85 protein-coding genes, 2 tRNA genes and 3 pseudogenes are annotated in these 84,957 nt (G+C 71.9%); 50 read left to right on the top strand and 40 right to left on the bottom strand.

What is annotated here, in order from left to right; genetic code table 11:
• Nucleotides 1–197: 197 nt before the first annotated feature.
• Nucleotides 198–473: a hypothetical protein gene (locus tag IEZ12_RS28715; protein ID WP_189275953.1), complete on the top strand. Its 276-nt coding sequence runs from the start codon at nucleotides 198–200 to the stop codon at nucleotides 471–473.
• 116 nt (nucleotides 474–589) lie between these two features.
• Here IEZ12_RS28715 and IEZ12_RS28710 read toward each other — a convergent pair whose 3' ends face one another.
• The 15 genes from IEZ12_RS28710 to IEZ12_RS28640 all read right to left on the bottom strand — a co-directional run bounded on the left by IEZ12_RS28710 (nucleotide 590) and on the right by IEZ12_RS28640 (nucleotide 11,522).
• Nucleotides 590–1,381, bottom strand: a complete 792-nt coding sequence (locus IEZ12_RS28710; protein WP_189275951.1) for an NRDE family protein — start codon at nucleotides 1,379–1,381, stop codon at nucleotides 590–592.
• 12 nt (nucleotides 1,382–1,393) lie between these two features.
• A complete protein-coding gene (locus IEZ12_RS28705) occupies nucleotides 1,394–1,924 on the bottom strand; it encodes an NUDIX domain-containing protein (protein ID WP_189275949.1) in 531 nt (176 codons plus the stop codon).
• Nucleotides 1,921–2,436: an NUDIX domain-containing protein gene (locus IEZ12_RS28700; protein WP_189275947.1), complete on the bottom strand. Its 516-nt coding sequence runs from the start codon at nucleotides 2,434–2,436 to the stop codon at nucleotides 1,921–1,923. Before IEZ12_RS28700 ends, IEZ12_RS28705 begins: the two co-directional genes overlap by 4 nt.
• Before the next feature lie 14 nt (nucleotides 2,437–2,450).
• On the bottom strand, nucleotides 2,451–3,176 hold the full coding sequence (locus IEZ12_RS28695; protein WP_189275945.1) for an aldo/keto reductase: 726 nt from the start codon (nucleotides 3,174–3,176) through the stop codon (nucleotides 2,451–2,453).
• Nucleotides 3,173–3,772: an AAA family ATPase gene (locus IEZ12_RS28690; protein WP_189275943.1), complete on the bottom strand. Its 600-nt coding sequence runs from the start codon at nucleotides 3,770–3,772 to the stop codon at nucleotides 3,173–3,175. The genes IEZ12_RS28695 and IEZ12_RS28690 overlap by 4 nt, the downstream gene beginning before the upstream one ends.
• Nucleotides 3,769–4,383: a 3'-5' exonuclease gene (locus tag IEZ12_RS28685; protein ID WP_189275941.1), complete on the bottom strand. Its 615-nt coding sequence runs from the start codon at nucleotides 4,381–4,383 to the stop codon at nucleotides 3,769–3,771. Before IEZ12_RS28685 ends, IEZ12_RS28690 begins: the two co-directional genes overlap by 4 nt.
• 11 nt (nucleotides 4,384–4,394) lie before the next feature.
• A complete protein-coding gene (locus IEZ12_RS28680) occupies nucleotides 4,395–5,570 on the bottom strand; it encodes a radical SAM protein (protein ID WP_189275940.1) in 1,176 nt (391 codons plus the stop codon).
• Nucleotides 5,567–6,088: a nucleoside-diphosphate kinase gene (locus IEZ12_RS28675; protein ID WP_229848208.1), complete on the bottom strand. Its 522-nt coding sequence runs from the start codon at nucleotides 6,086–6,088 to the stop codon at nucleotides 5,567–5,569. The genes IEZ12_RS28680 and IEZ12_RS28675 overlap by 4 nt, the downstream gene beginning before the upstream one ends.
• Nucleotides 6,085–7,110, bottom strand: coding sequence for a thymidylate synthase (locus tag IEZ12_RS28670; RefSeq protein WP_229848206.1), 1,026 nt, complete (start codon nucleotides 7,108–7,110; stop codon nucleotides 6,085–6,087). The genes IEZ12_RS28675 and IEZ12_RS28670 overlap by 4 nt, the downstream gene beginning before the upstream one ends.
• Nucleotides 7,111–7,197: 87 nt before the next feature.
• The gene (locus IEZ12_RS28665) at nucleotides 7,198–7,758 is read right to left on the bottom strand and encodes a hypothetical protein (RefSeq protein WP_189275939.1); all 561 of its coding nucleotides are present in this window, start codon (nucleotides 7,756–7,758) and stop codon (nucleotides 7,198–7,200) included.
• A gap of 100 nt (nucleotides 7,759–7,858) precedes the next feature.
• Nucleotides 7,859–8,743 (bottom strand): protein-L-isoaspartate O-methyltransferase family protein, encoded by an 885-nt coding sequence (locus IEZ12_RS28660; RefSeq protein WP_189275938.1) that lies wholly within the window; start codon nucleotides 8,741–8,743, stop codon nucleotides 7,859–7,861.
• A gap of 253 nt (nucleotides 8,744–8,996) precedes the next feature.
• On the bottom strand, nucleotides 8,997–9,503 hold the full coding sequence (locus IEZ12_RS28655; RefSeq protein ID WP_268250276.1) for an NUDIX domain-containing protein: 507 nt from the start codon (nucleotides 9,501–9,503) through the stop codon (nucleotides 8,997–8,999).
• Nucleotides 9,504–9,525: 22 nt separating this feature from the next.
• Nucleotides 9,526–9,777, bottom strand: a complete 252-nt coding sequence (locus tag IEZ12_RS28650) for a hypothetical protein (protein WP_189275935.1) — start codon at nucleotides 9,775–9,777, stop codon at nucleotides 9,526–9,528.
• Nucleotides 9,778–10,623: 846 nt separating this feature from the next.
• A complete protein-coding gene (locus tag IEZ12_RS28645; protein WP_189275933.1) occupies nucleotides 10,624–11,133 on the bottom strand; it encodes an ATP-binding protein in 510 nt (169 codons plus the stop codon).
• 26 nt (nucleotides 11,134–11,159) lie between these two features.
• The gene (locus IEZ12_RS28640; RefSeq protein WP_189275931.1) at nucleotides 11,160–11,522 is read right to left on the bottom strand and encodes a hypothetical protein; all 363 of its coding nucleotides are present in this window, start codon (nucleotides 11,520–11,522) and stop codon (nucleotides 11,160–11,162) included.
• Between the two features lie 601 nt (nucleotides 11,523–12,123).
• Here IEZ12_RS28640 and IEZ12_RS28635 point away from each other — a divergent pair.
• Both IEZ12_RS28635 and IEZ12_RS28630 read left to right on the top strand, forming a co-directional pair.
• The gene (locus tag IEZ12_RS28635) at nucleotides 12,124–13,434 is read left to right on the top strand and encodes an NsdA family TPR-like regulatory protein (RefSeq protein ID WP_189275929.1); all 1,311 of its coding nucleotides are present in this window, start codon (nucleotides 12,124–12,126) and stop codon (nucleotides 13,432–13,434) included.
• A 17-nt stretch (nucleotides 13,435–13,451) separates the two neighbouring features.
• Nucleotides 13,452–14,024, top strand: coding sequence for a GNAT family N-acetyltransferase (locus IEZ12_RS28630; RefSeq protein ID WP_229848204.1), 573 nt, complete (start codon nucleotides 13,452–13,454; stop codon nucleotides 14,022–14,024).
• A gap of 127 nt (nucleotides 14,025–14,151) precedes the next feature.
• Here the strand turns inward: IEZ12_RS28630 and IEZ12_RS28625 are convergent, their stop codons facing one another.
• Both IEZ12_RS28625 and IEZ12_RS28620 read right to left on the bottom strand, forming a co-directional pair.
• A complete protein-coding gene (locus IEZ12_RS28625; protein ID WP_189275924.1) occupies nucleotides 14,152–15,117 on the bottom strand; it encodes a PIN domain-containing protein in 966 nt (321 codons plus the stop codon).
• A gap of 174 nt (nucleotides 15,118–15,291) precedes the next feature.
• A tRNA-Leu gene (locus IEZ12_RS28620) sits at nucleotides 15,292–15,376 on the bottom strand.
• Between the two features lie 339 nt (nucleotides 15,377–15,715).
• Here IEZ12_RS28620 and IEZ12_RS28615 point away from each other — a divergent pair.
• Complete coding sequence (locus IEZ12_RS28615; protein WP_043915787.1) at nucleotides 15,716–16,489, top strand: ABC transporter ATP-binding protein; 774 nt, start codon at nucleotides 15,716–15,718, stop codon at nucleotides 16,487–16,489.
• Nucleotides 16,490–16,535: 46 nt separating this feature from the next.
• On the top strand, nucleotides 16,536–19,094 hold the full coding sequence (locus tag IEZ12_RS28610; protein WP_189275923.1) for an ABC transporter permease: 2,559 nt from the start codon (nucleotides 16,536–16,538) through the stop codon (nucleotides 19,092–19,094).
• A gap of 72 nt (nucleotides 19,095–19,166) precedes the next feature.
• Here IEZ12_RS28610 and IEZ12_RS28605 read toward each other — a convergent pair whose 3' ends face one another.
• Nucleotides 19,167–19,694: a peptidylprolyl isomerase gene (locus IEZ12_RS28605; RefSeq protein WP_100588762.1), complete on the bottom strand. Its 528-nt coding sequence runs from the start codon at nucleotides 19,692–19,694 to the stop codon at nucleotides 19,167–19,169.
• 172 nt (nucleotides 19,695–19,866) lie between these two features.
• Between IEZ12_RS28605 and IEZ12_RS28600 the strand changes: the two genes are divergently transcribed.
• Nucleotides 19,867–20,754: a Bax inhibitor-1/YccA family protein gene (locus tag IEZ12_RS28600; protein WP_189275921.1), complete on the top strand. Its 888-nt coding sequence runs from the start codon at nucleotides 19,867–19,869 to the stop codon at nucleotides 20,752–20,754.
• A gap of 94 nt (nucleotides 20,755–20,848) precedes the next feature.
• Nucleotides 20,849–21,190 (top strand): hypothetical protein, encoded by a 342-nt coding sequence (locus IEZ12_RS28595; protein ID WP_229848202.1) that lies wholly within the window; start codon nucleotides 20,849–20,851, stop codon nucleotides 21,188–21,190.
• An 82-nt stretch (nucleotides 21,191–21,272) separates the two neighbouring features.
• Here IEZ12_RS28595 and IEZ12_RS28590 read toward each other — a convergent pair whose 3' ends face one another.
• From IEZ12_RS28590 to IEZ12_RS28580, 3 genes are all read right to left on the bottom strand, one after another.
• Nucleotides 21,273–22,184 carry a hypothetical protein gene (locus tag IEZ12_RS28590; RefSeq protein ID WP_189275973.1) on the bottom strand — a complete coding sequence of 304 codons (912 nt, stop codon included), beginning with the start codon at nucleotides 22,182–22,184 and terminating at the stop codon, nucleotides 21,273–21,275.
• Between the two features lie 289 nt (nucleotides 22,185–22,473).
• The gene (locus tag IEZ12_RS28585) at nucleotides 22,474–23,694 is read right to left on the bottom strand and encodes an acetyl-CoA C-acetyltransferase (protein ID WP_189275919.1); all 1,221 of its coding nucleotides are present in this window, start codon (nucleotides 23,692–23,694) and stop codon (nucleotides 22,474–22,476) included.
• A 56-nt stretch (nucleotides 23,695–23,750) separates the two neighbouring features.
• Entirely contained in the window at nucleotides 23,751–24,851 is a 1,101-nt protein-coding gene (locus IEZ12_RS28580; RefSeq protein WP_189275918.1) for an SGNH/GDSL hydrolase family protein, read from the bottom strand.
• A 328-nt stretch (nucleotides 24,852–25,179) separates the two neighbouring features.
• Between IEZ12_RS28580 and IEZ12_RS28575 the strand changes: the two genes are divergently transcribed.
• From IEZ12_RS28575 to IEZ12_RS28555, 5 genes are all read left to right on the top strand, one after another.
• Nucleotides 25,180–26,580 carry a cystathionine beta-synthase gene (locus IEZ12_RS28575; protein ID WP_100588768.1) on the top strand — a complete coding sequence of 467 codons (1,401 nt, stop codon included), beginning with the start codon at nucleotides 25,180–25,182 and terminating at the stop codon, nucleotides 26,578–26,580.
• A 415-nt stretch (nucleotides 26,581–26,995) separates the two neighbouring features.
• The gene (locus IEZ12_RS28570) at nucleotides 26,996–27,322 is read left to right on the top strand and encodes a hypothetical protein (protein WP_043915795.1); all 327 of its coding nucleotides are present in this window, start codon (nucleotides 26,996–26,998) and stop codon (nucleotides 27,320–27,322) included.
• 140 nt (nucleotides 27,323–27,462) lie between these two features.
• A complete protein-coding gene (locus IEZ12_RS28565) occupies nucleotides 27,463–28,737 on the top strand; it encodes a L,D-transpeptidase (protein ID WP_189275916.1) in 1,275 nt (424 codons plus the stop codon).
• 82 nt (nucleotides 28,738–28,819) lie between these two features.
• Nucleotides 28,820–30,190 (top strand): hypothetical protein, encoded by a 1,371-nt coding sequence (locus IEZ12_RS28560; RefSeq protein WP_189275914.1) that lies wholly within the window; start codon nucleotides 28,820–28,822, stop codon nucleotides 30,188–30,190.
• Nucleotides 30,191–30,315: 125 nt separating this feature from the next.
• A complete protein-coding gene (locus IEZ12_RS28555) occupies nucleotides 30,316–30,807 on the top strand; it encodes a DUF1203 domain-containing protein (protein ID WP_229848199.1) in 492 nt (163 codons plus the stop codon).
• An 86-nt stretch (nucleotides 30,808–30,893) separates the two neighbouring features.
• Here the strand turns inward: IEZ12_RS28555 and IEZ12_RS28550 are convergent, their stop codons facing one another.
• From IEZ12_RS28550 to IEZ12_RS28540, 3 genes are all read right to left on the bottom strand, one after another.
• Nucleotides 30,894–31,259, bottom strand: a complete 366-nt coding sequence (locus IEZ12_RS28550; RefSeq protein ID WP_189275911.1) for a cupin domain-containing protein — start codon at nucleotides 31,257–31,259, stop codon at nucleotides 30,894–30,896.
• Nucleotides 31,260–31,375: 116 nt separating this feature from the next.
• On the bottom strand, nucleotides 31,376–32,491 hold the full coding sequence (locus IEZ12_RS28545) for a hypothetical protein (protein WP_189275909.1): 1,116 nt from the start codon (nucleotides 32,489–32,491) through the stop codon (nucleotides 31,376–31,378).
• Between the two features lie 31 nt (nucleotides 32,492–32,522).
• Nucleotides 32,523–34,175, bottom strand: a complete 1,653-nt coding sequence (locus IEZ12_RS28540; RefSeq protein WP_229848198.1) for a M48 family metalloprotease — start codon at nucleotides 34,173–34,175, stop codon at nucleotides 32,523–32,525.
• Nucleotides 34,176–34,340: 165 nt separating this feature from the next.
• Here IEZ12_RS28540 and IEZ12_RS28535 point away from each other — a divergent pair, with 165 nt between their 5' ends.
• A complete protein-coding gene (locus IEZ12_RS28535; protein ID WP_043915800.1) occupies nucleotides 34,341–35,495 on the top strand; it encodes a cystathionine gamma-synthase in 1,155 nt (384 codons plus the stop codon).
• Nucleotides 35,496–35,576: 81 nt separating this feature from the next.
• Here the strand turns inward: IEZ12_RS28535 and IEZ12_RS28530 are convergent, their stop codons facing one another.
• On the bottom strand, nucleotides 35,577–36,023 hold the full coding sequence (locus IEZ12_RS28530) for a MarR family winged helix-turn-helix transcriptional regulator (RefSeq protein WP_189275907.1): 447 nt from the start codon (nucleotides 36,021–36,023) through the stop codon (nucleotides 35,577–35,579).
• A gap of 91 nt (nucleotides 36,024–36,114) precedes the next feature.
• On the opposite strand from IEZ12_RS28530, the gene ilvA reads away from it, so the two are divergent.
• The 3 genes from ilvA to IEZ12_RS28515 all read left to right on the top strand — a co-directional run bounded on the left by ilvA (nucleotide 36,115) and on the right by IEZ12_RS28515 (nucleotide 39,419).
• Nucleotides 36,115–37,326 (top strand): threonine ammonia-lyase, encoded by a 1,212-nt coding sequence (gene ilvA, locus IEZ12_RS28525; RefSeq protein WP_189275905.1) that lies wholly within the window; start codon nucleotides 36,115–36,117, stop codon nucleotides 37,324–37,326.
• Nucleotides 37,327–37,546: 220 nt separating this feature from the next.
• Nucleotides 37,547–38,557 (top strand): ATP-binding cassette domain-containing protein, encoded by a 1,011-nt coding sequence (locus tag IEZ12_RS28520; protein WP_189275904.1) that lies wholly within the window; start codon nucleotides 37,547–37,549, stop codon nucleotides 38,555–38,557.
• 70 nt (nucleotides 38,558–38,627) lie between these two features.
• Complete coding sequence (locus tag IEZ12_RS28515; protein ID WP_229848216.1) at nucleotides 38,628–39,419, top strand: ABC transporter permease; 792 nt, start codon at nucleotides 38,628–38,630, stop codon at nucleotides 39,417–39,419.
• A gap of 75 nt (nucleotides 39,420–39,494) precedes the next feature.
• Here the strand turns inward: IEZ12_RS28515 and greA are convergent, their stop codons facing one another.
• Both greA and IEZ12_RS28505 read right to left on the bottom strand, forming a co-directional pair.
• On the bottom strand, nucleotides 39,495–39,992 hold the full coding sequence (gene greA / locus IEZ12_RS28510) for a transcription elongation factor GreA (RefSeq protein WP_100588779.1): 498 nt from the start codon (nucleotides 39,990–39,992) through the stop codon (nucleotides 39,495–39,497).
• 237 nt (nucleotides 39,993–40,229) lie between these two features.
• Nucleotides 40,230–40,652 carry a DUF4307 domain-containing protein gene (locus IEZ12_RS28505; protein ID WP_100588780.1) on the bottom strand — a complete coding sequence of 141 codons (423 nt, stop codon included), beginning with the start codon at nucleotides 40,650–40,652 and terminating at the stop codon, nucleotides 40,230–40,232.
• Nucleotides 40,653–40,811: 159 nt separating this feature from the next.
• On the opposite strand from IEZ12_RS28505, the gene mca reads away from it, so the two are divergent.
• Nucleotides 40,812–41,681, top strand: a complete 870-nt coding sequence (gene mca, locus IEZ12_RS28500) for a mycothiol conjugate amidase Mca (RefSeq protein WP_043915806.1) — start codon at nucleotides 40,812–40,814, stop codon at nucleotides 41,679–41,681.
• Nucleotides 41,682–41,736: 55 nt separating this feature from the next.
• A complete protein-coding gene (locus tag IEZ12_RS28495) occupies nucleotides 41,737–41,928 on the top strand; it encodes a hypothetical protein (RefSeq protein WP_043915807.1) in 192 nt (63 codons plus the stop codon).
• A 145-nt stretch (nucleotides 41,929–42,073) separates the two neighbouring features.
• Here the strand turns inward: IEZ12_RS28495 and IEZ12_RS28490 are convergent, their stop codons facing one another.
• Entirely contained in the window at nucleotides 42,074–42,913 is an 840-nt protein-coding gene (locus IEZ12_RS28490; RefSeq protein WP_189275900.1) for an alpha/beta fold hydrolase, read from the bottom strand.
• A gap of 291 nt (nucleotides 42,914–43,204) precedes the next feature.
• On the opposite strand from IEZ12_RS28490, the gene IEZ12_RS28485 reads away from it, so the two are divergent.
• The 4 genes from IEZ12_RS28485 (at nucleotide 43,205) to IEZ12_RS28470 (ending at nucleotide 48,045) form a co-directional block, all read left to right on the top strand.
• Nucleotides 43,205–44,260 (top strand): hypothetical protein, encoded by a 1,056-nt coding sequence (locus tag IEZ12_RS28485; RefSeq protein ID WP_189275898.1) that lies wholly within the window; start codon nucleotides 43,205–43,207, stop codon nucleotides 44,258–44,260.
• Nucleotides 44,257–45,393 carry an alpha/beta fold hydrolase gene (locus IEZ12_RS28480; RefSeq protein WP_189275896.1) on the top strand — a complete coding sequence of 379 codons (1,137 nt, stop codon included), beginning with the start codon at nucleotides 44,257–44,259 and terminating at the stop codon, nucleotides 45,391–45,393. Before IEZ12_RS28485 ends, IEZ12_RS28480 begins: the two co-directional genes overlap by 4 nt.
• 81 nt (nucleotides 45,394–45,474) lie before the next feature.
• Complete coding sequence (locus IEZ12_RS28475) at nucleotides 45,475–46,896, top strand: aldehyde dehydrogenase family protein (RefSeq protein WP_189275894.1); 1,422 nt, start codon at nucleotides 45,475–45,477, stop codon at nucleotides 46,894–46,896.
• 69 nt (nucleotides 46,897–46,965) lie between these two features.
• Nucleotides 46,966–48,045, top strand: a complete 1,080-nt coding sequence (locus IEZ12_RS28470) for a zinc-binding dehydrogenase (protein ID WP_189275891.1) — start codon at nucleotides 46,966–46,968, stop codon at nucleotides 48,043–48,045.
• A gap of 126 nt (nucleotides 48,046–48,171) precedes the next feature.
• Here the strand turns inward: IEZ12_RS28470 and IEZ12_RS28465 are convergent, their stop codons facing one another.
• The 4 genes from IEZ12_RS28465 to IEZ12_RS28450 all read right to left on the bottom strand — a co-directional run bounded on the left by IEZ12_RS28465 (nucleotide 48,172) and on the right by IEZ12_RS28450 (nucleotide 51,324).
• Complete coding sequence (locus tag IEZ12_RS28465; RefSeq protein ID WP_189275890.1) at nucleotides 48,172–49,275, bottom strand: ferritin-like domain-containing protein; 1,104 nt, start codon at nucleotides 49,273–49,275, stop codon at nucleotides 48,172–48,174.
• Nucleotides 49,276–49,308: 33 nt separating this feature from the next.
• Nucleotides 49,309–50,256 (bottom strand): diacylglycerol/lipid kinase family protein, encoded by a 948-nt coding sequence (locus IEZ12_RS28460; RefSeq protein ID WP_229848196.1) that lies wholly within the window; start codon nucleotides 50,254–50,256, stop codon nucleotides 49,309–49,311.
• 49 nt (nucleotides 50,257–50,305) lie between these two features.
• A tRNA-Pro gene (locus IEZ12_RS28455) sits at nucleotides 50,306–50,393 on the bottom strand.
• A gap of 208 nt (nucleotides 50,394–50,601) precedes the next feature.
• Nucleotides 50,602–51,324, bottom strand: a complete 723-nt coding sequence (locus IEZ12_RS28450; protein WP_189275888.1) for an SGNH/GDSL hydrolase family protein — start codon at nucleotides 51,322–51,324, stop codon at nucleotides 50,602–50,604.
• Between the two features lie 333 nt (nucleotides 51,325–51,657).
• Between IEZ12_RS28450 and IEZ12_RS28445 the strand changes: the two genes are divergently transcribed.
• Nucleotides 51,658–52,419, top strand: coding sequence for an AfsR/SARP family transcriptional regulator (locus tag IEZ12_RS28445; RefSeq protein ID WP_189275886.1), 762 nt, complete (start codon nucleotides 51,658–51,660; stop codon nucleotides 52,417–52,419).
• Between the two features lie 49 nt (nucleotides 52,420–52,468).
• Here the strand turns inward: IEZ12_RS28445 and IEZ12_RS28440 are convergent, their stop codons facing one another.
• On the bottom strand, nucleotides 52,469–53,440 hold the full coding sequence (locus IEZ12_RS28440) for a bifunctional lysylphosphatidylglycerol flippase/synthetase MprF (RefSeq protein ID WP_373295539.1): 972 nt from the start codon (nucleotides 53,438–53,440) through the stop codon (nucleotides 52,469–52,471).
• A 232-nt stretch (nucleotides 53,441–53,672) separates the two neighbouring features.
• Between IEZ12_RS28440 and IEZ12_RS28435 the strand changes: the two genes are divergently transcribed.
• From IEZ12_RS28435 to IEZ12_RS28380, 12 genes are all read left to right on the top strand, one after another.
• Nucleotides 53,673–55,307, top strand: a complete 1,635-nt coding sequence (locus tag IEZ12_RS28435; RefSeq protein ID WP_189275882.1) for an aldehyde dehydrogenase family protein — start codon at nucleotides 53,673–53,675, stop codon at nucleotides 55,305–55,307.
• Between the two features lie 58 nt (nucleotides 55,308–55,365).
• A complete protein-coding gene (locus IEZ12_RS28430) occupies nucleotides 55,366–56,502 on the top strand; it encodes an acyl-CoA dehydrogenase family protein (RefSeq protein WP_043915816.1) in 1,137 nt (378 codons plus the stop codon).
• Nucleotides 56,503–56,510: 8 nt separating this feature from the next.
• Complete coding sequence (locus IEZ12_RS28425; RefSeq protein WP_189275880.1) at nucleotides 56,511–57,812, top strand: aspartate aminotransferase family protein; 1,302 nt, start codon at nucleotides 56,511–56,513, stop codon at nucleotides 57,810–57,812.
• Nucleotides 57,805–58,317 carry a type II toxin-antitoxin system RatA family toxin gene (locus tag IEZ12_RS28420; protein ID WP_100588792.1) on the top strand — a complete coding sequence of 171 codons (513 nt, stop codon included), beginning with the start codon at nucleotides 57,805–57,807 and terminating at the stop codon, nucleotides 58,315–58,317. Before IEZ12_RS28425 ends, IEZ12_RS28420 begins: the two co-directional genes overlap by 8 nt.
• 1 nt (nucleotide 58,318) lies before the next feature.
• The gene (locus IEZ12_RS28415; protein ID WP_189275878.1) at nucleotides 58,319–58,801 is read left to right on the top strand and encodes a hypothetical protein; all 483 of its coding nucleotides are present in this window, start codon (nucleotides 58,319–58,321) and stop codon (nucleotides 58,799–58,801) included.
• Nucleotides 58,798–59,352 carry a flavin reductase family protein gene (locus tag IEZ12_RS28410; RefSeq protein ID WP_189275876.1) on the top strand — a complete coding sequence of 185 codons (555 nt, stop codon included), beginning with the start codon at nucleotides 58,798–58,800 and terminating at the stop codon, nucleotides 59,350–59,352. Before IEZ12_RS28415 ends, IEZ12_RS28410 begins: the two co-directional genes overlap by 4 nt.
• Nucleotides 59,352–60,314, top strand: a complete 963-nt coding sequence (locus tag IEZ12_RS28405) for a VlmB-like protein (RefSeq protein ID WP_229848192.1) — start codon at nucleotides 59,352–59,354, stop codon at nucleotides 60,312–60,314. Before IEZ12_RS28410 ends, IEZ12_RS28405 begins: the two co-directional genes overlap by 1 nt.
• Nucleotides 60,311–61,384: a fatty acid desaturase family protein gene (locus tag IEZ12_RS28400; protein WP_189275873.1), complete on the top strand. Its 1,074-nt coding sequence runs from the start codon at nucleotides 60,311–60,313 to the stop codon at nucleotides 61,382–61,384. Before IEZ12_RS28405 ends, IEZ12_RS28400 begins: the two co-directional genes overlap by 4 nt.
• The gene (locus IEZ12_RS28395) at nucleotides 61,381–62,382 is read left to right on the top strand and encodes a beta-ketoacyl-ACP synthase III (RefSeq protein WP_043915821.1); all 1,002 of its coding nucleotides are present in this window, start codon (nucleotides 61,381–61,383) and stop codon (nucleotides 62,380–62,382) included. The genes IEZ12_RS28400 and IEZ12_RS28395 overlap by 4 nt, the downstream gene beginning before the upstream one ends.
• 82 nt (nucleotides 62,383–62,464) lie before the next feature.
• Nucleotides 62,465–62,707, top strand: a complete 243-nt coding sequence (locus IEZ12_RS28390) for an acyl carrier protein (protein WP_043915822.1) — start codon at nucleotides 62,465–62,467, stop codon at nucleotides 62,705–62,707.
• The gene (locus tag IEZ12_RS28385) at nucleotides 62,704–63,939 is read left to right on the top strand and encodes a beta-ketoacyl-[acyl-carrier-protein] synthase family protein (RefSeq protein ID WP_189275871.1); all 1,236 of its coding nucleotides are present in this window, start codon (nucleotides 62,704–62,706) and stop codon (nucleotides 63,937–63,939) included. The genes IEZ12_RS28390 and IEZ12_RS28385 overlap by 4 nt, the downstream gene beginning before the upstream one ends.
• Nucleotides 63,932–64,126: a hypothetical protein gene (locus tag IEZ12_RS28380; RefSeq protein WP_189275869.1), complete on the top strand. Its 195-nt coding sequence runs from the start codon at nucleotides 63,932–63,934 to the stop codon at nucleotides 64,124–64,126. Before IEZ12_RS28385 ends, IEZ12_RS28380 begins: the two co-directional genes overlap by 8 nt.
• Here IEZ12_RS28380 and IEZ12_RS28375 read toward each other — a convergent pair.
• Nucleotides 64,120–64,608, bottom strand: a complete 489-nt coding sequence (locus IEZ12_RS28375) for a methylated-DNA--[protein]-cysteine S-methyltransferase (RefSeq protein WP_373295540.1) — start codon at nucleotides 64,606–64,608, stop codon at nucleotides 64,120–64,122. The two genes, IEZ12_RS28380 and IEZ12_RS28375, sit on opposite strands and share 7 nt — an antisense overlap.
• A gap of 146 nt (nucleotides 64,609–64,754) precedes the next feature.
• The gene (locus IEZ12_RS28370; RefSeq protein WP_189275867.1) at nucleotides 64,755–66,194 is read right to left on the bottom strand and encodes a DNA-3-methyladenine glycosylase 2 family protein; all 1,440 of its coding nucleotides are present in this window, start codon (nucleotides 66,192–66,194) and stop codon (nucleotides 64,755–64,757) included.
• Nucleotides 66,195–66,376: 182 nt separating this feature from the next.
• Here IEZ12_RS28370 and IEZ12_RS28365 point away from each other — a divergent pair, with 182 nt between their 5' ends.
• The 8 genes and pseudogenes from IEZ12_RS28365 to IEZ12_RS40180 form a co-directional block, all read left to right on the top strand.
• Nucleotides 66,377–67,051 carry an SGNH/GDSL hydrolase family protein gene (locus IEZ12_RS28365; RefSeq protein WP_189275865.1) on the top strand — a complete coding sequence of 225 codons (675 nt, stop codon included), beginning with the start codon at nucleotides 66,377–66,379 and terminating at the stop codon, nucleotides 67,049–67,051.
• A 104-nt stretch (nucleotides 67,052–67,155) separates the two neighbouring features.
• The gene (locus IEZ12_RS28360; protein WP_043915827.1) at nucleotides 67,156–68,949 is read left to right on the top strand and encodes a carbamoyltransferase family protein; all 1,794 of its coding nucleotides are present in this window, start codon (nucleotides 67,156–67,158) and stop codon (nucleotides 68,947–68,949) included.
• A 25-nt stretch (nucleotides 68,950–68,974) separates the two neighbouring features.
• Entirely contained in the window at nucleotides 68,975–69,241 is a 267-nt protein-coding gene (locus IEZ12_RS28355; protein ID WP_043915828.1) for a hypothetical protein, read from the top strand.
• A gap of 16 nt (nucleotides 69,242–69,257) precedes the next feature.
• Nucleotides 69,258–70,742: an MmgE/PrpD family protein gene (locus IEZ12_RS28350; protein WP_189275863.1), complete on the top strand. Its 1,485-nt coding sequence runs from the start codon at nucleotides 69,258–69,260 to the stop codon at nucleotides 70,740–70,742.
• Between the two features lie 52 nt (nucleotides 70,743–70,794).
• Nucleotides 70,795–71,994, top strand: coding sequence for a cytochrome P450 (locus tag IEZ12_RS28345; protein ID WP_189275861.1), 1,200 nt, complete (start codon nucleotides 70,795–70,797; stop codon nucleotides 71,992–71,994).
• On the top strand, nucleotides 71,985–72,773 hold the full coding sequence (locus IEZ12_RS28340) for an HAD family hydrolase (RefSeq protein ID WP_189275859.1): 789 nt from the start codon (nucleotides 71,985–71,987) through the stop codon (nucleotides 72,771–72,773). The genes IEZ12_RS28345 and IEZ12_RS28340 overlap by 10 nt, the downstream gene beginning before the upstream one ends.
• 34 nt (nucleotides 72,774–72,807) lie before the next feature.
• Entirely contained in the window at nucleotides 72,808–74,241 is a 1,434-nt protein-coding gene (locus IEZ12_RS28335; protein ID WP_189275857.1) for a DHA2 family efflux MFS transporter permease subunit, read from the top strand.
• Between the two features lie 34 nt (nucleotides 74,242–74,275).
• A pseudogene (locus IEZ12_RS40180) lies at nucleotides 74,276–74,356 on the top strand (DUF255 domain-containing protein); the annotation flags it as partial.
• Nucleotides 74,357–74,511: 155 nt separating this feature from the next.
• Here the strand turns inward: IEZ12_RS40180 and IEZ12_RS28325 are convergent.
• Entirely contained in the window at nucleotides 74,512–75,078 is a 567-nt protein-coding gene (locus IEZ12_RS28325) for a Uma2 family endonuclease (RefSeq protein WP_189275855.1), read from the bottom strand.
• Nucleotides 75,079–75,256: 178 nt separating this feature from the next.
• A pseudogene (locus IEZ12_RS28320) lies at nucleotides 75,257–75,631 on the bottom strand (hypothetical protein); the annotation flags it as partial.
• An 87-nt stretch (nucleotides 75,632–75,718) separates the two neighbouring features.
• On the opposite strand from IEZ12_RS28320, the gene IEZ12_RS28315 reads away from it, so the two are divergent.
• Together IEZ12_RS28315 and IEZ12_RS28310 are read left to right on the top strand one after the other, a co-directional pair.
• Nucleotides 75,719–77,752: a thioredoxin domain-containing protein gene (locus tag IEZ12_RS28315; RefSeq protein WP_189275853.1), complete on the top strand. Its 2,034-nt coding sequence runs from the start codon at nucleotides 75,719–75,721 to the stop codon at nucleotides 77,750–77,752.
• 66 nt (nucleotides 77,753–77,818) lie between these two features.
• On the top strand, nucleotides 77,819–78,670 hold the full coding sequence (locus IEZ12_RS28310) for a GNAT family N-acetyltransferase (protein ID WP_189275851.1): 852 nt from the start codon (nucleotides 77,819–77,821) through the stop codon (nucleotides 78,668–78,670).
• A gap of 120 nt (nucleotides 78,671–78,790) precedes the next feature.
• On the opposite strand, the gene IEZ12_RS28305 is transcribed toward IEZ12_RS28310, so the two are convergent.
• Nucleotides 78,791–79,333: a MarR family winged helix-turn-helix transcriptional regulator gene (locus IEZ12_RS28305; protein WP_229848189.1), complete on the bottom strand. Its 543-nt coding sequence runs from the start codon at nucleotides 79,331–79,333 to the stop codon at nucleotides 78,791–78,793.
• Between the two features lie 95 nt (nucleotides 79,334–79,428).
• Between IEZ12_RS28305 and IEZ12_RS28300 the strand changes: the two genes are divergently transcribed.
• Nucleotides 79,429–80,130: a DUF4386 domain-containing protein gene (locus IEZ12_RS28300; RefSeq protein ID WP_189275849.1), complete on the top strand. Its 702-nt coding sequence runs from the start codon at nucleotides 79,429–79,431 to the stop codon at nucleotides 80,128–80,130.
• Between the two features lie 35 nt (nucleotides 80,131–80,165).
• Nucleotides 80,166–80,930 carry an SDR family NAD(P)-dependent oxidoreductase gene (locus IEZ12_RS28295; RefSeq protein ID WP_189275847.1) on the top strand — a complete coding sequence of 255 codons (765 nt, stop codon included), beginning with the start codon at nucleotides 80,166–80,168 and terminating at the stop codon, nucleotides 80,928–80,930.
• Nucleotides 80,931–80,939: 9 nt separating this feature from the next.
• Here IEZ12_RS28295 and IEZ12_RS28290 read toward each other — a convergent pair.
• A pseudogene (locus IEZ12_RS28290) lies at nucleotides 80,940–81,868 on the bottom strand (hypothetical protein).
• Nucleotides 81,869–82,105: 237 nt separating this feature from the next.
• Here IEZ12_RS28290 and IEZ12_RS28285 point away from each other — a divergent pair.
• Together IEZ12_RS28285 and IEZ12_RS28280 are read left to right on the top strand one after the other, a co-directional pair.
• Complete coding sequence (locus IEZ12_RS28285) at nucleotides 82,106–82,765, top strand: papain-like cysteine protease family protein (RefSeq protein WP_229848187.1); 660 nt, start codon at nucleotides 82,106–82,108, stop codon at nucleotides 82,763–82,765.
• Nucleotides 82,766–82,776: 11 nt separating this feature from the next.
• Nucleotides 82,777–83,589 carry a hypothetical protein gene (locus tag IEZ12_RS28280; protein WP_229848185.1) on the top strand — a complete coding sequence of 271 codons (813 nt, stop codon included), beginning with the start codon at nucleotides 82,777–82,779 and terminating at the stop codon, nucleotides 83,587–83,589.
• A 12-nt stretch (nucleotides 83,590–83,601) separates the two neighbouring features.
• Here IEZ12_RS28280 and IEZ12_RS28275 read toward each other — a convergent pair whose 3' ends face one another.
• Entirely contained in the window at nucleotides 83,602–84,528 is a 927-nt protein-coding gene (locus IEZ12_RS28275) for a GlxA family transcriptional regulator (RefSeq protein WP_229848210.1), read from the bottom strand.
• A 115-nt stretch (nucleotides 84,529–84,643) separates the two neighbouring features.
• Here IEZ12_RS28275 and IEZ12_RS39290 point away from each other — a divergent pair.
• Nucleotides 84,644–84,957, top strand: a 314-nt coding sequence (locus tag IEZ12_RS39290; RefSeq protein WP_229848183.1) for an alcohol dehydrogenase catalytic domain-containing protein, incomplete at its 3' end; no start/stop codon positions are given.

The raw sequence follows: 84,957 nt of genomic DNA, 5'->3' as shown, positions 1-84,957 counted from the left end.
CAACGACCACACCGGCCAACCCGTCAAGCGCTCGCTGACCGCCTACGACCACTAACCCTTGGCATCAATCATCTAGGGGTGTCCCGAATCGGCCAAGTCTCGCGCGGGTGCTTCGAACTGCCGCGGGGACGGGAAGGATCGCTCTTGGCATGGCGCGGCGCGCAGGCCGTGCACCGTTCCTTCTGAGGGGAGTTGGGATGCTCTACGCCATCAAGCGGCGTGCGGCGCTCACGGCCGGTGCCTTGGCGCTGGCCGCGACCGGCCTGGTCGCTGGTGCGGGGCCAGCCGCCGCCGAGTACGACAATCCACCGTCCGAGTACACCGGTTCGGCCATGTACGCAGAGAACATGAGCCTGGACAACTGCTACGCGATCGGCGAGCACCTGCTGGTGACCGGGCAGTACGCGGACTTCTACTGCGAGGGCTACCAGGTCTGGTGGTGGACCAGCTACCGCCTGTGGGTCTACTGGTAGACCGCCTCGTCGGCACTGCACTGTGCGGGCCGCTGTGCACACGGCGGCCCGCGCCATGCCGCGGAGACGGCACAACAGCATTGCGGCCCGGCGTGGAGCGCCGGGGCCAGGTCGGATCAGACGGCGACGAGAACGATCCGGGGCGAAGAATCGGAGTCGGGGACGGTGCCGAAGTCGTAGCGCACATGCTCGTGTGAGAGGGCGACCATGGAGAGCGACACGGAGCCCCAAACGCGTCCGCTCGGTGACTCCAGACGGCGTATCAGGGCCGCCGGGTTGTCCGGCGGGAGTCCGTCTCCGCGTGCGATCGGCAGCCACTCGCCCCACGCGTCTTCCGCCGGGCCGGCCGCCGGTTCTGGTCGTGCAACGGCTTGCAGCCGCGCCCGGAAGTAGGCCAGCCGGGCGTTCATCGTGGTGCGGATGTGCGGCGGGCAGGCGCCACTGCCCGCCTGGCCCTCCAGCCCGTCGTTGAGGATGACGGTCAGGCCGGCAGGCAGCTCGGTGTCCTCCACACTGCTGCCGTTCCAGCTGACCACGTGCACCCCGGATGGGCGGGCGATGAGCAGGTGGAACGGGTCGTAGCGCTCCAGCCTGTCGCTCGCGATCGGCTGGCCGCTGATCGCGATGAGCGGCAGCCCGCCCCGGGAGAACCGCTGATGCGGGTCCGCGGTGTGGCCGAAACCGTTGAGCAGGCAGGCCGCCACCGGCTCGACTCCAAGCCCGGAGCTGGGAGCGACGGCGAGCCAGGTCCCGCCCGCGTCCAGATCCAGGCCGCCGACGACGTCGGGCTGGTCCGGCCAGTAGCGGCCAGGGTGCAGCCACCTGCGGTCGGTGTACTCGTCCCGTACGGAGAGCAGGAGGACCGGCACCGCCGAGCCGGGGTCGATGCTGACGAACGCCGTGCACACGGGCGGTCCCTCCTACTCGGTCTCCAGGTGGCGGGCGGCCATGAGGATGCCGAGTGACGCGCCGGACAAGGTCAGCCGGCCGTCGTATGCCGCGTTCACCGCCTCGGTCATCTCCCACCACTCCAAGGTCATGCCGAATTCCGAGGCCGTCAGCCGCTGCTCGCCGAGGGTCAGGCCGCGTGCCACGAAGAAGTGCAGGCGCGCGGTGTTGCGGGTCATCAGGGCGACGCTGCCCAACGCCGTCCAGTCCCGGGCGGTGAGCCCGGCCTCCTCCAGGAGTTCGCGCCGGCCGGCGTCCTTGGGACTCTCCCCGGACTCGACATGGCCTCCCGGCGGGGTGACGATCTCGCCGTGGACGTACGTGACGGAGCGGACCATGCCGACCCGGCCGCGGTCGTCCACGGGGACGATCAGGGCGCCGTCCGGCTGCTCGGTCACCCACACCTCTCCCGGCTGCCCGTCCGGCCGGGTGACCTGGTCCAGGTGGACGACAAAGCGGGGCGCGATGAGCGCCGTCTCGCGGTCACGCTGCTTCCAGCTCACATCGGCCTGCCGCAGTGCAGGATGACCTGGCGGCCGGCGGCCCGGGCGGCGACCAGCGCGGTCAACCTGGTGTGCATCGTCGATGACAATGTGTCTTCCCAGTCGGAGAGTTGACGGAACTGGTGGTCGTCGTGTTCGTCGGACAGCGTGATCGACTCGACCTGCTGCCAGGTGAGGGCGCCGCCGCTGAAGAAGTAGGTGGTGACCGGCGGCCAGTCCTCGGCCGGCGGCAGGAAGTCCACGCCGATCGGCACCAGTCGGCTGGCCAGCCGGAGACCGGTCTCTTCGAGCAGTTCCCGCCTGGCCCCGTCCACCGGGGCTTCGCCGTCATCGAGTAGCCCGCCCGGTGCCCACCAGCGCTGCGGCCAGCCCTGGGCGGCCCGCCCTTCACTGTAGGAGTCGTGCACGAGCAGCGCCCGTCCTTCAGGGTCGAAGAGCAGCACACCACAGCCATGCAGGGCACGGGGCAGCGTCTCGACGAACTCCTTGCGAGGCATCCAGATCTGCACCATTGCGGGGCCCCTCGTCAGAGCGCGCGCAGGTGGGCGGGGTCGGCGGTGCCGGGGATCGGCGCCACCAGCGGGCCGAGCTCAAGCAGCCACCGCAGCGCGGCCGCCGGATCGGGCAGCAGGCCGGCGTTCAGCGGCCGGTACGGCACGTACGGGATGCCGCTGGCCAAGCAGTAGGCCAGCGCCGGATCGTCCGGCTCGGCGGCGTTGAGGCAGTTCTGTACGGCCGCGACCGTGACCAGCTCGCCGGCCTCGCGGATCTGCTCGGGCGTCACCTTGGACAGGCCGATCTCGCCGACCTTCCCCTCGTGCCGGAGCGCCGCCAGCTCGCCGACCTGATCGGCCAACGGCACTGCGGGGTCGACGCGGTGCAGGTAGCACAGGTCGATCCGCTCGGTCCCCAGGCGGCGCAGGGACGCCTCGACAGCGGCCCGCAGGTACTCGGGACGGCCCAGTGGCTTCCAGACGTTCGGTGCGGGCCGCACCATGCCGACCTTCGTGGCCAGCAGCAGCCGCTCGGAGTAGGGGTGCAGCGCGCGGCGGATCAGCTCCTCGACGGTGTGCGGCCCGTAGGCGTCGGCGGTGTCGATGTGGAGGACGCCGAGGTCGTCCACGGCGGTGCGCAGCAGCGCGACGGCGTCGGCCGGGTCGGCCGGCTCGCCCCAGGTGCCAGGGCCGGTCAGCCGCATGGTGCCCAGGCCCAGCCGGGGGACCTTCTTGCCCGCGATGGCGATTTCGTTCATGCGGCAGCCGCCCAGGAAGCGGTGATCGTCTCGACCGCCACCTCGACGGCGGCGGCGTGCCCGTCGCTGGGCACCGGAACGTGCGGGACGGCGTAGGCGCTGAGGGCCCGGTGCAGCTGCTCGTCCACGGCCTCGCGGAACTCGCTGTCCGCCCAGTCGGGATCCTTGCCCGGGTGCTCGGCCAGCGGCAGCGCCGGGTCGAGGAGGGTGGCGAGGAACACCTGCGGGCGGGGGCAGGCCAGCTGCGCCAGGGCGGTCAGATGGGACACCGCCTCGGGGTCGGGGTGCTCGCCGCGATGCCGGACCGCAGCCAGGTAGTACGCGAGCGCGTCGAAGGGGGTGCGGTCCACGATCACGACGTCCGCGGCGAGTTCGGCCTCCAAGGCGGCGTTGGCGGTGGCGTGGATGATCCAGGCGGTGGACCGGTCGGTGTGGCGCGTCATTTTCGGGAAGCCGAGTTCGGCGGCCCGCTTGGCGAAGCCGCCGGTGCGGGCGACGGTGATGCCGGTAGCGCGCAACTCCATCTCGATGCGCCTGGCGAGGGTGGTCTTGCCGGTCGAGTGCGTGCCGGCGATGCAGAGGCGAAGCGGTGTCACCACAGTTTCTGCTCCTCGGATTTGGGGGCGAGCGGGAGGGGAGCGCCGGGCATTCCGGGCGGGACGGCTGCGGCGAGCAGCGCGTCCCACGTGTCGTAGTGCCCGGCGAGGGCGATCAGCAGCAGCGCGGTGGCGTGAGCGTCGTAGGCCGCGCGGTGGCGCTGACCGGGGATGCCGGCCACGTCGATGCCGGTCATCTCGACCAGCGCGTCGAGGCTGTACCCGCCGGCCTTCGGGAAGGTCGCGCGGGCGAGCCGCAGGGTGTCCAGCACCCCGGCCGGCTTCCAGTCGGGCATGTGCCGCAGCAGGACGCCGTAGTCCACGTGCGCGTTGTGCGCGCAGATCCACACGCCCTCCAGAGAGGCGTGGATCTGGGGGCCGACCTGCTCCCAGGTCGGCGCCTGCTCGACGTCCTGGTTGCGGATGCCGTGCACCCGCCGAGCGAACGGCGTGATCGGGCTCGGCGGGCGCAGCAGGGTGGAGCGGACGGACGACGGCACCGGACTCCCGCCGACAACGGGGATCGCGGCGACCTCCACCAGCTCCGGGGGCTGTCCGCCGTTGCCTTCGACGTCCACGACGAAGACGGTGGGCCAGGTGTCGAAGTCCATCTCGGTCTCCTCTACTTCGGGTCGGTCCAGCCGATCTCGGCCCGGCCGTGCCGACGGGGGCGGTGCGGCTTGTCACGGTCGTGGACCTGGTAGCCGAAGCCGTGCTGCATGAAGTAGCGCGGCGGCTCGTTCAAGCCCTCGACGATGATGGCGCGTTCATCCACCTCAACGTCCCCGATCGCCCCGAGAGCACGGGCGGCCTCGGTGGCCTCCTCAATGCTGGGGGCCTTCCAGGAACCGCGGCAAAGGCCGAGCTGCGCCACCGGGCAGATGTCGCACAACTCCCGGATGCCGTAGTGGCCGTTGTAGTCGGCAACCTTGTGGGCGTAGGCGACGCCGCAGCTGGTCTTCCGGAACAGGGGCCCGTACGGCTCGCCCTGGTCGTCGGGCCGGCGGAAGGCGGCGAGGATCCGCCGCTCGGACTCCTCCGGCATGATCTTGCGGCGGGCGATGTCGTCGTACGGCATCGGCAGGCCGTGGTCGGCGTAGTACGTGGCGATCTCCTTGCGGAAGAACAGGCCGGTGAACACCGTTGCGTGGGCGTGCTTCGACAGCTCCAGGGCTCGCTGGATGTGCTCGTCGGAGTCGTTGAGGCCCGGCACGATCGGCCGCCAGTACAGCACCGTGCGGTAGCGCTCGGCGTGCCGGTGGAGCGTCTGCAGGCTGGCCGCGGCGATGGCCGAGTCCACCGGCTCGATCCCCGGGTGGTCGATACCGGAGTGCGTGACCAGCACCGTCAGCCGGATGCTACGGAAGGAGTTCAGGACCGCGCAGTCCTCGGGATCGACGCGCCACCTGGTGATGACCAGGACGTGGTTGGTCAGGCCCTGCTCGTCCAGCAGCCGCAGCGTCTCGAAGGTGTGCGGCTTGACGACGGGCAACATCGGGTCGGTCGCCCGGTTGAAGATCTGGATCGGCGTGCGGTGCGGCCGGAAGTACTCGTGTCCGGTCAGCAGCTCCACCGCGGCCTCGTCGCTCATCAGGGCGCGCGGCGTCTTGAGCTCGAAGTTGTCGAACAGGTGCCGCACGCAGTACCCGCAGTCCAGCGGGCAGCCCACGACGTGGTTCAGCGACAGCCCGGACTTGCGGTACTCGATGACCTCGGCGAGCTCCGGCTTGAGCCCCGCGATCTGCTCGGGGGTCAGGATCGGCAACGGACGTCGGGCCCGGGGGGCAGCGGTCGTCATCGGTGGTCCTCCTTGAGGTCGAGTAGCTGGTGCTGGCCGCCGCCGAACCACGTCCCGAAATCGCGGCGCGCGGCGCGGGGGTGGTCGGAGGTGTGGATCAGGTTCTCCACCAGGCGCTGCTGGGCGCGGGCGGCGGTGAGGCTGTCGGTGCCGAGGTCGGCGCGGATGGTGCCCGGCTCGGCCTGGGTCGGGTCGAAGTGCCCGAGGAGGCCGCGCAGCCGCTCGGGGGTGCCCGGGGCACCGTGGGCGAGCGCCACCTCCACCTCCTGGCCCACGTAGGTGGAGCGGAGGCAGCCGGGCACGTCCACTTCGAAGAGGTCCCGGTTGACCAGCAGGTCCCAGTAGTGGACGTGGATCTGCCAGTCGGCGACGACGACCCGGCGCCGGTGCACGATCCGCGCGGCCGGCTCCAGCCGGGCCAGCACCTCATCGGCCAGGCCCCGGCGCAGGCAGTCCGGCTTGAGGAGGACCACGCTCCAGCGCGACCAGTCCACCTCGCGCCGCGGGTCCCGGCTCACGCGACCGCCCCAACGGCGACCCGGGCGGGCCAGCGGCGCTCGAACTGCCAGCGGGCCCCCGGCTCCAGCGCGTCGAGGAGCTGCCGGTCGACCAGGTCCGCGGGGCAGTTGACGATCTGGCGGTGCGCCTCGAAGAGCAGCAGCACCCGCTGCCAGTACAGCGGCAGATCCAGGCCGGCGACATCGGCCGGGGAGTACTGGACCTGGTTGGTGCGCAGCAGCTCCTCGTGCTTCAGCACGGTCCGGATGTGCTTCCACGTGGTGCCGGTGGGCATCACCGGGGGCGGGAATAGCGGCGCGGCCGCAGGGCTGATGGCGGCCGTCTCCTCCAACACCCTGCCCGCGCGCTCCAAGTCCCGGACACCGACGTGCATGGACCCCACGTGGTGGGTGTAGGCACCCAGGCGCAGGCCGAGCAGGACGGCGGCGAACTCATGGATCAGGGTGAAGGAGTAGACGTCGCAGACCATGCCGCGGTTGGCGTCGTTGGCGCGCATGTAGGTGACCATGTGCAGGTAGCCGTCACGGGCCAGCAGTTGGAGCCCGACCAGGCACGGGAGGTCGGGGTGACCGATCTCGTCCAGGTCGCCGGACTCGAACACCGGCAGGTACGCGCGCTTGCTGTCCTTCTCGGCCCGCAGCAGCTCCAGCGCGCGGTCGAACGCGGAGGGGTCGCCGTTCCGCTGGGGAGCGAAGATCCGGGCTCCGTAGGACGAGCCCTCGATCGTTGTCCCGTCGCGTGAGTCCGCCCGGCGGCGGCTCGCGTAGTGGCCGATCAGGTCCAGGCTCCGCAGGCCGCCCAAGTACCAGAGCGCTTCCGCGTAGTGGTACACGGGGTTGACCGGCCTGCTCGTCAGGTACAGGGCGCGCTGGCGCGGGTCGGTGAGCCGGAAGGTGGCGCCGATGATCTCGTGGCTGTCGTTGCCCCGGGCGGTGTTGACGTGCTCGTGGTTCTCGGTGACGTGCCGCAGGACGGCGGCGTAGGCGCGCTGAAACGTGGGGAACACGGCGGGTGCGATCACGCTGAACTCCACTTCATGGGATAGAGCTCGGGAGGTGCGTCACGTCCACGGCGGGGAGCGCGGCGGCGCCGGCCGACGCGCCGGCGATCAGGTCTGCTTCATCAGGTAGTGGAGGCTCTGCCGGCCTTCACCCAGGTGCTTGAGGGCGGCCTTCGCCGCCTTGTTGACCTGCTCCCGCGTGGTGTGGCCGCCGGTGCGATTGAAGAGAGGCGCAACGGCGCAGAGGGCCCGGAGGAAAGGGAGGACGGCCCCGGCGATTCCCGTACGCCCGTTGGGGTTCGCCAGTTCTTCAATGTCGAGGCGCAGGGTGTTGAGGCGGTGCTCGATCAGGCGGCCCAACAGTTCGTTCGCTGTGGTGTTGACGTCCACCATGGTTGCGAGGAAGGGGCGACGGGCCAAGACGTCCAGCGCCCCGGTCCTCACGACATCGGTGAGGCCCTCGCGTGCCTGTTCCGCGTCGATGCGGTCGACGTCGAACATGACGATCAGATCAACCCAGGCGGTGAGCGCGCCGAGGAGCCGGGCCCGGCTGGCGGCACTCTCGTCCGGCACCGTGTAGCCGAGCACGAGGAGCACGGCGAGCAACTGGTCGACATCGGCGATCGGCGGCCTGTCCACCGGGCCGCGGCCTCGCGGGTCTTCGATCATCGGGGTGTTCCTCTTCTTGCCTTCGTCGGGCCGCCGTCGTGGCGGCCCGACCGAGGGCTCTTGTGGGTCGTCAGGTCTGGGCTGATCCCTGGACGGTCAGCTACCTGGTGCCGATGCTGTGCCAGGCGGGCGGGGTCCACAGCGGGTTGGCGGGGTCGCCGGTCGCGTGCAGGGCGGAGGACCAGGTCGTGAGGTCCGGGCGGCCGGCGGCGTCCCACGCCATGACGCGGTCGGCGGTGGCCTGCGCGAGTGCGGTGGTCTGCTCGCTGCTGTCGGTCGGGTAGAGGCCGTCCGGCATCACGAACACCCCCGCCCGCTCGTCCTCGGCGACGAGGGCACACCCGTTGTAGGCCGCGCCCTCGGAGACGGCGCAGGTGATGCAGGTGTCCTGCCCCGCCAGGAACATCCACAGGTCGCCGAACGCGGCGCGGTCGAGGCCGTCGGGGAACGGCCCGTCGAACCGGCCGACGGGCTTCGGGAGGTAGACACCGCGGGTCGCCGGCGGGGTCGGGCGGTCGCCGTGGGCCGACGGCGCCACGTGCGGGGCAGGGGCGGCGATGCGAGCCAGGGGGTGCATGCCGCCGTGAGCGAGCGGGGCGAGGATGAACCCGAGCGTGCCGCCGGTGATGCTGGAGATCAGCGCCGCGTTCCAGCCTGTGCCGGTGCCGATCTCCAGCACATGCATGCCCGGTCGCAGATCGGCGGCCTCCAGCGTCTCCGCCACGATCGACGGCTGCGAGGTGAAGGAGGTGGTGCCGGCCGCGTCGGGCAGGTGGTTCACGGTGCCGTGGTCGGAGTAGATGAGCTCCAACTCCTCGGCGGTGGGCTGCTCGGGGTCGGCGTAGTGGCCGGCGACGAACAGGTGCCGGGGGGCGCTGCGCAAGACGTGGGCGACGGCCTCGGTGCGGACGGTGCCCTTGTCGATCAGGTCCTGCACGAAGCGGTCGGCGGTCTGCCGCCAGGCGGGCGGGGCGGTGATGGTCACGGGAGACTCCTTGACGGTGGACGGCGAAGGCGCTGTCGACCCGGGCCGTCTGGCCCGGTGCCCGGGAGGCACCGGGCGGGGCATCAGGACCGCTCGTTCGGCGGCGAGTTGCACAACACCCGGCGATCGGCGGGAGCGTCGCTGCGCCGGTCTCGTGGGCTGGCCTCCCCGGCCTGGTGTCGTAGTGGGCCGGGGAAGGGTTTGGCCCGGGCCGGGCGGCAGCGGCAGCGGCACATCCGCCCGGCCCAGGGGCTCAGTGGGGGACGGGCACACCCTCCTGCAACAGCGGCAGCCACCGACCGTCAGCGCGGGCCTTGAGGGCCTCGCGGACGCGGCGGGCGGTGTACGGCGCGACGTCGGGGTGCGAGTCGAAATCGTCGGGGTGCACCCACTCGAAACCGCCGATCTCAGAGACGGCGCCCACCGGCACCCGCAGCGCCGCCACCTGGTCCGCGCCGAGGACACCCAGGTCGAACACGAAGTTCACGCCCTCGTTCGAGCCCGTGTCGGGATCGGCCTTTACCTGGTCGACAGCCACCAGCTTGCCGGGCTCGAGGTGCATGCCGGTCTCCTCGGCCAACTCCCGGCGGGCCGCCGTGTGGAACGGCTCACCCCCGAAGGCCGCGCCGCCCGGCAGGATCAGGCCCTTCCCGTACAACGTGCGCACGAACAGCGCGAGTCCGTCCTCGTCCGTCGCCACGCACACGCACCCGGCGCGCCGCCTCGGGTGGTTGTCACGCGGAATCTCGGTGTGTCCCATGCCAGTTACCCCCTGGTCGCTATCAGAACTGGATGATCTCGTCGTCGTGCGGCTCACCGCGCCCGCTGGTCTGCTCGCCGGTATGCGCGTTGGTGGCGTCGTGCGGCTGGTAGCGGTTGGCAACGTTCGTCAGCAGGCCCTTCGCCGCCCGTACGGCCTGGTGAATCTCGCTCTTCGAGCCGCTGTAGTCCCCCGAGTCGGCGGCGAGTTTGGCGTTGCCGACGTGGTAGTCGATGCGTTCGAGCCCCTGTTCCGGGGTGTCCCTGGCCGCCAACTTCCGCTCCGAGCTTGTGAGTTCGAATGGTGGACCCCGCCCGCCGTCTGGGGCGGGGGTTGTGCAGCCCGGCGGGGCGTACAGGCTCCGCCGGAAGTCGAGAGGTGGTCGCCCTGGCCCGGTGTCGGAGTTGGGCCAGGACGACTGGCGCGCCGCCCGCGCGCCCTTCCGCCGGGTGGAGCCGGCGAGAATCGGAAGGGTCACCGCTCCGGCGATGGAACGGCAACCATGTGCCCGGCAGGGGCTCAGACGGCCCCGTCCCGGCGGAGGGCCATGTACGTGCGGGTCGGTCCACTTGCCCAGGCTCGGGGCGATGCGCCACCGCACGGTGGCCGCCTCATCCACCGGAGAGGGCAGACCGATCACACCGCCGGTGCGCATCTGCACCAAGGGCAAGATCGGGACCGACCAGGGCGGTGCACCAGCGGGAGGAACTGACGTCAAAAATGCGGTAGTTGTTCCGATCTGAGATCCGTACAGGCTGTACTGGAGGACCGGCCCGAGCGGGCTCGCGAGCGCGCCCGTCCGGTCCAGCATTTCGAGTTGCCGCGCGGCGGCCGGGCCAAGCCGACCGGGCACCTCTACGGCCGCGAATCCGTGGCCGACCGGGACCGGCACCAGCTGGCGGTGTGCCCACGCACTGATGGCCTTCTTCGGGTCGGCCGTCAGGTCAGCGAACTGCTGGATCAGCCGGAGCGGGGTTCGCTGCCGGGCCGGCAGCCTCGCCGTCGTCGTTGCCACATCGACCTCTCTTCACACGGGTGTGCTGATCTCCACCGGATTTGTCAGGACGGTGTCGGCTCGGGAGCCGGCGGGTTTCCTACGCGACAGCCGCATGTCGTCGGGTCAGGCAGAGGCGGGTGACCTGGATCGCGGAGGTGAGGGCAGCGCGCGCCGGAGAACACGCGCGGAGACAGGCTGGTTCGTGCGGGACTGGCGGCGCGGCGGCGGCACGGGAACCTTGAGTCGCATCTCGGCCCAGACCTTCTTGCCGCCGGCCGTCGGTACCGCGCCCCAGTTCTCGGACAGCCCCGCGACCAGGAGCAGCCCACGGCCGGACAACGCCACGGGGTTGGCCTCGGCGCCAGTCGGGACGTACGGCATCGCCCGACTCAGGTCATGCACCGTCACCACCAGACTTCCCCCGTCCGGGGAGAGGTGCAGGGAGACGTGATGAACGCCCGGCGGGCTGTGTTGTGCAGCGTTCGCCACCAATTCGCCGACCACATAGAGCGTGTCGTCCATGTCACCGCCGTCCAGACCCCAGGAGGCCAACACGTCCCGGGCCCGATGCCGCACCAGGCGGACGCTGGCCAGCCGGCCTTCCATCTCGGGCGCGGTCGCCACGATCGTCATCCGCTCGATGAAACCCGGATCGGCCCTCACCGCTGCACCCCCGACCCAACGAACCCCGGCGTCGTGACCGGAGTCCGCACGGTGACCAGGGTGACCCCGTATTCACCGAGGCCAGCCGCGATCCGCCTCCACAGCCGCGGGTCAGCGGTGACCATCCCGCGGTGAACGGTGACGACCTCAGAGATCGAGCCAGCGGCGGCGAGGGCGACGACCTCCTGCCAACCGGTGCGGTCCTCGACGGGCAGCAGCTCATCGGTGTCGGTGACGACAGTGGAGATGGACAGCCCGTCAGCCGCAGCGCGCTGCGTGCACCACTCCGCCAGGAGCGGCTGGCCAGCCGGGTCCTCGGTGGCGCACAGGTAGATGACGGCGGTTCTGGTGGTGCGCATGGGGATGCTCCTGTGTGGACGACACAGTTGGTCGCCGTGCCCGGCTTCGTCGAGGCGCGGCCGGGCACGGCAGTTCTGAGGGGGCGCCGCTGGGAGCCGGCCGCGGTGTTGCTCGGGCTGGCACCAGGCAAGGTCTGAGGCTGATCACGCCGGAGGACGTGCGGCAGCAGGGCGCTGACTCTTCCGGGAGGGGCGGGGCCCCGGGCGCTGAGGGGGAGCGCACCCGGGGCCGCTGTGCGTGCGGCGTGACTACTCGTCGTCGCCGGTGTGCTCGTGTTGGTTGCCGCTGTTGTCGCCGTCGTTGTGGTGGACGTTGTTGCCGTCGCTCATGGGTCCGCCCTTCCGGGAGAGGCTGCCGGGACCGGCAGCGCTTACGTGGGGTCGTGCCGCATGCAGTTGCGCGGTACGAGACGGCCGGGCAGAACCAGACGGAGGATCAGACTCCGTACGGCGTCCGGCTGCTGACATTCAGTGAACCGTCCACGCCGCAAGTCGAGATAGGTCATTCTGAGGGCGCTGTCTTCACGTGCCTAGGACATTTCTGAGGCAAGCAGCGCGCGGAGGGCGAACGGGGTCGCACTCCCGGGACCGAGGAGCACCCATGGCAGAGGGCCGCCCGAACGCAGTGCTCAGAAGCCTCATGAAGCACGCTGGCCTGTCCGCCGAGGACCTGGCCGAGGCGATCAACGCGGCCGGCGAGCCGCGGTTCGGAGAACGGGGGAACACGACCGGGCGGCACGTTCGGCGGTGGTTGTCCGGTGTGACCGTCCAGCCCCAGTTGCCCCATCTCGTAGGGATGATGGATACGTTCGGGCTGGAAGGTGCCGACCTCGGGTTCACTCTTTCGGTTAAGAGATCACGTGAGGTTGCCCAGTATCACCCGGCCTCTACGCTGCTGGTGGAGACCACCGCAGCCGAGGAGGACCACGTGCTTCGCAGACACTTCATGCTCGCGGGCGCCGGCCAGCTGCTCAGCATCGCTTTTGCTCCGTTGCCGACGTCCGGACGGATGGGGGCGAGCGATGTCGAGCGCATCAGGCAGAGCGTAGGCCGCCTGCATACCGTGGACGACCTCTACGGCGGCGAGCAACTTGCCGATGTAGCTGAGCAGTTCGTAACCCAGATCGAGGGCGCGATGGGGCGCTGCCACTACGGGCCGCGGGTGGAGAAGGCGCTGTACCAGGTACTCGGGGAGCTTCATGCCAGCGCGGGCTGGTTCTCGTTCGACTCCGGTGACCAGGCCCGGGCCAGCAGGAACTTCGACAGCGCGCTCCGCGCTTCCCTCCTGGCAGGCGACCGGATGCTCCAGGCCCGCGTCTGGGCGTACATGTCCCGGCAGAGCTGGGAGCTGGGCCGGGCGACGGAGACCGTCACTACCGCACGCGCCGCCCTCGACATCACGCGCAACGCCCGCGACCACAGGCTGAGCGCCCTCCTGCACGGCCGCCTGGCGCTCGGCTACTCGGCCGCAGGGCAGGGCGCCCGGTGCGGGACAGCCCTCGCCCGGGCAGAGACTGCCCTTGATCGTATCGGTGATGACCCGGCCGCAGCCTGGCTCGCCTTCGTTGGTGCGGGGGAGGTGATGGGCGCTGCGGCGATGGCTCACATGAGCCTCGGCCAGCCCGACCGCGCCGCATACCAGGAGGAGCAGGGCATGCAGCTGCTCGACCCCCGTTTCCGCCGGAACCAGTTCGCCAAGGCGACCCACCTCGCCGAGTGCTACCTCGCCGCCAACCGACTGGAGGAAGCCGTCCAGATCGCCGGCACGGCGCTCAGCCTCTACCCGACGGTGAACTGCCCGCGTTGGGCGACGCACCTCGGGGCCTTCCGGAACAACTTGGCTGGGCGTGATCTTCCCGAGGCCGCAGACTTCGTGGAACGCTACGACCTCGTCGTCACCGCCGCCGCATGAGGACCAGGAGCAGCAACGTGGCCGCCACCCAGCCCCAGCATCAGCAGCCCCAGACCTTCACCGTCAGCTACTACACCGCCGCCGACCTGCCCGCGATCGAGGAGCAGCTGATCGAGGTGTACGCAGAGGTCTACGCGGCGGAGGCGGCGAAGGACTCATTCTTCTCCGTCGAGCGGTTCACCGACCGCCTCCACCGCCACGTCTCTGGTTCGCGCTGGGGCTGCGCGCTCGGCACAGCCGAGGGCGCTCCGATTGGCTATGCCTACGGCTTCGCGCGGAACAGCTCGTACCAGTGGGGCGGCCTCATCACCCCGGTGCCGGCCGATCTGATCGCGGAGAACGACACCCGCACGTTCGCACTGTGCGAGGTGATGGTCCGCCAGAACTGGCGCGGCACCGGCACCGCGCACACCCTGCACGAGGAACTGCTTTCCCACCGTCCCGAGGAGCGTTCACATCTCCTCGTCGAAGAGGAGCACCCTCGAGTGAGAGCCCTCTACGAGCGGTGGGGGTACAACGCGATGGGCGTCATGCAGCCGTACGACGACGGCCCCCGCTACACCTCCATGCTGCGCCCGATCGTTCTCTGACCTGGCATCACTACAGGCACCCGAGCGAGAGCGAGGCGCTGGATCCCGACGTCGGTCAGGTCGAGCCGTACACCGCCGTTGTGGGGGCGGACAGGATGGCACAAACCGCTCTGGACCGGATGGGCCGTCAGCTAGCCGTGGCGGGCTGCTCCTGCTGCTGAGGCTCCGCAGGGCGGTTCCGCCGCTGCGGAGCCCTCGCCGGTGCCGCCGGCGGTTCCGGCTCCGGCGGCGCGCTCAGCTTCTTGTACGGCAGTTTGGCGATCCGGGCCCTGCTCGCCAAGCCGGTGTCGTAGGTGACCAGCGTTACCCGCTCGCCTACCAGCGGCTGCACCGCCAGCGTCCGGTCCACGATCTCGTCATCTGCGTCCGGCAATCGGACGTGCTGCGGCGAATCTACGAGCAGCTCGACGGTCACCCGCTGCTCGGGGTTGCGGTTGGCCAAGCGTTCCTCATCCGACTGGCCGTGCAGAACGGCCGTCGTCGAGTGCGAGCCTTCGAAGATGCTGTCGATGACTTGGAGAGAATGACGCGCCCGCCAGCGGACGTGCTGCTTGCTGGCTTCCTTGAGCCTGTCGAGTTCATCGATGACGACCATCGGCATGATCAAGCAGTAGCTGCTGCAGGGCGCACCGAGCAGCGAGTGGAACTTGATCTCCTCCAGCTTGTCGGGGTGCTGGATGAACACCGAGGTGTCGAACACGAGGACGTAGTCGAAGCTCTCCCAGCGGTCCCACTTGCGGATGCTCGCCTGGAGGTCGTCCACAGCGGCCTTGAGTGCCCGGGAGCGCTGCGACAGTTCGAGCTGCACCAGCTGGTACGTCACCCTCATCATGTGGGCAGCGCCGAGATCTGCCGCACCAGCGAGCAACTGGTCGTGCCGGCGGGTGAGGATGAGCCTGTCGAGGTCTGCGGGGCTGACTACCCCCTCCAGGCTGTAGATCGAGTCGCTCACCCACTCCAGGTACTCCAGGAGCAACTGACCGGCACTGAACCTGCCGCTGCCGGTGTACAGGTTGGTGACCGCTATGGACACCGTCCGTAAGGTACTGAGGGCCTGGTCGCGGTTCGTGCCGGGGAGTAGCGAGAGCTGCATCCCTCGATGCTCCCAGTTCGATCACGCGTACGTCAGGTCCTTTGCGCTGAGCCGTAGCGCGGCCCGCTCCATGACCCCGGGGTGGGCCGGGACGCCGGGGCGCGATGTTCCCGCACTCGGATCGCGATCGGTCGTGACCGGCCAATCACCGCAGGTCACGGCATATATGCAGACTGGTGCCCAGAGCCGGACTCGAACCGGCACGGCCTTCCGGCCAAGCAGTTTTAAGCTGCCCGTGTCTGCGTTCCACCATCTGGGCCTGGGAGCGCATTGAGCTCGATTGCTGAGCCTAGTCGGCCGGGCGACGGTTTCGCATATTTCCAGGGACGGAAGTTGTCATGCTTCCATGCCATCTGACGAAGCGTCTGTCATTTCGGCCACCCTTCGGTGGTTCTCGGCCACCCGCCGCTCTCGGGGATTGAGTCATACCGGAGGAGGAGGGCCCGGCGGCGGTCGTACGCCTGCGGGCGGGGCGGCAACCGTTCGACGGAGCGACGAATTTCCATGATCACGAAGGAGAGGATGGGATAGCGGTCGCCGGCACGTGCGGGCCGCCCTCCAGTGACGAACCAGCATCTCCCGGACAGGAGTCCCCTTCGTGAGCACCTCGACCGCGTACGCAGCCCACACCGGTCTGGCGGCGGCCCGCGCCACCGGTCTCAACAAGGTCTACGGCGAAGGCGACACCCGCGTCGTCGCGCTCGACAACGTCTCGGTCTCCTTCGGCCAGGGCGAGTTCACCGCGATCATGGGCCCGTCCGGCTCCGGCAAGTCCACCCTGATGCACTGCATGGCGGGCCTGGACACGGTCAGCTCCGGCTCGGCGACCATCGGCGAGACCGAACTGGTCGGCCTGAAGGACAAGCAGCTGACCAAGCTGCGCCGCGACAAGATCGGCTTCGTCTTCCAGGCGTTCAACCTGCTGCCGACGCTGACCGCGCTGGAGAACATCACGCTGCCGATGGACATCGCCGGCCGCAAGGTCGACAAGGCCTGGCTGGACCGCGTGGTGGAGACCGTCGGCCTGTCCGGCCGGCTCTCGCACCGCCCGGCGCAGCTGTCCGGCGGCCAGCAGCAGCGCGTGGCCTGTGCCCGCGCGCTGGCCTCCAAGCCGGAGATCATCTTCGCCGACGAGCCCACCGGCAACCTGGACTCCCGCTCCGGCGCCGAGATCCTGTCCTTCCTGCGCAACTCGGTGCGCGAACTCGGCCAGACCGTGGTGATGGTCACCCACGACCCGGTGGCCGCCTCCTACGCGGACCGCGTGGTGTTCCTCGCCGACGGCCGGATCGTCGACGAGCTGACCAACCCCACCGCCGACTCCGTCCTCGACCGGATGCGTCGTTTCGACGCCAAGGGCCGCACCAGCTGACGGACCCTCAGCAGCCGACCGACCACACCACCCCAGGACTGACCCCATGTATCGCACCGCACTGCGCAATGTGCTGGCCCACAAGGGCCGACTGCTGATGACGGCACTCGCCGTCATGCTGGGCACCGCCTTCGTCGCCGGCACCCTGGTGTTCTCGGACACCATGGGCCAGGCCGTCCGCAACAGCTACTCCAAGAGCTACTCCGACGTCTCGGTGCTGGTCTCCGACAAGTGGTCCCGCAGCGCCGAGAACGGCCCGAAGGCGGCCGGCGAGAAGAAGCGCGAGGCGCTGACCGACGCCACCGTGAAGGACTTCGCCGCCCTGCCGGGCGTCGAGCGGGCCCGCGGCGTGGTCACCGGCTTCACCGCCGTCGCCGACAAGAAGGGCAACCTGATCGGCGAGGCGTGGAGCGCCCAGGGCTCCAACTTCGCCCCGGACGCCTCCGGCCAGGACTCCCGCTACCCGATGGTGCAGGGCCGCGGCCCGAAGGCGGCCGGCGAGATCGCGCTCAACAAGCAGGCCGCCGACAAGGCCGGCTACCAGGTCGGCGACAAGGTCCGGGTGGCCGGCAACGGCGCCGCCGAGGACACCACGCTCACCGGCGTGTTCACCTCCGACGACCCGCAGGTCACCTCCGGCGGCACCCTGGTGCTGATGGACACCGCCACCGCCCAGCAGCGCCTGCTGGAGGCCGGCCACTACAGCTCGATCGCGCTGACCGCCAAGTCCGGCGTCGCGGAGAGCGCGCTGCTGGACGCGGCCAAGGCCAAGCTGCCCGCCGACGTCTTCGACCTGGAGACCGGCCAGCAGCTCAAGGACGAGCAGTCCGAGATGGTGACCCGGTCGGTCACCGGCATGAAGAGCATGCTCCTGGTGTTCGCCGGCATCTCGCTGTTCGTCGGCATCTTCATCATCGTCAACACCTTCACCATGCTGATCGCGCAGCGCCTGAAGGAGTTGGCGCTGCTGCGCGCGGTCGGCGCCAGCCGTCGCCAGGTCACCAACTCGGTGCTGGTCGAGGCGCTGATGATCGGCGTGATCGCCTCCGTGTCCGGTCTGCTGCTCGGCATCGGCATCGGCGCCGGCATGCAGTCCCTGCTGGCCGGCGTGAACGAGGGCATGCCCACCGGTTCGCTGGTGATCGCCCCGGCCACCGTGATCGGCACCCTGGTGACCGGCATCGTGGTCACCGTGCTCTCCGCGCTGATCCCGGCGATCCGCGCCTCCCGGATCCCCCCGGTGGCGGCGATGAGCAGCGGCGACCTGCCCAGCACCCAGCGCGGCCTGGTGGTCCGCAACTCGATCGGCACGCTGCTGGCCGGCGGCGGCATCGCCCTGATCCTGCTCGGCGCGTTCAGCAAGGGCAGCGGCGGTCGGACCTACCTGGAGCTCGGCGCCCCGGTCACCCTGATCGGCGTGTTCGTCCTGCTGCCGCTGCTGTCCCGGCCGGTGGTCGCCCTGGTCGGCCCGCTGCTGGGCAAGGTGTTCGGCACCCCCGGCAAGCTGGCCCGCCGCAACGCGGTCCGCAACCCGCGCCGCACCGCCAGCACCGCGGCCGCGCTGACCATCGGCCTGACCCTGGTCACCGCCGTGACGGTGATCGGCAACTCGGTCACCAGCACCGTCACCCGGCTCGTCGCCGGCTCGATGAAGGCCGACTACACGGTCTCGATGGCCAACCACGACGAGGTGGCGCGCGAGCTCGCCCCGGTGATCGCCAAGGCGAACGGGGTGACCGCGGCCAGCCCGGTCGGCAACGTGATGTGGACGATGGCCGGGGACCGCAAGGCCGTCCAGGGCTTCGACGCCGCCGCCTTCGACCAGCTGGTGAAGGTCGACATGACGTCCGGCTCGACCGGTGCGCTGAAGCAGGGCCAGATTCTGGTCAACGACGAGTTCGCCGGGAAGCACCAGCTCCACCAGGGCTCCACCCTCAAGCTTGAGGTGGACGGCGGCAAGACGGTCGACCTCACCGTCGGCGGCGTGTTCGAACGCAATGACGCCCTGTCGCCGGTCATCGCGTCCAACACGCTGATCGACCAGTACGACTCCGACTCCTTCGTCACCGAGATCCTGGTCAAGGGCAAGGACGGCGCGACCCCCGCGCTCAAGCAGGCCGTCAAGGAGGCCACCGGCAGCAACCCGGTGATCCAGGTGCTCACCGAGAAGGACAAGGTCGACGAGTTCAGCCGGATCATCACGACGATGCTGAACATCATGTACGGCCTGCTCGGCATGGCGGTGCTGGTCGCGGTCCTCGGTGTGATCAACACGCTGGCCATGTCGGTGTTCGAGCGCAAGCGCGAGATCGGCATGCTGCGGGCGATCGGCCTGGACCGGCGCGGCATCAAGCGGATGGTCCGCATCGAGTCCGTGGTGATCTCGCTGTTCGGCGCCCTGATCGGCGTGGGGCTCGGCTGCTTCCTGGCCTGGGCGGCCATCCGGGTGCTCGCCGCCGACCTGAACGGGCTGACCACCGCGGTCCCGTACGGCAGTGTGGCGCTCTTCCTCCTGCTGGCCGCGCTGGTCGGCATCATCGCCGCCCTCTGGCCGGCCCGCCGGGCCTCCCGGATGGACATCCTCAGCAGCATCAAGACCGACTGACGGCCGGTCGACGAAAGCGCCGCCCGCCCCCGGGAGACCGGGAGCGGGCGGCGCTGTCCGTGCGGGCCCGGGTCAGCGGGTCTCGATCACGACCTTCTCGATCACCACGTCCTGCACCGGACGGTCGTTGCGCGGGTTGGTGTCGGTGGTGGCGATCGCGTCCACCACCTTCTGGCTCGCCTCGTCCGCGACCTCGCCGAAGATGGTGTGCTTGCCGGTCAGCCAGGTGGTCGCGCCGACCGTGACGAAGAACTGCGAACCGTTGGTGCCCGGGCCCGCGTTGGCCATCGCCAGCAGGTACGGCTTGGTGAACGCCAGGTCCGGGTGGAACTCGTCGGCGAACTTGTAGCCCGGGCCGCCGGTGCCGTTGCCCAGCGGGTCGCCGCCCTGGATCATGAAGCCTTCGATGACCCGGTGGAACACCGTGCCGTCGTACAGCGGAGCGTTGCTGGGCTGCCCGGTGTTCGGGTCGATCCACTGGCGCTCGCCGGTCGCCAGCTCCACGAAGTTCTTGACCGTCTTGGGGGCGTGGTTCGGCAGCAGCCGGATCACGATGTCGCCCTTGTTGGTCTTCAGGGTGGCGTACAGCTCCTCGGCCATCCGGGGGGCCGCCTTTCTGATCGCGTGTCAGTTGCGTCCCCCACCCTGCCCCCTCAAGGGGTCCGCGCGCAGGCGACACGGGATCCTTCTCACGGCTGACGCGGAATACTTTGCCAAACCATTACTCTTGTGCTCTGTATGGGTGGTGCTGTGCCGCCCCGGAAGGAATGTGATGAGAAGCAGAAACCCGGTCTTCTCGCGGGAGGGGTCCTTCACCCGCGACAACCAGTACGCGGGGTTCGGCGCGCAGCCGGCCGGGCAGCAGGCCCCGGCGTACGGCAACAACCCGTACGCCAACAACCCGTACGCCGACAACGCCTACGGCCGGCCCGGCGGTCAGTCGCTGACCGACCAGCAGCTCGCCGAGATGTACGGCGCCCCCGCCGCGGGTCCGGCCCAGACCGGCCGGATGACGCTGGACGACGTGGTCGCCCGCACCGCGATGACGCTGCTCACGCTGGTCCTCGCCGGCGCGGTGGCCTGGTTCGTGGTCCCGGTCGAGAAGTACGCGATCGCCGGTGTCGCCGCGTTCGCCGCGATGATCATCGGCCTGGTGGTCAGCTTCAAGCGCAGCGTCAACCCGGCGCTGATCCTGGCCTACGCCGCCCTGGAGGGCTTCTTCCTCGGCGCGCTCAGCAAGGCCCTCAACACCCTGCTGCAGGGCATCGCCGTCCAGGCCGTGCTGGGCACCGCCGCGGTGTTCGCGGCGGTGCTGATCGCCTACAAGAGCGGGAAGATCCGGGTCACCCCCCGGTACACCCGGATCGGCGTCTCGATCGCGATGGGCTTCGTGATCCTGATGCTCGTCAACCTGGTCGCCACCATGTTCGGCGCGGACTTCGGGTTCCGCTCCGGCCCGCTCGGCATCGTGGTCGGCCTGGTCGGCATCGCCCTCGGCGCGTTCTTCCTGACCCTCGACTTCAACGAGATCGAGGAAGGCATCCGGTACGGCGCCCCCGAGCGCGAGTCCTGGCGGGCCGCCTTCGGCCTGACGCTGTCGCTGGTGTGGATCTACCTGGAGATGCTGCGCCTGATCGCCATCCTGCGCGGCGACGACTGATCGCAGCGCCCGGACAGTCGCGGCGGGCCCCGGAGGACACTCCTCCGGGGCCCGCCGCGTTCCCTCCGGCCCCGGCTTGGCTACCCTCGGGGCCATGTCCGACGAGCACCACCCCGCCGCCCCCGCCCAGTTGACCGCCGCCGTGGACCGGCTGGCCGACCGCTTCCGGGCCATGCCGCAGAGCCGCCTGCTGGGCGCCGTCCCCGGCCACCCCTCGCGGGCCGCCGCGGTGCTGGCGCTGGCCGGCCGGCTGGCCGACGCCGCCCGCAGGCTGGAGGGCCTGCCGCCGCTGCCCGTCCCCGACTGCGGGGCGTTCGCCGTCGGCGACCAACTCGCCGTCACCGGCCACGACCTGGCCGCCGCGGCCGCCGACCGCCCCGAGACGCTGGCCGCCGCGCTCGACGACGTCGCGGACACCGACCGGCTGACCGCCTGACGCCCCCGGGGGGACGCCGAAGGGGCGCCGATCCGCCCGGGCAACCCCTTGCCGTGCGGACCGACGCCCCTTCGGGCGCGGTTCAGATCGAGGCGACCACTCGGTCGGCCAGCACGTACACGGTGTCGCCGTCGGTGGAGAAGGTCAGCGAGTACGACCCGGAGAACCGCGAGCCGCCCAGCAGTCGGACGTCCTCGCCGGCCCGGACGGCGTCGATCAGCCGGTACGCCGCCTCCCGGTCGCCGGGGGCCACGCACAGCGTGGTGCCGTCGGCGAACGCGTACACGTCCAGCGTGCCGAGCGGGCCCGGGCGGACGTCGGTGAGGGCGACCCGCTCCTCGGCGAGCGCGGCGAGCCGGTCGTCGGTCCACTCGCGGGACGGGGTCGGGCTGGGCACGAAGTCCGGGTGCGAGGGGTGCCGGCGCGGGTCGGGCGCGGCCGCGGGCTCGCTCTCGGCGTCCAGCAGTCCGGCCTCCAGGCCGGTGGCCAGCAGGTCGGCCTCCCGGCGGGCCTTCACGTCGCTGTTGTCGCCGGGCGCCGGGAAGCCGCCGCCCCGCAGGCCGCCGTCCGCCGAACCGCCGTCCGCCGGGCCGTCCTTGACCAGGTCCTCCAGCGCGTTCCGCAGCGCCTCGCCGAACTCCGGGTCCATCACGCCGTGGTTGTCGGCGGCCTCCTGCGGACCGGTCGGGCGCGGGAAGAAGATCGGCCAGTCCTCGCCGGCGGCCGTGAACGGGGTGTCGAACAGCGGCGCGTCCTCGGCGGCGCGCGCCTCCTGCTCGGCCCAGAACGCGCGGGCCTCGGTGATCTCCCGCTCCCGGTCGGCGGCGAGCGCCTCGGCCACGGCGCGGCGTATCAGCGCCTCGTCGAGCTGCGGGGCGGGCTGCGCGGTGGGCTGCGCGGCGTCCAACTTCCGCCCCAAGGCGCGGAGGTGGAGCAGGACGGCGGCGGTCAGGGCGATCAGGGCCAGCAGCAGGGAGGTGTAGACGACGCTCACGGAACGTACTCCCAACGAGGAGCGGAACGGGGTTACTGCTCCACACTGCCGTATTCGCGGCCGTTACTGCAGAGGCGGATGTCCGATTTGCCAGTGACTTTCCTACTTGTCCTTAAATTGTTGGGTAATGCCGCTCCACGCAGCGGAGTTGATCCAATCCGGTGCGTCGACATTTCGGTCCCGGAAGGCAGAAAATCGGGCCGGATCGCACGTGGAGTGTGATCCGGCCCTCAATTACGGACGGTGACTCCGGACGGGTGAGACGTCCGTCACGGTGTCGCCGCCGCGGTCAGCTCAGCCGCTCGACGACCATCGCCATGCCCTGGCCGCCGCCGACGCACATGGTCTCCAGGCCGAACTGCTTGTCGTGCCACTGCAGCGAGTTGATCAGCGTGGTGGTGATCCGGGCGCCGGTCATGCCGAACGGGTGGCCCACCGCGATCGCGCCGCCGTTGACGTTCAGTCGGTCCAGGTCGATGCCCAGGTCCCGGTAGGACGGGATGACCTGCGCCGCGAACGCCTCGTTGATCTCCACCAGGTCGATGTCGCCGATCGACAGGCCGGCCCGCTTCAGCGCCTGCTTGGACGCCTCCACCGGGCCGTAGCCCATGATCTCCGGCGACAGCGCCGAGACGCCGGTGGAGACCACCCGGGCCAGCGGGGTGATGCCCAGCTCGCGCGCCTTGGTGTCCGACATGATCACCAGCGCGGCCGCGCCGTCGTTCAGCGGGCAGCAGTTACCGGCGGTCACGGTGCCGTCGGGGCGGAACACCGGCTTCAGGCCGGACACGCCCTCCAGCGTCACGCCCGCGCGCGGGCCGTCGTCCGTGCTCACCACGGTGCCGTCCGGCAGCGTCACCGGGGTGATCTCGCGCTGCCAGAAGCCCGCCTTGATCGCGGCCTCGGCCAGGTTCTGCGAGCGGACGCCGAACTCGTCCTGCTCGGCCCGGGTGATGCCCTTCAGCGCGGCCAGGTTCTCCGCGGTCTGGCCCATCGCGATGTACGCGTCCGGCAGCAGGCCGTCCTCGCGCGGGTCGTGCCACTCGCCGCCGCCGACCTCGGCGCGGTGCGCGGTGCGGGCCTGGGCGTCGGCGAACAGCGGGTTCATGGTGCCCGGCATGCCGTCCGAGGTGCCGTGGATCGACCGGGAGACGGTCTCCACGCCGGCCGAGACGAAGATGTCGCCCTCGCCGGCCTTGATCGCGTGCAGCGCCATCCGGGTGGTCTGCAGCGAGGACGAGCAGTAGCGGGTGATGGTGGTGCCCGGCAGGTAGTCCATGCCCATCTGGACGGCGACGATCCGGGCCAGGTTGTGGCCCTGCTCGCCGCCCGGCAGGCCGCAGCCCAGCATCAGGTCGTCGATCGTGCGCGGGTCCAGCTGCGGGACCTTGGCCAGCGCGGCGCCGATGATCTGCGCGGTCAGGTCGTCCGGGCGGATGTCCTTCAGCGAGCCCTTGAAGGCCCGGCCGATCGGCGAACGGGCGGCGCTGACGATGACGGCTTCGGGCATGGCGGGCTCCTCGCTGAGTGACCTCGGGACGCGATCCGGTGGATCTCCCGGGAAAGTTACCGCTTGGTAGCTCCGGCGTCATCCGCCTCCGGATGTGAATTGGCCGACGCGATCGCCCGCGGCCGGCCGCCTTCCGCGACCGCCTCCGGCTCCGGCTCGCCGCCGGGCAGCGCCAGCCGGAACCGCTGCTTGAGCGTCGCCCACCGCCACGTCCCGTTCGCCGGGCCCGCCGCCGTCACCTCGGTGCCCGAACGCCCCGCCGCCGCCGCGGCCGCCACCGCCACCGGCAGCACCGCCTGCGGCTCCAACGGCCCGCCCACCGCGGACGGCGTGTCCTGCGGCCACAGGTCGAGCGCCGCGCACACCGACGGCAGCAACGCCATCGACGCCGTCGCGTAGCCCTGCGCGGACGGGTGGTAGCGGTCCGCGGCGAACAGCTCCGGACGCGTCGCGAACTCCGGGCCCAGCAGCGAACCCAGCGAGACCGTCCGCCCGCCGGCCTCCACCACCGCGATGGTCTGCGCCGCCGCGAGCTGCCGGCTCAGCCGCCGTGCCACCCAGCGCAGCGGGGGCCGCACCGGCTTGATCGTCCCCAGGTCCGGGCAGGTGCCGACCACCACCTCGCAGCCCGCCGAGACCAGCCGGCCCACCGCCTCGCCCAGCTCCCGCACACTGCGGGCGGCCGGGGCGTGCCTGGTCACGTCATTGGCGCCGATCATCAGCACCGCGATGTCCGGGGAGTGCGGCAGGGCCCGCTCCAGCTGCCCCGCGAGATCACCCGACCGGGCGCCCGACTTCGCCACGTTCAACAGCCGCACCGGGCGCTCGGCGACGGACGCCAGCCCCGACGCGAGCAGCGCGCCCGGCGTCTCCTGCGCCCGCTGCACGCCCAGGCCCGCGGCCGTCGAATCGCCCAGGAACGCCATCACCAACGGCGACCGGCCGTCCGTCGGATCGGCGAACGCCTCCCCGTGCAGCCCGTCCGCGCGCGGCGGATCGCCGCCCAGGTTCCCGATCGCCCGGATCGCCATCCGGCTCTCGGTCAGCAGCACCCCCGCCACCCCCACCCCGAGCAGCCCCAGCCCACCCCCGCCGTACGCTGCGGCGGTGGCGATCCGCCGCGCCACCCGCGCCCTCGACGCCTGCGAGCCGGCCATCCGGCCACCCCCTCTCCTCTTCCACCCACACTCGTACCCGTTCACCCCGATCCGCTACCGCCCGCCTCCGCCAACCACCCGCCCGGAGCCGCTGTGCCCCGAAGCCGCGGGCCCGCCGCGGGCGGCGCCGGCCGGCTTTCCGAAGACTGTGCGGCGGAGGGCCCCCTCGGAGCGCTGTTGTTCGGCGGGGGCGGAGTGCCGGCCCCCGCCGGGAGCGGTTTGTTCGGGTGGGGTGGGAGACATGGGACGGATGGGCACGGTGGGTGGGAAGGGGGCCCTAGGCTGGGGGTTTCGGCAATCAGGGCTGCCATAAACCGGGAGGACCCCCGTGCGGTACCACAATTCGATCATCGAGCTGGTCGGCGACACCCCGTTGGTGAAGCTCAACAAGGTCACCGAGGGCATCAGCGCCACCGTGCTGGCGAAGGTCGAGTACTTCAACCCCGGCGGTTCGGTGAAGGACCGGATCGCGATGCGGATGATCGAGGCGGCGGAGGCCTCGGGCGCGCTCAAGCCGGGTGGCACCATCGTCGAGCCCACCAGCGGCAACACCGGTGTGGGCCTGGCGATCGTGGCTCAGCAGAAGGGCTACAAGTGCATCTTCGTGTGCCCGGACAAGGTGTCCACGGACAAGATCAACACGCTGCGGGCTTACGGCGCCGAGGTCGTGGTCTGCCCGACGGCGGTCGCCCCGGAGCACCCGGACTCGTACTACAACGTCTCGGACCGGCTGGTCCGTGAGACCCCGAACGCCTGGAAGCCGGACCAGTACTCGAACCCGGAGAACCCGGCGTCGCACTTCCACTCCACCGGCCCGGAGCTGTGGGAGCAGACGGACGGCCGGATCACCCACTTCGTGGCGGGCGTCGGCACCGGCGGCACCATCTCGGGCACCGGCCGGTACCTGAAGGAGGCGTCCGGCGGGAAGGTCCAGGTGGTCGGCGCGGACCCGGAGGGCTCGGTGTACTCGGGCGGCACCGGCCGTCCGTACCTGGTGGAGGGCGTCGGCGAGGACTTCTGGCCGACCGCCTACGACCGCGAGGTCGCGGACCGGATCGTCGCGGTCTCCGACAAGGACTCGTTCCAGATGACCCGCCGCCTGGCGAAGGAGGAGGGCCTGCTGGTCGGCGGTTCCTGCGGCATGGCCGTGGTGGCCGCGCTGGAGGTGGCCCGCGAGCTGGGGCCGGACGACGTCGTGGTGGTGCTGCTGCCGGACGGCGGCCGCGGCTACCTGTCGAAGATCTTCAACGACGACTGGATGGCCGACTACGGCTTCCTGCCGACCGCCGCCGACGAGGCGCACATCGGCGAGGTGCTGGCCCGCAAGGACGCGGTGGAGCACGAGGGCATCCCGCAGTTCGTGCACATGCACCCGGGCGAGACGGTCGCCGAGGCGGTGCGGGTGCTGCGCGACTTCGGCGTCTCGCAGATGCCGGTGGTCTCCCCGGGCGCCGGGCACCCGGACATCATGGCCGGCGAGGTGGTCGGCTCGGTGGTCGAGCGCGAGCTGCTGGACGGCCTGTTCAACGGGCGGATCGAGCTGACCGACACGCTGGACAACGTGATGTCCAAGCCGCTGCCGGTGGTCGGCTCCGGCGAGTCGGTGACCAACCTGATGTCGGTGCTGGAGAAGGCCGACGCGGTGGTGGTGCTGGTGGAGGGCAAGCCGCAGGGCATCGTCACCCGCCAGGACCTGCTGGCCTTCCTGACCGCCCGGGCCGGCCACTGACGTTGCGTCAACCGTGCCCGCCCGCCGGTACGTGGACGTCACAAGCACGCAGCATCGGGTTAACACGGCTCCGGCATTGTGGTGGGCACGGCAAGAGAAGCCGAACACGGTGACGGCGGGGGCGGGAGCGGCTCTCCGACCTTCGCGGTCACCGGGGATCCGACGGTCGGCCTGACCCGACCGCCGGCTCCGGTCCGCGGGGGCCGCCGTCGTCCCGCCCCTGGCAGGCCCAGGGTGTCGACGGAACCCGTGGCAGCTCACGCGTCGCGAGGCGCGGCTTCCGCGCACTCCCGGGTGGGGGAGTGCACGCGGAGGCGGCAGGGCCGGTCCGGGCGACGCCCGGGCCGGCCCTCGCCGCGTGCGGGGGCCGGGCCGCCGTTTCCCGATGGCCGTGCGACCCCCTACGCTCGCAGTCATGACCAGCACTGACCTGCCCGAGCAGGACGCACCGCGCTACGTTCGCCTCACCATCGAGCTGATCGCCGAGATCACCGACGAGCAGGCCCTGAAGGTCGCCGCCCTGACCCAGGTCGCCGACGACGAGTACCTGGACGACGAGGAGCGCGCCCAGGCCGTCGAGGCGATCGAGGTGGACCCGACCGGTTCGCTCGCCCACTTCGTCGACCCGGTGGCGCTGCTCGGCGAGGTCCCCGGGGTGGAGCTCGCCTCCGCCACCTGGGAGTCCGCCACCACCGACTACGACCCGGACGACGAGGGCTGGGACGAGTACGAGGTGCAGTGAGCCCCGGCGCGACTCGCGCTCAGGCCCGGTCCGGGAATTTCCGGACCGGGCCTTCTTTGTCCGTTCTGTCGGGCTGTTGAGTACTCTCGTATGATCTGCACATTTTTGAGTGATCTTGAGTGATCTCGGCACCGAGGAGCGTGGACGTGACCGCAGCGGACAAGCAGGAGCGACCGCTCGGCGGCAACTGGAGCCGCCGCGGCGTGCTCTCCGGACTGCTCGGCGCCCCGGTGCTGCTGCTGGCCGCCTGCCAGGGCGGCGGAGGCGGCAAGCCCGCCTCCGCCTCCACCGGCACCGCCCCGGCGGCCGGCGGCGAGAGCCCGTCGGTCAGCCCGAAGGCGTCCGTCGCGGTGATCACCATCACCCCCGCCGACGGCGCGACCGCCGCACCCTTCGCCGAGCCGGTCACCGTCACCGTCGCCGACGGCACGCTCACCTCGGTCACCGTCACGGACAGCACGGGCAAGCAGATAGCGGGACAGTTGGCCGCCGACGGCGCGAGCTGGACGTCCACCGCGGCGCTCGCCAGCGGCACCCAGTACACCGTCGCGGCCGCCGCCGAGGACAAGGACAAGCGTCCGGCGGACGCCAACGCGAGCTTCTCCACCGCCTCCCCGGCCAACACCTTCGTCGGCTACTTCACCCCCGAGGACGGCTCCACGGTCGGCGTCGGCATGCCGGTGTCGATCAACTTCAACAAGCCGATCACCGACCGCGCGGCCGTCCAGCAGGCGATCACCGTGGTCGCCGACCCGCCGGTGGAGATCGTCGGCCACTGGTTCGACTCCACCCGGCTGGACTTCCGCCCGGCGCAGTACTGGGCCAAGGGCACCACCGTCACCCTGAAGCTGCGGCTGAAGGACGTGGCCGGCGCCAAGGGCGTCTACGGCACCCAGTCCAAGAACGTCACCTTCACCGTCGGCCGCAGCCAGGTCTCGGTCGCCGACCTGAGGGCCGACACCCTCACCGTCACCACCGACGGCAAGGTCACCGCCACCTACCCGGTGATCGGCGGGTCGCCGGACCACCGCACCTGGGGCGGCAAGATGGTGATCTCCGAGCGCTACCAGCAGACCCGGATGAACTCCGCCACCGTGGGCCTCGGCAGCGAGTACGACATCCCGGACGTGCCGCACGCCCAGCGGCTCACCACCTCCGGCACCTTCATCCACGGCAACTACTGGTCGGCGGCCTCGCAGTTCGGCAACTCCAACACCAGCCACGGCTGCATCGCGCTGCAGGACGTGCAGGGCGGCAACAACCCGAACACCAGCGCGGCCCGGTTCTACGCGAGCTCGATGGTCGGCGACGTGGTCGAGGTGGTCAACTCCGGTGACCGCACGGTGAATCCGTCCAACGGCCTGAACGGATGGAACATGTCCTGGGCGGACTGGAAGGCCGGCAGCGCGATCTGACGGACCGTGGAGGCGGTGCGCGGGAGCGGGGGGCGGGCCGGTGAGTGTCCTAAACGGATGGTAAAAAATTTGCATGCGGGGGATGCGTCGATGTGTTGAGCTTGCCTCCGCGGCAGGGCCGATCGGGCCCGCGTCCGCTTTCAGGCACAGGAGTTCAGCCATCAACACCGCCCTTCGCCGCTCCGTCCGCGCCGGTATAGCCGTCACCGCCGGCGCCGTTCTCCTCGCCGCCGGCGTCACCGCCTGTGGCACCGTCAAGCAGCTGACCGCCGGCGAGAAGCTCTCCGGGGCGTTCGAGAAGCTCGGCGACGCCAAGTCCGTCGGCTTCCAGCTGTCCGTCGACGCCACGGCCGACCAGATCGTCGCGTTCGGCAAGGCCGTCGACGACCCGATCGAGCAGAAGGACGCCGACGCCCTCTCCGACCTGACGCTGAACGTGTCGATGAGCGCCGACAAGCCGCTCAAGGACACCGAGGCGTTCAAGTCCGGCAACGCCCTCGGCGCGGTGAACGACTACGACCTCAAGGGCGTGGCGTTCGCCTACTCGCTGGGCGCCAAGAAGTCCGGCAAGACCTTCGCCGACATCCGGCTGGTCGGCGACAAGATGTACCTGAAGGTCGACGCCCGCGGCATCGCCCAGCTCATGGGGGAGGACACCAAGGGGGTCGACGAGTTCGCCGGCTCGCTGCCCGCCGAGGCCGGGGCGTTCAAGGACGCCGTCGACGGCAAGTGGATCTCGGTGGACCTGAAGAAGGCCAAGGAGCTCGGCGAGCAGCAGAAGAAGTCCGCCGACACCGGCAACGGCCCGGCGTTCGGCGCGGTGCCGAGCTTCGACCCGGCGGAGCTGGAGCGCTTCGGCAAGTCGGTCAAGGACGTGGTGTCGAAGAACATCTCCGTGGAGGAGAAGGGCAAGTCCGGTGACGCCGACGTCATCCAGGTCTCGGCGCCCGCCCGTCCGCTGGTCGAGGGTCTGGTGAAGGCGTTCGAGAAGCTGGCCACCGGCGCCGCCGGTGCCTCCGGCATCTCCGCGTTCCCGCCGGTCCCGTCCGACGACTTCTCCAAGGTGCCGGACCGCAAGCTCGCCGCAGACGTGCTGATCAAGGGCGGCAAGGCGCAGGCCGTCACCTTCGACCTGATGCAGCTCGCCGACAAGCCCGACCCGGCGGCGCACCTCCCGCTGCGGCTCGGCTTCGCCGTCGACGCCCCGACCGTCTCCGCGCCCGCCGGCGCCGCCGAACTCGACCTGGGCAAGCTCCAGGAGATCGCCATGAAGATGGCCACCGCCGACGACGCCTCCGCCGCGGGGGCCGACGGCCCGGTCGCTCCGCTGACCGAGGCGCAGTACGCCGAGCTGGCCGCCGCCGGCGTCGACCGCGAGAAGGCCACGAACCTGAACGCGGCCGGCCTGTCCTTCCAGGAGATCAAGGACTTCGCGGCCGTCGTCAAGGGCTGACGCCCCGTCGGCCCAGCCCCGCCCCACGGCCCGTCGCAGCCCCGGCTGCGGCGGGCCGTGGGCCTTCCAACGCGATGTCCGGAATCCGCCGGAACGCGGTGGGCGGCGGGCGCAGGCTGGGACGCATGAACACCACCGACACCACCTTCGACGTGCGGGCCATCCCCGCCGGGACGCTCGCCGAACTGCGCCGGCTCGACGACAGCGGGCGCTGCCACCCCGTCACCGTCACCGAGGACGCCGGTGCGCCGCTGCGCTGCTGCCTCACCCGGGCCCGCGCCGGCGAGCGGATCACCCTGCTGTCCTACGCGCCGCTGCGCCGCTGGGCCGAGGAGACCGGCTGCGACCCGGGCCCGTACCTGGAGACCGGGCCGGTGTACGTGCACGCCGACCCGTGCGAGGGTTTCGCCGGCGGCTGGCCGGACGCCTTCCACGGCGGGCAGCGGGTGGTGCGGGCCTACTCCGCGGACGGCCGGATCCTGGCCGGCCGGGTCGGCGAGCCGGCCGAACTGCCCGAGCTGGCCGCCGAGTTGCTGGACGACCCGGAGACCGCCGTGGTGCACGTGCGGGCCGTCGGGTTCGGCTGCTTCATGCACGAGGTGCGGCGGGCGGGCTGAGGGCCTTCACCGCTCAGGATCGTCCCTGTTCGGGATCGTCCCTGTTCGGGATCGTCACCGCTCGGGATCGTCACCGCTCGGGATCGTCACCGCCGCTTCGCGTAGTCCGTGAAGCCCTGCCAGTCGACGACCACGCAGGCCACGTCGCCGAGCACCCAGGCGTCGTGGCCGGGCGGGCAGATCATCACATCGCCGGCGCCGAACTCCTCGGCCTGGCCGTCGTCCATCTCGATCCGCATCCGGCCCGAGATCACGTACCCGGCGTGCGAGGCCTGGCAACTGTCCGTGCCGGCGATCGGCTTCACGTGCTCCGACCAGCGCCAGCCGGGCTCGAACACGCCCCGGCCGACCCCGCCGGCCTCCAGGTTCACCAGCGCCACCTGGCCCTTGCCGCCTTCGAACGGGCGGACCTCCTCGGGGGAGTCCAGACTCATCCGTTTCATTCCGGCCATTACGGCTCACCTCCGGCCGACAACGCCCCGCGCCCCCGTCGCCGGGCTCGGCGGCGGGGGCGCGGCTGACGCTTCCCATCCTGGTGACCCGGCGCCGTCTGCGCCAGGCACGGCGGTCACTGCGCGGTGGCCGCCAGCACGATCTCGACGCGCTCCTCGACGAACCGGTCGACCGGGTTCCCCCAGTACGACCACGGAACGGGGACGATCGGGCCGAGCGCCCGCAGGTGCGGCATCGCGTCGGCGGGGCGGCCGGCCCGGGCCAGCACCCAGACCAGCCAGCCGTGCGCGAAGCTGCGGTGGCGGTCGTCGGGGTCCGCCTCCTCCAGCGCGGCGACCACCGCGTCCGCGGCGGCCTGCACCTCGGGGGCGGCGTACGCGTCGCGCGGCGACCGGTCCCGCTGGAACTGCTCGTAGTACGCCTGCAGCTTGTACGCGGACAGCAGGCTGCCCTTCGGGGCGGCCGCGATCGCGGCGTCCACGAAGGCGTGCATCTTCTCGTGGCTGCCCTTCCACTTGGCGCACCAGTACTGCAGGGCGTTGGCGTGCGCCGAGAAGTTGTGCGGGTCGCGGGAGGCGATCTCCTGCCAGAGCGCCAGGAAGCGCTCGTTGTCCCAGCTCTGCCCCATCGCCAGCGGGATCTGCGCGACGAACGGCAGCGGGTCGGCGGGGTCGGCCAGCCGGACGGCGTCGGCGGCGGCCGTCTCGGCCTCGGACAGCACCCGGGCGAAGGCGGCCCAGCGCTCCGCGGTGACCTGGTTGGCGCTGTTGCTGGTGCGCACCTTCCAGGCCACGTCGATCAGCGCGTCCAGGGTGAGCAGCGCCGCGTCGGCGTTGTCCGGCTGCTCGGCGCGCCAGGCCAGCAGCCAGGCGTCGTCCTCGGCGGCAGGCCCGGCGAACCGGCCGATCAGGCCCCAGCGCCGGTCGTGGTCGCCCGCGGCGGCGGCCAGCAGCGCGACGGCCGGCTGCCGGTCGCCGTCCTTGAGGGCGGCCAGCGCGGCGTCCACGTCCGGGCCGGTCAGGCCCGGGTCGGCGATCAGTTCGGCCCGGCCGACCAGGCCGTGCTCGGACGGGTAGATGGTCGGCCGGGTGGCCTCCTCGACCCGGGCGATGGTGGCCTTCGCCTCCTCGGTGGCGGTTTTCAGCTTGGCGGTGCGGCGTTCCATCAGCCAGGTGGCCAGCTTGAAGCCGACCAGCAGGACCAGCGGGACGATGACGATCAGACGGGCCATCGGTTGGTTCAGCTCCAGGAGTGGCGGGACGTCAGGACTGCGCGCCGGCCGGGGCGGCGAGCTCGGCGAGCAGGGTGCGCAGCGGGGCGGTGTCCGGGGCGTCGGCGACCGCGGCGTCCAGCGCGGCGGGCAGCCGCTCGGCGGCGTCGTCGGACAGCGCCAGGGCGGCCGGGTGGCCCCAGGACAGCTCCCAGCGGGCCAGCTGCTGCGAGGCCAGGGCGAGCACCGTCAGCGACTGCAGGGCCCTCCGCAGCAGCGGGCGGTGGAACTCGCGGGCGGCCCGGCCGGTGGCCTGCGCGGCCTCCTCGCTCTGTGGCAGCCGCCCGGCGATCTCCTCCGAGCGCCCGGCGTCCAGCGCGTCCAGCATCGCCTCGACGGTGCCGTGCAGGCCGCTGTCGGTGAGGGCGCGCAGGACGGGCTGGGCGTTCTCGCGGGCGTGGGCGAGCATCGCCTCGTGGACCAGGTCCGGCCAGTCGAGGCGGCGCATCTGCGCGGCCTCCGGCCGCAGCGCCAGCGTCTCCAGCTCGGCCAGCCGCTGCTGCGGGTCGCGCAGCAGCCCCAGCGCGGGCCGGTCCTCGCCGAGTCCGGGCAGGCCCGGGCTGTCCGGCAGGGCCTCGATCGCGGCGACCCGTCTGCGGATCGGCGGGTGCGAGTCGTACGGGTCGGGCTGCTCGTCGGGCAGGTCCAGGCCCATTTCGGCGAGCTCCTCGCGGCGCTCCGGGTCGGCCAGCAGGCGGCCCAGGCCGCCGAAGAACTGGCCGGGCAGCGGGAGCAGGCCGGCGCCCACGCCCATGGTGGCGTAGCTGTCCAGGTAGAAGCTCTGCGCGGCGTCCAGCGCGGGGAGGCGGCGCAGCGCGGAGGCGGTGGCGTCGCGGCCGGCGATCCGGGCGGCGTGCCGGTCGGCGGCGTACTCCTGGCTGCGGCTGATCGACTCGGAGACCCGGAAGTACAGCTTGGCGTACAGGGTGAAGAACTTGGCGAGGTAGCGCTCGATGCCGCCGTTGCCGGTGTCCTCGTCGTTGCGGGTCTTGCGGCCGCGGGCCGCCCGGTAGGCGTTGTCGTCGGCGATCTCGCGGGCCTTGTCGGCCACGTTCTGGTCGGCGTGCCGGTGCAGGGTGGCGATGGTGTGCCCGATGGCGGTGCGGCCGGACACGGTGACGGCGGCCAGGCGGACGTCGTTGTTGGCGTAGTGGCCGAACTCGTGGGCGAGCACCGAGTCCAGCTCGGCCTCGGTCAGGCCGATCAGCAGCGGGGCGCCGATGATCAGGTGGCGGCGGCCGGGGATCAGGCCGAGCAGCTTGGTCTCCTCGTACACGCCGGCGTTGACCTGCGGCACCAGGCGGATCTCGGCCGGGCCGCGGACGCCGGTGGCCTCGGCGATCCGGTCGACCCGGGCCCACAGCTCGGGCTGCTCCTCGCGGGTCAGCGGCAGGCCGTCGTGGCTGTCGTCGCGCTTGCGGCGGGTCAGGAACACCACCCGCAGCACCGGGTAGGCGATGGCGGCGCTGAGCAGCCAGAGCTTGACCATGGTCGAGTGGAAGTGGTCGGAGTTGACGACCAGTTCGACGTTCAGCCAGATCAGGCCGACCACGATGGCCGCCGCGAGCAGGTAGAACCCGGCGAGCAGCGTGACCGCCAGCAGGGCCCGGGTGGATGTGCGCATGCCGGTGCGCTCGGTGGACATTCCGCGCCCCCAAGTGTCGATCATGTGTGCGGCTGGCAGATCGTAGCGGTACGACCTGGCCTTTTGCGAGGCGATTGAGGTGACGGAACGGCAACCTGACGTGCTGCCACGACGCACCCGCCCAACCGCTGCCCGTGATCCGTCCGCCGCACTAGGCTCAATGGCATGACCGAGCATCAGCTTTCCCACGGCTTCGAGACCCTCGCCATCCACGCGGGCCAGGAAGCGGACCCCCGGACCGGGGCAGTCGTGACGCCGATCTACCAGGTGTCCACCTACAAGCAGGACGGCGTCGGCGGACTGCGCGAGGGCTACGAGTACAGCCGCTCCGCGAACCCCACCCGCACCGCCCTGGAGGAGTGCCTGGCCGCGATCGAGGGCGGCTCCCGCGGCTTCGCGTTCGCCTCCGGCCTGGCCGCCGAGGACACCCTGCTGCGCACCCTCCTCAAGCCCGGCGACCACATCGTCATCCCCAACGACGCCTACGGCGGCACCTTCCGGCTGTTCGCCAAGGTGCTGACCCGCTGGGGCGTCGACTTCTCCGTCGCCGACACCCACCACCCGGAGAAGGTCCGCGAGGCGATCCGCCCCAACACCCGCGCGGTGTGGGTGGAGACCCCGTCCAACCCGCTGCTCGGCATCACCGACCTGGCCGCGGTCGCCGAGATCGCGCACGCCGCCGGGGCCCGGCTGATCGTCGACAACACCTTCGCCAGCTCCTACCTGCAGCAGCCGCTGTCGTTCGGCGCGGACGTCGTCGTGCACTCCACCACCAAGTACATGGGCGGCCACTCCGACGTGGTCGGCGGCGCCCTGGTGGTCGCCGACGCCGGCCTGGCCGAGGAGGTCGGCTACCACCAGAACGCGATGGGCGCCGTCGCCGGGCCCTTCGACGCCTGGCTGGTGCTGCGCGGCATCAAGACCCTCGGCGTCCGGATGGACCGGCACTCCGACAACGCCGCCCGGATCGCCGAACTGCTGTCCGCCCACCCGAAGGTGACGCAGGTGCTGTACCCGGGCCTGCCCACCCACCCCGGGCACGACGTCGCCGCCAAGCAGATGAAGGCGTTCGGCGGCATGGTGTCGTTCCGCGTGGCCGGCGGCGAGCAGGCCGCCGTCGACGTGTGCAACCGCGCCCAGCTGTTCACCCTCGGTGAGTCGCTCGGCGGCGTCGAGTCGCTGATCGAGCACCCCGGCCGGATGACCCACGCCTCCGCGGCCGGCTCCCCGCTGGAGGTGCCCGCCGACCTGGTGCGCATCTCGGTCGGCATCGAGTCCGCCGCCGACCTGCTCGCCGACCTGGAGCAGGCGCTCGGCTGACCCGTTCCGGGGCGGTTCAACGGCGGCCGTGCGGATCGCCGTTGAACCGCCCCGGGCTCTGCGCCGTGCGGCGGGCCGGGTTCAACGCCGGTCGCGCAGGCCGTCGTTGAACCGCGCCAGCAGCGCGCAGAACACCGTGCGCTCGTCCGGTGTCCAACCCGCCGTCAACTCGGCGATCAGCCGCCGCCGCCGCTCGCGCACCTGCGCCAGGCGGCCGGCCCCGAGCGGGGTCAGCGCGAGCCGCACCGCCCGCCGGTCCGCCGGGTACGGCAGCCGGGCCAGCAGCCGTTCGCGCAGCAGCGGCGCGGCCTGCCGGGTCACCGTGGAGGAGTCCACGCCCAGTGCGGCCGCCAGCGTCTTCACATTGGCCGGTCCGCCGGCGGCGAGCTGGTCCAGCAACAGGAACGCGGCCCGGTCGAGCTCCCCGACGGCGCTGAGCCGCCGGGCGAACACCGCGACCTGGTAGGGGAGTCGGCAATCGGGGTCGGGATCGGGGGCGTCGGGCACGTCGGGCAGGGAAGGGCTCATCGCGGCTCACGTGGTGGTGCGGGCGACTCGTGCCCAGCAGCGTACGCGCGCCGGGGCGGCACCGGAACCGTCCGGACCTAGGCTGATCTTCATGCAGAACTGGCCGATCACGCTGGACGACGTCCGGGGTGCACAGAAGATGCTCGCCGGGGTGGCCCGGGTCACCCCCATGCAGAGCAGCCGGTACCTGTCCGGGGTGGCCGGCACCCCCGTCCACCTGAAGTGCGAGAACCTCCAGCGCACCGGCTCGTTCAAGCTGCGCGGCGCCTACCTGCGGATCGCCGGCCTGCTGCCGGTGGAGCGGGCCGCCGGGGTGGTCGCCGCCAGCGCCGGCAACCACGCCCAGGGCGTGGCGCTGGCCGCCGCGCTGCTCGGCGTGCGCTCCACCGTCTTCATGCCGCTCGCCGCGCCGCTGCCGAAGGTCGCCGCCACCCGCGAGTACGGCGCCGAGGTGCGGCTGCACGGCGCCAACGTCGACCAGGCGCTGCGGGCGGCCCGCGAGTACGCCGACGCGACCGGCGCGGTCTTCATCCACCCGTTCGACCACTGGGACGTGATCACCGGTCAGGCCACCGTCGGCCTGGAGATCCTGGAGCAGTGCCCCGAGGTGCGCACCGTGCTGGTCGGCACCGGCGGCGGCGGGCTGCTGGCCGGCGTGGCGATCGCGATCAAGGCGCTGCGTCCGGACGTCCGGGTGATCGGCGTGCAGGCGGCCGCCGCGGCGGCGTACCCGCTGTCGCTGGCCGCGGGCCGCCCGATCGCGCTGGAGCGGTTCTCCACCATGGCCGACGGGATCATGGTCGGCCGTCCGGGCGACATCCCGTTCGAGGTGGTCGACTCGCTGGCGGACGGGGTGCGGACGGTCTCCGAGGACGAGCTGTCCCGGGCCCTGCTGGTCGGGCTGGAGCGGCTCAAGCTGGTGGTCGAGCCCGCCGGGGCGGCGCCGATCGCCGCGCTGCTGGCCGAGCCGGGCCGGTTCGAGGGTCCGGTGGTGGGGGTGCTGTCCGGCGGCAACATCGACCCGCAGCTGATGCAGCGGGTGCTGCGGCACGGCCTGGCCGCGGCCGGCCGCTACCTGTCGCTGCGGGTGCGGCTGGCGGACAAGCCCGGCGCGCTGGCGGACCTGCTGGGCGTGCTGACCCGGGTCGACGCCAACGTGCTGGACGTCGCGCACGTGCGGATCGACCCGCAGCTGGGCCTGACCGAGGTCGAGGTGGACCTGCACCTGGAGACCAAGGGCCCGGAGCACTGCGCGGCGGTGATCGGGGAGCTGCGCGAGGACGGCTTCGTGGTCTCGCACTGAACCGCGGCGCTGAACCGCGGTATTGAGCCGCGGCGTCGAGCCGCGGCACCGGGATCCGGCTCACCCGATCGAGTTGACGCGATATATCGCGAGTGGCAGCATCTTGCGATGTATCGCGAGCTTGCCGTCTGCGGGCTCGGGTAACAGAGTGGGTGGTCTGCGCCCGAAACAGACTCGTCCACCGATTTCGCCCCCGACTCCAGGGAGATGAGGCAGGACCATGGCGGCAGCCATCGAAGCCGAGAACCTGGTCAAGACCTTCGGTGACGTACGCGCCCTCGACGGCGTGAGCCTGGACGTCCCCGAAGGCACCGTGCTCGGACTGCTCGGCCCCAACGGCGCCGGCAAGACCACCGCGGTGCGTGTTCTGACCACCCTGCTCCAACCCGACTCCGGCCGGGCCACCGTGGCCGGCGTCGACGTCCTCAAGCACCCCAACCGGGTGCGCAGCCTGATCGGCCTGTCCGGCCAGTACGCCGCCGTGGACGAGTACCTCACCGGCCGCGAGAACCTCCAGATGGTCGGCGAGCTCTACCAGATGAGCGCCCGCGACGCGAAGAAGCGGGCGCTGGAACTGCTCGAATGGTTCAACCTCTCCGACGCGATGGACCGCACCGCCAAGACCTACTCCGGCGGCATGCGCCGCCGCCTCGACCTGGCCGCCGCGCTGGTGGTCCGCCCGCCGGTGATGTTCCTCGACGAACCCACCACCGGCCTCGACCCGCGCAACCGGCTCGCCCTGTGGGAGGTCATCGAGACCCTGGTCGAGCAGGGCACCACGCTGCTGCTCACCACCCAGTACCTGGAGGAGGCCGACCGCCTCGCCCACGACATCGCGGTGGTCGACCACGGCAAGGTGATCGCCCGCGGCACCGCCGACGAGCTGAAGGCCCAGATCGGCGGCGAGCGCATCGAGGTCGTCGTGCACCGCCCCGACCTGGTCCCCGAGGCGATCGCCGCGCTCACCCCGTTCGCCAAGGGCGACCCGGCCGTCGAGAAGAACACCCGCCGGATCACCGTCCCGGTCAGCGGCGGCGCCAAGGTCCTCACCGACGCCATCCGCGAACTGGACGCCCGCTCCATCGAGATCGACGACATCGGCCTGCGCCGCCCCACCCTCGACGACGTCTTCCTCTCCCTCACCGGCCACGCCACCGAGGACGAGAACGCCGCCGACGAGGGCGAGCACCCGGCGAAGAAGGGCCGCCGCGGCCACGGGAAGGACGTCTGAGATGACCACCGCACTGCCCGACGCGGCGATCGGCCCCGTCCCCGTCACCCCCCGGCGCGGCGTGCCCGCGATGCTGCACGACTCCTGGGTGGTCGCGAAGCGCAATCTGCGCCGGATGACCCGGATCCCCGAGATCGTGGTGTTCGGCCTCATGCAGCCGGTGATGTTCGTGCTGCTGTTCTCGTACGTGATGGGCGGCGCGATCGCCATCCCCGGCGCCACGCCCAGCCACGAGGTGTACATCGAGTACCTGATGGCCGGCATCTTCGCGCAGACCGTCACCTTCGCGGTGGCCGGCGCCTCGGCCGGCATCGCGGAGGACATGACCAAGGGCCTGGTCGACCGGTTCCGCTCGCTGCCGATGTCCCGCGCCGCGGTGCTCACCGGTCGCACCTTCGCCGACCTGGTGCAGACCGCGATCACCGTGGTGGTGCTCGCCCTGGTCGCGCTGCTGGTCGGCTGGCGGATCCATGACGGCTTCCTGAAGGCGCTCGCCGCGTTCGGCCTGCTGCTGCTGCTCGGCTACGCGTTCTCCTGGATCGGCGCGCTGATCGGCCTGTCCGTGCGCAGCCCCGAGGCCGCCACCTCGGCCGGCCTGATCTGGCTGTTCCCGCTGACCTTCATCTCCAACGCCTTCGTGCCGGTCAGCTCGATGCCGGGCTGGCTGCAGCCGATCGCCTACTGGAACCCGTTCTCCGCCACCGTGCAGGCCTGCCGCAGCCTGTTCGGCAACCAGCTCGGCCCCGCCCCCGACGTCTGGCCGATGCAGCACGCCGTGCTGGTGTCGATCGGCTGGTCGCTGATCATCACGGTGCTGTTCTCCTGGCTGTCGGTGCGCAAGTACCGCCGCGCCGCGGGCTGACCTCCGGGGCCGGAAACGACCGGACGGCCGCTCCCCCCACCCGGGGGAGCGGCCGTCCGTCGTCGGGCGCGGGGCTCAGCCGGAGAACGGCTTGGCGTCGACGATCTTCACGCCGGCCTTCTTGCCGTTCGGCAGCTCGTAGACGGCGTCCTCGCCGACCGACTTGCCGGTGATGGCGCGGCCCAGCGGGGACTGCGGCGAGTACACGTCGATGTCGCCGTCGGTGACCTCGCGGGAGGCCAGCAGGAACTCCATGGTGTCGTCCAGGTCGCCGTCGAAGGCCACCTTCACCAGCATGCCGGGGGCCACCACGCCGGAGTCGGCCGGGGCCTCGCCGACCTTCGCCCGCTCCAGCAGCTGCGACAGCTGGCGGATCCGCGCCTCGGTCTTGCCCTGCTCGTCCTTGGCCGCGTGGTAGCCGGCGTTCTCCTTGAGGTCGCCCTCCTCGCGCGCGGCCTCGATCTTCTGGGCGATCTCGATGCGCCAGGGCCCGGTCAGGTGGTCAAGCTCGGCCTTGAGCTTGTTGTAGTGGTCCTGAGTGAGCCAGGTCACGTCATCGTTGGTCTGGGTCACAGGGTGCTCCTCGTCGGTGCTGGCGCTGCTGCGAGGGTGGTTCGGCAGCAGTGGTCGATTTTCTGGGCAGATGCAAAGCAACGCCCGCTTCCGTGCCGTTCGGCAGGGAAGGGGCGAAATCACGAGCCTAACAAGTTCTCCGCACGGGCGGGAGGGGCCGCGGGCGCCGAGGGCGTGCCGCTCCTTCGACTATGCGCTCGAAAGGGTGAGCGGAGCAAAGGCCCTCGGCGGGTGTCCCTACTTGTCGGGGGTGCAGCCGAGCAGCTCGGCGGTGGAACCGCGGGACGTGGTCCGCAGCGTCACGACCTTGTCGTAGGTGGTGCCCTGGGCCGGGACCTGGAAGTCCGACTGGCCGACCACCGCGCCGTCCGCGCCCTGCGAGCGGACCGTGCACACCCCGGAGGTGCCGTCGCTCTTGCGCACCGACAGCTGCAGCTGCACCTCGCTGTCGGACACCGTCTGGAAGGTCGGCACCGTACCGTTCAGCTTCGTCTCGCGCAGCAGGTACGAGCCGCCGAGCCAGGCGATCAGGCCCACCAGCAGCACGCCGAACACCGCGCCGGCGATCCGCAGCCGACGGTCGGTGGTCCGGTCGTCGGCCCGGCTGTAGCGGCCCGCGGGGGGCGCCAGGGGCGGCTGGGGCGTAGGGCTCTGGTCCATGGTGCGGCTCGGTCCTTTCGCGGAGAAGCGTTCGGCCGTCCGCGGGAATGGACGCGCCCTCCAGTCCGTCACTATAGGAGGGGCACGTCCGCGCCACAGGCGGCGGGGGAGCCGGCCCGACGGAAGCGGACATACCTGTACCTGGAAGGGACCCAGGCGTTGAGCGAGCAGTTGCGGTTGATGGCGGTGCATGCGCACCCGGACGACGAGTCCAGCAAGGGCGCCGCCACCATGGCGATGTACGTGGCCCAGGGGGTGGAGGTCCTGGTCGCCACCTGCACCGGGGGCGAGCGGGGGTCGATCCTCAACCCCAAGCTGCAGGGCGACCCGTGGGTCGAGGAGAACATCCACGAAGTGCGCCGCAAGGAGATGGACGCCGCCCGGGAGATCCTCGGCGTCCAGCAGGCCTGGCTCGGCTACGTCGACTCCGGCCTGCCGGAGGGCGACCCGCTGCCCCCGCTGCCCGAGGGCTGCTTCGCCCTTGAGGACGTGGACGTGGCCGCGGGCACCCTGGTCAAGCTGATCCGCGAGTTCCGCCCGCACGTGATCACCACGTACGACGAGAACGGCGGCTACCCGCACCCCGACCACATCATGACCCACAAGATCACCATGGCGGCCTTCGAGGCCGCCGCCGACCCGGAGGCCTACCCCGAGGCCGGCGAGCCCTGGCAGCCGCTCAAGCTCTACTACAACCACGGCTTCCCGATGGGCCGCATCCGCGCCCTGCACGCCTACCTCACCGACAACGGCCACGACTCGCCCTACGGCGAGTGGATCGAGGGCTGGGAGAAGTCCGGTCGCGCCGAGCGGGAGATCACCACCCGGGTCGAGTGCGGCGAGTACTTCGAGATCCGCGACAAGGCGCTGATCGCCCACGCCACCCAGATCGACCCCGACGGCCCGTGGTTCCGCGTCCCGATCGACATCCAGCGCGACGTCTGGCCCACCGAGGACTACGAACTCGCGAAGTCGCTGGTCGACACCGACCTCCCGGAGACCGACCTGTTCGCCGGCCTCCGGAAGTAACCCCGTACCACCCCCCGGTGACCCGGCCCGCGTAGGGCCGGGTCACCATGGACGAATGAGCACCCCCGTGAACGTCACCCAGCTCGCCGCCGACCTCGCCCTCGACGAAACCAAGGTCACCCCCGGCCTCCTCGGCTTCGTCGTCTTCGCCGTCCTCGGCATCGCCACCTGGTTCCTCCTGAAGTCCATGAACGCCCGCTTCAAGAAGATCGACTTCACCGAGCAGCCCGACCCCAAGGACGAGTGACCTCCGGGCTCACCCCATACCGAGGTCCACACCCACGGCGAACGGCGCCGCGACCCGCACCGCCCCGGTGAACACCGGCCCCTCGCGGTGGCTGCCGCTCGCCCGGTCGGGCATGTGCGGCTTCGGAGCGTTCGGGCGGGTCGGGTCAGAGGGCGTGCGAGAGGAACGCGGAGAGCGATTCGTTGCTGATCAGGCCGAAGTGGTCGAGTGCGGTCAGTTCGAAGGAAACGGTCGTGGCGGCGGGGGACGGGACGGCGGCCGTCATGCCGGGCAGGTGTTCCGCGTAGGGGGCGGACAGGAACACTCGGGTGGTCGCGGCGAAATCGGCGACGGTGGCCAGGCGTTCGCCCAGCCGGCGGTATCCGCCGGCCGGCCAGTACGCCAGGACGTCCCGGGAGAGCTGCTGGAGTTGGGCGAAATCCTTCGAGCCGATTTTCGACAGGTATTCGGCGAGGGCGCGTTCGGCGTCCGGATCCTGGGCCGTTTCCCGTAGTCGCTCGAATGTCGGATTCGGATCGGCCGGGTCCGCCGCCGCGAACAGGCGGGAAATCATCATGGTCGATTGGTTGACATTCGGATCGAGCAGGACGGCGGATTCGATCGGCACCGCGCGGGAGCGATGCTCCGCCCAGAATTCGGCGAGCTGGAGAACGAGATCGGCGCCGAGCGAGAATCCGACCAGGACGATGCGTTTGCCGGGATTCTCGGCCGCGACGGCGGCGAGCGCGTCGGCCGTCATCGCGATGTGGGTGGACAGTGCGACGGGCGGGAAGGCCTGCTGCGGTCCGGGGTCGAAGCCGTGCAGAGTGACGGCGATGGCGTGCTGTGCCTCGTGGTGCGCGAGATAGTCGACGAAGTCGCGGGCGTCCAGGCCGAGGCCGTGCAGGAATACGACGATCGACGAGGAGTCGGCCCGGTGTTCGAGGCAGGAGAGCGGCCCGGCCGTGCGCGGACGGACCTGTGCGAGGGATTGCGCTGAGGACATCAGGGGCGGACCTTCTCGTGAGCGTTCGATGATCGACCGCCGGCCGGTCGGCGTCGGTCGGCGCATTCGGTGGAATCAGGGGTATCACAGAATGCCGGTGGTTTCAGCGGGTTCCGGCAGGTCTGTGCGAGATCGGTCTCCAGGAGGTTTCGTTCTGACGTTTGAGTCGCGACGGCGGTTGGAATCTAAGGATGGACTTGCGGGGGCGCGGGGGATTCCTTGATCGATTTACCGGCCGCATCGTCAATGCACCTGGGGAAATGCGATCAGTGAAGCCAGGAGGGGGAAGCTGTGACCGGTGATCGACATGCCTCGTTCGGCCGCACGCTGGCGGCGATGCAGGGGCACCAGCAGGGCCATCACGGGTGGAACGCCTTCCACCGGGCCCTGCTGGACCTGACGGCGTCGAGCGACCCGGCCCTGGACCGGATCCTGGCCGCAGTCCGGCACAAGCGGCCCAGCATGAGCGACTCCCACCTGATCACCCTGCTGGGCATCGCCGTCCGGCAGCTCGCGTCGACGCACCCGGACGTGGCGTCCGTGTTCGAGCCCGGGGCCCTCCCCGCGGAGCGCTCGCGCTCGCTCGGCGCGGCGCTCGACCGCCACGAGACCGAGGTGGTGGACCTGCTCACCTCGCACTCCAACTCGTTCACCGGGGCGCGCCGCTTCCTGGTGCCGCAGCTGCTGATCGGCGGCTTCGCGCGGCACTTCGGCGTCGACGAGGTCCGGCTCCTCGACGTCGGCACGGGCTTGGGCGCGCTGCCCCGCCAGTTGAACAACCGCGAGGTGTTCGACCGGTTCGCCGCGGACCTGACGTGGCTCCCGCAGCGTCCGCCGTACCTCGACATCCCGCTCGCCGTCCGGCACGGCATCGACGCCGCGCCGCTGCCGACGACGGACTGGGTCGGCTCCTGCCACGGCCCGTCGGCCTACTACGAGGACCGCTGGTCCGAACTGGTCTGGTCGCTGGAGCGCGCCGCCGCGACGGCGGGCCAGGTCCGGCTGTCGGCGCTGGACGTCCTCGATCGGGCGCAGCTGGCCGGCTTCCTGCGCACCCACCGCTTCAACGTGATCACCTGCAACTTCGTGCTCTACCAGTACGAGCGGGAGGTCCGCGAGCGGTTGATCGCCGAGCTCGTCGGGCAGTTGGCCGCCCCGGGGCTGTTCCTGAGCATGGAGCCGAGCCACGACCTGGTCCGGCAGGGCAGCCGGGTGACGGGCTACCTCGCCGGGGACCCTCGTCCGCTGCACCTGGCGGACGCCGAGGACGCGCACTTCATCGGGCGGGTGACGGCGGGCGCCGACCTCGCCGCCGTCATCGGGCCCGGAACGGGCGGGGGTTCATGAGCGGCGGTGTGCGGAGCGCGCTGAGAGCCGGCGTCGTGGCGCGCTGGTCGAAGCCGCTCGGGGCGCTCGGCGCGGTGGCGAGCCTGGTGATCGGGATCTACAGCGACCAGGTCCGCGGCTGGATCGCCTGGCTCTTCCACCACCTGTCGGGCTGGGGGTTCGGGGTGACGGCGGTGCTGGGCGCCGGTGCGCTGTCCTGGCAGGCCCGGGGGCTGATGGACCACCGCCGGTATGCGGCGCGCCGGATCGTGGAGCGCTCGTTCGACATCGAGGCCGACGACTTCGAGAGCGACCTGCCGAGCGACCAGGCGGTGATCGGCCGGGAGCTGCACTACCTGGAGCGGGTGACCTCGTCCCCGCACCTGGTGGTCCTGCTGCACGGGCTCGGGCTGGACGCCGACGACTTCCGGCCGTACATGCACGTCGCCGAGGAGCACACGGCGGGGATCACCCTGTTCGGGTTCAACGCGCGGGAGACCAGGGACGACCGCTACCGCCCGATCGGCCTCACCACCCACGCGGAGCTGGTGAACGGCGCGATCAACAACCTGCACCGCCAATTCCCGGACAAGCGGCTGACGTTGGTGGGGTTCTCGCTGGGCGCCGACATGCTGCTGAGGCTCGGCGAGCTCTGGCGCGACCACCCCTCGCGCAAGCCGGCGGTGTCGGGCGTGCTGCTGCTCGACCCGAACATCAACCACTCGACGATGATGGTCTCCCGCGGGCTCTCCCAACTGGACCCGGGCTCGCCGCTGGAGGAGCTGAAGCGGATCGCCCGGATCCCGGAGACGCTGGTGGAGTTCCAGAACCTGAGCGAGTACCTGCACAAAGTGAGCGCCAAGAACCTGGCGCAGATCCAGCGGCACGCGATGGACGTGTGGGACTACTGGGAGCCGGACGGCCGGTACGACCTGTTCATGGAGCGGATCGAACTGCTGCGCGGGCACCGTCTCGGGGTGAAGGTGGTCTTCTCGACCCACTACGAGCGGAACTTCAACGACCTCAACGCCCTCGCCCGCCAGCGCGGCATCCGGGACACCTTCCGGCTGCGCCGGGTCGACCACTTCGAACTCCTCCAGGACGTCCTGCTCGCCGAGGAGGTCGGGCGCGTGCGGGGCGCCGCCACCGCCTGAGGCTGCGACCGGGGTGTCAGCGCCGTTTCAGCGGACTGCGCGAGGGTGGGGCGATCCGACCCGGGGTCCCGGAGGTTTCCCGTGCACGAGACTGACCGTTTGTACCTGGAGGGCGGCTGGCGGCCGGCCGTCCTGGGCGCGCCGCCGATCGAGGTGGAGAACCCGGCGACCGGTGAGTGCATCGGAGCCGTGGCGGCGGGCGGCGAGGCGGACGTGGACGCCGCGGTGGCGGCCGCCGTACGGGCCTTCCCGTCCTGGGCCGGGAGCGACCCGGCCGTGCGGGCGAAGTGTCTCCAACGGCTGCGCGAGACGCTGGGCGAGCGCGCCGACGACCTGGCGGGAACGATCACCGCCGAGCTGGGGGCGCCGGTGCGCATCGCGCGCAAGGTGCACGTCGGACTGCCGCTGGCGGTGCTCGACTCCTACCTCGGCGTGCTTCCCGACCTGGTCCTGAGCGAGCGGGTCGGCAGCTCGCTGGTGCTGCGCGAGCCGGTCGGCGTGGTCGGGGCGATCACCCCGTGGAACTACCCGCTGCACCAGGTGGTGGCCAAGGTCGCCGCAGCGCTCGCGGTCGGCTGCACCGTGGTGCTCAAGCCTTCCGAGCTCACGCCGCTGACCGCCCTCGCCCTCGCCCGGGCCGTCCACGACGCGGGCTTCCCGCCGGGCGTGTTCAACCTGGTGACGGGGACCGGGCCGCTCGCCGGCGAGGCCCTGGTCCGCCACGCGGACGTCGACATGATCTCCTTCACGGGCTCGACGCAGGTCGGCCGGCGCATCGGCGCGCTCGCGGCCGGGACGGTGAAGCGCACCTCGCTCGAACTGGGCGGGAAGTCGGCCAACGTGATCCTCCCCGACGCCGACCTGGAGCGGGCCGTGGCGGCCGGCGTCTCCAGCGTCATGCTCAACACGGGCCAGTCCTGCAACGCCTGGACCCGGATGCTGGTCTCCGCCGACCGCTACGACGAGGCGGTCGAGCTCGCCGTGCAGGCGGCCGCGGCCTACCGGCCGGCCGATCCGCGCTCGCCGGACTCCCGGCTGGGGCCGTTGGCGTCGGCCGCTCAGCTGGAGCGGGTCCGCGGCTTCATCCGGGCCGGACTCGCCGAGGGCGCCGAGCTGGTGGCGGGCGGTCCGGAGCGCCCGGACGACCTGCCGGTGGGGCACTACGTCACGCCGACGGTCTTCGCCGGCGTCCAGCCGGGCATGTCGATCGCGCAGGAGGAGATCTTCGGGCCGGTGCTGTCCGTGCTGCGCTACCGCGACGAGGACGAGGCGGTCGCCATCGCCAACGGGACGCCCTACGGCCTGTCGGGCGCCGTGTGGTCGCGGGACGAGGAGCGGGCGGTGGCCTTCGCCCGGCGGATGCGCACCGGGCAGGTGGACGTCAACGGCGGCCGGTTCAACCCGCTGGCGCCGTTCGGCGGCGTCCGGCAGTCGGGTCACGGGCGGGAGCTCGGCCGGGCCGGGATCGAGGAGTTCACCGTCCACAAGGCCCTGCAGCTGTAGGCGCCGGCCGTGGCGGCCCCGACGCGCGTCACCGCGACGCGCGCAGGCGACGAGAGGATCAGTGGGTAGATGACACGGGCAGTGGTGACCACCGGGGCCGGCGGCGGACTCTCGGTCGAGGACGTGCACCTGGCCGGCCCGGACGCGGGGCAGGTGCGGGTCCGGCTGGTCGCGGCCGGGGTGTGCCACTCCGACCTGTCGCTCCACCGCGGAACGCTCCCGCACAAGACGCCCGCAGTGCTCGGCCACGAAGGCGCCGGCGTGGTGACGGAGGTCGGCTCCGGCGTGGAGCACGTCCGGGCGGGCGACCACGTGGTGCTGAACTGGCGGGCGCCGTGCCGGTCGTGCGCCTTCTGCCGGAACGGGGAGCCCTACCTCTGCTCGTACTCCGACCTGGTCTCGCGCAAGCCGTACGGCCGGCTCGCCGACGGGACCCCGGTCTACCCGGGCCTGGGCGTCGCGGCCTTCGCCGAGGAGACCGTGCTGCCCGAATCGGGGGTCGTCAAGGTGCCCTCCGACGTGCCGCCCGAGGTCGCCGCGCTGCTCGGCTGCGCCGCCCTGACCGGGTTCGGGGCGGTCGTCAACTGCGCCCGGGTGCGGCCCGGTCAGTCGGCCGTGGTGTTCGGCGTCGGCGGGGTCGGGCGGATCGCCCTGCAGACCCTGCGGCTGGTCGGCGCCGGAACGATCGTCGCGGTCGACGCCTCGGCGGACAAGGAGAAGGCCGCCCGGCAGAGCGGCGCCACCCACTTCCTCCCCGCGTCGCCCGATCTGCTGGAGGAGATCCGGGAGTTGACGGACGGGCGCGGCTGCGACCACGCCATCGAGTGCGTCGGCGGCGCGGCGACGGTCCGTCAGGCGTGGGACTGCACGCGGCGGGGCGGCACCGTGACGGTGGTCGGCGCCGGCGGCCGCGACGACCGGGTCTCCTTCACCGCGCTGGAACTGTTCCACTCGGCGCGACGGCTCATCGGGTGCCTGCACGGGAACGCCACGGCCGAGCGCGACGTGCCGGTGCTGCTGGACCACGTGCGGGCCGGGCGGATGGACATCGGCGCACTGGTGAGCGACCGGATCCCGCTGGACGGGGTCGCCGGCGCCTTCGACCGCCTGGCGGCGCACCAGGGCGGGCGCTCGCTCGTCCTGCTCTGAACCGGGAACGACCACGGTCGGCGGGCGACCCCCGCCGACCTTCTCATCGCCTGCACCACGGACGCGGAACGGGCGGCGGGCCGGCGTCCCCGCCGTCCCACCGCCCGTCGTCGGATCTTCCCGGCGCTACTCGGCGGCCGCGCCGAGTGCCACGGCCTCGTCGATCTCGTTGACGCGGGCCTGCAACTCCGCCCGCTCCCGGTCCAGTTCGTCGGCCTGCGCCTCGTCCTCGGACATCAGCTTGAGCAGGTCGCTGTTGCCCATCTCCAGGACGCCCATGTCGGCGTAGGCGTTCTGCACGGCCGGCCCCCACAGGCCGATGTCCTTCACGCAGGGGACGATCCGGGCGAAGAGCAGCGAACGGAAGGCCCGCATGCGGGGCCCGCGGTTCATGTACTCCATGCACTCCTTCATGTCGAAGCCGAGGTTCTCCCAGACCTCCTGCATGCGGAAGCGGTCCCGCATCAGGTAGCAGCCCTCGACGACGAACTCCTCGCGCTCGGCGATCTCGCGGGAGGACAGCTGGGCGTAGTAGTCGCGCAGCGCGAGCCGGCCGAAGGCGACGTGCCGGGCCTCGTCCTGCATCACGTACGCCAGGATCTGCTTGGGGAGCGGCTTGTCGGTGCGGTCGCGCAGGATCCCGAACGCGGCCAGGGCGAGTCCCTCGATCAGCACCTGCATCCCCAGGTAGGGCATGTCCCAACGGGAGTCGTTGAGGGCGTCCTCCAGCAGGGACTTCAGGTGCGGGTTGATCGGGTAGGTGAGGCCGATCTTCTCGCCGAGGAAGCGGGAGAAGATCTCGGCGTGCCGGGCCTCGTCCATGACCTGGGTCGCCGCGTAGTACTTGGAGTCGATGTCCGGGACGGACTGCACGATGCGGGCGGAGCAGATCATCGCCCCCTGCTCGCCGTGCAGGAACTGGCTGAACTCCCAGGCGGCCATGTGCTGCCGCATCTCCCGGCGCTCCGCCGCGTTCAGCTTCTCGTACTGGCGGGAGCCGTAGAGCGCGAGCGTCTTCTCAGGCGTTCCCAGCGCGTCGCACGGATCGACCTCGATCGACCAGTCGATGCGGGTGGCGCTGTCCCACTGCTTGTCCTTGCCCTTCTGATAGAGATTCAGCAGTCGTTCGCGTCCGGAGTCGTAGTCCCAGGTGAAGTGGTTGTCGCCGGCCATCGGAAACGTCCAACTCGTGGACTTCGCACGTTCGTTGAGTTCGTCAGAGTGATTCATGGACAGTTCTCCGCCTTCTCGCCGAGCCCGGGTTCACACCGTCCCTGACGGTGCGAGCACCGGGAGAACATTGGGCAGCACCTCGATCGTGTACCGGGATGCCGACGTGCGGACCAGCTCGCCGTCGTGCTCGAACGTCAGGGGGGAGCCGTCCGTGCGCTCGATGACGATGCGGCGACCGCGGGCGTAGACCACCTCGGGGCGGCCGACGTGGTCGCCCCGGGCGGTCAGGCCCGGCAGCTCGCGCGGGTCGAGGTCGCCGCCGACGACGCAGACGTCCAGCAGGCCGTCGTCCAGGACCGAGTGCGGCAGGACCTTGAACTGGCCGCCGCGGTAGCGGCCCCCGCCGACGTTCGCCAGGACCGCGGCGCCGTCGTGGACGACCGTCCCGTCGACCAGGACCCGGCCCGGGTACGCCTCGAAGGTGCGCAGGGTCAGGGCCACCGCCTCGCGGTAGCGGTCCCGGCCGGCCAGCTCCGGGAGCCGGGCCGCGGTGATCAGCGCCTCGGCGACCAGCCCGGAGCAGGCGCCCAGCAGGGCCAGGGTGTCCGTCTCGCGGATCCGGGCCATGTCGACCCTGCGCAGCCGCGGGCCGGCGCCGCTCAGCGAACTGCTGAGCACCTCCTGCCACGGGCGGTCGGACCAGATCTCGCGGTAGAACGAATTCCCGGTCCCGGCAGGCACGTTGACCATCGCCGGGAGGTCGGCCGCCGGGTCCTCGCCGGCCGCGCGCGCGAGCCCGGAGGCGACTTCGCGGGTCGTGCCGTCGCCCCCGACGACCACGACCAGGTCGGCGTCGCCGACGCAGTCCCGGGCGGTCGCCTGGGCGGCGCCGCTGCCGGAGGTCAGGACGACGTTCAACTCCGCGACGAGCGGGGAGCAGTGACGGATCACCGCGTCGATGAGCGCCGGGTCCTTCCGGCCCGCGACGGGGTTCGCGATGAGCACGCCACGGCGGGCCCAAGGGCCTGCGACCATCATCGGTTCTCTCTTCTCCCGCGACGGCGGGTCGGAGGGCTTCGCCGGTGTGCGGAGAGGGCAGGATTCGAACCTGCGAGGGCTTGCACCCCGGTCGGGCCCTGGCCCGACCCCCGTTGGGCCGCTACGGGAACCTCTCCTCGGCGGCCGGCTGTACCAGCGCCTGCTGCCCGGCCGGGCCGGCGCCTGCTGCCCGGCTGCGGGGACAACTCTGGCAGCGGCCGCTGGAAGCCCGCTGAGATCGCCGTGTCAGTGGCGCGGGCGCCGACGGGCCTCGCGGAAATCGGCCGAAACATGACAATGACCGGGCGCGGGACGCCCCGATGTGCGCAGCGGTTCCGGCCGGCGTCAGGTCGCCACCGTCGAGGCGTGCCGCAGGAGCGAGAAGGTGCTCCGGCTGTTGCTCAGCTCGTGGATCACCGAGGCGGCAGCGATGGCGTGCCCGCGGACGGTGGGGTGGTTCCCGTCCTTGCTGTAGAGGCCCGGATCCTCGCCGGCCGGGTGCGTGGTGAGGTCCACGTGGATGGCGCCGTGCCGCCGGGCGACGGCCTCGGTGCGCTCGGAGAGCAGCCGGACCTGTTCGCGCAGCGCCGCCTTCCGGTGCTGCGGCACCGACCTGGACCTGCTGATGTCGAAGAGTCCGAAGGTCAGCACGTCGCAGCCGACGGCGCGGAGCGGGGCGATGATCCGGCTGAGTTCGGCCGCGAAGATCTCGGCGTCGAACGAGCCGCCGAGCATGTCGTCCCGGCCGACGGCGATCGCGGCCAGGTCGGGCCGGAAGGCCAGGGCCCTGGTCAGCTGCCGCGAGCGCACCTGGGGGCCGGCGACGCCGCGCCGTCCGAGGTTGAGGTAGGCGAGGCCGGGCCGAGCGGTGCGCAGCATCGCCGCCACCCGGTCGGCCCAGTACTCGGACCGGTAACCGTGGGAGTGGTCGCCCGCCCCCGCCGCGACGCTGTCGCCGAGGACCACGAAGCGGCCCCAGGGCGCCGAGGTCAGGAGCTGACGGACTCTCCCCTCGGAGAGATGGTGCGGCTCCTGCCACCGGACCGGCTGGGTGCGGTTCGTCGCCATCGCACATTCCTGTCGTCAGAGGTTGGCACCGGGCCGCCGCCCGGGTCGGGGTGGATCGGGTTCCGCATGATCCGCGTCCGACCGAAGGGGGCGAACGCGCATGGCACGTGCGGCAACAGAATGCGATCACACCAATACCATCGGTAGTTGACGGCATCCTGGCCGTGGGGCGATTTTTCGCCACGGTCGACTGTGTCGAATCGAATAACAGCCGTCAAAGCGGCGTGCGCACGGGCCGGTTTTCGTTGACAGCGCTTGGGGCCCAGCTTAGGATCAACCGGGAATGATCACGAGTGCACAGCGAGAAATGCCCCCCAAGGGAGGGAAGCCGCGATGCGAGTCGATCTTTTAGGGCCGTTGGAGTTGACGGACGACGGCATATCGATCCACCTGCCGGGCGAGAAGCTCCGAGCGATCATGGCCACACTGGCACTCTCTCCGAGAATGTCGGTCTCCTCCAGTGAACTCATCGACGAATTGTGGGGTGAGCGGCTGACGCGCAATGCAGCGAATTCACTTCAGAGCCATGTCGCACGATTGCGCAGAATACTTGCCGAACGTTCCGGAAAACCTCAGCTCCGCAATCTGATCGAAACCACTCACTCCGGTTATGTCCTGCGGGTCGATCCGGACCTCGTGGACGCCCAGCGGTTCAGCCGCATCGTGGCGGGCCTTGAGGGGTACCGGCGGGAGCCGGCGCAGCGCATCGTCGAGCTGCTCACCGAGGGTCTCGCGCTCTGGCGCGGCCCCGCGCTGCTGGACGCCGGCCACGGAATGATCTGCCGGACGGCGTACGTGCGGCTGGAGGAGACCCGGTTGGTCGCCCTCGAACTGCTGATCGACGCCAAGCTCGAAGTCGGCCAGAGTCAGATCGTCGTGCCGGAGATCGAGCAGCTCTGCCTCCAGCACCCCTTGAGGGAACGTTTCTGCGAGCAGCTGATGACGGCCCTGTACCTCTCGGGCCGCCAGGCGGACGCCCTCGACGTCTTCCACCGCACCCGGCACCGGCTGACCAACGACCTCGGCCTCGAACCGTCGCCGCGGTTGAAGCGCAAGTTCCAGCAGATCCTGAACAACGCCCCGACCCGCACCTGAGCGGACCGACCGATCGGCAGGCCCACGCGGCGGCCCGCCGGCGGCGCACTCAGACCGACTTGGTCACGCGGAGGATCTGCCAGACGGCGCCGAGGCGCGCACCTCCGTCGAACGCCAGGTACTCCGGCAGGGCCGGTTCGGGCGCCCACTTCTCCTTGTAGGCGAGCTGGGTCTGCGCCGGATACACCGCCCCGCCGTGCTCGGCCAGCAGGCGCATGAACTTCGCGGTCAGCGGGCTGTGCCCGGCGAGTTCGTGCTCGGGATCCAGGCCGGTGAACGGCGTGAAGCCGAAGTGCAGCCAGCCCGCACCCTCCTCCTTGAACCGCCCCGCCGCATGCGCGTTGACGGCCTCCATCACACCGGGGACGGTCTGCGGCAACCGCCGGCTGAGGTCGTGCAGCCACCCCGGCCGCGAACCGAACGCCGGTGAGTAGGAGATGTACGCGACCGGCTCGCCGTCGAGCAGGCCGACGAAGAGCCGACGGAGCCGCTGCGCCGGGCCGCCGAGCTGGCCGACCAGGAACTCGATCTCCTTGACGTGCCGGCCCTTGGCGCGCAGCCAGGTCCGGTCGATCGCGGCGATGCGCTCCGCGTACTCGGCGAAGTCCACCTCGCGCACCTCCAGCCCGCTGCGGCCGGCCCGCGAGATCTTGTTGCGCAGCTTCACGAACTTCGAACCGCGCAGCGAGAAGTCCGGCAGCGGCACCGAGTACGACGCGCCCACCTGGTTGATCGTGAACCCGGCGGCGCGGTACAGCTCGGCATCGGCCCGCTGGAGCTGCACGCCGACGATCCGGCGGCGCTCCCGGGCGGCCGCCGCCCGGAACTCCCGCAGCAGCACCGGCTGCCGCTCGGGCGCCGCGAAGACGCCGCCGAACTGCACCAGGTAGCGCCCCGCGCGGCGGTAGGCGATCAGCCCGTCCTCGTCCGGCAGGGCGAAGAACTCGTTCCCGGCATTGAGGGCGAGAAAAGCGCTCGCATTCTCCCCGTACTTCTCCAGAACCGGCAATGCGCGATCCAAAACCTCCGCGTCCCCCGCTGTGGAGATCCCTTCCGGCCGACTTCCGGATCGCACCATCCGCTTCTGCCCCTCGACTCGTCCCGCCAGGTGGGAAGCAACGTATCAATGGCTCCTTGGAGGCGGCTGAGAGTCCCGTTTCAGCGTCCTGTCAGCGCTTTTTCAGGTGCCGCTGAGAGTGTTCTCGGGTGCTTCGGAATATCCGCGTCAATGCGCCCGGACAGGGAGTGTGAGAGTGTCCACTGCTTCGCTGCCCCTGCGAACCTATGGCTCCTATGTCAACGGAAAGACCCTGGAGAGCGATCAATGGGTCTATGTCATTGACTCCGGCACCCTGCTGGAGGACGCGTTCGCCGGTCTGACACTGAAAAGGAAACTTGAGCAGGGCCGAATTCGGCCGGAAAACCTTCCGGCCGCCATCGTCGGAAGGGTCGCGAAGGCGGACCGGGCGACGGTCGACGCCGCCCTGGAGGCGGCCGCGGTCGCCGCCGGCCAGTGGGTGTCCTTCCCACTGGAGACCCGCCTGGAACGTTTCGGGGAGCTGCTGCACGCCCGGCTCGCGGAGAAGGCCCAGGAGATCACCGAGATCCTGGTGGCGGAGGGCCATCCGCTGGCGCTGGCCCGCTGGCAGGTCTCCGGCATGCTCGAGTGCTTCGGCCCGGAGTCGCTGGGCTTCTACCGCTCGCAGATGCTGCAGGAGTTCCACCGCGGCGAGCGCCGGATCGAGGTCCGGCGCCGGCCCGACGGCGTGGTCTGCCTCAACCCGCCGCAGAACGCGCCGCTCTCCAGCGCGCTGCTGGGCGTCACCTCCCTGATGGCCGGCAACTCGCTGGTGATCCGGGCGCCGCGCAGCGCACCGCTCGGCGTGATGTACGTCCTGCACGAGATCGTGGTCCCGGTCCTGGACGAGATCGGGGCGCCGCCCGGCACGCTCAACGTGGTGTGCGGCGACCCGGCGCCGATGCTCTCGGCCTGGCTGGACAGCCCGCACGTCGACGACGTCATGTACTTCGGCAGCAGCGAGAACGGCATCAGGTTCCAGGAGCGCTGCATCGCCGCCGGCAAGAAGCCGATCCTCGAACTGGCCGGCAACGACGCCGTGGTGATCTGGAAGGACGCCGACCTCGACCTGGCGGCCGAGGCGCTGACCGAGAGCTTCTACGGCTCCGGGCAGCTGTGCATGATCCCCAACCAGGTCGTGGTCCACCCCGCCGTCGCGGACGAGCTGATCGAGCACCTGGTCCGCCACGTCGGCCACATCCTGCCGGGCCACCCGAGCCAGCCGGACGTGCTGCTCACCCCGGTGCTGCGCAACGAGAAGTTCTTCCAGTGCCTCCAGGACGCGCTGGACAAGGGCGCCGAACTCGCCTGCGGCGGGCACGCCATGCAGGCCGACGAGACGCGGGACCCCGCGGGCATCTTCCTGGAGCCCACCGTCGTGGTGGTCCGCGGGCTGGAGTCCGCGCGGGAGATCGACGCGGTGCGGCACGAGACCTTCTTCCCGCTGCTGCCGCTGGTGATCGCGGAGGAGGCGCCCGACGAGGTGCTGCTGGAGCGCTTCATCGGCCACCTCAACACCAACGAGTACGGGCTGCGGAACTCCCTGTGGGCCAAGGACCCGGAGGTGGTCGAGCAGGTCCTGGCCCGGGTCACCGTCGGCGGGCTGCTGAAGGTCAACGACTCCCACATCGGCTTCCTGCCCTACCTGCCCACGCACGGCGGCACCGGCCTGACCGGCGGCGTGTTCGGCGAGGCCAACTACCCGATCCTGCGCACCTCGCACATCCAGGGCGTGAGCGTCAGCACCGGTTCGCGCCCCCGGGAGGCGGTCTTCGACGCCTGGAAGGCGCTGGAAGCCCAACGCTCGTGACGCGCCCGGCCATGGAGCCGTGCACCGGCCCAAACCCGACAAGGAGTCGACAACCGATATGCGCTCACTGGACGCCGCACGCGCGTCGTGCGAGGAGTTCCTGCCCGGCCTGCAGGACAAGCTGGCCGCCGTCCCGCTGACCGAGCTGGAGCAGCCGGGCAGCTCGTCCCTGGACCTGTTCCGCGCCGCCGGCGGCGCCCGGCTGGTCGTCCCCACCAGCTACTCCGGCTCCGGGGCGAACCCGCTGCAGGCGCTGCAGGTGACCCGGGCGCTGGCCCTGCGGGCCCCGTCGCTCGCCGTCGCGACCACCATGCACCACTTCTCGGTGGCGACCCTGTTCACCCTGGCCGAGAGCCTGCAGAGCAGCGGCGTGGAGTGGGCGCTGCTGGAGGGCATCTGTTCGCAGAACCTGCTGGTCGCCTCCGGGTTCGCCGAGGGCCGGCCGAGCCAGGGCATCCTCGCCCCGACCATGCGGGCCCGGGAGACCGAGGGCGGATACCTGATCAACGGCTCGAAGAAGCCGTGCAGCCTCTCGCAGTCGATGGACCTGCTGACCGCGAGCACGGCCCTGCCGCGGGCCGACGGCGGCAGCGACATGGCGGTGCTGCTGGTGCCCCGGCAGGCCGAGGGCATCACCGTGCACCCGTTCTGGTCGTCCTTCGCGCTGGCCGGGGCGGAGAGCGACGAGGTCCGGCTGACGGACGTCTTCGTGGACGAGCGCCAGCTGATGCGGACCGAGCTGGGCGACGCCGGCGAGCTCGACCAGCTCCAGACGGTCGGCTTCATCTGGTTCGAACTGCTCATCTCCGCCTCCTACTTGGGCATCGTGACCGGCCTGGTGGAGCGGGTGCTGAGCAGCGGCCGGGGCAGCGACTCCGACCGGGCCCAGCTGATCACCCGTCTGGAGACCGCCAACCTGCTGCTGGAGGGCGTCGCCCGGATGGTGATGGACGGCGAGGCCGGCAACGAGGCGCTCGGCAAGGCGCTGCTGGCCCGCTACGGCGCGCAGGACGCGCTGGCGGAGACGGCCCACCGGGCCGCCGAGGCGCTCGGCGGGATGGCCTTCATCTCGTCCTCCGACGTCGCCTACCTCACCGCCGCCGCCCAGGGCCTGTCGTTCCACCCGCCGTCCCGTGCGAGCTTCGCAGGCCCCCTGCTGGAGCACACCGCCGGCCGTCCGCTGCGGCTCAGCTGAGGAGTGAGATGAACAGGACTGACGTCGGCTACCTGCCCGCGGAGGTCGACCGCGAGACGCTCGGCCGGCTGTACCGCAGGCGGCTGAACAAGGGCCGGGCCACGCTGGGCGAGCTGTTCGGCGGGCACGTGGAGACCGGCTCCCAGGGCGCGTGGCTGACCACCGCCGAGGGCCGCCGGTTCCTCAACTGCGGCGGGTACGGCGTGCTCCTGATGGGGGCCCGGCACCCGATCGTCACCCGCTACGTCGAGGAGCAGCTGCACCGGCACCCGGTGGCCAGCCGGATCTTCCTGGAGCCGCAGGCCGCGCTGGCCGCGGACGCCCTGGTCAAGGTCGCGCCGAGCGGCCTGGAGCGGGTGCACTTCGCGGGCTCGGGCGCGGAGGCGGTGGAGACCGCGATCAAGATGGCCCGGACGCACGGCAAGGACCGGCTGATCGCCACCCACGGCGGCTACCACGGCAAGACCATGGGCGCGCTCAGCCTCACCGGCAAGGCGCTGTTCCAGGACCCGTTCCGCCCGCTGCTGCCGGGCGTGGACCACGTCCCGTACGGGGACGCCCAGGCCCTGGAGGAGCTGCTGCGGACGATGCCCGGGCGGGCCTGCGTGGTCGTCGAGCCGGTCCAGGGCGAGGCCGGGGTGATCGTCCCGCCGGACGGCTACCTGCGGGACGTGGCCGTCGCCTGCCGCCGGCACGACGCGTTCCTGGTCCTCGACGAGGTCCAGACCGGACTGGGCCGCCTCGGCACCTGGTTCGGCGCCGACCGGGAGGGCGTCACCCCCGACGCCCTGCTGGTGGGCAAGGGGCTCAGCGGCGGCATCGTCCCGGTGTCGGCGGTGGTGGCGACCGCGAAGGCGTTCTCGGTCTTCGACAAGGACCCGTACCTGCACACCTCGACGTTCTCCGGGGTGCCGCTGGCGATGGCCGCGGCCCGTGGGGCGCTGGCGGCGATCGAGGAGGAGAACCTGGTCGCCCGCTCGCACGAGCTGGGCGCCGACCTGCGGCTCGGGCTGGGCGACATCGTCCGCCGGCACTTCGGCTCCGCGGTGTCCGCGGTCCGCGGCCGCGGGCTGCTGCTGGGCTTCGAGTTCGCCGAGCCCGGCATCGCCGGCGACCTGCTCATCGAGCTGGTGATGCAGGGCGTGGTGGCGAACCACTCGCTCAACTCGCACCTGGTGCTGCGGCTCACGCCGCCGGCGATCTTGACCCGCGCGGAGGTGGATCACCTCTACGAGGCATTCGACAACGCGTGCCGGAAGCAGGCTGCCCGGTACGCGCCGACTGGTGAAGGTGGAACCGTCCATGCGTAGCGTCGAGGTGACTGTCGCGGTACCCGACGGTGATCCGGTCACCGTCTTCGAGCGGGTGCGGGACTTCGCCCGCTACCCCGAACTGGTGCCGGTGGTACGGGCGGTGACCGTGCACCGGATCGGCGACGCCGAGGAGACCAGCGACTGGGAGGTGTACTTCCGCAACGGCATCCTCCGCTGGACCGAGGAGGACCGGTTCGACGTCGCCGCCCTGACCATCGACTTCTCCCAACTCGACGGCGACTTCGACTCGTTCGCCGGCAGCTGGCGGATCGCCGAGGTCGACGGCGAGTGCCGGGTGCACTTCTCCGCCGAGTTCGACTTCGGCATCCCGAGCCTCGCGGGCATCCTCGACCCGGTCGCGGTGCGGGTGTTCAAGGAGACCATCGCCCGGGTGGTCGTCGGCCTGTTCGGCACGGCCCGGGTGGTCGGCGACGAGGCGGTGGCCCGGGCGGTCGCCGAGCCCGCCGCGGAGATCCCGGACTCCGCACTGGAAGTGGGCTGAGATGGACCAGAAGAACCTGTTCATGACCGGCGCCACGGCCTGGCTGGTGCGCGCCGAGTACGGGCTCGGACTGCTGGTGTCCGTGGTGCTGTTCTTCGCGCACATCGGGGAGGTCCGCTGGCTGCCGGCGGTGCTGCTGTTCGCGTACATCGACGTGATCGGCTACCTGCCCGGCGCGCTCCGCTACCACCGGCACCCGGACGCCCCGACCCCCAAGGTCTACTACGTCCTCTACAACGCCATGCACAGCATGGTCACCCAGGGACTGGTCGTGCTGGCCTGGATCTGGCTGGCCGGGGCGGAGTGGGCCCTGCTGGTCGTGCCGATCCACCTGTTCGGGGACCGCGCGATCTTCGGCAACTTCCTCAAGCCGTTCGGGCTGCACTTCGAGCCGAAGGCCCACCCGGCCTACCGCCGGTTCTCCAGCGAGTACCTGGCCTCCACCGGCGAGCTGCTGCCGCCCCGGGCGCTGGGCGCCCGGTGACCGGGGCGACCGCCCAGCACCTGTCCGTCGCGGCGGGCCCGAACGAGGCCGACGGCGCCCACCGGCTGATCCTCGACCGGTTCGTCACCGGCGTCGCGGTGCTGACCTGCGGCGACGCGCAGGACGTCGAGGGCGTGACGGTCAGCACCCTGACCCTGGCGTCCCGCCGGCCGCCGATGGTCTCGGTCGCGCTGCGGCGCGGCAGCCGCGGCCTGCAGGCGCTGCTGAGCACCCGCACCTTCGTGGTCAACGCGCTCGGCGCCCGGCAGGCCGACCTGGCACGGCACTTCGCTCGGCGCCACCGCGCGCGGGGCGTCGGCCAGTTGGCGGGCGAGGCCTGGTCGGACCTGGCCGAGGACGGGGTCCCGGTGCTGGTCGGCGCGGTCGGCTGGCTGACCTGCCGGGTCCGCGGAACCGTCGAGGTGGGCGACCACGAACTCGTCCTGGCCCAGGTGGAACGGGCGGTCCGCGGCGCCGGCGCCCCCTTGCTCAACTACGCAGGCGGCCTGCACGGGCTGACCGAAGCGACCCTGCACACCGAGAGGGATTGATGACCGTGTCCGAGAACATTCCCGCAGAGGCGGACTGGGAGCGGGCCCCGTCGCTCGTCGACGGCGCCATTGACCTCGAACTGACGCCGGCCTCCGCCGACCTGAAGTACTGGCTGGCGGCCGTCCCGCAGGGCACCCTGCGCGGTCACGTGCTCGGCCACGCCGACGACGTGCGCCCGCTGTCGGTGGTCAGCGAGCCCGGCCCGCTCAACAGCGCGCTCACCATGGAGCTCGCCTTCCGCTCGATCGCGGAGGAGAAGGCCACCCGCGCCATCGCGTACATGGTCGCGCTGGCGCCCGACAACGACTGCCTGGAGTTCTACTCCACGCAGCTGCTCGACGAGGCCAGGCACGCCATGGTCTTCCGCAGCCACCTGCTGCAACTCGGCATCCCGAAGGCCGAGTTGTGGCAGTCCGTCGACCGGCTCGCGCAGCGCGACCGGGACGGCGTGCTGGTGCCGCTGGAGGAGTTCGGCCTGCGGGTGCTGCGCGACGAGGGCGACTTCATCGGCGGCGTGCTGGTGCTGACCGTCCTGGTCGAGGGCGTGCTGGCGCCGTCCGCGGAGCTCAGCGAGCGCAAGTGGCGGGTGTTCGACCCGGCCGCCGCGGACATCGAGCGCGGCGCCGGCATCGACGAGATCCGCCACCTCACGGTCGGCAGCGCCATCGTCCGGGACCACCTGCTGAAGCACCCGGAGGACAAGCCGCGGGTGCTGGAGCTGATCCAGGAGGGCTACCGGCTGTGGGGCCGGCTGCCCACCCACGACATGCTCCAGCGGCGCGAGTCGCTGTTCCAGCAGGGCATCGAGGAGCACGGGAAGCTGCTCGGCGACTACGAGGTCTGGCCCGGGCGGCGGCTGGTGGACACCACGGCCGAGGAGCGGATGGCGACCGGGCAGGCCTGGGCCGACCGGATGCAGCGCGCCCGGCTGGCCTACATGGGGCTGGAGGAGGCGATATGACGCAGCTGGACGGCGCCGGGGGGCAGGCGGCGACGGCGAACTACGACGAGATCACCAAGGTGGTCAAGGACGCCGGCCTGATGGACCTCCAGCCGTGGTTCTTCGTCTACAAGATCGTCTCCAACCTGGTCCTGCTCGCGGCCGGATGGACGGCCTTCGCGTTCCTCGGGGACAGCTGGCTCCAGCTCGTGGTGGCGGCGTTCCTCGCCTTCTGCTTCGCGCAGACCGACCTGGTCGGGCACGACGCGGGCCACCGGCAGATCTTCCGCACCCGCCGGGCCAGCGACCTGATCGGCTACATCCACGGCAACCTGCTGACCGGAGTCAGCTTCGGCTGGTGGGTCGGCCACCACACCAAGCACCACAATTTCCCCAACCACCTGTCCCTCGACCCCGACATCCTGCGCCGCCAGGTGATCTTCGACAGCGGCGACCGGCACAAGCGGACCACTCCGCTGAGCCGCTTCATCGTGCGCCACCAGTCCTGGATGTTCTACGTGGTGATCATGATGGAGGGCCTGCGCCTGCACCTGTCGGGCTACGTCGCGGCCAGGCGGGGCGCGCTCAAGCGCAACAAGGGCGCCGACCTGCTGATGCTGTCGATCCACCTGGCGGCCTACCTGGCCGCGGTCTTCCTGGTGCTCTCCCCGCTCAAGGCCGTCGCGTTCATCGTGGTCCACCAGGCGCTGTTCGGCTTCTACATGGGCCTGCTGTTCGCGCCCAACCACAAGGGCCTGCCGGTGCGCGACGGCGAGAAGGAGGAGCTCGACTGGATCACCCGACAGGTCGTCACCTCCCGGAACATGCTGCCCAGCCGGATCACCCACTTCTTCTACGGCGGCCTCAACTACCAGATCGAGCACCACCTCTTTCCGAACATGCCGCGCCGGAACCTGCACCGCGCGCAGCCGGTGGTGAAGGACTACTGCCTCACCCACGGCCTGCCCTACGTCGAGGTCCGGCTGCTCAGGTCCTACCTCGACGTCTCCGAGTACCTCGGCGACGTCAGCGACCAGGTGCGGGAACTGGAGCAGCAGGACGCCTCGCTGGTGTCGGCGGCGGGCCGATGACCAGGGCGGCGGTCATCAGCGGCCTGGGCTCGTGGCTGCCTCCCCGGATCGTCACCAACGACGACCTCGCCCGGGAGCTGGACACCGACGACGCCTGGATCCGCAGCCGTACGGGCATCGGGCAGCGGCACACCGCCGACGACCGCACGGCCACCTCCGACCTGGCCGTCGAGGCCGGCCGCCGGGCCCTGAAGTCGGCCGGCCGGGAGAGCGCGGACTGCGTGGTGGTCGCCACCACCACGCCCGACCGGCCGTGCCCGGCCACGGCGCCGCTGGTCGCCACCGGGCTGAACCTCGGCACCGTGCCCGCGTTCGACGTGGCCGCCGTGTGCACCGGATTCCTGTACGGCCTCGGCGTGGCCGGCGGCCTGATCGCCGCCGGAACCGTCGACTCCGTGCTGGTCGTCGGCGCGGAGAAGTTCTCCAGCATCCTCGACCCGCAGGACCGCTCCACCCGGGCGATCTTCGGCGACGGCGCCGGGGCGGTGCTGCTCACCGCCGGCGACCCGGACGCGCCCGGCGCCCTCGGACCGCTCGACCTGGCCAGCGACGGAACGGGCAGCGACCTGATCACCGTCCCGTCGGGCGGCTCCCGGGAGCCGTTCACCGCCCGCACCGGGCCCGGCTACGACCCGTACTTCCGGATGGTCGGGAAGACCGTCTTCCGCAGCGCCGTCGAACGGATGGCGGCCTCCGCGCTGGACGTCGCCCACCGGGCCGGCTGGAGCGTGGACGAGGTGGACCTGCTCGTCCCGCACCAGGCCAACCTGCGGATCATGCACGCCGTCGCGGACCGGATGAAGCTGCCGCGGGAGCGCTGCGCCGTCCACCTCGACCGGGTCGGCAACACCGCCGCGGCCGCCGTCCCGCTCGCCCTGGCCGACGCCGTGGAGCGCGGCCGGCTGCGCCCCGGGGACCGGGTGGTGATGACCGCCTTCGGCGGCGGGATCACCTGGGGGGCCTGCGCCGTCCGCTGGCCCGACGTGACGCCGATCTGATCCGCGCGCCGCACGCCGCTTCATCGCACGTCCTCGCACGTCATTGCACGTCATCGCTCACCGAAAACAGAGGAGACCGCTCATGAACGACGTCTACGACCGCCTGGTCGGTCTGCTGACCCGCGGCTTCGGCATCGAGCCGGACGAGGTCTCCACGGAGACCACCTTCAACGAACTGGAGATGGACTCGCTGGCCCTGGTGGAGCTGGGCCTGGCCGCCCAGGACGAGTTCGGCGTCAAGATCGAGGACGACGACATCCGCTCCTCCGACTCGATCGGCCAGGCCGCCGAGGCGATCGCCGCCAAGGCGGTGAGCATCGGATGACGACCGACCGCGAGCCGTTCCACGCCGCGGTCACCGGCGTGGGCATGGTGACCGCGGCCGGGACCGGCGTGAAGGCCGCCTGGGACCGGCTCTGCGAGGGCGGGCGCACCGCGGCCGGGCCGGTCCCCGAACTCGCCGGCCTCCCGGCCCGGTTCGGCTGCGCGGTCGAGGACTTCGACCCGGTCCGCGCGGTGGGACGCCGGAAGGCCTGGCGGCTCGACCGGTGCAGCCAGTTCGCCGTCGCCGCCGCCGCCGAGGCGCTCGCCGACGCGGGCCTCGACCCGAGCGGGTGGGACGGCGCCCGGGTCGGCGTCGTCCTGGGCAGCGGGATCGGCGGCGCGGCGACCTGGGAGAAGCAGCACCACGTCCTGCTGGAGCAGGGGCCGACCAAGGTGTCCTCGCTGCTGATCCCGATGCTGGCGGTGAACATGGCCGCCGGGTACGTGGCCATGGAGTGCGGTGCGCGCGGCCCGAACCTGGTGACCGCGACCGCGTGCGCCTCGGGCACGACCGCCATCGGCACGGCGCGCGAACTCCTGCGGTCCGGCGCCTGCGACATCGTGATCACCGGCGGGACCGAGGCCTGCATGATCCCCTCGATCATCTCGGGCTTCAGCCAGATGGGTGCGCTGTCCGGGCGCGACGACCCGCAGGCGGCGTCCCGCCCGTTCGACGTCGACCGGGACGGCTTCGTGCCCGCGGAGGGCGCCGCCGTCCTGGTGCTGGAGCGCGAGGCCGACGCCCGGGCCCGCGGCGCGCGGATCCGGGCCAGGGTCAGCGGCTACGGGGCCTCGGCGGACGCCCACAACGCGACCGCGCCCGACCCCGAGGGCGCGGGCGCGGAACTGGCCCTGCGCGCGGCGCTCGCCGACGCCGGGCTCGGCCCCGCCGACGTCGACCACGTCAACGCGCACGGCACGTCCACCCCGCTCAACGACCTCGCGGAGGCCCGGCTGATCCGCCGGGTGTTCGGCGAACGCCCCGCCGTCACCTCCGTCAAGGGCGTGGTCGGGCACGCGCTCGGCGCGGCCGGCGCGATCGAGGCGGTCGCCACGGCACTGACCCTGGAACACGGCTTCATCCCGCCGACGGCCAACCTGGAACGCCAGGACCCGAAGATCGAGATCGACGTGGTGGCCGGGACGGGACGCACCGCCCCCGTCGAGGTGGCGGTCAGCAACTCCTTCGGATTCGGCGGGCAGAATGCGGTGCTCCTGCTCAGCCGTGCCTGAACCCGGGCCGGCACCCGACGACGAGGAGGGCTGGCCGGCGCACATCGTGGAAGCACTGCTCGGACTGATCAACCCCGAACTGCTGACGGTGATCCAGGACCCGCCCGCGGGCGCGCCCGACATCCGCACCGGAAAGGAGATCTGGTCGCTGCGCCGCTCCGGCGAGGAGCGCAGACCCGTTCAGTGACGGTTGCGGCGCTCCATGTCGAGCAGCCGCCGCTTGCGGGGCAGGCCGCCGCCGTACCCGGTCAACGACCCGTCGGAGCCGACCACCCGGTGGCACGGGATCACGATCCCCACCGGGTTCCGTCCGTTCGCCATGCCGACGGCCCGGGCCGCCGACGGCCGGCCCAGATCCGCCGCGATGGCCCCGTAGGAGGTGGTGACGCCGTACGGCACGCAGGTGAGCTCCCGCCACACGGTGCGCTGGAACGCGGTGCCCCGGGGAGCGAGCGGGAGGTCGAAGACGCGCAGTTCCAGCGCGAAGTACGCGTCCAGCTGACGCTCGGCCTCCTTGAACAGCCCCGGGTCCCGCACCCAGTCCGGCCCGATCGTCGGGCCGTACAGCTGCTCCGTCATGTAGATGCCGAGGATCGAGCGCCCGTCGCCCACGAGGAGCAGGTCCTCGACGGGCGACGGGCTCAGCGTGTACCGGACCGGGCCGTCCAGCGGCTCGGCGAACTCCGTCGGCGGGACGGACGGGGGCTCCGCCGGGAGCGCGAACAGGGTGTCCTGGGCCTGCGGGCCGGTGGGGTCGTCGGGTGCGTGCGGCACGGAGCAAACGTCCTTCGGGGAAACGGCTGGAATCGGTTCGGTCAGGGGGTGAGTACGGACCACAGGTGGTGCAGGGCGTAGGAGCGCCACGGGCGCCAGCGCCGGGCCAGCGCCAGCGCGTGGTGCGGGTCGCCGGGCTGGCCGAGCCGCTCCAGCGCCCGCCGGATGCCCAGGTCGGTGGGCAGGAAGACGTCCGGGTCGCCGAGGGCCCGCATCCGGATGTAGCCGGCCGTCCGGGGCGCGATCCCGGGCAGCGTCAGCAGGTGCTCCTCGTTCTCCTCCCGGTCCGTCCCGGGGCCGATCGTCAGCCGCCCGGAGGCGAGCGCCTCGGCCAGGCCGTGCAGGGCCTGCGGCATGGGCAGGTCGGCGGGGTCGGCGGCGGCCAGCGCCTCCGGGGTGGGGAAGGCGTGGGTGAGCCCGCCGTTCGGGGCGGTCAGCGGCTTGCCGTACCGGGCGGTGAGCCGGCCGGCCGAGGTCCGGGCGCTCGCCACCGAGACCTGCTGGCCGAGCAGCGCCCGGACGGCGAGCTCCGCCGCGTCCACGGCGCCGGGTGAGCGCAGCCCCGGCGACCCGGCGACCCGGGGCCCCAGTAACGCGCAGCCGCTCAGCGTCTCGACGACCGCCTGCGGGTCCGCGTCCAGGTCGAGCAGCCGCCGGCAGCGCTGGACGGCGGCGCCGAGGTCGCGCAGGTCGTCCAGCCACAGCCGGGCCCACAGGAAGGGCTGCCCGTCGCTGGGGGACAGCTCGACGACCGCGGTGGAACGGGGGAGCGACAGCACCCGCCGGTACGCGCCGCCGGTGAACTCCTCGACCCCGGGCACCGCCCGGGCGGCGAGGAACCCGAACAGCCGGGCGTGGTCGAGCGGCGGCCGGAACGGGAGCCGCAGCCGGATCGTGCCGACCACGTCGGAGCCGCCCAGGCTGCTGGCCCGCGACCGGAGCTCCGAGGGCGTCCGGGCGAAGACCTGCCGGATGGTGTCGTTGAACTGCCGCACGCTGGAGAAGCCGGCCGCGAACGCGACCTCGGCCATCGGAAGGTCCGTCATCTCCAGCAGGACGCGGGTGGTGTGGGCGCGCTGGGCGCGCGCCAGGGCCAGCGGACCGGCGCCCATCTCCTCGGTCAGCAGGCGGTGCAACTGCCGGACGCTGTACCCCAGTTCACCGGCCAGGCCGGACACCCCGCCGCGGTCGACGGCGCCGTCGGAGATCAGCCGCATGGCCCGTCCGACGACGTCCGCGCGCACGTTCCACTCGGGGGAGCCGGGGGTGGCGTCGGGGCGGCACCGCTTGCAGGCGCGGAAGCCGGCGGTCTGCGCGGCCGCCGCCGACGAGTAGAACCGGACGTTCTCCCGCTTCGGGGTGACCGCCGGGCAACTCGGACGACAGTAGATACCAGTGGTCCGCACAGCGACGAAGAACCAGCCGTCGAAACGGCTGTCCTTGCTGCGCATCGCCTGGTAGCGCTTCTCGTCGTCAATCATCTCTCCATCGTGGCCCACCCGGTGGCCGGAGGCTGGCAGTTTTCGGTCATGGACGGCGGGGACGCCCGCCCCGGCCGCCCGGCGGACGAACACGGCCGAAACCCGCCAGCCCGGTCGCTGTCCTGCTGCGACAGTGAGTCGGCGATCTCCAGGCCATTCATATCGAGGAAGGGACCACGACGATGTCCGAGTCGACCGACCCCTATGTGCTCTCCCCGACCGAAGGCGGACGCCTGTTGACCGGAGCGCCGTGGACCCGCCTGGCGATCGTGGGCGACAGCGTCGCCGAGGGCGTCACCGAGCCGTACGCCGGCTACGGGCTGGGCGCCTGGCACGACCTGGTGGTGCCGGCGCTGCGCACGGTCCGGCCGGAGCTGGTCCACGTCAACCTCGGCCGGCGCAACCTGCTCACCGCGGAGGTCCGGGAGAGCCAGCTGCAGGCGGCCCTGGACTTCGAGCCCGACCTGGTGGTGGCGTTCTGCGGCGGCAACGACGCGTTCCGCCGGGAGTTCGACCCGGACGCCGTCGAGGAGCAGCTGACGGCGCTGTTCGAGCCGCTCGGCGCCACCGGCGCGACGCTGGTGACCTCGGGTTTCTTCGACATCGTCGGCAACCCGCACTTCGACCCGCGGTACCGCGAGGTGGCGCGCGAGCGGCTGGCGGCGATCTCGGTGCGCATGCAAGCCGTGTCGGAGCGCCTGAAGGCCGTGTACCTGGACATGCAGAGCCACCCGACGTCCCGGGAGGCCTCGATCTGGTCCGGCGACGGCGTCCACCTCAACGCCCGCGGGCAGGCGGTGCTGGGCACCGAGGTGATCCGCGCGCTGGCCGATCGACTCGGCAATCCGGTGCGCTGACCTGGCCGTGTCAGCCCCGTTTCAGCGCCGTGCCAGCCCGACGCCGAAGCATGGTCCGCGCAGTCATCGCTCGGGGACCGTGATGGTCGGCAGAGGAGCTCACCGTGATCGTTATTGGGTACAACGGTTTTACCGACGGCGCTGAAACGTTTGGCCGGCTGTACGGGGCGACCGGCATCGACCGGCACAGCATTCTGGGGCACGACGCGGCGGCTGCCCTGTTCGTGGACGGCGAATTGGTGGCCGCGGTCGAGGAGGAGCGGCTCAACCGGGAGAAGAAGACCTCCGACTTCCCGGTGAATTCCGTGCGCTGGTGCCTGGAGACCGCCGGAAAGTCCCTGGAGGACGTCGATTTCTTCGCCTTCCCGTGGGCCTTCTCGCCCGAACTGACCGCCGACATGATCGGCGACATCAGCGGGGCCGGCCTGACGGTCGAGCAGAAATTCGACCGGCTGCGGCGCTTCGGCGAGCTCTACACCGGCCTGGTGAGCAAGGAGGCGATCCTCGCCGACCTCCGGCGGCGCACCGGCCTCGACATCCCGGCGGACAAGCTCGTCCTGGTGCCGCACCACCTCGCCCACCTGATGTGCGGCCACTACCTGGCGGGCGGCGAGGACACCGCCTTCCTGATCAGCGACGGCCGGGCAGAGCGGCTCTCGTCCATCATGGGCGAGGTGCGGGACGGCCGGATCCAGGTCTTCGAGAACACCGTCGTCGGCGTCACCCACTCCCTGGCGCTGCTGTTCGGCGAGATCACCCGCTACCTGGGGTTCATGCCGAACAACGACGAGTACAAGGTGATGGGCCTGGCCGGCTTCACCGGGCCGCGGTCGGACAACCCGCTGCTGAAGCACGTCGTCGAGCTGCAGGAGAACGGCCGGTACGCGCTCGCCCTCGCCAACGAGCCGAGCGGCACCCGGGCCTACTACGGGCTGCTCGACGAGCTCTACGGCGTCCGTGAGGGCGAGCGCGAGGAGCTGGACTTCCGGATCCGGCTGGCCCGGGACGCCCAGGAGATGATCGAGGTCGTCACCGCCCACCAGCTCGGCGCGCTCCAGGCCCGCACCGACCTGCGGCGGCTGGTCTTCGAGGGCGGGCTGGCGCTCAACTGCGTCAACAACACCAAGTTGTTGGAGGAGTCGGGCTTCACCGACATCCAGGTCAGCTTCGGCGCCAGCGACCCGGGCGTCGCGATCGGCGCCGCGGCCTTCGTCAACGGCGTGCAGCGCAGGCCGCGGCGGACGCCCGCCACGCCGTACCTGGGCCCCTCGTACGACGACGACGCGATCACCGCGGCGCTCCGCGAGCAGGCCGAGCACGTCGAGTGGACCGAGCTCGACCCCGCGGACCTCGCCCGGGAGACCGCGAAGCTGCTGAGCGAGAAGACCGTCATCGGCTGGTTCCAGGGCCGCACGGAGTACGGCCCGCGGGCGCTCGGCAACCGCAGCATCCTGGCCAACCCCGGCTTCCCCGACATCAAGGACATCATCAACACCCGGGTCAAGCACCGGGAGCCGTTCCGGCCGTTCGCCCCGGTCGTCCTGGAGCACGAGGCGCCGAAGGTCTTCGAGATGGGCAAGAAGAGCTCCTCGCCGTACATGACCTTCGTCTTCCCGGTGAAGCCGGAGCACCAGGAGGCCATCCCCGGGGCCTGCCACGTCGACGGCACCTCCCGGGTGCAGACCATCACCGACGAGTCGAACCCGCTGCTGGCCGAACTGCTCCGGACCTTCACCGAACTGACCGGCGTGCCCTGCCTGTTGAACACCTCGTTCAACGTCGCGGGCGAGCCCATCGTCAACTCCCCGGCCGACGCGATCCAGTGCTTCCTCGGCACCGAGATCGACCACCTGGTCCTCGGACGCTTCCTGGTCGGCAAGCGGGCGCCGCAGCGCTGAGCGGGCCGGGAGAGGAGACCGGGTGATGAGCCCGTCCGTGCACGGAATGCTCGACGCGGCCCTCGCCGAGCTGCTTCGTACGTCCGACCGGGCCGTGGCGCTCGACGAGGCGAGCATCGCCGCGGTCGAGTGCGCGCTCCAGATCGTGTCGGCCAAGGAGCAGGTCGGCCTTTCCCCCGCGGACGAGGCACTCGAATCGGCCCGCGAGGCGCTGGCGTCCGCCCGGGCGTCGGTCCTGGCGGCCACCTGTGCCGTCCGCTCCATCGACGAGAGCCGACGTGGAGTCGGCTGAGACGGGAGGTGACCGCGTGGCACGAACGGAGACCTCGCTCACCCGGGAGCTCGCCGACTGGGCGTCCGGGCTGCGGTTCGCCGACCTGCCGGAGCGGATCGTCGGCGCGGCGACCAGCCAGTTCATGTCCCACCTCGCGGTGCTCCGGGCGAGCCTCGGCCACCCGCTCGGGCGGAAGCTGGTCGACGCGTTCGGCCCGCCGACCGCCGCCGACCCCGGCCGGGCCGCGTACGTCCTGGCCGGGCTGTCCTCCTGCCTCTACTTCGAGGACAGCCTGTACGTCGGCCACGTCACCCACTCGTCGATCAACGTGCCGCTGGCCTACCGGCAGGAGCGGCGACTGACCGGGCAGCAGCTGCTGGCCGCCCTGGTCGCCTCCGGCGAGTGCGCCGCCCGGGTGACCGCCGCGGCGGCCCTCGGCCCGCTGCGCGGCCAGGGCTCCTCGTACACCCAGCTGATCGGCGCGGCCGCGGCCCGGCTGCACGTGACGGGCGCGCCGGCCCGGCAGTGGGTCGACACGTGGGGGCTGGCGCTGGCCGCGCCGCCCTGGCCGCTGCGGCGCGCCGTCCTGGGCAGCGACGCCAAGGTGCTCTCGGCGGCGGTGCCGGTGCGGATCGCCCTGGACGCCTGCGACGCGGCGGCGGCCGGGATCGGCGGCGCCGCCGACATCCTCGAACACCCCGGCGGCCTGCTGGCGAAGTTCTCCCAGGTGCCGTCGCCGGAGGTGGTCACGCTCGGCCTCGGCAGCCGCTGGCACACCGACAGCCTGACCGTCAAGGTGCACCCGGCCGGCGCGTACGTCGACGCCGCCGTCGACTGCGCGGCGCGGCTGCACGGGCAGCTGTCGCCGGCGGACCTGGCCGACATCGAGGAGATCGTCGTCTCCGCCGCCCGGCTGACCATCCACATGGACGGCGAAGGCGCCCCGTACCTCGACCGGGAACGGTCGGCGATCATGGCGCTCAACGTGTCCGTCGGCTACAACGTGGCGACGACCCTCGTCACCGGGAGCGTCCGCCCCTGCGACCTGGCCGAACCGGCCCTCGCGGACCCCGTCCGCTGGGAGCTGGCCGCCAAGGTCCGCCTGGAGTACGACGAACAGCTGAGCCGCCGCCTGCTGGCCGCCACCGCCCCGCTCGGGGAGGCGCTGCGCCAGGCCGGCGACCGGGCCCGGGACTGGCTCGCCGCCTTCGCCGGCGGGCCGGCGCTCGCCGACTCGACCCCGCTGGACGAGCCGAGCAAGACCTTCGAACAGGCCGACAAGGCGATCGGCGCCCGGCTGCGCGTCACCCTGCGGGACGGGCGCGTCCTCACCGCGGCCAGTGACAGCGCCCTCGGATCCGCCGGCCCGGAGACCCGCAGGACCCATCGGACGCTCGTCCGGGACAAGCTCGCCGCGACGGGCGTCCCCCCGGAGCTGACGGCCGCACTGGAACGCGTCGCCGAGCTGGACGCGACGGAACTCGACGACGTGGTGCGGGCCGCGCTGTCCTGCCGGTGAACCCGCCCTTTCACCCGTACCGGAAGACGACTGAGCAGAGAGGTTGCGCACCGTGCCGAACGACGCCCCGCGGTTCTCCTACCCGGTGAAGCGCAAGGACCCGACCAGGCCGCCCGAGGAGTACGCCCAGGCGCTCGCCGAGGAGCCGGTCTGCCCGATCACCCTGGCCACCGGGGACGCCGCCTGGTTCGTGACCCGGTACGAGGACGTCCGGACGGTGCTGTCCGACCGGCGGTTCAGCCGGGAGGCGCTGTTCGCCCCGGGCACCGCCCGCGCCCAGGTCGTCGAACCGGACCCGGACAGCCTGCTCAACATGGACCCGCCGCGCCACAGCGCCCTGCGCAGGCTCGCCAACCGGGCCTTCTCGAACAAGCGGGTGGAGGGCCTGCGCCCGTACATCCGGCAGGTGGCCGACGAACTCCTGGACGCGATGGGGACGATGACCGGCCCGGTCGACCTCGCCGACGTGTACGCCCGCCCGCTGGCGCTGCGGGTGGTCTGCCGGGCGCTCGGCGTGCCGTTCGAGGACCACCCGAAGTTCGGGTCCTGGAGCGACCACTTCATGTCGCTCACCAAGTACTCCGCGGCGGAGATCGTCCGGGCCAACGACGAGATGCGGGCCTACTTCGCCGGCCTGGTGAAGCAGAAGCGGGCCGAACCCGGCGACGACCTGATCAGCGCCCTGGTGCAGATCCACGACGAGGAGGGCGCGCCCTCCGAGGCCGAGATCATCGGGATCGGCGTCCTGCTGCTGCTGGCCGGCCACGACACCACGGTCACGGTGCTGTGCGGCGGCACGGCGACCCTGCTGTCCGAACCCGAGCAGCTCGCCATGCTGCGGGCCGACCCGGAGCTCTACCCCGGCGCCGTCGAGGAGCTGATCCGGCTCAACGGCCCCGGCGGCGGCACCTCCATCCGGATCGCCACCACCGACGTCGAACTCGGGGGCCGGGTCATCCCGGCGGGCTCCGCGGTGCTCGCCTCGGTCGGCACCGCCAGCCGCGACGGCGCCGTCCACCCCGACCCGGACCGCTGCGACATCCGGCGCCCCGAGCGGACGCAGATCGCGTTCGGCGCGGGCCCGCACTTCTGCATCGGCGCCGGTCTGGCCAAGGCCGAACTGGAGATCAGCCTGCGGGCCCTGTTCGAGCGGTTCCCGACGCTGCGGCTGGCGGTCTGCCCGCACGAGCTCCGCTGGAAGGACTTCGCGGCGCTGGGCGGCTGGGAGGAGCTGCCCGTCGCATGGGGGTGACCGGGGCGGCGAGGACCCCCGCCCCGGCCGGGGCCGCGTTCTTCGACGTGGACGAGACCCTGATCGCGATCCAGAGCATGCCCCGCTTCCTGCGCCACCACTTCGCGGCATCGGGACGGCCCTCCTCGGCGTTCGCCGACGCGGTCGCGGAGCTCCGCGCGCTGGCGGCCCGGGGCGTGCCCAGGGCCGAAGTGTCACAGGCCTACTACCGGCACTTCGCGGGCAGCGACGTCAAGGAGGTCGCCGAACAGGGCCGCGACTGGTTCGCCTCCGAGCTGGTGGGCGACCGCCTCTTCCTGCCGCAGACCCTCCGGGCCTTCCGGGAGCACGCGGACAGCGGTCGCCCCACCGTCCTGGTCTCCGGCTCCCTCCCGCCCTGCCTGCACCCGCTCGCCGAACTCCTGGGCGCGACCGCGGTGATCTGCGCGGAGCCGGAGGAGGCCGAGGGCCGGTACACCGGCGGCCTGGTCAGGGCGATGATCGGCCCGGACAAGGCGGACGCGGTCCTGAGGTTCACCCGGGAGCGCGGCATCCGCCGGGCCGACTGCCACGCCTACGGCGACCACGGCTCGGACCTGCCCATGCTGCGGGCCGTCGGCCACCCGGTGGTGGTGGGGGACGACCCGACGCTGCGGGACGCCCCGGACGCGGCCGCCTGGCCCCGGCTGCCGGGCGTGGCCTCCGGCCGACCCGATCAGCGAGATTCGGACCCGGTCGGCAGGGCTGAAGACTGCGGCCGAATCCCGCCAGCGGGGGGGCCGCGAACCTGCCAAGGTTGATCGAAGTGCCCGCCCTCAAGGAGTAATTGAACACATGACCACGAATTCGGCGGCTCCTTCCGGACAGCCCGGTTTCCCGGTGGTGGTGACCCTGGCGTCCGGCGCGATCTTCCTCTCCATCCTCGACGCCACCGTCGCCAATCTGGCCGTGACGGACATGCACGTCAGCTACCCCACGGCCTCCGCGACGGACCTCACCTGGGTCATCTCGCTCTACGCCATCGTCTTCGCGGCCTTCCTCGCACCGGCCGGCCGACTCGCGGACGTGATCGGGCGGCGGGCGCTCTACACGGCCGGCATGGGCGTCTTCACCGTCATGTCGCTGCTGTGCGCGGTCGCCCCCGACCTGCCGGTGCTGCTGGGCGCCCGCGCACTCCAGGGCCTCGGCGCGGCGGCCATGATCCCGGCCTCGCTCGCGGTCGTCCTGGTCGACACCCCGCCCGCCCGCCGGGCCGGCGCCATCGGGATCTGGGCCGCCGCCGCGTCGGCGGCCGCGGCCGCCGGGCCCAGCCTCGGCGGGATCCTGATCGACAGCGTCGGGTGGCGGTCGGTCTTCTTCATCAACGTGCCGATCGGCATCGCGCTGCTGGTGGGCATCCGGGTGGTGCCGAAGTCGAGGTCCACCGGCCGGATCCCCGACGCGCTCGGCACCCTGCTGCTGGCCACCGGCGTGTTCCTGCTCGTCCTCGGCGTCACGGAGGGCCCGACCTGGCACTGGGGAGACCTCCGGGTGCTCGGCAGCCTGCTGGCCGGGGCCGTCCTGCTGGGCCTCGCCCTGCTCCGCTCCCGCCGCCACCCGGCCCCCGCCGTGGAGACCGGGCTCTGGAAGAACCGGACCTTCGCGCTGGCCAACCTCGTCTCGCTCTTCTTCGGCGCCGCGCTGTACGCCTGGATGCTGATCGGCGCGCTCTTCCTGGTCGACGTCTGGCACTACTCGCGGATCGCGGCGGGCCTGTCGATGAGCCCGGGCGCGATCCTCTCGGCGATCGTGGCCGGTGTCGTCGGCCGGACGCTGAGCCGGCGCAACCCGCGGATCGTGGTGTCCCTGGGCGCCCTCGCGGTGGTGGCCGCCGCCCTCTGGCTGGCCCTGGCCCTCTCCCCGCACCCCCAGCTGTGGACCATGTGGCTCCCGGTCGGCCTGCTCGCCGGCCTCGGCATGGGCGCCGTCAGCACCGGCGTCTCCAGCGCCGCGGCCCTCTCCGTCGAACCCGCCCGGTTCGCCGGCGCCACCGGACTCAACATGGCGGTCCGTCAGATCGGCGGCGCCCTCGGCATCGCCGCCCTGGCCGCCATCCTCGCCCCCGCGACCCCCGGCGCCGCCGCCCCCTACGCCCACGTCGTCCTGTTCTGCTGCGCCATGATGGCGATCACCGCCCTGATCGGCCTCGGTCTCTCCCTCCACCACCACAAGCCCGCCCCGACCACCCCCGCCGAAACCCCGACCGAGCCCCAGCCCGCCCAACGCTGACCGCCCGGCCCGCCCCCGCGAACGCTGGGGCCCCGAGGCGTTCGCGGAGGCGGAACGGCGCGGTGCGCCCGTTCTCCTGTCAGTCGGCTGCGCGGCGTGCCACTGGGGCCAGTGAATGTGTACAACCGGGTAGTTCCGGCCTGGGGCGTTTCCAGTGAGTGCCGGAATCGACATGAATGGTGAGTGATTGTGTGGGGAGGTGGACGCCTGGCCGAGGACCGGCCGGCAGCCTTGCCCGAAGCCAGGCCGTATAGCTGTCCTGAGTGCGGATCAGATCGTGTTGAGGTCGATCTCGACCGCGAACGGAGCGGCGGTCCGGACCGTGCCGGTGAACATGTCGGCGTCGCGGTAGGACCGGCTCGCAGGGTCGAGGATGTAGGTGTAGATGAGGGGAACGCCGTTGGCGGCCTGCTCGATCCGCCAGTAGAAAGCGATGCCAGCCTGGGCGTACTGATCCACCTTCACGATGCGGTCGGTGGTCTCCGAGCCCGGTGACACGACCTCGACGACCAGGAGAACGTGCTCCGGGCGGGTGGGCGTGACGTCGATGGTCTCAGCCCGGTAGACCACGACGTCGGGCCGCCGGTTGGTGAGGGGCACGTCCTGCAACCGGACGTCGAAGTCCGTGTCGGCGTTCCAGTCCGGACCTGCGGCTGCATCCAGGGCGTTCGCCAGGATCCGGGCCAGGCGGTTGTGCTGCTTGGACGCACTCGGGCTCACGACGACCATGCCGTCCACAATCTCGATACCCGCGCACTGCTCCGCGGACCAGGAGTCGTACTCGTCCGCGGTGATCTGCTGGTGCATCCACTCAGGAGCGACCATCTCGGCGGTCATCGCCGCACCTCCTCGGGGGTTCGACGGGCTCGGTGCTGCTGGGCCCAGCGTACTGTTCGGTCGCTGGGTCGTGGTGCTACGTGGTGTTCTCCGGTGCCTGAGGGGCGGAGTCCGGCCCACGTCTTTGTGCACCTGAGGCGTCGTACGCGTGTGGAGAGCGGGTCCGGCGGGGCTGGTGCTACCGCTCCGCACGGCGCAGGAACTGCCAGGCCAGTACGGCCAGGGCGAGCGTCTGTACGAGAGAAGTGAGCACGAGCAGGGGCTGAACAGTGGAAGAGCACCAGAACGCGGTCGTGCAGACCATGGGCAGGACCAGGTACGTGAACAGGTCCACCATGGTCTGAAGCCGCTTGCGCATGGTGCGGCCCGCAACGTTGCGGTGGTAGACCTCCCAGCCGAACACCGTGCCGTGGGCGGAGGCGAGTTCCCCCAGGCGCGGTCCCAGTCGGTCGCGGACGTAGCAGCCGATCGCCGAGATCTTCTCGTCATTGACCAGGTAGGTCCAACCCAGGACCAGGCAGATCGCGGGGACGGAGAGCAGCAGCCGGGAAACATCTGTTCGGGGTGGCACCGCGACTCGGGCTCATCGGGCCGTTGTTTCGACGGATGTCCCGATGCCTGCCACGAGTAGGGTGGCGGCGTGAATCGTCTCGCGGGCGCGACCTCGCCGTACTTGCTGCAGCACGCTGACAACCCGGTCGACTGGTGGCCCTGGGGCCCCGAGGCGTTCGAGGAAGCGGAACGGCGCGGCGTGCCCGTTCTCCTGTCGGTCGGTTACGCAGCGTGCCACTGGTGTCATGTGATGGCCCATGAGTCGTTCGAGGACGAGGCGACGGCCGGGTTCCTGAACGAGCGGTTCGTGGCGGTGAAGGTCGACCGGGAGGAGCGGCCGGACGTCGACGCGGTGTACATGGAGGCGGTGCAGGCGGCCACGGGGCAGGGTGGGTGGCCGATGACGGTGTTCCTGACGCCGGAGAAGGAGCCGTTCTACTTCGGGACGTACTTCCCGCCCGAGCCGCGGCGCGGGATGCCGTCGTTCCGGCAGGTGCTGGAGGGCGTGGACAAGGCGTGGACGGGGCGGCGGGCCGAGGTCGGGGAGGTGGCGGCGCGGATCGGCAAGGATCTCGCGGAGCGGGCCTCGGTGTACGCGGTGGGCAGCGGCATCGGGCAGCCGCCCGGGGAGAGTGAACTGCACGGCGCGGTCGTCGAGTTGACGCGGTCGTTCGACGAGCGGCGGGGCGGGTTCGGCAGGGCGCCGAAGTTCCCGCCGTCGATGGTGCTGGAGTTCCTGCTGCGGCACCACGCCCGGACGGGTTCGGAGGCCGCGCTGGAGATGGTGCAGCGGACCTGCGAGGCGATGGCGCGCGGCGGGATCTACGACCAGCTGGGCGGCGGCTTCGCCCGGTACGCGGTGGACGGCACCTGGACGGTGCCGCACTTCGAGAAGATGCTCTACGACAACGCGCTGCTGCTGCGGGTGTACCTGCACCTGTGGCGGGCCACCGGCGATGAGCAGGCCCGCCGGGTCACGCTGGAGACCGCCGACTTCCTGCTGCGCGAACTGCGCACCGAGCAGGGCGGGTTCGCGTCCGCGCTGGACGCCGACTCGCTGGACGCGGCGACCGGGAGGACGGCCGAGGGCGCGTACTACGCGTGGACGCCCGAGCAGCTGACGGAGGTGCTGGGGGAGGCGGACGCCGCCCTCGCGGTGGAGCTGTTCGACGTCACCGGCACCTTCGAGCACGGCAGTTCGGTGCTGCAGCTCCCGCGCGACCCGGAGGAGTCGGCCAGGTACCGGGAGATCCGGGAGAAGCTGTTCGAGGCCCGGGCGAAGCGCCCCGCCCCGGCGCGGGACGACAAGGTGGTCGCGGCCTGGAACGGCCTGGCGATCGCCGCCCTGGCCGAGGCGGGCGCGCTGCTGGAGCGCCCCGACCTGGTGGAGGCCGCCGAGCGGGCCGCCGACCTGCTGATCGCCGTCCACCTGACGGCCGAGGGCCGGCTGCTGCGCACCTCGCGGGACGGCGTCGCGGGCGCGAACGCGGGCGTGCTGGAGGACTACGCGGACACCGCGGAGGGCTTCCTCGCGCTGTACGCGGTCGGCGGCGAGGCGTCCTGGCTGCAACTCGCCGGGGAGCTGCTCGACCTGGTGCTGCTGCACTTCACGGACGAGAAGTCCGGCGCGCTGTACGACACCGCCGACGACGCCGAGCAGCTGATCCGCCGCCCGCAGGACCCCACCGACAACGCCGCCCCGTCCGGGTGGACGGCCGCCGCCGGGGCGCTGCTCACGTACGCCGCGTACACCGGCTCCGCGCGTCACCGCACCGCCGCGGAGCGGGCGCTCGGCATCGTCACGACGCTCGGCGCCCGCGCGCCGCGGTTCACCGGCTGGGGACTGGCAGTCGCGGAGGCGCTGCTCGACGGGCCGCGCGAGGTCGCGGTGGTCGGCCCGGCCGGCGACGCCGGGCGGGCCGCGCTGCACCTGGCCGCGCTGCGGTCGACCGCCCCCGGCGTGGCGGTCGCGGTCGGCGAGGTCGGCGACACCGAGGTGCCGCTGCTCGCCGACCGTCCGCTGCTGGACGGGAAGCCCGCCGCGTACGTCTGCCGGCACTTCACCTGCGAGCGGCCCACCGCGGACGTCGCCGAGCTGGCGGAGCGCCTGCGCGCGCACTGACGGAGGAGCGGCGCCGTCGACCGGAAACCACTGGTCGACGGCGCCGCCGGTGGGGGAGGATGCGCCATGGGCTGGACACTCACCACGTCACTGGACGACTTCCGCACCGCAGCCGGGGAGTTCCTCGCGGCCGACCCCGCCGAGAACACCGTGCTGCTCACCATCCTCGACCGCCTCACCCGGGACGGCCTGCACGTCTACGGCGACCGGTCGCCGGTCTTCGGCTGGTGGCACGGCCCGGACGGCGCCGTCGCCGGCGCCTGCCTGCGCACCCCGCCGTACGGGCAGCGGCTCGGCCGGATGCCGGCGGTCGCCGCCGAGGAACTGGCCCGGCGGCTCGCCGCCGACGGTGAGCGCCCCGACGCGGTGGGCGGCGAGCACGGCACCGCCCTGGCCTTCGCCGCCGAGTGGCACCGGAGCACCGGCATCACCTGGCGCCTGGATCACACCGAACGACTGTTCCGGCTCGGCGAGTTGACGCCTCCGCCGGCCCCGCCCGCCGGTCGCGCCAGGCTCGCCGCGCCCGCCGACCGGGAGACCGTCGCCCAGTGGCTGGCGGACTTCTGCGTCGAGGCCGAACTCCGGGCGCCCGCCGATCCGTTCGCCGACGCCGACCAGCGGATCGCCGCCGAGACCCTGCTGCTCTGGGAGACCGACGGCCGGCGGGTGGTCGCGCTCGCCGGGGCCAGCCCCGCCGTCGCCGGGATGTCCCGGATAGGCCCCGTCTACACCCCGCCCGCCGACCGCGGCCACGGCTACGCCAGCGCGCTGACGGCCGCCGCCACCGTGCACGCGCAGTCGCGCGGCGCGGACGAGGTGCTGCTCTACACCGACCTGTCCAACCCGGTCAGCAACGCGATCTACCAGCGGCTCGGCTACCGGCCGGTCAACGACGCGGCCGAGGTCGCCTTCGAGTAGCACGCCACGAAAGGGCCCCGGGCAGAACCCCCCGGGGCCCTTTCGCATGCCCGGGCGCCGGCCTCGGCGGGGACGCAGGATGCAGGGCGCGGGCCTCGGCGAGGGCGCGGGGCTCGGGCCTCAGCGAGGGCGCAGGGTGCGGTAGCCCGGGTGGACGCCGGGGGTGAGCTGCTGCTGGGCGGCGATCCGGCCGAGCAGCGCGATCAGCTGGGCGTGCTCCTCGGGCGCGAGGGCCTGGGTGACGTCCTGTTCGTGAGCCATGGCGGTGTCGCGCAGCCGGCCCAGCAGGGCCAGGCCCCGGTCGGTGAGGTGCAGGGCGTACAGCCGGCGGTCCTCCGCGTTGCGGCGGCGCTCGATCAGGCCGCGCTGCTCCAGGCCGTCGGCGAACGGGACGAAGCGGCTGGGCGGCATGCCGAGCGCGTCGGCGAGTTCGCGCTGGCTGCGGCCGGGGTTCTGCACCAGCAGCCGGAGCAGGCCGGCCTGCGCGGGGGTGAGGTCGAGCTCGGCGATCCGCTGCGCGAACCGCTCGGCGGCGTGCGCGCCGAGCTGTGCCAGCAGGAACGCCGCACCGCCGCCCGGGCCGGGCGGCCCCTGCGGTCCGCCGCCGTGCCGATCCGGCTGGTCCGGGTGGTCCGGCTGATCCGCCTCTCGATCCATGCTCATGCCGACATCGTACCCGTTTGACAATCGTTCCACGATGTAATCATTATTCCGAGTGTATCGATGGATGCGTGTCCACGGACGTCATGGGAGGAACCATGAGCACCACCGCCCCGCCCCGCCCGGCTCCCGCCGGCCGGTCGAAGAGCCGCCCGCAGACCGGCCCGCCGCTGCTCGCCCCGACCGTCTCGGTCACCGCGCTGACGATCGCCTACACCGTGGTCAACCGCGCCACCCCGCACCCGGACGCCACCGGCGCCGAAGTGGTGCGGTACGCGCAGGAGCACGGCGGGGCGGCCCGGCTCGGGGCGCTGCTGCTGCTCGCCGCGGCGGTGCCGCTGGCGCTGTGCGCGGCGCTGCTCTACCGGCGGCTGCGGGCGCTCGGGATCACCGCGCCGGGCTCGGCGATCACGCTGGTCGGCGGCGTGGTCGCGGCGTCTGCGCTGGTGCTGAGCGCGGCCGCCGGGTGGGCGGGCGGCCGGCTGTCGGCCGACGCGCCGCCGGCGCTGGGCCGGGCGCTGGCGGACGTGTCGTTCCTGGCCGGCGGACCCGCGTTCGCGGCCGGCTTCGGCCTGCTGGCGGCGGGCGTCTCGGTGTCGGCGATGCTCGCCGACCTGCTGCCCCGCGCGGCGACCTGGGCCGGCCTGGCGGTGGCCGCCGTCGGGATGCTCGCGCTGTTCGCCCTGGTGGCGGACGGCTTCATGTACCTGCTGCCGGTGGTCCGGTTCGGCGGCCTGGTGTGGCTGCTGTTCGTGGCCGCCCTGCTGCCGAAGACCCGCCGCCGCAGCACCGAACACTGACCGAACGAAGCGCAGACACAGGGGAGTTGAGCGAGATGACCGGAACGTACGGGTCGCTGGCGGGCCGGACGGTGGTGGTCACCGGCGGTTCGCGCGGGATCGGCGCGCACACCGCGCGGGCGTTCGCCGCGCAGGGCGCGTCGGTGTGCGTGGTCGGCCGGGACGAGGCGGCGCTGGCGGCGGTGGTCGGGGAGATCGCCGGCGCGGGCGGCGAGGCGACGGCCGCCGTCGCCGACGTGACGGACGCCCGGGCGCTGGCCGGCGTGCGCCGGTCGGTGACGGAGCGGTTCGGCGCGGTGGACGTGCTGGCGGCGTTCGCCGGCGGCCAGGGCTTCCCGGTGCCGACGGCGGAGCTGTCCGAGCAGCGCTGGCGCGAGGTGCTGGACTCCGACCTGACCTCGGTGTTCCTCACCGTGCAGGCCTTCCTGCCGGGCATGCTGGAGTGCGGCTCCGGCAGCATCCTGACGATGTCCTCGGCGGCCGGCCGGCAGCCCAGCGGCGCCAACCTGGCGTACGGGGTGGCCAACGCGGGCGTGGTGATGCTGACCAGGCACCTGGCCACCGAGCTGGGGCCGCACGGCATCCGGGTCAACTGCCTGGCCCCGTCGGCGATCCTGACCGAGAAGGTGCAGGCCCGGATGCCCGCCGAGGTGCAGGCCAAGGTCGCGGCCACCCACCCGCTGGGCCGGCTCGGCACCCCGGCGGACGTGGCGGAGGCCGCGCTGTTCCTGTCCTCCGACGGCGCGGGCTGGCTGACCGGCCTGACGGTCGACGTGGCCGGCGGCCGCATCACCAACTAGCGAGCGCTCTCACTCCCAGTCCCAGCGCAGCCCGAGCAGGCAGGGCGGCAGGCCCTCGGCCACCAGGTGTGCGCAGTGGTGCCGTCGAGCGTCAACTCCTCGGTCTCCCGGGGGGATTGTCCGGGAGTGCGGACGGTGAAGCGGTCGCAGCGGACGGGCAGGGCGGCCGGGTCGAAGGTCACCTGGAGCACGTACTGCCCGGCGCCCGCGTTGAAGCCGCGCACGTACTCGCGGCTGGGCTGCGGCGACGGCGATTCGTCGAAGCCGTAGCCCAGCAGGTGGGTGTCGCCGGTGCGCAGGCGGCGGTCCAGCAGGAGTTCGGCGACCAGCAGGTGCGCGGCCGGGTCGCGGCGGATCCGGCCGGGCCGGCAGTTCTCCTCGGCCCGGACCCGGACCCGCTCGATGTCGCAGCCGGGGTCGCCCTGGTAGATCGCCAGGTAGCGGTCGATGCCGTCGCGGTGGGCGCGCAGCACGTGCTGGGAGTCGCGGCGCTGCAGCCGCCGGTCCGCGCCGACCCGGATCCGTTCGATGTGGGTGACGGTGTGCAGGCCGGTGTCGGGCGGGCCGGAGAGGACGGCGAGCAGGCCGTCCACCGCCTCGGCGGGGGTGATCAGATCCCGGTAGGGGCGGACCGGTGGCGCGGCCGGGTCGGGGGTGCTGCGGCGGGGGCCGAGCAGCCGGGTGAGCGAGTGCTCGGGCAGCTCCAGCACCTCTTCGAGCACGGCGACGGCGCGCAGCGACTCGGCCCGTTCGGGGCGGCGCCGGCCCTGCTGCCAGTAGCTGAGGCTGGTGACGCCGACCTGGACGCCGCGCTGCGCGAGGCGTTGGCGCAGTCGGTGGAGCGCCAGGCCGCGGGCGGCGATGGCGGCCCGCAGGGCGAGGTGGAACGGTCCGGTGCGCAGGGCGAGGGCCAGCTCGGGCGGTGCGGTCGGCTGCAAGGCCACCTCCTCAACTGAGCGTGAATATTCACACCTTGTGGACGGCCTGTCACCGCCCCGGTCGATATTCGCGCTGCCCAGCGAGGTCGCGTTCACACCTCGGCGGGGGCCGTTCACACCCGGACTCCGGGGCCCGGCACGGCCGTTGACCGCCCGGCGTCAACGGCCGGATGCTCATCGGCAGCGCGTCCGGACGCCGCCCCCCACACCCACTCCTCTGCCAGGAGGACACCCCCCATGTCACCCACCCCGATGCGGTTGCGTCGGACGGTCGCCGCCCTCGCCCTGGGCGTCCTCGCCCCGGTCCTGAGCACGGCCGTCACCACCCCCGCCGCGGCCGCCACCACCCCTGCCGCCGCCACCCCCGCCGCGATACCGCCCGCCGCCGTGAAGCCGCAGGCCCCGGCCCTGGCCGGCACCGCGCGGACCCTCAACCTGACCATGCAGGCCCAGCAGCAGAGCAACTGGTGCTGGGCGGCGAGCGGCAACACCATCGCCGCGTACTACGGCTACAGCTACAGCCAGAACCAGTTCTGCAACGCCGCGTTCGGCCGCTCCGCCAACTCCACCTGCCCGAACAGCCAGGCCAGCCTGGCCGAGGTGCAGAACGCGCTGTACGCGTTCGGCATCAACCCGGGCTCGTACGTCAGCGGCTACCTGCGGTACGCCACCGTGCAGGGCGAGATCGACGCCGGCCGGCCGGTGGAGACCCGGATCCAGTGGAGCTCCGGCGGCGGCCACATGAACGTGCTGTACGGCTACGACAGCGGCAACAACTGGCTGTACTGGGGCGACCCGTGGCCGTCCAACTACCGCTACAACTGGGGCGACTACAACTACTACGTGAGCAACGGGTCGTTCTCCTGGACCCACTCCCTGTACCGGATCGGCGCGTGAGGAGCCCCGTCATGAGCAGCCACCGCGTCCGACTCGCCCGCGTCGCAGCCGCCCTCGCCGCGGCCACCGCCCTCGGCCTCGCCGCCGCCCCGCAGGCGCAGGCCACCGACCAGCCGGCCGGAGCAGGCGACCTCGCCGCTGCCCGGGCCACCGCCCAGAACCCTGCCGTGCTCGACCAGTTGGGGCACTTCTTCGCCCGCAGGGGAGTGCCGCCGACCCAGCCGCTCGCGATCGGCCCGAGCGACGAGGCGCAGGCGGCGAAGGCGGCCGCACCCCGGCTCAGCGGCGACACGGTGCCGGTCCGCACCCTCGACGCCGGGTTCGTGGCCGGCCGGCCCGGCGCGCCGGTCGCCACCGTCGAGTTCACCGCCACCAAGGCCGTCGCCGCCGACGGACAGAGCGCCTCGGTCTGGACGGCACAGCAGAACGGCAGTTGGCGGGTGGTCAACATCGCCTCCGGCAGCGACGAGACCGACTACGCGGCCCGGGCCGCCGCCGACGGCGGCACCGCCTTCCGCGAACCGCAGCTCGGCGCCTGGTACGAGCTCAAGGACGGCCGGGTCCTGCCGCTCGACGACACCGCCCGCCGCTCGGTCGGCGCGCACGGCGTCACCGTCGCCGCCTACCAGCAGCTGGTCCACCAGCGGTACGGCGACAAGCTGCCCGGCTCCGGGTACGACACCGCCGGCAAGGCGGGCGGCTTCCAGGCCGACCCGGCCGAATCCCGCAGCGCCGCGCCGCTGTTCACCGCGGGCGCCGCGCTGGGCGCAACTGCCGTGGCAGGCGCGGTGATCGGGGTGCGCAGCCGGCGCCGGAAGGCCTGAGCCGGACAGGGCCTAAGCCCCGGCGAACGTCCTCCGGTAGGCGAGCGGCGAGACGCCGATCGCCGAGTGCAGGTGCTGGCGCAGCGACACCGCGTTGGCGAAGCCGACCCGGCCGGCGATCTGGTCGACCGTCAGGTCGGTGGCTTCGAGCAGGTGACGGGCCAGGGCGACGCGCTGCTGGGTGAGCCAGCGGCCGGGGCTCTGGCCCGTCTCGTCGTGGAAGCGGCGGGCGAAGGTGCGGCTGCTCATCGCGGCGTGCCCGGCGAGTTCGGCGAGGGTCAGCGGCCGGTGCAGCCGGGCCAGCGCCCACTCGCGGGTGGCGGCGGTGCCGGTCGCGCCGGCCGCGGGGACGGGCTGCTCGATGTACTGGGCCTGGCCGCCGTCGCGCCACGGCGGGACGACGGCCAGTCGGGCGGCGTGGTTGGCGACGGCCGCGCCGTGGTCGTTCCGGAGCACGTGCAGGCACAGGTCGACGCCGGAGGCGGCGCCGGCCGAGGTGAGGATGTCGCCGTCGTCGACGAACAGCACGTCCGGGTCGAGCCGCACCTTGGGGAAGAGCTCGCGGAACCGGTCGGCGAGCGCCCAGTGGGTGGTGGCGGGCCGGTCGTCCAGCAGACCGGCGGCGGCCAGGACGAACGCGCCGGTGCAGATCGAGATCAGCCGGGTGCCGGGCCGGATCATCGCCAGCGCCTCGGCCACGGCCGGGTCGGGCGCGCCGGTGGCGAGCGCCAGGTCGAAGGGCGGGATGACCACGCTGTCGGCCATGCGGAGCAGCTCCGGGCCGTGCGCGACGGCGACGGTGAAGTCCGCGTCGGAGCGCACCGGCTGGCCGTCGACGGTGCAGGTGGCCAGCTCGTAGCGGTCCCCGGCGGCGGCGAACACCCGCCTGGGGATGCCGAGTTCGAACGGGTACACGCCCTCCAGGGCGAGTACCGCGATCCGGTGCGGCGGCGTCTTCGCGGGGTTCGGCACCTCGGCCCTCCTGGCAGGATCCCATCGGATGGTGACCATCATGCCACTCCCGCGGGCGTCCCGGGCGGGCCAGGCTGGAGGCATGACGACGAACACGATGCGAGCGATCAGCCAGGACGTCCTGGGCGGCCCCGAAGTCCTGCAGGTGGTGGAACTCCCGCGCCCCGCGCCCGGCACGAGCGAGATCCTGGTGAAGGTCCGGGCGGCCGGCCTGAACCCGACGGACTGGAAGCACCGGGCGAGCGGACTGTTCCTCGGCGAGCCCCCGTTCGTGCTCGGCTGGGACGTGGCCGGCACGGTGGAGGCGGTCGGCTTCGGCGTCACCCTGTTCGAGCCCGGCGACGAGGTCTTCGGCATGCTGCCCTACCCGCACGGCGTCGGCTCCCACGCCGACTA

Origin of the sequence: Kitasatospora griseola (assembly GCF_014648555.1) — a bacterium.
Lineage (GTDB): Bacteria > Actinomycetota > Actinomycetes > Streptomycetales > Streptomycetaceae > Kitasatospora > Kitasatospora griseola.
The sequence above is the reverse complement of the archived record's forward strand: the minus strand, read 5'-3'. Positions and strand labels throughout refer to the sequence as shown.

Coding starts and splice junctions, on each gene's coding strand:
- IEZ12_RS28685 (WP_189275941.1), bottom strand. CDS start 4,383: ATGGACTTCGACACCTGGCCCACCGTCTTCGTCGTGGACGTCGAAGGC.
- IEZ12_RS28420 (WP_100588792.1), top strand. CDS start 57,805: ATGCGTAGCGTCGAGGTGACTGTCGCGGTACCCGACGGTGATCCGGTC.
- IEZ12_RS28695 (WP_189275945.1), bottom strand. CDS start 3,176: ATGAACGAAATCGCCATCGCGGGCAAGAAGGTCCCCCGGCTGGGCCTG.
- IEZ12_RS28385 (WP_189275871.1), top strand. CDS start 62,704: ATGACGACCGACCGCGAGCCGTTCCACGCCGCGGTCACCGGCGTGGGC.
- IEZ12_RS28480 (WP_189275896.1), top strand. CDS start 44,257: ATGAGCGGCGGTGTGCGGAGCGCGCTGAGAGCCGGCGTCGTGGCGCGC.
- IEZ12_RS28470 (WP_189275891.1), top strand. CDS start 46,966: ATGACACGGGCAGTGGTGACCACCGGGGCCGGCGGCGGACTCTCGGTC.
- IEZ12_RS28640 (WP_189275931.1), bottom strand. CDS start 11,522: ATGCGCACCACCAGAACCGCCGTCATCTACCTGTGCGCCACCGAGGAC.
- IEZ12_RS28635 (WP_189275929.1), top strand. CDS start 12,124: ATGGCAGAGGGCCGCCCGAACGCAGTGCTCAGAAGCCTCATGAAGCAC.
- IEZ12_RS28415 (WP_189275878.1), top strand. CDS start 58,319: ATGGACCAGAAGAACCTGTTCATGACCGGCGCCACGGCCTGGCTGGTG.
- ilvA (WP_189275905.1), top strand. CDS start 36,115: ATGCAGAACTGGCCGATCACGCTGGACGACGTCCGGGGTGCACAGAAG.
- IEZ12_RS28540 (WP_229848198.1), bottom strand. CDS start 34,175: ATGTCCACCGAGCGCACCGGCATGCGCACATCCACCCGGGCCCTGCTG.
- IEZ12_RS28545 (WP_189275909.1), bottom strand. CDS start 32,491: ATGGCCCGTCTGATCGTCATCGTCCCGCTGGTCCTGCTGGTCGGCTTC.
- IEZ12_RS28530 (WP_189275907.1), bottom strand. CDS start 36,023: ATGAGCCCTTCCCTGCCCGACGTGCCCGACGCCCCCGATCCCGACCCC.
- IEZ12_RS28585 (WP_189275919.1), bottom strand. CDS start 23,694: ATGCCCGAAGCCGTCATCGTCAGCGCCGCCCGTTCGCCGATCGGCCGG.
- IEZ12_RS28365 (WP_189275865.1), top strand. CDS start 66,377: ATGTCCGAGTCGACCGACCCCTATGTGCTCTCCCCGACCGAAGGCGGA.
- IEZ12_RS28295 (WP_189275847.1), top strand. CDS start 80,166: ATGACCGGAACGTACGGGTCGCTGGCGGGCCGGACGGTGGTGGTCACC.
- IEZ12_RS28520 (WP_189275904.1), top strand. CDS start 37,547: ATGGCGGCAGCCATCGAAGCCGAGAACCTGGTCAAGACCTTCGGTGAC.
- IEZ12_RS28715 (WP_189275953.1), top strand. CDS start 198: ATGCTCTACGCCATCAAGCGGCGTGCGGCGCTCACGGCCGGTGCCTTG.
- IEZ12_RS28515 (WP_229848216.1), top strand. CDS start 38,628: ATGCTGCACGACTCCTGGGTGGTCGCGAAGCGCAATCTGCGCCGGATG.
- IEZ12_RS28395 (WP_043915821.1), top strand. CDS start 61,381: ATGACCAGGGCGGCGGTCATCAGCGGCCTGGGCTCGTGGCTGCCTCCC.
- IEZ12_RS28335 (WP_189275857.1), top strand. CDS start 72,808: ATGACCACGAATTCGGCGGCTCCTTCCGGACAGCCCGGTTTCCCGGTG.
- IEZ12_RS28285 (WP_229848187.1), top strand. CDS start 82,106: ATGTCACCCACCCCGATGCGGTTGCGTCGGACGGTCGCCGCCCTCGCC.
- IEZ12_RS28370 (WP_189275867.1), bottom strand. CDS start 66,194: ATGATTGACGACGAGAAGCGCTACCAGGCGATGCGCAGCAAGGACAGC.
- IEZ12_RS28445 (WP_189275886.1), top strand. CDS start 51,658: ATGCGAGTCGATCTTTTAGGGCCGTTGGAGTTGACGGACGACGGCATA.
- IEZ12_RS28280 (WP_229848185.1), top strand. CDS start 82,777: ATGAGCAGCCACCGCGTCCGACTCGCCCGCGTCGCAGCCGCCCTCGCC.
- IEZ12_RS28400 (WP_189275873.1), top strand. CDS start 60,311: ATGACGCAGCTGGACGGCGCCGGGGGGCAGGCGGCGACGGCGAACTAC.
- IEZ12_RS28555 (WP_229848199.1), top strand. CDS start 30,316: ATGAACACCACCGACACCACCTTCGACGTGCGGGCCATCCCCGCCGGG.
- IEZ12_RS28625 (WP_189275924.1), bottom strand. CDS start 15,117: ATGCAGCTCTCGCTACTCCCCGGCACGAACCGCGACCAGGCCCTCAGT.
- IEZ12_RS28505 (WP_100588780.1), bottom strand. CDS start 40,652: ATGGACCAGAGCCCTACGCCCCAGCCGCCCCTGGCGCCCCCCGCGGGC.
- IEZ12_RS28595 (WP_229848202.1), top strand. CDS start 20,849: ATGTCCGACGAGCACCACCCCGCCGCCCCCGCCCAGTTGACCGCCGCC.
- IEZ12_RS28390 (WP_043915822.1), top strand. CDS start 62,465: ATGAACGACGTCTACGACCGCCTGGTCGGTCTGCTGACCCGCGGCTTC.
- IEZ12_RS28680 (WP_189275940.1), bottom strand. CDS start 5,570: ATGACGACCGCTGCCCCCCGGGCCCGACGTCCGTTGCCGATCCTGACC.
- IEZ12_RS28560 (WP_189275914.1), top strand. CDS start 28,820: ATGCGTCGATGTGTTGAGCTTGCCTCCGCGGCAGGGCCGATCGGGCCC.
- IEZ12_RS28305 (WP_229848189.1), bottom strand. CDS start 79,333: ATGAGCATGGATCGAGAGGCGGATCAGCCGGACCACCCGGACCAGCCG.
- IEZ12_RS28580 (WP_189275918.1), bottom strand. CDS start 24,851: ATGGCCGGCTCGCAGGCGTCGAGGGCGCGGGTGGCGCGGCGGATCGCC.
- IEZ12_RS28655 (WP_268250276.1), bottom strand. CDS start 9,503: ATGGGACACACCGAGATTCCGCGTGACAACCACCCGAGGCGGCGCGCC.
- IEZ12_RS28700 (WP_189275947.1), bottom strand. CDS start 2,436: ATGGTGCAGATCTGGATGCCTCGCAAGGAGTTCGTCGAGACGCTGCCC.
- IEZ12_RS28495 (WP_043915807.1), top strand. CDS start 41,737: ATGAGCACCCCCGTGAACGTCACCCAGCTCGCCGCCGACCTCGCCCTC.
- IEZ12_RS28430 (WP_043915816.1), top strand. CDS start 55,366: ATGCGCTCACTGGACGCCGCACGCGCGTCGTGCGAGGAGTTCCTGCCC.
- IEZ12_RS28535 (WP_043915800.1), top strand. CDS start 34,341: ATGACCGAGCATCAGCTTTCCCACGGCTTCGAGACCCTCGCCATCCAC.
- IEZ12_RS28300 (WP_189275849.1), top strand. CDS start 79,429: ATGAGCACCACCGCCCCGCCCCGCCCGGCTCCCGCCGGCCGGTCGAAG.
- IEZ12_RS28340 (WP_189275859.1), top strand. CDS start 71,985: ATGGGGGTGACCGGGGCGGCGAGGACCCCCGCCCCGGCCGGGGCCGCG.
- IEZ12_RS28450 (WP_189275888.1), bottom strand. CDS start 51,324: ATGGCGACGAACCGCACCCAGCCGGTCCGGTGGCAGGAGCCGCACCAT.
- IEZ12_RS28600 (WP_189275921.1), top strand. CDS start 19,867: ATGAGAAGCAGAAACCCGGTCTTCTCGCGGGAGGGGTCCTTCACCCGC.
- IEZ12_RS28425 (WP_189275880.1), top strand. CDS start 56,511: ATGAACAGGACTGACGTCGGCTACCTGCCCGCGGAGGTCGACCGCGAG.
- IEZ12_RS28405 (WP_229848192.1), top strand. CDS start 59,352: ATGACCGTGTCCGAGAACATTCCCGCAGAGGCGGACTGGGAGCGGGCC.
- IEZ12_RS28645 (WP_189275933.1), bottom strand. CDS start 11,133: ATGACGATCGTGGCGACCGCGCCCGAGATGGAAGGCCGGCTGGCCAGC.
- IEZ12_RS28460 (WP_229848196.1), bottom strand. CDS start 50,256: ATGATGGTCGCAGGCCCTTGGGCCCGCCGTGGCGTGCTCATCGCGAAC.
- IEZ12_RS28570 (WP_043915795.1), top strand. CDS start 26,996: ATGACCAGCACTGACCTGCCCGAGCAGGACGCACCGCGCTACGTTCGC.
- IEZ12_RS28550 (WP_189275911.1), bottom strand. CDS start 31,259: ATGGCCGGAATGAAACGGATGAGTCTGGACTCCCCCGAGGAGGTCCGC.
- IEZ12_RS28605 (WP_100588762.1), bottom strand. CDS start 19,694: ATGGCCGAGGAGCTGTACGCCACCCTGAAGACCAACAAGGGCGACATC.
- IEZ12_RS28610 (WP_189275923.1), top strand. CDS start 16,536: ATGTATCGCACCGCACTGCGCAATGTGCTGGCCCACAAGGGCCGACTG.
- IEZ12_RS28490 (WP_189275900.1), bottom strand. CDS start 42,913: ATGTCCTCAGCGCAATCCCTCGCACAGGTCCGTCCGCGCACGGCCGGG.
- IEZ12_RS28355 (WP_043915828.1), top strand. CDS start 68,975: ATGAGCCCGTCCGTGCACGGAATGCTCGACGCGGCCCTCGCCGAGCTG.
- IEZ12_RS28665 (WP_189275939.1), bottom strand. CDS start 7,758: ATGATCGAAGACCCGCGAGGCCGCGGCCCGGTGGACAGGCCGCCGATC.
- IEZ12_RS28325 (WP_189275855.1), bottom strand. CDS start 75,078: ATGACCGCCGAGATGGTCGCTCCTGAGTGGATGCACCAGCAGATCACC.
- IEZ12_RS28310 (WP_189275851.1), top strand. CDS start 77,819: ATGGGCTGGACACTCACCACGTCACTGGACGACTTCCGCACCGCAGCC.
- IEZ12_RS28465 (WP_189275890.1), bottom strand. CDS start 49,275: ATGAATCACTCTGACGAACTCAACGAACGTGCGAAGTCCACGAGTTGG.